Origin of the sequence: Methylotetracoccus oryzae (genome assembly GCF_006175985.1) — a bacterium.
Lineage (GTDB): Bacteria > Pseudomonadota > Gammaproteobacteria > Methylococcales > Methylococcaceae > Methylotetracoccus > Methylotetracoccus oryzae.
In genome coordinates, this window is record NZ_SRSH01000001.1 from 1 (window position 1) to 115,343 (window position 115,343).

106 protein-coding genes and 1 tRNA gene are annotated in these 115,343 nt (G+C 63.0%); 39 read left to right on the forward strand and 68 right to left on the reverse strand.

Features of this window, described 5'->3' with window-relative positions; genetic code table 11:
• Positions 1-568: 568 nt before the first annotated feature.
• The 3 genes from BWR02_RS00005 to BWR02_RS00015 form a co-directional block, all read right to left on the reverse strand.
• Positions 569-2,500, reverse strand: coding sequence for a multicopper oxidase family protein (locus tag BWR02_RS00005; protein WP_139555747.1), 1,932 nt, complete (start codon positions 2,498-2,500; stop codon positions 569-571).
• Positions 2,501-2,818: 318 nt separating this feature from the next.
• Positions 2,819-5,182 carry a PAS domain S-box protein gene (locus tag BWR02_RS00010; RefSeq protein WP_139555748.1) on the reverse strand — a complete coding sequence of 788 codons (2,364 nt, stop codon included), beginning with the start codon at positions 5,180-5,182 and terminating at the stop codon, positions 2,819-2,821.
• 18 nt (positions 5,183-5,200) lie between these two features.
• Positions 5,201-5,809, reverse strand: coding sequence for a cysteine hydrolase family protein (locus BWR02_RS00015; protein ID WP_139555749.1), 609 nt, complete (start codon positions 5,807-5,809; stop codon positions 5,201-5,203).
• Positions 5,810-6,159: 350 nt separating this feature from the next.
• On the opposite strand from BWR02_RS00015, the gene BWR02_RS00020 reads away from it, so the two are divergent.
• On the forward strand, positions 6,160-6,882 hold the full coding sequence (locus BWR02_RS00020) for a response regulator (RefSeq protein WP_139555750.1): 723 nt from the start codon (positions 6,160-6,162) through the stop codon (positions 6,880-6,882).
• A gap of 89 nt (positions 6,883-6,971) precedes the next feature.
• On the opposite strand, the gene BWR02_RS00025 is transcribed toward BWR02_RS00020, so the two are convergent.
• The 6 genes from BWR02_RS00025 to tusD form a co-directional block, all read right to left on the reverse strand.
• Positions 6,972-7,538, reverse strand: coding sequence for an HMA2 domain-containing protein (locus BWR02_RS00025; protein ID WP_139555751.1), 567 nt, complete (start codon positions 7,536-7,538; stop codon positions 6,972-6,974).
• A 119-nt stretch (positions 7,539-7,657) separates the two neighbouring features.
• The gene (locus BWR02_RS00030) at positions 7,658-8,326 is read right to left on the reverse strand and encodes a DUF2076 domain-containing protein (protein ID WP_139555752.1); all 669 of its coding nucleotides are present in this window, start codon (positions 8,324-8,326) and stop codon (positions 7,658-7,660) included.
• A 138-nt stretch (positions 8,327-8,464) separates the two neighbouring features.
• The gene (locus BWR02_RS00035; protein WP_139555753.1) at positions 8,465-8,794 is read right to left on the reverse strand and encodes a TusE/DsrC/DsvC family sulfur relay protein; all 330 of its coding nucleotides are present in this window, start codon (positions 8,792-8,794) and stop codon (positions 8,465-8,467) included.
• A gap of 3 nt (positions 8,795-8,797) precedes the next feature.
• Positions 8,798-9,106, reverse strand: a complete 309-nt coding sequence (locus BWR02_RS00040; RefSeq protein WP_139555754.1) for a DsrH/TusB family sulfur relay protein — start codon at positions 9,104-9,106, stop codon at positions 8,798-8,800.
• Positions 9,106-9,468, reverse strand: coding sequence for a DsrE family protein (locus BWR02_RS00045; protein WP_139555755.1), 363 nt, complete (start codon positions 9,466-9,468; stop codon positions 9,106-9,108). Before BWR02_RS00045 ends, BWR02_RS00040 begins: the two co-directional genes overlap by 1 nt.
• Entirely contained in the window at positions 9,465-9,833 is a 369-nt protein-coding gene (gene tusD / locus BWR02_RS00050) for a sulfurtransferase complex subunit TusD (RefSeq protein WP_139555756.1), read from the reverse strand. Before tusD ends, BWR02_RS00045 begins: the two co-directional genes overlap by 4 nt.
• Positions 9,834-9,962: 129 nt before the next feature.
• Between tusD and BWR02_RS00055 the strand changes: the two genes are divergently transcribed.
• On the forward strand, positions 9,963-11,426 hold the full coding sequence (locus BWR02_RS00055; protein WP_139556175.1) for a beta-barrel assembly-enhancing protease: 1,464 nt from the start codon (positions 9,963-9,965) through the stop codon (positions 11,424-11,426).
• Positions 11,427-11,431: 5 nt separating this feature from the next.
• On the opposite strand, the gene BWR02_RS00060 is transcribed toward BWR02_RS00055, so the two are convergent.
• Together BWR02_RS00060 and BWR02_RS00065 are read right to left on the reverse strand one after the other, a co-directional pair.
• Positions 11,432-12,979 (reverse strand): long-chain-fatty-acid--CoA ligase, encoded by a 1,548-nt coding sequence (locus tag BWR02_RS00060; protein ID WP_139555757.1) that lies wholly within the window; start codon positions 12,977-12,979, stop codon positions 11,432-11,434.
• Between the two features lie 38 nt (positions 12,980-13,017).
• Complete coding sequence (locus BWR02_RS00065) at positions 13,018-14,235, reverse strand: FAD-dependent monooxygenase (protein WP_139555758.1); 1,218 nt, start codon at positions 14,233-14,235, stop codon at positions 13,018-13,020.
• A 283-nt stretch (positions 14,236-14,518) separates the two neighbouring features.
• On the opposite strand from BWR02_RS00065, the gene gltB reads away from it, so the two are divergent.
• The 3 genes from gltB (at position 14,519) to BWR02_RS00080 (ending at position 22,400) form a co-directional block, all read left to right on the forward strand.
• Positions 14,519-19,147 (forward strand): glutamate synthase large subunit, encoded by a 4,629-nt coding sequence (gene gltB, locus BWR02_RS00070; RefSeq protein WP_139555759.1) that lies wholly within the window; start codon positions 14,519-14,521, stop codon positions 19,145-19,147.
• 118 nt (positions 19,148-19,265) lie between these two features.
• Entirely contained in the window at positions 19,266-20,705 is a 1,440-nt protein-coding gene (locus BWR02_RS00075; RefSeq protein ID WP_139555760.1) for a glutamate synthase subunit beta, read from the forward strand.
• A gap of 237 nt (positions 20,706-20,942) precedes the next feature.
• The gene (locus BWR02_RS00080) at positions 20,943-22,400 is read left to right on the forward strand and encodes a TrkH family potassium uptake protein (RefSeq protein WP_139555761.1); all 1,458 of its coding nucleotides are present in this window, start codon (positions 20,943-20,945) and stop codon (positions 22,398-22,400) included.
• An 87-nt stretch (positions 22,401-22,487) separates the two neighbouring features.
• On the opposite strand, the gene BWR02_RS00085 is transcribed toward BWR02_RS00080, so the two are convergent.
• From BWR02_RS00085 to BWR02_RS00105, 5 genes are all read right to left on the reverse strand, one after another.
• Positions 22,488-22,880: a hypothetical protein gene (locus BWR02_RS00085; RefSeq protein ID WP_139555762.1), complete on the reverse strand. Its 393-nt coding sequence runs from the start codon at positions 22,878-22,880 to the stop codon at positions 22,488-22,490.
• A 283-nt stretch (positions 22,881-23,163) separates the two neighbouring features.
• Positions 23,164-23,607, reverse strand: a complete 444-nt coding sequence (locus BWR02_RS00090) for a universal stress protein (RefSeq protein WP_139555763.1) — start codon at positions 23,605-23,607, stop codon at positions 23,164-23,166.
• Between the two features lie 83 nt (positions 23,608-23,690).
• Entirely contained in the window at positions 23,691-24,191 is a 501-nt protein-coding gene (locus BWR02_RS00095) for a hypothetical protein (RefSeq protein ID WP_139555764.1), read from the reverse strand.
• Complete coding sequence (locus BWR02_RS00100) at positions 24,191-26,134, reverse strand: ABC-F family ATP-binding cassette domain-containing protein (protein ID WP_139555765.1); 1,944 nt, start codon at positions 26,132-26,134, stop codon at positions 24,191-24,193. The genes BWR02_RS00095 and BWR02_RS00100 overlap by 1 nt, the downstream gene beginning before the upstream one ends.
• 45 nt (positions 26,135-26,179) lie before the next feature.
• Positions 26,180-26,713 (reverse strand): YcxB family protein, encoded by a 534-nt coding sequence (locus tag BWR02_RS00105; RefSeq protein WP_139555766.1) that lies wholly within the window; start codon positions 26,711-26,713, stop codon positions 26,180-26,182.
• Between the two features lie 159 nt (positions 26,714-26,872).
• Between BWR02_RS00105 and bfr the strand changes: the two genes are divergently transcribed.
• Positions 26,873-27,340 (forward strand): bacterioferritin, encoded by a 468-nt coding sequence (gene bfr, locus BWR02_RS00110; RefSeq protein WP_139555767.1) that lies wholly within the window; start codon positions 26,873-26,875, stop codon positions 27,338-27,340.
• Between the two features lie 105 nt (positions 27,341-27,445).
• Positions 27,446-27,652 carry a (2Fe-2S)-binding protein gene (locus BWR02_RS00115; RefSeq protein ID WP_139555768.1) on the forward strand — a complete coding sequence of 69 codons (207 nt, stop codon included), beginning with the start codon at positions 27,446-27,448 and terminating at the stop codon, positions 27,650-27,652.
• 254 nt (positions 27,653-27,906) lie between these two features.
• Here BWR02_RS00115 and BWR02_RS00120 read toward each other — a convergent pair whose 3' ends face one another.
• From BWR02_RS00120 to glgC, 18 genes are all read right to left on the reverse strand, one after another.
• Positions 27,907-29,211: a porin gene (locus BWR02_RS00120; protein ID WP_139555769.1), complete on the reverse strand. Its 1,305-nt coding sequence runs from the start codon at positions 29,209-29,211 to the stop codon at positions 27,907-27,909.
• Positions 29,212-29,608: 397 nt separating this feature from the next.
• Positions 29,609-30,787, reverse strand: coding sequence for a polysaccharide deacetylase family protein (locus tag BWR02_RS00125; protein ID WP_139555770.1), 1,179 nt, complete (start codon positions 30,785-30,787; stop codon positions 29,609-29,611).
• Positions 30,788-30,906: 119 nt separating this feature from the next.
• Complete coding sequence (locus tag BWR02_RS00130; protein WP_139555771.1) at positions 30,907-31,683, reverse strand: TatD family hydrolase; 777 nt, start codon at positions 31,681-31,683, stop codon at positions 30,907-30,909.
• Positions 31,684-31,733: 50 nt separating this feature from the next.
• Positions 31,734-32,090: a PilZ domain-containing protein gene (locus BWR02_RS00135; protein ID WP_139555772.1), complete on the reverse strand. Its 357-nt coding sequence runs from the start codon at positions 32,088-32,090 to the stop codon at positions 31,734-31,736.
• Between the two features lie 19 nt (positions 32,091-32,109).
• Positions 32,110-33,108 (reverse strand): DNA polymerase III subunit delta', encoded by a 999-nt coding sequence (gene holB / locus BWR02_RS00140; protein WP_162559950.1) that lies wholly within the window; start codon positions 33,106-33,108, stop codon positions 32,110-32,112.
• Positions 33,092-33,718: a dTMP kinase gene (gene tmk, locus BWR02_RS00145; protein ID WP_139556176.1), complete on the reverse strand. Its 627-nt coding sequence runs from the start codon at positions 33,716-33,718 to the stop codon at positions 33,092-33,094. The genes holB and tmk overlap by 17 nt, the downstream gene beginning before the upstream one ends.
• The gene (gene mltG, locus BWR02_RS00150) at positions 33,711-34,715 is read right to left on the reverse strand and encodes an endolytic transglycosylase MltG (RefSeq protein WP_139555774.1); all 1,005 of its coding nucleotides are present in this window, start codon (positions 34,713-34,715) and stop codon (positions 33,711-33,713) included. The genes tmk and mltG overlap by 8 nt, the downstream gene beginning before the upstream one ends.
• Entirely contained in the window at positions 34,712-35,545 is an 834-nt protein-coding gene (gene pabC / locus BWR02_RS00155; RefSeq protein WP_139555775.1) for an aminodeoxychorismate lyase, read from the reverse strand. The genes mltG and pabC overlap by 4 nt, the downstream gene beginning before the upstream one ends.
• A gap of 124 nt (positions 35,546-35,669) precedes the next feature.
• Entirely contained in the window at positions 35,670-36,911 is a 1,242-nt protein-coding gene (fabF, locus tag BWR02_RS00160; RefSeq protein ID WP_139555776.1) for a beta-ketoacyl-ACP synthase II, read from the reverse strand.
• A 79-nt stretch (positions 36,912-36,990) separates the two neighbouring features.
• Positions 36,991-37,221, reverse strand: a complete 231-nt coding sequence (acpP, locus tag BWR02_RS00165; protein ID WP_129882511.1) for an acyl carrier protein — start codon at positions 37,219-37,221, stop codon at positions 36,991-36,993.
• A gap of 231 nt (positions 37,222-37,452) precedes the next feature.
• Positions 37,453-38,190, reverse strand: a complete 738-nt coding sequence (gene fabG, locus BWR02_RS00170; RefSeq protein ID WP_139555777.1) for a 3-oxoacyl-ACP reductase FabG — start codon at positions 38,188-38,190, stop codon at positions 37,453-37,455.
• Positions 38,187-39,137: an ACP S-malonyltransferase gene (gene fabD / locus BWR02_RS00175; protein ID WP_139555778.1), complete on the reverse strand. Its 951-nt coding sequence runs from the start codon at positions 39,135-39,137 to the stop codon at positions 38,187-38,189. Before fabD ends, fabG begins: the two co-directional genes overlap by 4 nt.
• A 20-nt stretch (positions 39,138-39,157) precedes the next feature.
• Positions 39,158-40,123, reverse strand: coding sequence for a beta-ketoacyl-ACP synthase III (locus tag BWR02_RS00180; protein WP_139555779.1), 966 nt, complete (start codon positions 40,121-40,123; stop codon positions 39,158-39,160).
• A complete protein-coding gene (gene plsX / locus BWR02_RS00185; RefSeq protein WP_268921371.1) occupies positions 40,120-41,145 on the reverse strand; it encodes a phosphate acyltransferase PlsX in 1,026 nt (341 codons plus the stop codon). The genes BWR02_RS00180 and plsX overlap by 4 nt, the downstream gene beginning before the upstream one ends.
• Before the next feature lie 60 nt (positions 41,146-41,205).
• Positions 41,206-41,397, reverse strand: coding sequence for a 50S ribosomal protein L32 (rpmF, locus tag BWR02_RS00190; protein ID WP_129882516.1), 192 nt, complete (start codon positions 41,395-41,397; stop codon positions 41,206-41,208).
• Positions 41,398-41,417: 20 nt separating this feature from the next.
• Entirely contained in the window at positions 41,418-41,930 is a 513-nt protein-coding gene (locus BWR02_RS00195; protein ID WP_139555781.1) for a YceD family protein, read from the reverse strand.
• An 81-nt stretch (positions 41,931-42,011) separates the two neighbouring features.
• Positions 42,012-43,589, reverse strand: a complete 1,578-nt coding sequence (gene malQ, locus BWR02_RS00200) for a 4-alpha-glucanotransferase (protein WP_236101775.1) — start codon at positions 43,587-43,589, stop codon at positions 42,012-42,014.
• 172 nt (positions 43,590-43,761) lie between these two features.
• Entirely contained in the window at positions 43,762-45,036 is a 1,275-nt protein-coding gene (glgC, locus tag BWR02_RS00205; protein ID WP_139555782.1) for a glucose-1-phosphate adenylyltransferase, read from the reverse strand.
• Positions 45,037-45,175: 139 nt separating this feature from the next.
• Between glgC and glgB the strand changes: the two genes are divergently transcribed.
• Positions 45,176-47,395: a 1,4-alpha-glucan branching protein GlgB gene (gene glgB / locus BWR02_RS00210; protein WP_236101777.1), complete on the forward strand. Its 2,220-nt coding sequence runs from the start codon at positions 45,176-45,178 to the stop codon at positions 47,393-47,395.
• Positions 47,392-48,876: a glycogen synthase GlgA gene (gene glgA, locus BWR02_RS00215; protein WP_268921365.1), complete on the forward strand. Its 1,485-nt coding sequence runs from the start codon at positions 47,392-47,394 to the stop codon at positions 48,874-48,876. Before glgB ends, glgA begins: the two co-directional genes overlap by 4 nt.
• Positions 48,877-48,912: 36 nt before the next feature.
• Here the strand turns inward: glgA and BWR02_RS00220 are convergent, their stop codons facing one another.
• The 4 genes from BWR02_RS00220 to rluC are packed head-to-tail and all read right to left on the reverse strand — an operon-like array spanning position 48,913 to position 52,190.
• Positions 48,913-49,530: an NUDIX domain-containing protein gene (locus BWR02_RS00220; RefSeq protein WP_139556179.1), complete on the reverse strand. Its 618-nt coding sequence runs from the start codon at positions 49,528-49,530 to the stop codon at positions 48,913-48,915.
• A gap of 17 nt (positions 49,531-49,547) precedes the next feature.
• The gene (gene sppA / locus BWR02_RS00225; RefSeq protein ID WP_139555784.1) at positions 49,548-50,534 is read right to left on the reverse strand and encodes a signal peptide peptidase SppA; all 987 of its coding nucleotides are present in this window, start codon (positions 50,532-50,534) and stop codon (positions 49,548-49,550) included.
• 43 nt (positions 50,535-50,577) lie between these two features.
• The gene (locus BWR02_RS00230; RefSeq protein ID WP_236101779.1) at positions 50,578-51,237 is read right to left on the reverse strand and encodes an HAD-IA family hydrolase; all 660 of its coding nucleotides are present in this window, start codon (positions 51,235-51,237) and stop codon (positions 50,578-50,580) included.
• Positions 51,234-52,190, reverse strand: a complete 957-nt coding sequence (rluC, locus tag BWR02_RS00235) for a 23S rRNA pseudouridine(955/2504/2580) synthase RluC (RefSeq protein WP_139555785.1) — start codon at positions 52,188-52,190, stop codon at positions 51,234-51,236. The genes BWR02_RS00230 and rluC overlap by 4 nt, the downstream gene beginning before the upstream one ends.
• Positions 52,191-52,790: 600 nt before the next feature.
• Here rluC and BWR02_RS00240 point away from each other — a divergent pair.
• Positions 52,791-55,481: an Rne/Rng family ribonuclease gene (locus BWR02_RS00240; protein WP_139555786.1), complete on the forward strand. Its 2,691-nt coding sequence runs from the start codon at positions 52,791-52,793 to the stop codon at positions 55,479-55,481.
• A 395-nt stretch (positions 55,482-55,876) separates the two neighbouring features.
• On the opposite strand, the gene BWR02_RS00245 is transcribed toward BWR02_RS00240, so the two are convergent.
• Positions 55,877-56,944: an AI-2E family transporter gene (locus tag BWR02_RS00245; protein ID WP_139555787.1), complete on the reverse strand. Its 1,068-nt coding sequence runs from the start codon at positions 56,942-56,944 to the stop codon at positions 55,877-55,879.
• A 385-nt stretch (positions 56,945-57,329) separates the two neighbouring features.
• On the opposite strand from BWR02_RS00245, the gene BWR02_RS00250 reads away from it, so the two are divergent.
• The 9 genes from BWR02_RS00250 (at position 57,330) to BWR02_RS00290 (ending at position 72,621) form a co-directional block, all read left to right on the forward strand.
• Positions 57,330-58,889, forward strand: coding sequence for an NCS2 family permease (locus tag BWR02_RS00250; protein WP_139555788.1), 1,560 nt, complete (start codon positions 57,330-57,332; stop codon positions 58,887-58,889).
• Between the two features lies 1 nt (position 58,890).
• Positions 58,891-59,664, forward strand: a complete 774-nt coding sequence (locus tag BWR02_RS00255) for a ceramidase domain-containing protein (RefSeq protein WP_139555789.1) — start codon at positions 58,891-58,893, stop codon at positions 59,662-59,664.
• Between the two features lie 416 nt (positions 59,665-60,080).
• Positions 60,081-62,003, forward strand: coding sequence for a PrkA family serine protein kinase (locus BWR02_RS00260; protein WP_139555790.1), 1,923 nt, complete (start codon positions 60,081-60,083; stop codon positions 62,001-62,003).
• Positions 62,004-62,018: 15 nt separating this feature from the next.
• The gene (locus BWR02_RS00265) at positions 62,019-63,281 is read left to right on the forward strand and encodes a YeaH/YhbH family protein (RefSeq protein WP_139555791.1); all 1,263 of its coding nucleotides are present in this window, start codon (positions 62,019-62,021) and stop codon (positions 63,279-63,281) included.
• Positions 63,278-64,762: a SpoVR family protein gene (locus BWR02_RS00270; RefSeq protein WP_139555792.1), complete on the forward strand. Its 1,485-nt coding sequence runs from the start codon at positions 63,278-63,280 to the stop codon at positions 64,760-64,762. The genes BWR02_RS00265 and BWR02_RS00270 overlap by 4 nt, the downstream gene beginning before the upstream one ends.
• A 498-nt stretch (positions 64,763-65,260) precedes the next feature.
• Positions 65,261-67,096, forward strand: coding sequence for a DUF11 domain-containing protein (locus tag BWR02_RS00275; protein WP_139555793.1), 1,836 nt, complete (start codon positions 65,261-65,263; stop codon positions 67,094-67,096).
• A gap of 83 nt (positions 67,097-67,179) precedes the next feature.
• Complete coding sequence (locus tag BWR02_RS00280; protein ID WP_139555794.1) at positions 67,180-68,865, forward strand: DUF11 domain-containing protein; 1,686 nt, start codon at positions 67,180-67,182, stop codon at positions 68,863-68,865.
• Positions 68,866-68,948: 83 nt separating this feature from the next.
• Entirely contained in the window at positions 68,949-70,682 is a 1,734-nt protein-coding gene (locus tag BWR02_RS00285) for a DUF11 domain-containing protein (RefSeq protein ID WP_139555795.1), read from the forward strand.
• A gap of 145 nt (positions 70,683-70,827) precedes the next feature.
• On the forward strand, positions 70,828-72,621 hold the full coding sequence (locus BWR02_RS00290) for a DUF11 domain-containing protein (protein ID WP_139555796.1): 1,794 nt from the start codon (positions 70,828-70,830) through the stop codon (positions 72,619-72,621).
• A 65-nt stretch (positions 72,622-72,686) separates the two neighbouring features.
• On the opposite strand, the gene BWR02_RS00295 is transcribed toward BWR02_RS00290, so the two are convergent.
• On the reverse strand, positions 72,687-73,022 hold the full coding sequence (locus BWR02_RS00295) for an SMR family transporter (RefSeq protein WP_139555797.1): 336 nt from the start codon (positions 73,020-73,022) through the stop codon (positions 72,687-72,689).
• Positions 73,023-73,135: 113 nt separating this feature from the next.
• On the opposite strand from BWR02_RS00295, the gene BWR02_RS00300 reads away from it, so the two are divergent.
• From BWR02_RS00300 to BWR02_RS00310, 3 genes are all read left to right on the forward strand, one after another.
• A complete protein-coding gene (locus BWR02_RS00300) occupies positions 73,136-73,378 on the forward strand; it encodes a BolA family protein (RefSeq protein WP_139555798.1) in 243 nt (80 codons plus the stop codon).
• A 281-nt stretch (positions 73,379-73,659) separates the two neighbouring features.
• Positions 73,660-73,893: a hypothetical protein gene (locus BWR02_RS00305; RefSeq protein ID WP_139555799.1), complete on the forward strand. Its 234-nt coding sequence runs from the start codon at positions 73,660-73,662 to the stop codon at positions 73,891-73,893.
• A complete protein-coding gene (locus BWR02_RS00310; RefSeq protein ID WP_139555800.1) occupies positions 73,890-74,435 on the forward strand; it encodes a hypothetical protein in 546 nt (181 codons plus the stop codon). The genes BWR02_RS00305 and BWR02_RS00310 overlap by 4 nt, the downstream gene beginning before the upstream one ends.
• Positions 74,436-74,480: 45 nt before the next feature.
• Here the strand turns inward: BWR02_RS00310 and alr are convergent, their stop codons facing one another.
• The 5 genes from alr to BWR02_RS00335 all read right to left on the reverse strand — a co-directional run bounded on the left by alr (position 74,481) and on the right by BWR02_RS00335 (position 80,560).
• Positions 74,481-75,560, reverse strand: coding sequence for an alanine racemase (gene alr, locus BWR02_RS00315; protein WP_139555801.1), 1,080 nt, complete (start codon positions 75,558-75,560; stop codon positions 74,481-74,483).
• 2 nt (positions 75,561-75,562) lie between these two features.
• Positions 75,563-76,951 (reverse strand): replicative DNA helicase, encoded by a 1,389-nt coding sequence (gene dnaB, locus BWR02_RS00320; protein ID WP_139555802.1) that lies wholly within the window; start codon positions 76,949-76,951, stop codon positions 75,563-75,565.
• Positions 76,948-78,372 (reverse strand): bifunctional D-glycero-beta-D-manno-heptose-7-phosphate kinase/D-glycero-beta-D-manno-heptose 1-phosphate adenylyltransferase HldE, encoded by a 1,425-nt coding sequence (hldE, locus tag BWR02_RS00325; RefSeq protein WP_139555803.1) that lies wholly within the window; start codon positions 78,370-78,372, stop codon positions 76,948-76,950. The genes dnaB and hldE overlap by 4 nt, the downstream gene beginning before the upstream one ends.
• A gap of 126 nt (positions 78,373-78,498) precedes the next feature.
• On the reverse strand, positions 78,499-79,458 hold the full coding sequence (pip, locus tag BWR02_RS00330) for a prolyl aminopeptidase (protein ID WP_139555804.1): 960 nt from the start codon (positions 79,456-79,458) through the stop codon (positions 78,499-78,501).
• Between the two features lie 184 nt (positions 79,459-79,642).
• Entirely contained in the window at positions 79,643-80,560 is a 918-nt protein-coding gene (locus tag BWR02_RS00335) for a hypothetical protein (protein ID WP_139555805.1), read from the reverse strand.
• A 361-nt stretch (positions 80,561-80,921) separates the two neighbouring features.
• Here BWR02_RS00335 and BWR02_RS00340 point away from each other — a divergent pair, with 361 nt between their 5' ends.
• From BWR02_RS00340 to dtd, 5 genes are all read left to right on the forward strand, one after another.
• Entirely contained in the window at positions 80,922-81,893 is a 972-nt protein-coding gene (locus BWR02_RS00340; RefSeq protein WP_139555806.1) for an HpcH/HpaI aldolase/citrate lyase family protein, read from the forward strand.
• 73 nt (positions 81,894-81,966) lie between these two features.
• The gene (gene sucC, locus BWR02_RS00345) at positions 81,967-83,130 is read left to right on the forward strand and encodes an ADP-forming succinate--CoA ligase subunit beta (protein WP_139555807.1); all 1,164 of its coding nucleotides are present in this window, start codon (positions 81,967-81,969) and stop codon (positions 83,128-83,130) included.
• Between the two features lie 3 nt (positions 83,131-83,133).
• Entirely contained in the window at positions 83,134-84,021 is an 888-nt protein-coding gene (gene sucD / locus BWR02_RS00350) for a succinate--CoA ligase subunit alpha (RefSeq protein WP_139555808.1), read from the forward strand.
• A gap of 61 nt (positions 84,022-84,082) precedes the next feature.
• Positions 84,083-84,406 (forward strand): rhodanese-like domain-containing protein, encoded by a 324-nt coding sequence (locus BWR02_RS00355; RefSeq protein WP_139555809.1) that lies wholly within the window; start codon positions 84,083-84,085, stop codon positions 84,404-84,406.
• 9 nt (positions 84,407-84,415) lie between these two features.
• The gene (dtd, locus tag BWR02_RS00360) at positions 84,416-84,880 is read left to right on the forward strand and encodes a D-aminoacyl-tRNA deacylase (protein WP_139555810.1); all 465 of its coding nucleotides are present in this window, start codon (positions 84,416-84,418) and stop codon (positions 84,878-84,880) included.
• A 477-nt stretch (positions 84,881-85,357) separates the two neighbouring features.
• Here the strand turns inward: dtd and BWR02_RS21020 are convergent, their stop codons facing one another.
• The 3 genes from BWR02_RS21020 to BWR02_RS00370 form a co-directional block, all read right to left on the reverse strand.
• Entirely contained in the window at positions 85,358-85,522 is a 165-nt protein-coding gene (locus tag BWR02_RS21020; protein ID WP_165370064.1) for a hypothetical protein, read from the reverse strand.
• A 316-nt stretch (positions 85,523-85,838) separates the two neighbouring features.
• A complete protein-coding gene (locus tag BWR02_RS00365; RefSeq protein ID WP_139555811.1) occupies positions 85,839-86,885 on the reverse strand; it encodes a transporter in 1,047 nt (348 codons plus the stop codon).
• Between the two features lie 275 nt (positions 86,886-87,160).
• The gene (locus BWR02_RS00370) at positions 87,161-87,616 is read right to left on the reverse strand and encodes a hypothetical protein (RefSeq protein WP_139555812.1); all 456 of its coding nucleotides are present in this window, start codon (positions 87,614-87,616) and stop codon (positions 87,161-87,163) included.
• 269 nt (positions 87,617-87,885) lie between these two features.
• Here BWR02_RS00370 and BWR02_RS20750 point away from each other — a divergent pair, with 269 nt between their 5' ends.
• The 11 genes from BWR02_RS20750 to BWR02_RS00420 all read left to right on the forward strand — a co-directional run bounded on the left by BWR02_RS20750 (position 87,886) and on the right by BWR02_RS00420 (position 97,282).
• Positions 87,886-88,050, forward strand: coding sequence for a hypothetical protein (locus tag BWR02_RS20750; protein WP_162559951.1), 165 nt, complete (start codon positions 87,886-87,888; stop codon positions 88,048-88,050).
• Positions 88,051-88,179: 129 nt separating this feature from the next.
• On the forward strand, positions 88,180-88,434 hold the full coding sequence (locus tag BWR02_RS00375) for a HypC/HybG/HupF family hydrogenase formation chaperone (protein WP_139555813.1): 255 nt from the start codon (positions 88,180-88,182) through the stop codon (positions 88,432-88,434).
• Positions 88,427-88,828: a hydrogenase maturation nickel metallochaperone HypA/HybF gene (locus BWR02_RS00380; protein WP_139555814.1), complete on the forward strand. Its 402-nt coding sequence runs from the start codon at positions 88,427-88,429 to the stop codon at positions 88,826-88,828. The genes BWR02_RS00375 and BWR02_RS00380 overlap by 8 nt, the downstream gene beginning before the upstream one ends.
• A gap of 1 nt (position 88,829) precedes the next feature.
• Entirely contained in the window at positions 88,830-89,702 is an 873-nt protein-coding gene (gene hypB, locus BWR02_RS00385; RefSeq protein WP_139555815.1) for a hydrogenase nickel incorporation protein HypB, read from the forward strand.
• Positions 89,699-90,823, forward strand: a complete 1,125-nt coding sequence (gene hypD, locus BWR02_RS00390) for a hydrogenase formation protein HypD (protein WP_139555816.1) — start codon at positions 89,699-89,701, stop codon at positions 90,821-90,823. The genes hypB and hypD overlap by 4 nt, the downstream gene beginning before the upstream one ends.
• A gap of 18 nt (positions 90,824-90,841) precedes the next feature.
• Positions 90,842-93,166 carry a carbamoyltransferase HypF gene (hypF, locus tag BWR02_RS00395; RefSeq protein WP_139555817.1) on the forward strand — a complete coding sequence of 775 codons (2,325 nt, stop codon included), beginning with the start codon at positions 90,842-90,844 and terminating at the stop codon, positions 93,164-93,166.
• A 16-nt stretch (positions 93,167-93,182) separates the two neighbouring features.
• Complete coding sequence (hypE, locus tag BWR02_RS00400; RefSeq protein WP_139555818.1) at positions 93,183-94,202, forward strand: hydrogenase expression/formation protein HypE; 1,020 nt, start codon at positions 93,183-93,185, stop codon at positions 94,200-94,202.
• A 137-nt stretch (positions 94,203-94,339) separates the two neighbouring features.
• Complete coding sequence (gene smbP, locus BWR02_RS00405; protein WP_139555819.1) at positions 94,340-94,711, forward strand: small metal-binding protein SmbP; 372 nt, start codon at positions 94,340-94,342, stop codon at positions 94,709-94,711.
• 105 nt (positions 94,712-94,816) lie between these two features.
• Positions 94,817-95,677 carry a KPN_02809 family neutral zinc metallopeptidase gene (gene ypfJ / locus BWR02_RS00410; RefSeq protein WP_139555820.1) on the forward strand — a complete coding sequence of 287 codons (861 nt, stop codon included), beginning with the start codon at positions 94,817-94,819 and terminating at the stop codon, positions 95,675-95,677.
• A 153-nt stretch (positions 95,678-95,830) separates the two neighbouring features.
• Entirely contained in the window at positions 95,831-96,151 is a 321-nt protein-coding gene (locus BWR02_RS00415; protein WP_139555821.1) for a hypothetical protein, read from the forward strand.
• Between the two features lie 117 nt (positions 96,152-96,268).
• Entirely contained in the window at positions 96,269-97,282 is a 1,014-nt protein-coding gene (locus BWR02_RS00420; protein WP_139555822.1) for an HAD family hydrolase, read from the forward strand.
• Between the two features lie 39 nt (positions 97,283-97,321).
• Here the strand turns inward: BWR02_RS00420 and BWR02_RS00425 are convergent, their stop codons facing one another.
• The 7 genes from BWR02_RS00425 to dapC all read right to left on the reverse strand — a co-directional run bounded on the left by BWR02_RS00425 (position 97,322) and on the right by dapC (position 102,104).
• On the reverse strand, positions 97,322-98,065 hold the full coding sequence (locus tag BWR02_RS00425; protein WP_236101783.1) for an SAM hydrolase/SAM-dependent halogenase family protein: 744 nt from the start codon (positions 98,063-98,065) through the stop codon (positions 97,322-97,324).
• Between the two features lie 96 nt (positions 98,066-98,161).
• Positions 98,162-98,932 (reverse strand): twin-arginine translocase subunit TatC, encoded by a 771-nt coding sequence (gene tatC / locus BWR02_RS00430; protein WP_139555823.1) that lies wholly within the window; start codon positions 98,930-98,932, stop codon positions 98,162-98,164.
• The gene (gene tatB / locus BWR02_RS00435; protein WP_139555824.1) at positions 98,925-99,263 is read right to left on the reverse strand and encodes a Sec-independent protein translocase protein TatB; all 339 of its coding nucleotides are present in this window, start codon (positions 99,261-99,263) and stop codon (positions 98,925-98,927) included. The genes tatC and tatB overlap by 8 nt, the downstream gene beginning before the upstream one ends.
• 6 nt (positions 99,264-99,269) lie before the next feature.
• On the reverse strand, positions 99,270-99,482 hold the full coding sequence (tatA, locus tag BWR02_RS00440) for a twin-arginine translocase TatA/TatE family subunit (protein WP_129882572.1): 213 nt from the start codon (positions 99,480-99,482) through the stop codon (positions 99,270-99,272).
• A gap of 117 nt (positions 99,483-99,599) precedes the next feature.
• Entirely contained in the window at positions 99,600-100,007 is a 408-nt protein-coding gene (locus BWR02_RS00445) for a hypothetical protein (protein WP_139555825.1), read from the reverse strand.
• A 76-nt stretch (positions 100,008-100,083) separates the two neighbouring features.
• Positions 100,084-100,899, reverse strand: a complete 816-nt coding sequence (dapD, locus tag BWR02_RS00450) for a 2,3,4,5-tetrahydropyridine-2,6-dicarboxylate N-succinyltransferase (protein WP_129882574.1) — start codon at positions 100,897-100,899, stop codon at positions 100,084-100,086.
• A gap of 5 nt (positions 100,900-100,904) precedes the next feature.
• On the reverse strand, positions 100,905-102,104 hold the full coding sequence (gene dapC / locus BWR02_RS00455; protein ID WP_139555826.1) for a succinyldiaminopimelate transaminase: 1,200 nt from the start codon (positions 102,102-102,104) through the stop codon (positions 100,905-100,907).
• A gap of 422 nt (positions 102,105-102,526) precedes the next feature.
• On the opposite strand from dapC, the gene BWR02_RS00460 reads away from it, so the two are divergent.
• Positions 102,527-103,108 carry an FxDxF family PEP-CTERM protein gene (locus BWR02_RS00460; protein WP_162559952.1) on the forward strand — a complete coding sequence of 194 codons (582 nt, stop codon included), beginning with the start codon at positions 102,527-102,529 and terminating at the stop codon, positions 103,106-103,108.
• Between the two features lie 102 nt (positions 103,109-103,210).
• Here BWR02_RS00460 and BWR02_RS00465 read toward each other — a convergent pair whose 3' ends face one another.
• From BWR02_RS00465 to BWR02_RS00525, 13 genes are all read right to left on the reverse strand, one after another.
• Positions 103,211-104,467, reverse strand: a complete 1,257-nt coding sequence (locus tag BWR02_RS00465; protein ID WP_139555828.1) for an MFS transporter — start codon at positions 104,465-104,467, stop codon at positions 103,211-103,213.
• Between the two features lie 28 nt (positions 104,468-104,495).
• Positions 104,496-105,596 (reverse strand): chorismate synthase, encoded by a 1,101-nt coding sequence (aroC, locus tag BWR02_RS00470; protein ID WP_139555829.1) that lies wholly within the window; start codon positions 105,594-105,596, stop codon positions 104,496-104,498.
• A gap of 25 nt (positions 105,597-105,621) precedes the next feature.
• Positions 105,622-106,581, reverse strand: a complete 960-nt coding sequence (gene prmB / locus BWR02_RS00475) for a 50S ribosomal protein L3 N(5)-glutamine methyltransferase (protein ID WP_139555830.1) — start codon at positions 106,579-106,581, stop codon at positions 105,622-105,624.
• Positions 106,578-107,609: an N-acetyl-gamma-glutamyl-phosphate reductase gene (gene argC / locus BWR02_RS00480; RefSeq protein WP_139555831.1), complete on the reverse strand. Its 1,032-nt coding sequence runs from the start codon at positions 107,607-107,609 to the stop codon at positions 106,578-106,580. The genes prmB and argC overlap by 4 nt, the downstream gene beginning before the upstream one ends.
• A gap of 98 nt (positions 107,610-107,707) precedes the next feature.
• Complete coding sequence (locus BWR02_RS00485) at positions 107,708-108,133, reverse strand: secondary thiamine-phosphate synthase enzyme YjbQ (protein WP_139555832.1); 426 nt, start codon at positions 108,131-108,133, stop codon at positions 107,708-107,710.
• A 92-nt stretch (positions 108,134-108,225) separates the two neighbouring features.
• The gene (locus tag BWR02_RS00490; protein ID WP_129882582.1) at positions 108,226-108,552 is read right to left on the reverse strand and encodes an integration host factor subunit alpha; all 327 of its coding nucleotides are present in this window, start codon (positions 108,550-108,552) and stop codon (positions 108,226-108,228) included.
• Between the two features lie 4 nt (positions 108,553-108,556).
• Positions 108,557-110,935 (reverse strand): phenylalanine--tRNA ligase subunit beta, encoded by a 2,379-nt coding sequence (pheT, locus tag BWR02_RS00495; RefSeq protein WP_139555833.1) that lies wholly within the window; start codon positions 110,933-110,935, stop codon positions 108,557-108,559.
• Between the two features lie 30 nt (positions 110,936-110,965).
• The gene (gene pheS, locus BWR02_RS00500; protein ID WP_407941045.1) at positions 110,966-111,964 is read right to left on the reverse strand and encodes a phenylalanine--tRNA ligase subunit alpha; all 999 of its coding nucleotides are present in this window, start codon (positions 111,962-111,964) and stop codon (positions 110,966-110,968) included.
• Between the two features lie 121 nt (positions 111,965-112,085).
• Positions 112,086-112,433 (reverse strand): 50S ribosomal protein L20, encoded by a 348-nt coding sequence (rplT, locus tag BWR02_RS00505; protein ID WP_129882585.1) that lies wholly within the window; start codon positions 112,431-112,433, stop codon positions 112,086-112,088.
• 36 nt (positions 112,434-112,469) lie between these two features.
• Positions 112,470-112,667: a 50S ribosomal protein L35 gene (rpmI, locus tag BWR02_RS00510; RefSeq protein ID WP_129882586.1), complete on the reverse strand. Its 198-nt coding sequence runs from the start codon at positions 112,665-112,667 to the stop codon at positions 112,470-112,472.
• A gap of 28 nt (positions 112,668-112,695) precedes the next feature.
• The gene (gene infC / locus BWR02_RS00515; RefSeq protein ID WP_268921372.1) at positions 112,696-113,229 is read right to left on the reverse strand and encodes a translation initiation factor IF-3; all 534 of its coding nucleotides are present in this window, start codon (positions 113,227-113,229) and stop codon (positions 112,696-112,698) included.
• Positions 113,230-113,242: 13 nt separating this feature from the next.
• Positions 113,243-115,165: a threonine--tRNA ligase gene (gene thrS, locus BWR02_RS00520; protein ID WP_139555835.1), complete on the reverse strand. Its 1,923-nt coding sequence runs from the start codon at positions 115,163-115,165 to the stop codon at positions 113,243-113,245.
• 88 nt (positions 115,166-115,253) lie between these two features.
• Positions 115,254-115,330: transfer RNA gene (locus BWR02_RS00525), tRNA-Val, on the reverse strand.
• Positions 115,331-115,343: the final 13 nt, after the last annotated feature.

Below are 115,343 nucleotides of genomic sequence, written 5' to 3' on the forward strand. Positions count from 1 at the left end.
CTCGTATCCAGTACCCTGACCCGCCGTCTGATCCTCTTGGCCACCATCACATCGTTCCAGACTCGTTGCTCTTCAGCAATTTTACCCCGCCACAGCCGGTCGGCACCTTTTACGACAGCCTCCTGTTGATGGGGGCAAACTCCTGCGCCGCTGACGGCTGGCGATCGGGTCGAGCAAAATCACGCGTGACTGCGCAATCAATCGCTGTGGCAAACAATGTCCGTTGGCGGGACGGTGAGGTGCGCGGAGACCACCGGGACGAAGCGCGACCCCTGGACTCGCGGTGGGACAGTCACGTGCCGGCACGAGAAGAACATGTGGTCCGACCGGGGGCGCTGGGGTACCCCGTGGAACGGCGGTGACACCGGGCAGGAGCGTTGAACCCGCCCACTCAAGGGTCGTCCCCTGATCCGCCATCCCCCGGGGTTGCCCCGAATTCGAGCCCTGCCGGAAGGGCCTCATTCCGCCCTTCGTCGGCTGGGCATCCGTCTGACGTCGGCGCCTTTCCGCGATGCACCGGTGCATCGCCCTTGAGCGGGATGCCCGAAAGCATCCCGCAGCGACAGCGCTACTCGACGAGAAACTCGCGCATCATGCCCATGTCCTCATGCTCGAGGTTATGGCAATGCACCATGAAAACGCCCTTGTAACTCTTGTAGGGCTTGATGATCCGGACCTTTTCGCCGGGCATCACCAGCACGGTATCCTTCCAGCCGCTGTCGATGAAGCCTTCCTTGACGGTCGCATAGTCCTCCGCTTCCTCGGCACCGATGCTGCGACTGATGATCTGGAACGGTTCTTCGTGCAAGTGGATTGGATGAGCCATGGACATCATCATCCCCATGCCTCCCATGCCTCCCATGCCTCCCATGCCTCCCCCGCCTGACTTTCCCTCGCCGCCATGCTGCATTCCGCCCATTCCGCCCATTCCGCCCATTCCGCCCATTCCGCCCATTCCGCCCATGCCGTGCTGCATTCCGCCGCCGGGCATCTGATCAGGCTTACTGTCGCCCTCATGGCCACCGGGTTTCGCCTCCGCGCCCGACGCACCGCCCCCGTGACCGCCCTCGCCACCGTGAGCGTGGAAGATCTGCACCAGTTGCAGCGTGTTGAACGGGATGCGCTCGCTGGGCAGGAAGTCATTGGGGGCGTAAGGCCGTCCGTTCAGCAGCATCGCACCCGGTGCCTCGGAAATTCCGAGTGGGATCGGATTGTTTGGATTAGCGGTGTCCTCGATGCGAAAACGGGTGAATTTGCTGAGTTGCGTCGGCAGGCTCGGGCTCTCGCTGACTTTGCGGGTTACCCGCACTGTAAAAATCGGGTAGTCGCTGCCGACCGGAAGCTGGCTCCCCATCATGCCCATGCCGCCGTGCATGCCACCCATGCCCATTCCGCCACCCATACCGTGGCCGCCACCGTCCATGGATTTTCCGTCACCGCCGTGGCGCATGCCGCCCATCATGCCCATTCCGCCGCCCATCCCACCCATCATGCCCATCCCCATCTTGGGCAGGACACCAGTAAAGGGCCGGCTTCGCATCACGAGTTGTGAGCCCACCGGGCGTCCGCTGAAATCGGCCCAGATGTCGAGCCGTTCGCCGGGGCCGAGCATCAGATAAGGCTTGGTCTCCGGCGTCTCGAGCAGCCCGCCATCCACACCGATCACGGTCAACGGAGAGCCGTCGTCCCAGGCGAGCTTGTAAATGCGGGCATTCGATCCGTTGAGGACGCGAAGCCGATAGGCTCGGGTGGCGACGTCGACGCTGAAATCCGGCTTTCCGTTGACCAGGATCCGGTTGCCGTGGAAGCCCATCATGCGGTCATGCATGCTGCGCGCGTAAACCAACTGGTTCTGATCGTCAAACAGCCGGTCCTGAATCACGATCGGGATCTCGTATTCACCTGCCGGCAGTCCCAGCTTCTGCTCCTCGGGATCGCTCACCAGCATCGCGCCGGCCAAGCCTTGGTAGACTTGGCGCCCGGTGATGCCATGGGTATGCGGGTGATACAGAATCATGCTCGCCCGGTTGCGCATTTCGAACTCGTAGACGAAGGTCTGTCCCTTGTCCAGTGCGTAGACCGGGTGCCCATCCATCAAGGCCGGCACATTCAAGCCATGCCAGTGCGTAATCGTTGGTTCGTCGAGTTCGTTGCGCAGATGGATCCGTATCTTCTGCCCGTTCTGGAAGCGCATCAGCGGTCCCAGGTAGGACCCCGGCAGTACGGCCAGCGAATTCTCGGGGCCGTTCACCAGCCGTCCGATGTATTGCTGTACGCGGGTTGCCTGCCCGGGCAGGATCGATACCGTGCCGGGCCGGCAGATCAATTCCAGTTCCACATCTGGCTTGAAGTCGGGCGAAGCCCGGTTGGGTGCCATTCTGGGCATGTCGCCCATGCCCTCCATGGCGCGTAGCCACGTTGGCAGGCCGGCATAAGCCATCAGGCCGAGACCGCTTTGGTACAGGAAACGGCGGCGGGAAACACTATTGCGATTGCGCATATAACCTCCTCGGACGTCATCGTCTCTTATCGGTGGCCGCACCCCATGGATGGGGTCCGGGGTCTGAAGTCCTTCTCGGCTGCGATCGCCGCCGGAGAGAACGAACCTTGGAACCTGACGGCGCAAGTATTAGCCTGAACTTATGCCGTGTCCATACCCGCCGTATCGGCGGTCACGCGTGACCGGCGCGTGGCATGCCCGGTTGCCGGATGCCCCGTTCGAAGCGACAGGAGAGCCGACATTCCGTGGAACCCGGAACCCGTCCAGCGGGGCCGGCTCGACGCAGGCCGTCCGTCGGCGAGCGACGACCGAATGTCATCACCGGGGCTCGGCGGCGTCGCCGCCACCGCATGCGGCAGGCCCAAGCCAGCGCGACAGCGCCAAGCGCAATTGCTCTCCGCGCACCGGCTTCGTCAGGTAATCATCCATGCCGGAGGCGAGACACCGCTCGCGGTCGCCAGGCAACGCATGGGCCGTCAGCGCTATCACCGGCACTCCGTGGTCGAGTACTCGGGACCCGGGATCGCGAATGATTTGCGTCGTCTGGTAACCGTCGAGCTCGGGCATCTGGCAGTCCATCAGGATCACGTCGTAGCGTTGCTGCGCGAGTGCCTCGAGGCACTCGCGGCCATTGATGACGGCGTCGACACGATGGCCGAGACGACCCAGTAGCGCCAGCAACACCGTGCGATTCACCGGGTTGTCCTCGACGAGCAGCACTCTGGCTGGCGGGAGCGCCGCCTCTCCGTCCGGCGGTTGCCGGTCGCCGAGCAAAGCGGCGGCTGCCGCCGACCTGCTGTTGCCGAAGGTCGCTGTGAACCAAAACGTCGAGCCGCTCCCCAAGTCGCTGACAACGCCGGATTCGCCCTGCATCAGGGTAACCAGGCGACGACTGATCGCCAAGCCCAGACCGGTGCCGCCGAACCGCCGGGTTGTCGAGCTGTCGACCTGCACGAACGGGCTGAACAGGGTCGCCAGCCGGTCGCTCGGTATGCCTATACCCGTGTCCGAAACCGTAAAGCGGAGCTTTACCGAATCGTCTGAGGAGGAATCCAGGGTAATGCGCAACACGATCTCGCCCTGCTCGGTAAACTTGACCGCATTGCCGATGAGGTTCATCAGAATTTGCCGGAGGCGGACCGGATCGCCGACCAGTTGGTCGGGCAAATCCGGCTCCAGGTCGCAACGCACCTGCAACGGCTTGGTGCCGATCTCGACGCTGAACAGGCGAAGGACGGCAAGAGCCTGCTCGCGCGGCGAAAAAGCGACATGCTCGAGTTCGAGTTTGCCGGCCTCGACCTTCGAAAAGTCCAGGACATCGTTGACCACGGCCAGCAGCGCCTCACCGCTGGCCTGGATGATGTCGAGATACTCCCGCTGCGACGGCAGGATATCGCCCGCCGACAGCAGCTCAGTCGCACTCAGGATGCCGTTCAGCGGCGTCCGAATCTCATGGCTCATGTTCGCCAGAAATTCGGACTTGGCAACGCTGGCTTTTTCTGCGGCATCCTTGGCCTGCTGGAGGGCTTCCTGGGTCCGCAGCCGCTCGGAAACGTCGACGATGGAACTCAGCACCATCGGGCCTGCATCAGTCTCGATCGGGTTCAGGCCGATCTCCACAGGAAACGTCGATCCATCCTTGCGCTGCGCGAACAATTCGCGACCGCCGGCATTCATGGGCCGAACGGCAGGCCGAGCCAGATAGGCCGCGCGGTTCCGTGCATGCTGCGCCCGCTGCATCGTCGGCACCAGCATGTCCACGGCCTGCCCGACGAGTTCCTCACGCGAGTAACCGAACCAGGACTCTGCCTGCGCGTTCGCCAGCTGGATAACACCCTGCGCATCCACCAACAGCAAGGCATTCGCCGACGACTCCACGACCAGCCGAAAGCGCTGTTCCGCACGTTTGCGCTCGGTAATGTCGCGGCCCTCGGGCAGCAGATACGCGATTCGACCATCCAGGTCGGCGATGGGAGTGAGAGAAAACTCGATATGACGGATCGCACCATCAGCCGCCGGGTGTGTGGTCTCGAAGCGGGCGGCAACGCCGGACCTAGCGCGCTCGATCGCATCGTCGAGCTTTGCCTGCTCGTCGGTCGAATGATCCCACCAAGGCGTGTTTCGGAACGGTATGCCCAGCACCTGTGTGGCCTCGACGCCGGCAAAGCGCAATGCCGTCCGGTTGACATCAACCAGACAACCATCCAGATCGAGCAGCCCGATGAAGTGGGAACTGTTGTCAAGGATAGCGCGGTAACGCATCCGGGCCTCCCGGCGCTCCGCTTCGGCCTGCTTGCGCCCGGAGACGTCGTGCAGCGAACCGACCACCCCGCCTGAGTCGAGGCGCGAGGCAACCGCTTCGAACACGAGCGCGCCACCTAGGGCATTCGAGACGCGGATCTCCGCATGTCCCGCCCCCGGACGTAAGCAGGACGGTAGCGCATCCCACAGACTCCTGTCCTGGTCGACAACGAACTCCGCGAGGGCGCGGCCGAGACAGCTATCGCGAGGGTATTTGAGGATCCGCTCCCAGGCTGCGTTCAGGAAGACGATCCGCCCCTGGGCATCGGTCTCGAAAACGATCTCCCGCAATTGGTCCAGTCGTGAGCGGGCAGCGTCCTCCGCCGCCGCGAGTGCCTCGATGAGCCGGTGTCGGGCCTGGATCCCAAGTTCATCCTGCATGGCAATTCCCCGGCAGCGCTATCGGCCGTGCAGCATTTCGCCGACCATCTCGCGGCTGGTCATCACGCGCGCATAAAGAGGGTAGATCTGGGTGACGTAAAAATCCTGCTCGACCAGGGTACGTCCGGACACGCAGTCGGACAGCACGGTCACGCGATAACCCCTTTCGAAAGCGGCACGGCCGGTGGAATCGATGCAGATTGAGGCCACAACCCCGCACAACACGACATCGGTGATCGCTCTTGCCGCGAGTACCTCGTCGAGTTCGGTGTTGGAAAAAGCGTTCAGGCCTCGCTTTCCGGGCACCTCGAGCAGCCGGTCACCATAACGGAGCAGTTCCGGGATGGTGGCACCGCCGGTCGAGCCGGCCCGAAAGGCACCCGCGTCCCGGATGGTGCGCAGGATACCGACGGGCTCGATCAGTTCCTCGTACGCCGGCGTGAACAGGATCGGCGTGGTGATCATCAGCGCCCGCGTAGCGGCCAGGGCATCGATCATGAACAGCGTATTGTCGAGGGTATGTGTCACCTGCGCCGGCTTCTCGATGACCGCATGCAGCGCACCATCCGGCGAAAAGTAGTCATTCTGGTAACCGACCAACAGGATCGCGGTCGTATTGGCATCCATGGCAGTACCCAGTTCGGCTGTTATGGAGTGGGTGCGGCTTGCGCGATGCAGAACCCAGGCCCTGTTGTACCGCGGGGCGCGGTCGTCGCGATTATGGGTTGCGCTCCCGGAGCGGTCAACGGTACCTTTCGGCGCTCCCTTGACCCGTCCCATACCCGCCAACGGCAGCAGAACCGCAGGAGCTTTCAGTGCCGAGTGGCACGGACCGTTGGACCTGCAAGCGAGATGAGGGAGAACGGGAGGGGTCGACCCACGGCACCGCTCGCTATGCGAAGGGGTACCTCGGTAGCAATGAAAATGGACTGCGGTTAGGGTAGGGTAGGAGCCTCCCTGGCCGTTCCGAGACACTCATGCGCATTCTTCTTATCGATGACCATCCGGTTTTTCGTGCAGGCCTGGAAACGCTGCTGCACCAGTTGGATCCATCGGTCGAGGTCATTCATGCCGGGAACTGCGGTGACGGGCTCCGGGCCAGCCGGAACGGTGCGCTGAACCTGGCATTCCTCGACCTTAACCTGCCTGACGGCCGCGACCTAGGCTGCCTGCGGGCCCTGAAGGCCGCGCGTCCGACACTGCCGGTGGTGCTGATCTCGGGAGACCGAACCGGCCGCGAGGTAATCGAACAGGCACTCGAACTGGGAGCCATGGGCTTCGTCCCGAAATCCGAGGATGCCGATGCGATCATCGCCGCGCTTCGATCAGCCCTGGCCGGCGGGGTATTCCTGCCGGCGCATCTGGCCTCCGGCCAGCTGGAGCACCCGCCGCGCCGTTGCATCAGCCCCGGCCCGATGCCGAGCCACGGTTCCATCACCGCTGCGGTCGACCCGGTCCACTTCGGCATCACCAAACGTCAGGCAGAAGTGCTGCGTTATATCGTGCAGGGCTGGCCCAACAAGCATATCGCCAGCAAACTGGGCATTTCCGTACCCGTCGTCAAGAAGCACGTTAGCGATCTGCTGGCGCATTTCCGGGTGGTCAGCCGCACCCAGTTGGTCGCGCTGATTGCGGCACAGGGCGTAACGTTCGGCCCGCCAGAACCAAGCGATGCCCGGGATGAGGCAGCGGCCAGCTGAGTGTCCCGGGTCCACTCCTTGGGACGCGATTCGGGTCCGGCAGCGACCGCGGCAACCCGATCCCGGACGCAACAGACTCTCAGCCGACGCTAAACCGCCTTTTTGTCGGTCGCCGGAGCTGAGGCCTCGGCTCCGGCATGCTCTGGCGGGTGTAGCTTGACGAACACGTCGAATGCAAACCATAGGAAAAGCCAGCCCGGGACGGCCTCCACCATCAGGCCCTTCCGAGCGGTCGACCACAATCCAGCCGCGAGAAACAGCAGCGGCAGTAACAGCTTGATGTCCAGGGACAAACCGGTCCAACGGTGAATGCGGCGATTCAGATCCTCGGCGGCGCCGATGAAACCGGCCTCCGCTATCCCCGAGCCGTCCACTGACGGAAGGTGGCCGATGGACTCAACCATTACATCCAGATCTTCCAGCAAACCGAGCACACCCGCCGTACCGTGGCGCCCATGGTCGTAATGCAAGGTCAGACTGCCACTGACGGGATTGACCTTGACCTGATGCACGCCGTCGCGCTCTTCCAAACGGCTCTTCAGCCGCTGCAGCAAGCCAGCCAACTCATCACCACGACTGAGTTTGATCCGCAGACGTCCCGGCACCAGGCTGGCAATGCGAGCGGAATGACGGCGAGCGGGCGGTGCTGATGTCATCTGGCATCTTCCCTTCGATATGTTTCAGCCGCGACTAACCCGGCAAGCGAACGCGCTCACTTCGGCCAGAGCGCATGGCGCGCGGAACGCCCCGACAGCGGGATCCCGCAACTGCGGGGTCAGATCCAGTCGGAGTCACTGGCACCGTCGTCCAGGTAGGGGTCGTCGGCGTCGTTGGCAAAAAATGGACTTGCCTCAGGCTCCGACTGCTGCAAATCCGCAAGCTCGGAGCTGTCCGTACCGTAGTAGTTGTTTATGACCGTCTGTTCCGTCAACTGCTCGCCCGTCGGATCCAGCCATGAGGACCCCATCCCGTGATGGTGTCCGAGCAGGCCTTCGAGCCCCTGGAACAAAAACGACCCGGCGACGACACCGGCTGCCGTTGTGGCCACATTGCCGAGGAAGCTGCCGCCACCCGCCATCGGCGCGGCGGTGACGCCCGCGGGGCCCGACGAAGGAACGCGATAGTGGCTGGCACCCGGGACCGCCACGCGGTCAGATGCCGGCTCGGATTGAGGCGCCCAAGGATTGCGCCCACCCAGGAAGCTGTCCTCGCTGGCAACGGGGACCGCGCGTCGCGCCTGCTCCAGTTCGGCGATTCTCGCCTTGGCTGCATCCAATGCCTGCTCGACCAGCATCGCCCGCTGCACCAGCAGATAGGCCGCGTCGGGCTGTCGGGCGGTCGCCTCCCGGATCAGGGAGTCGGCGTCGCGATCCTTGTCCGTCAGGCGCACTTCCGTCAACTGCTCCAGAAAACGGGACAAAGCTTGGCGTTCTTGGGAATTCATACGGGCTCCGATTGACACGGTCTGCTGGTACTGCCTTGCATCGTTGGGGCGCCAGGCAGAAAAATCAAGCTCACGGAGGCTGAGGCGCCCGATCCATGGTCCCGTTGAACACCCGAACACGGAGTGCCGCCCCGCGTTTCATATGCAGGAAGGCGGCTTAGGGAGACCGCCGATCCGGCACGCCAGCTTTAGCGGACCGTCCGGAAACAATCGGTGAAGATAACGGCTATTGCCCTTATCGTCGCCCAGGGTCTTCTGGATCGCCTTGACGAACATCCGCATATTCGGCAGGTGGCGGTAACGCCGGTAATAATCCTGCATGAACCGGATGATCTCCCAATGGGCATCGGTCAATTCGATCGCCACGTCGGCGGCGAGCGCCGCAGCGACGCCGGTATCCCAGTCGGACGCATCGAGCAGAAAGCCGTCATCCGTGGTCGCGATCTCCCGCACACCGACCATCAGCATCGTTCAACACCAGGTAACCGAGGTATCGCAAACGACCGTCAAATCGACGAAGCCCGCGAAATCGACCAACTCGGCGCGGGGAATCAGTCCCGATCCGCTGTGTCCCGCCGCGCTGGAGGGCTCCGCCAATACGCAGACCGCGACGTCCGCGGGCAGCGCTTCCAGCCGCGCCGCGTCGTCATGTCCGCGCCGTGCCGCGTCTGCAGCGCCGTCAATCAGCAGCAGCGCGTCGCCGCGGTTCAGGCTGGCCAGACACCGAGCAAGCGGCGGATCCGCCTGACTCGCCCGCGCCACGATATGCAGCACCCGCATCAGGCCACCTGTATCCGCTCGTGTTGCGTCATCAGATCAGGAATCCGGTCCTCGGCCAACATCGTCGCCGCAATCCGGCAGTCGCGCTCCGACAAGCCGCGAGCCTGCAACGACTCCACCCCCACGAAGACCTCCCGCACATCGTACAGATCGAGCGCACCCAGCATCGCCCAGGCCCGCTCATCACACGCGGACGCCGGCGTCGACAGCAGGTGCCGCACGCCCTCGTCAAGGAAAAGGACGCGGACTGGCTGATCGAAGGCCGCGAAGGTGAATACCATGTCGAGCGTCTCCGCCAGCGTGGAGCCGTCGCCCGGTCCAGTCCGAATCACGAACAGGAACTGGGGTGCCGCTGGCATCATGCGTTGAACACGACGCAGCGATCCGCACGAACACACGCATCGACCCACTGCCCGAGTCCGCCGGTGACGAACCCGGGCGCCAGCGCGACGTCTCCGGACCCTGACGGGTCGAGACCGCGGCGTTCCGCGGCCGACACGCACAAAATCAGTCGGAGCCCGCGCCGAGCCGCCAGTTCCGCCCACTCGCCCGCTGTCGGTCCAGCCGGCGAGTGAGCCGCCACCAGACCGGCGCAGACTCCGTCGTAGTAGAAAAAGACCAGCGAGATCTCGTGGCCTTTCGCCAGGGCGGCTCTGATAAACTGTAGAGCGTGCACTGCGGCCAGGGAAGTCCCAGTGGCACCGTTGACTTGAATCGCATACCGCATGGCCCAATTTTAAGGCATACCGCCGAGGCGGCACAGGTCTACAGACTGCCTGCCCCCTACACCATGGCAGCCGTACCGCGACAGCCGCTTCAGCAGCGAAAGATCCAGGCCCCGAAGGCCCAGGCGCCGATGATCCAATCCCGACCCTTCATCCTGTCCGCCCTGCTCGCAGCCCAGCTCTGTTGCGTTCCGCAGGCGCGCGCCGATGAACCACTGAATCTGCAGTTGCCGGATATCGGCGATCCGACCGGCACGAGCTTCACGCCGCTGCAGGAGCAACAGCTCGGCGAGGCCTTCTACCGCAACCTCCACGCTCAACTCGAAATCAGCCAGGACCCGGAGGCCACGGACTACATCCAGAATCTCGGCCAGCGCCTGACCACCAACAGCGACAAGCCGGAGCAGCCCTTCCACTTCTTTATCGTCAACAGCGCCCAGATCAACGCCTTCGCCGGGCCCGGCGGATTCATCGGGGTGAATTCCGGCCTGATCCTGGCATCCGAAACGGAAAGCGAACTGGCATCGGTCATGGCGCACGAAATCGCGCACGTGACGCAGCGCCATTTATTCCAGGCCTTCCAGGACTCGTCGCGACTGTCGCTGCCGATGGCCGCGGCCATGCTGGCGGCGATGCTGGTCGGCTCGCAGTCCGCGCAGGGCGGGCAGGCCGCACTGCTGGCCACGCAGGCGGCGATGGCACAGCATCAGATCAACTTCACCCGCGACAACGAAGCGGAAGCCGACCGGGTCGGCATGCAGATCCTGTCGAAATCGGCTTTCGATCCCCGCGGAATGCCGACTTTCTTCGAACGATTGCAGCAATCCACGCGTTTCTCCGGTCACTCCGCGCCGGAATTCCTGCTGACCCACCCGGTCACGACCTCACGTATCTCTGATACACGTGGCCGTGCCGACAGCTTCCCCTATCGCCAATATCCCGATTCGATCGTTTACCAGTTGATCAGGGCCAAGCTGCGGGTCGCCTCGACGCGCGACGCGAAGAATGCCGTAAGCTACTTCAAGCTCATCGAGGGCCAGGGAACGACCGAGCAACAGGATGTCGCCCGCTACGGCCTGGCGCTCGCGCTGATCCGCAACTTCCAGACCCGAGAAGGGCAAGACCTGTTGCGCCAGCTAATCCGGAAATACCCCGACCAGCCGTACTTCGTCAGCGCACTGGGCGAATCGCAGATGGAGGCGAAGGACTATGCCGCGGCCGAACAGACCTTTGAGGCGGGGCTCAAGCGCTTTCCGGACTACCGGTCCATGATGCTCAATTACGTGCGCACTTCGTTGACCGCGCGCAAACCGGAACAGGCCCGAAAGCTGCTCCAGCAGTACACGCTGCGCAACAAGCCGGGGCCGGGCATTTACGAGTTGATGGCCGAGATCTACGGGCAGCTCGGGCAGGAGGCCGAATCCCACCGTTTCGTCGCGGAGTATTACTACGCCTCGGGTCAGACCCGCGCCGCCATGCAGCAGCTAGTTCTCGCGCGACGCGCGGCCGGCGATAACCATTACGTGGCGGCGGTGATCGACGAACGCCTAAAGGAACTGCGCGAAGAAGAAATGGACCGGCGCAAGGAAGAGTGAGCGACTCAGTCCGGTCGTTCGAACCCGCGTTCGACCTCGCCGGCACGCCGCAACTCCCGTTTCAGAATCTTGCCGGCGGCGTTCCGCGGCAGCGCTGCGACGATTTCGATTTCGCGCGGCACCTGATGCCGGCCGAGATGCTGGCGACACCAGTCACGAATCGCCGCCTCCGTCAGCGAGCCGGGCTCGTGCAGTGCCACGAAGGCCGCGGGAATTTCCCCATGTAGACGGTGTGGCTGGCCGACCACGGCCACTTCCCGGACCTGCGGCAGTCGATGCACGACTTCCTCGATCATGCGCGGATAGACGTTCATGCCGTTGACGATGATCAGATCCTTCTTCCGGTCGACGATGCTGAAGTAGCCGTCTTCGTCGCGCATGCCGAGGTCACCGGTCAGGAACCATGAACCGGAAAATGAGGCCGCCGTTTCGTCCGGCAGATTCCAGTAGCCCTTAAATACATTCGCCCCGCGCACAGCGATCTCGCCGACCTCCCCGTCCGGCAGTTCGCGGCCATCCTCATCCAGAATCCGCATCTCGACGCCGGGCACCGGCAGTCCGACAGTGCCCGGTTTGGCCTTGCCGCCAATCGGGTTCACGCACGTCACCGGGGAACATTCGGTTGGGCCGTCACCTTCGTAGATGGGTATCCCGAACATCGCCTCGAACTGGGTCAGCACGGCCACCGGCAGGGCCGCGCCACCCGACACGCAAAAACGCAGCGACCGCAAGCCGCTGCGACGATCCTCCTTCAGCTTGAGAAACATCGTGAACATGCTCGGCACACCCAGGAAAATGGTCGCCCCGGTCGCCTCAATGACCCTCGCAACCTGATCGGGGTCGAACTTCGGCACTGGCACCAGCGCGCAACCGCAGGTGAGCGGCGTCAGCAGGCCGACAGTCGCTGCGAACGCATGAAACATGGGCAAGACGACCAGCACGACGTCATCGCCCGGGCGCCAGTGCATGGCCGAGTGGACGCTGCGCGTGTTGGCCAACAGATTGCCGTGACTCAGCATGGCTCCTTTCGGCCGACCCGTAGTCCCTGAGGTGTAGAGAATCGCGGCAAGGTCCTCGGAAGTCAGCGGCGGCAGCGCGGTCGGGCCCTGCTTGCTGGCCAGCACATCGCTCCAGGCGAGCGCAGCGTCTTCTGCGTCACCGGTACTGATGCATAGACGCAGACTGGCAACCGACGCCATCAACTGACGACCCGCAGCGGCCAGCTGCGGATGAACGACCAGCGCCGTGGCAGCGGAGTCGTTCAGTATGTACGCGAGTTCCTCGTGCGAAAGCAGCAAGTTGCAGGGAACGACGACGGCACCGGCTGTCACGATGCCCAAGTAGGCGACCGCGAACTCGGGGCAGTTGGGACAGTACAGGGCGACACGGTCGCCCTTGCCGACTCCGTGTGTTGCGAGCGTCGCGGCCACAGCCCCGCAGTCGTCGCTCAAGGTCGCGTAGCTGATCGGATCCCGGTCGGGTAGGACGATGGCCGGCGCGTCACCGTGACACTCGACCACGCTCTGAAAGGCTTCTCGCAGGGAGTCAGGCATAGCGCACCAGCGTGATTGGGACCTGTGAAGCCCGAAAATTAGACCGGCAGGGTCTGGCCGCGCGCCAGTTTCGGCAGTTTGCCCTCCAGCCCCATCGCATAGCGCATGAAGTACGTCTTGGCGGGCCCAAAGCGCTCCGCGAATCCAAGCCCCAGGTTTCGCACCACCTTAAGCGGTGCGCTCGAATTGCCGAAGGCGCGGTAGAACAGATCCATTGCCGTCATCATCATCAAGTTGCCGCTGCGGCGCATGCGCTCGTACTCGCGCAGCACCTCCATCGACGCAATGTCGCGACGCTGGCTTGCCGCGCGGACCAGGACTTCGGCCAGTGCAGCCGCATCCAGCAAGCCGATATTGACGCCCTGCCCGGCCAGCGGATGGATCATGTGCGCCGCGTCGCCGATCAGTGCGATGCCCTGCTTGACATAGCCGAGTGCATGCTGGCGCCGCAGTGGAAAACTGCCTCGCGCGACGATGCTCCGGATTTCACCGAGACAATCGGGAAACGCAGCGTGCACGGCCGCGAGCAGTTCGGCATCGGGCAACGCCCTGAGTCGCTTGACCTCGTCGGGCGTGTGGTACCACACGAGCGATGCGTAAGGCCCGGTCAGCGGGAGGAAGGCCCGGGGCCCGGTCGGGGTGAAATGCTGCCAGGTGATGTCCTGCTGTCCGTAAGCTGTCTCGACGGTGAGCACCAGCGCCTGCTGTTCGTAGTCCCAGTGGCTGACCCCCATCCCGGCAACCTGACGCACCCGTGAGAAACCGCCGTCGGCGGCAATCATCAAACGGGAGGAAAGCGTCCGCCCGTCGTCGAGCGCCACGGTCGAACCATTCGGGTCGTAATCGATCGAGCGGGTGCTCGCCGGGCAAAACAGTTCGACGTTCGAGAAGGCCGGAATGCGGTCCAGCAACGCGAGTTGGATGACCCGGTTCTCGACGATGTAGCCGAGCACCGATTCATTGATGTCCGCACTGCGAAACTCCACATCGCCCCGCTCTTCCCAGACGCGCATGCGCCGAAAAGGACAGGCGCGGCGCTCGGTGATCCCACGCCATGCACCGACCGTGCTGATGATGCTGGCGGAGGCGATGCTGACGGCCGACACACGCACATCGCGCGGTTGCTCGGCCGAAAAAGCCGGCGGCCGCTCCCCCTCGACCACAGCGACACGCAACGAACTTCCGCCGAGCGCACAGGCCAGCGTCGCACCGACCATGCCACCGCCGACGATCACCACATCATATTCTTGAGTCATTTTGTTCCCCATCGGCGGCGCTCCACACAGGAACGCGCTTCGCCCATCGCTTTATTGTCGAATTCAAATTTTACCCTAGGAGCACAGTCCCCGGCTTGAAAACGCGACAGCCAACGCATATGCTTTCTAGCCATTTTTGTCTTTGGCGACAGCCTCATCCGCCCCCTTACCTGCAACGCCTGACGCGGTGAGATCGCTGCCGGACTGCGGCAGCGGGTGGGGGCCACTCGGCAACAGCCGGGTGCTTGAGATGCATGCTGCAGCGGCCAACTCGAGGAAATCCATGAGTCATTTTGCGCTACCGACGAAGCAAGGGCTGTACGACCCCCGTCACGAACACGATGCCTGCGGTGTAGGATTCATCGCACACATCAAGGGGAAGAAGAGCCATCACATTATCCAGCAGGGCCTGGAGTTACTGCGCAATCTGACCCACCGAGGCGCGGTCGGTGCCGACCCGCTCGCCGGCGACGGCGCCGGTATTCTATTGCAGATCCCGGATGCTTTCCTGCGCGGCGAGTGTGCCAAGCTCAAGATCGAACTGCCGCCTGCAGGCCACTACGGCGTCGGGATGGTGTGCCTGCCGCAGGATGCTGCCAACCGCAAGACCTGCGAACAGATCACCGAAGAAATCATTGGGCGCGAAGGTCAGATCGTGCTCGGATGGCGTGACGTTCCAGTCGACAACAGCCCGCTGGGCAAGAGCGTGCTGCCGGTGGAACCCGTCAACCGCCAGATCTTGATCGGTCGGGGCACGAACTGCGCCGACCAGGACGTTTTCGAGCGCAAGCTGTTCGTGATCCGGAAACAGATCGAGAACACCGTCCGACAGTTGAACCTCAGCGACGGCGCAATGTTCTACTTCCCGTCGTTTTCATCCCGGACCCTGGTCTACAAGGGCATGCTGCTGGCTGATCAGGTCGGCGTGTATTACCGGGACCTCCAAAACGAAACGATGGTATCGGGCCTCGCGCTGGTACATCAGCGCTTCTCGACGAATACCTTCCCGACCTGGGACCTGGCTCATCCCTTCCGGATGATCGCCCATAACGGCGAAATCAATACCATCCGAGGCAACATCAACTGGATGGCGGCACGCCGTCAGTCGATGTCGTCGGAATTGCTGGGCGAGGATCTGGAGAAGATCTGGCCGCTGATCGCCGAGGGCCAGTCCGACTCGGCCTGTTTCGACAACGCGCTCGAACTGCTGGTCGCCGGGGGCTATAGCCTGGTGCACGCAATGATGCTGCTGATCCCCGAGGCGTGGGCGGGGAACCCGTTGATGGATCAGAAGCGGCGGGCCTTCTACGAATACTACTCGGCGCTGATGGAACCTTGGGACGGCCCTGCGGCTGTCGCCTTCACCGATGGCCGGCAGATCGGTGCCACGCTGGATCGGAACGGTCTGCGCCCGGCCCGTTACCTGATTACCGATGACGATTATGTGATCATGGCGTCGGAGATGGGTGTGCTGACGGTCCCCGAGCACAAGATCATCAAGAAATGGCGCCTGCAGCCGGGCAAAATGTTCCTGATCGACACCGAGGAAGGCCGCATCATCGACGACGCGGAGATCAAGGCGTCGCTGGCCGAACGGGCGCCCTATCAGCGCTGGCTCGACCAGACCCAGATCCATCTCGAGGACCTGCCGCCCGAGGTGGCAGCGATGCCGCCCGACCCGAAGACCCTACTGGATCGCCAGCAAGCCTTCGGTTACACCCAGGAAGACATCAAGGTCTTTTTCCGGCCGATGGCACTGAGCGGGCAGGAACCCGTCGGTTCGATGGGCACCGATGCGGCGCTGGCCGTGCTGTCGAATCGCCCGCGCTTGCTGTACGACTACTTCAAGCAGGGTTTCGCTCAGGTCACGAACCCGGCCATCGACCCGATCCGCGAAGAACTGGTCATGTCGCTGGTCTCGCACATCGGGCCCCGCCCCAACCTGCTGGCGCTGGGCGCGGGCGGCAACAACATGCGGCTCGAGGTACACCAGCCCATCCTCAGCAACCGCGACCTGGAAAAGGTGCGGCGCATCGAGGCACGGACCGGCGGCGCGTTCAAGACCAAGACGCTAAGCATCTGTTTTCTCGCCGAGACCGGCGCCTCCGGTATGGAACCGGCTCTGCGGGCCCTGTGCGAAAGCGCGCAGCGCGCGGTGGAGGACGGCAACAATATCCTGATCCTGTCGGATCGTCAGATGGATGCCGAGCATGTCGCGATTCCGGCGCTGCTCGCCACCTCGGCAGTCCATCATCACCTGATCCGCGCCGGGCTCCGGACCGTGGTCGGACTGGTGGTCGAAACCGGCGAGGCGCGCGAGGTGCATCACTTCGCGCTATTGGCCGGCTACGGGGCCGAGGCGTTGAATCCGTATCTTGCATTCGACACCTTGTCCGATCTACGCCGTCAACTGCCCGAGGCCGTGTCCGACGAGGAAGTCCACAAGCGCTACACGAAGGCGATTGGCAAAGGTCTGCTGAAGATCATGTCGAAGATGGGTATCTCCACCTATCAGTCCTATTGCGGCGCGCAGATCTTCAATGCGATCGGCCTGAGCGATGCACTGCTGGCAGCGTATTTCACCGGCACCGACTGCACGACTGACGGCGCGGGCCTGATCGAGATCGCCGAAGAAACCGTTCGCCGTCATCGCCTTGCGTTCAGCGATGCACCGCTTTATCGCGGTGCGCTCGATGTCGGCGGAGAATTCGCCTATCGCGTGCGAGGTGAGGACCATGCCTGGACGCCGGACACGATCTCGAAGCTGCAGCATGCGACGCGCAAGAACGACTGGAGCCAGTACGTCGAGTACACCAAGAGCATCAACGAGCAAAACGAACGCCTGCTGACGCTGCGGGGCTTGCTCGATTTCAAGCTGGCCGACGAACCGGTCCCGCTCGATGAAGTCGAGTCGGCCAAAGAGATCGTCAAGCGTTTCGCGACCGGCGCGATGTCGTTCGGCTCGATCTCTTACGAAGCCCATACGACGCTCGCCATCGCGATGAACCGGATCGGCGGCAAGTCGAACACGGGCGAAGGCGGTGAACTGCCAGAACGGTTCATCCCGCTGCCCAATGGCGACTCGATGCGCTCGGCAATCAAACAGGTCGCATCCGGACGTTTCGGCGTCACGGCCGAGTATCTGGTCAATGCCGATGACATCCAGATCAAGGTCTGCCAGGGTGCGAAGCCCGGCGAAGGTGGCCAGTTGCCCGGTCACAAGGTCGACGCCGTGATCGCCAAGGTGCGGCATTCGACCCCTGGCGTCGGCCTGATCTCGCCGCCCCCGCACCACGACATCTATTCGATCGAGGATCTGGCCCAGTTGATCCACGACCTGAAGAACGTCAACCCGGCGGCCCGCATCAGCGTGAAACTGGTCTCCGAGGTCGGTGTCGGGACGGTGGCAGCCGGCGTTGCGAAGGCGCATGCCGACCACGTGACGATCGCCGGCTATGACGGCGGTACCGGGGCGAGCCCGATCACCTCCATCAAACACGCCGGTCTGCCATGGGAGATCGGCTTGGCCGAAACGCATCAGACACTGGTCCTGAATCGCCTCCGCGGGCGGATTTCGGTTCAGGCCGATGGTGGCATGCGGACCGGCCGCGACGTCGTGATTGCCGCGCTGCTCGGTGCCGACGAGTTCGGCTTCGCAACGGCACCACTGATCGTCACCGGCTGTATCATGATGCGGAAGTGCCATCTGAACACCTGCCCGGTCGGCGTCGCCACGCAGGATCCGGAACTGCGCAAGCGGTTCTCCGGCCAGCCGGAACATGTCGTCAACTTCTTCTTCTTCATCGCGGAGGAAGTCAGGCAGTGGATGGCCAAGCTCGGCTTTCGCCGCGTCGACGAGATGATCGGTCGTTCCGACCGACTCGACATGCGGAAAGCCATCACGCAGTGGAAGGCGTCGAAGATCGACCTGTCGCGGATGCTCTACACGCCGCCGGCCGGGCCGGACGTCGCGATCTACAATTGCGAGCGGCAGGACCACGGCCTGGACCAGGCCCTGGACCACCAGCTGATCGCGCGGGCCAAGCCGGCCCTGGACCAGCGCCAGGCCGTGCAGATCAGCACCGAGATCCGCAATTTCAACCGCACGGTCGGCGCCATGCTGTCCGGCGAGGTCGCGAAGCGCTACGGACATGCGGGCCTCCCCGACGACACGATCTACATCAAGGCGAAGGGCATTGCGGGCCAGAGCTTCGGCGCGTTCCTGGCGGCCGGCGTGACCATCGAACTCGAGGGCGAAGCCAACGACTATGTCGGCAAGGGCCTGTCGGGCGGACGACTGGTCGTTTACCCGCCAAAGGAATGTCCCATCGTCCCGCATGACAACATCATCGTCGGGAATACCGTGCTGTATGGCGCTATTGGCGGCGAATGCTACTTCCGAGGCGTTGCCGGGGAGCGCTTCGCGGTGCGCAATTCCGGGGCGATCGCCGTCGTCGAGGGCGTCGGCGATCACGGCTGTGAATACATGACCGGTGGTGTCGTCGTCGTACTCGGCGAGACCGGACGCAACTTTGCAGCCGGGATGTCCGGGGGCGTGGCCTACGTGCTGGATGGGAATGGCGATTTCTCCGCTCGATGCAATCTGGCGATGGTGGAGCTCGAGCCGATCCTGGCCGAGGACAGCGCCCTCGAGAAGGCCGAGCACCAGGGCGGTGATCTCGAAATGCACGGCCTGGTAGACCTGTTGCGCGACATGACACGCCACGACCTGCAGCGCATTCGCACCCTGGTGGAAAAGCATCTCCACTATACCGGGAGCGAGCGGGCACGCGAGATTCTGGACAACTGGTCCGAGTACGCCGGCCGATTCATCAAGGTCATGCCGGTGGATTATCGCCGCGCTCTGGAAACCATGCAGGCTTCCAGCACACGCTCTGAAGCGCACCACTAGCCGCCGCCGCGAAATCGCGCCTGCGATGCCGACCCGTCGGGCGAGTCTAGGCTCGCCCGACGGGCCATGATGACAATAATGCCCGACCAGAGCGCCGGGCCAAGAGGTAAGCAAGCAGATGGGTAAGCCCACCGGTTTTATGGAGATCATGCGGCAGGACCGCCGCTATACACTGGTCGCGGATCGCGTCAACAATTACCGCGAGTTCACGGTCCCACTGACCGACGAGGAGATCTCCCGCCAGGGCGCACGCTGCATGGACTGCGGCATCCCGTACTGCCACCAGGGCTGTCCCATCAACAATATCATTCCGGACTGGAACGATCTCGTTTATCAGGGCAACTGGCAGGAAGCCATCGAAGTGCTGCACAGCACCAACAATTTCCCGGAATTCACCGGAAGGATCTGCCCCGCTCCCTGTGAAGCGTCCTGCACGCTGAACCTGACCGACGAGCCGGTCACGATCAAGACGATCGAATGTTCGATCATCGATAAGGCCTGGGAAAATGGCTGGGTTCAGCCACAGATCCCGCAGCACCGCAGCGGCAAGCGGGTCGCTGTGGTCGGCTCGGGCCCCGCTGGACTCGCCTGCGCGCAACAACTCGCGCGCGCCGGGCATAACGTCGTCGTGTTCGAGAAATCCGACCGGATCGGTGGCCTGCTGCGCTATGGTATTCCGGACTTCAAGATGGAAAAACACCTGATCGATCGCCGCATCGCTCAGATGCAGGCCGAGGGCGTGATCTTCCGACCCAATACGAAGGTCGGGGATGACATCCCCGCCCAGAACATCGTCAATCACTTCGACGCGGTGGTGCTGAGCGGTGGTTCGGAAAAGCCGCGCGACCTGCCCGTTCCTGGCCGTGAACTCGACGGCGTCTTCTTCGCCATGCAATTCCTGACGCAGCAAAACCGCCGCAACGCGGGAGACACCGTAGCGGACGACATCGGCATCCTCGCCACGGGCAAACACGTCGTCGTCATCGGCGGGGGCGATACCGGCTCCGACTGTATCGGCACGTCCATCCGTCACGGTGCTGCAAAGGTCACACAGATCGAGATCCTGCCCAAGCCCCCGGAGAAGGAAGACAAGAGCGTCACTTGGCCCAACTGGCCGAACAAGCTGCGGACTTCGTCCTCTCAGGAAGAAGGCTGTGAGCGCATGTGGTGCATTGCCACCAAGCGGTTCGAAGGCGAAGACGGCCGGGTAACCCACATGGCATGCGCCAAAGTGGAATGGGTTCAGGATAACGGGCGCTGGGTCATGAACGAGGTTCCCGGCAGTGAATTCACCCTCAAGGCGGACCTCGTTCTGCTTGCGATGGGCTTTCTCCACCCCGTCCACGAGGGCCTGATCCAGGAACTGGCGGTCGCGACCGACGAGCGCGGGAACGTCAAAGCTGACACGCTCAGCTACCGCACGACGCTGGACAAAGTCTTCGTCGCCGGCGACATGCGTCGCGGGCAATCGCTGGTGGTATGGGCAATACGCGAGGGGCGTCAAGCCGCCCGGGCAGTCGACGAGTATCTGATGGGCCGTTCGGAACTGCCTCGTTGAACCGTTGCTGAACTGCTTCCGGAGGCAGAGCGGGTGCCCGATTGGCAGTGTCGGACCCGCCCCGCGGCCACATCTGAAGTAGACCAAACTTGAGTCACCGGCGTCCCGACGATGATGGCGGCGCGCCGGAGCCGCCCTCCCCGGGCGAAGCCGCTCCGCGATGAGCTGTAATCGGAAGCTGATGAATCCCCCGCGCAAGTACCTCCGCAGCCTCTCCCAACTGGCGGCCCCAAAGGCGTGACCCGCACACTGACACTGATCCGTGTATTCGGGGCGATGTTGCTGGTCTACAGCCTTGCCGACGTGCCGCCGATTCTCGTGTCGCTGGCCTATCGGGATGGCATGACCTCCCACTTCGTGCAGGACATGACGGTCACTGCAACCGCAGGGCTGATCTTCTACCTCATCGGACGGCCGTTCGAACGCGAACTCAAGGCCAAGGACGGCTTCCTGCTGGTCGTCATGGCGTGGACCGGAGTCGCGGCATTCTCCACTTATCCGTTGATGTCTGCCATCCCGGGACTTTCCTTTACGGACGCGTATTTCGAGGCGATGTCCGGCCTATCGACCACCGGCGCAACGGTGTTGACCGGCCTTGATCAATTGCCAGCCTCGGTCAACTTCTGGCGTCACGAGCTCAACTGGCTGGGCGGAATGGGCATCATCGTCCTTGCGGTTGCCATCCTGCCGGTCCTGGGCGTGGGTGGTCGCCAGATGTTCATGGCCGAGACGCCCGGACCAATGAAGGACAGCAAGCTGACACCGCGTATCACCGAGACCGCCAAGAATCTCTGGCTGATCTATGCAGGGATCACCTTGGCCTGCTTGCTCTCTCTGAAGCTGGCGGGAATGAACTGGCTGGATGCGGTCTGCCACGCCTTCTCGGTGATGGGACTCGGCGGCTTCTCGACTCACGATGCCAGCATCGGTTATTTCGATTCGCCAGCCATCGAGTTCGTCCTGATCTTCTTCATGCTGATCGCGGGCATGAACTTCGCCACCCACTTTCTGGCCTTCAATGCCCGCAACCTGAATCCCTACCGCCATGACATCGAAGTCACACCGTTCCTGGTCCTGGTCTTGGGCAGTTGCGCCGGCATCGCGATCTACCTGTGGCAGCAAGGGACCTATGCCAGCGTGTGGACCGCGCTGAGGTACGCCAGCTTCAACCTTGTGTCCATGGCGACGGATTGCGGCCTAGTGAGTACCGACTTCAACCAGTGGCCCATCTTCGCGCCGCTCTGGATGCTGTTCCTGAGTTGCATCAGCGTCAGCACAGGCTCCACCGGCGGCGGAATCAAGATGATGCGGACTTTGATTCTGCTGAAGCAGAGCCAGTTGCAGATGTTTCTGCTGACGCACCCGTCCTCGGTAAATCCGTTGAAGCTGGGGCACATGGTGATTTCCGAGAACATCATCCTGTCCGTTCTCGGCTTTATCTTCGTCTACTTCATGAGCATCGTGATACTCACGCTACTCCTGATCGTCAGCGGCCTGGACCTCGAGTCGGCCTTTTCCGCCATCCTGGCCTGTATCAACAACGCCGGCCCTGGGCTCAACAAGGTTGGCCCTGCGACCAACTACGCGATCCTGACGGACTTCCAGACCTGGATCTGTGCCCTCAGCATGTTCCTCGGACGCATCGAGGTGTTCACGGCCCTCATTATCTTCACGCCGACTTTCTGGCGAAAATGACGTCTTAGCGAGGACTGTGCCGCCCTGGCGCAGCGTCTCCTTGACCGGAGGACACCGCACCGGGGGGGGTCAAAGGGTCAGTCGGACTTACCGCTTCAGACCCGCAGCGATCTGCTCGTGGATGTGAGCCAGATACACGTGACGATCCGCAGCTTCCTGATAGCTACGGGAGGCCGCATCAGCATGTTCGATCAAGTCGAGCAGGTTAGGATCACGGCCGTAGACGTCGTGCTTGTGCTCCTTGTAAGCCAGCGCCTGGTTGCGCAGTTGCTGCGCCTTCGCGCTCTCGGCCTTGGCCTCGTCCGAGTACATCGCGGCAATCTTCAGGTGATCAGCCTTGGTCTTGGCCGTCGCGATCAACACGTCGATCTGCACATCCTCTGCACTCTCCCGACGGACAGGTTCTGCGTCGGCCGCAAACAGGACATTACCAGCGCCAAGCGACGCCAGGGCCAGCGCTACGATGGACCATTTTTTCATTAGTGCTCCTCAAAAATGTGATCGGTACCGAAAACCGCAGGACACGCCACGTAGCTGGAACAACCCGCACTACCCGTTGCGATGTCAATCCGCATTGTTGCAGCAGTTACCCTCTTTTTCCATAGAGGTTACAGCCTTATTAACGATTGGAAACAGTATTCGAAACGCTTCACCGCGGACCGGCAAGCCCACCGGACACTCATCTTGCCCGCGACCAGGGCGACCAAACGGCCCGCGAGGGGTGCGGTTCCGCTTACAGAAAAACCGACGACGGCAAACCGTATTACCGGTCCTTCAAGCGCACCGCCAATACATCGCAGCGGGCGTGATGAATCACGCTCGTCGCCGTAGATCCCAGGAGCAGCTTGACCCCGTGTCGGCCATGCGAGCCGACCACGATGAGATCGATAGCGCGTTCCTGTGCGATGCGGACAATTTCCGTCTTGGGGCTTCCCAGTTCGACCAGGCGACGGTCTTCCGGCACGCCGAATGCCTGTCCCGCCTGATCCATGCGCGAGCGGGCCGCGTCCAACATCTGGTCCGTCAAATCGATTTCGAATGGCATGACGGGACCATAAGTGGAGTCGACCACCGGGAGGCTCTCGACCACGTGCACCAACGTTAGATCGGCCCCATAGCGATCGGCCAGATCTTTTCCATGCTCACACACAAACGTCGCCGACTCGGAAAAGTCGAGGGCAACCAGAACATGTCGGTAGGCCTGCATGATACGTCTCCTGTTTTTTGGCGAACTACGCACCAACCAATCTGCCGCGATGATACACCCTGTCGGCTGGAGCCGGCGGAGGTTCAGGCCGGGAGGCCAAACAGCATCGTCATGATCGTATAGGTCACGCCAACATAGGTGAGGGCAAGTATCACGCCGAAGGCGAGCGGCTGCGACACCGCCAAACGCAGCACCTGTGCAATCACGGCGAGGTGCCACACGGTCAGCGCCACCAGACCGAACTGTAATCCGGGAGCGTCCGGCCGCGACAGCCACCATGACAGCAACAGTGCGCCCGGGAGACTGATCAGTGCATCCGTCGCCAGCAGAGCTGTGACCGTCTGCAACAGCCGCGGCAGCCGGTTTGTGACCCTCAACAGCACCCAACAGAACATGAGCAGCAACAGCGACTCGGTGACTGCTTGACCTACGGCTTCCAGCCAGTCGTTCTGTAGACTCAACAGCGCGATCCCAACCATCCAGTAGGCAACCAGCGCGAGTCCGAACAGCAGCCGCGAAGCCGGCACATCCTGTGGCCCTCTCTTGAACAGACAGATATCAACGAAGAGAACGATCAGTTCCATCATCTGTCTCCGATGGGCTCGGGTAGTGCCTCCTCCAGCTCGGCCAGTTCCAGCGCCTCGCTGTGCGACAGCCATTCCGTCTCCGCCGCCACCAGCGAGCGAGCGATGCGGTCACGCTCGCTCGACAGTGCACCGAGCCGGGCTGGCCCGGCCGGGTCCTGATACAAGCCGGGATCCGCCAGACCCTGTTCGATTTCCAGCATCCGAGCATGCAAACGTTCGATCTCCAACTCAGCCTTGCGGACTGCATTTTGCAGCGGCCTCAAGCGGGTCCGGCGATCAGCTGCAGCACGACGCTGGTCACGCGGTGAACCGCTGGCATTCGTCTCGCCGCCCTCACCCCCGCCGCCGCCCGGCCGTTCCCGGGACCGTTCCCGGGACCGTTCCCGGGACCGTTGCCGGTAATCGTCCAGGTCGCCCGGAAAAGGTGTCACGCACTGATCCTCGACCAGCAGGAGTTCATCCGATACTGCCCGCAACAGGTACCGATCATGGGAAACCAGCAACAGCGCGCCGGTGTAGTCCTGCAACGCACGCGCGAGCGCGAAACGCATGTCGAGATCGAGATGGTTGGTCGGTTCGTCGAGCAACAGCAGATTGGGTCTCTGGTAGATCAGCATCGCCAGAACCAAGCGCGCCTTTTCCCCACCCGAAAAGGAATCTATCGGCTCGAAGACGCGGTCGCCCGAGAAACCGAAGCCGCCCAGAAAGGACCGAAGGTCGCGTTCTGTCGCGCCGGGATCCAGCGCCGAAATGTGCGCGAGCGCCGATTCACCCGCATGCAGTTGCTCCAGCGCATGTTGGGCAAAGTATCCGATCGACAGATCGGGTGCGGGCCGCCAGTGCCCCGTGTCCGGTGCATACTGACCCGAAAGCAGCTTCATCAGGGTCGACTTGCCGGCTCCATTGCGCCCGACCAGGGCGAACCGATCGCCTGGCATCAGGCTCAGGTTCACCTGATCGAGGATGACCTTATGTCCCAGTACGACGCGCGCCTCTTCGACCTGCAATAGTGGCGCAGGCAGCTTGGCCGGGGCCGCGAAGCGGAAGTCGAGCGGCGAATCCACATGAGCCTGGGCAATCACGGTCATCCTGGCCAGCGTCTTCATCCGGCTCTGTGCCTGCTTGGCCTTGGTTGCCTTCGCCTTGAAACGGTCGATGAATGATTGGACACGGGCGATTTCGCGCTGCTGCTTCGCCGCTTCGGCGTTACGCTGAGCGAGCAACTCGGCGCGCTTCGCCTCAAAGTCAGAATAGTTGCCCGTATACAGCGTGACTGTGGAATTCTCGATGTGAAGGACGCGATCCACAACGGCGTCCAGAAAGTCGCGGTCGTGCGAAATCAGCAACAAGGTGCCTTCGTAACCGGCAAGCCACTCCTGCAGCCAAATGACGGCGTCGAGGTCGAGGTGATTGGTCGGCTCATCGAGCAGCAGCAGGTCGGAGCGGCACATAAGGGCGCGCGCAAGATTCAGGCGCATCCGCCAGCCGCCCGAGAATTCGTTCAGAGGCCGGTCGGCATCCCCTGCACCGAACCCGAGGCCGCTCATCAAGCGCGCCGCGCGCGCGCGCGTCGCGTAGCCGCCTATGGCTTCGAACCGAGCCTGCGCTTCGTCCAAACGTCGACCGCCAGCGGCGAACCCCCGATGCAAGACTCGTTCTAGCTCGCGAAACTCGGCATCGCCATCCATGACGTACTCGATGGCCGCACTTTTGCCCGCAGGGGTCTCCTGCGCAACATGGGCAACAACAGCATTCGGGATCAGGGAGAACTCGCCTGAGTCGTTTTCCAGTTCGCCAAGAATCAGCCGCAACAGGCTTGACTTGCCGACGCCGTTGGCACCGATCAGGCCGATCTTGAAACCCCGGTGGACGGTGAAGCTGGCATCCGAAAACAACAACCTGCCGCCGCAACGGAGTGCCACGGCGTCGAAGCTCAGCATAAACGAACGCGCGAAAGTGGCGTTAAATCGAGCTGCCGACAGACGTCAAGCCGAAACGGAATCGGCCTGTGAGATGCGCTCGTCAGCTGCCTTGATGAACTCATGCAGGTTACCCTTGGAGATGGTCGCCCGCGGAACGATCAGCGCGGCGCGAGGGCCAACGAAGACGAAGGCATACTTTTTCGTCACTTCGATGCGCAGAACGTCCTGCCACGGAGTGAGCGACTCCCCGGTTGCATTGACCTCGACGAGATTCGCGGGATCGACGCGCAACGAAAACTTGCCCAGTATCGAGGCCCTGTCATCGGAGGAGTAGAGGCTGCGTATCTGCCGACGCAGGCTCCACTTCATGTAGGCAGGCACTCCGAACCCCCAGGCCAGCGCGATCACGGCCACGTAGATCGCGGAGAGCGAATCCTTGTAGTAGAACCAGAGGAGCAGCGATACCAGAACCATGAAGCCCGGGACCTGGGCCTGATGTCGACGGAATTGCTTGCGCAAATCCTCGGATTGCTGGGCGAGATGCTCATTGAAGGCGATCAGGTCGCGTTCCCGGACCTCATAGGAAATTTCAGTCATGACGTTAGCGAGATTTTGTCAGCGGATCTGGCGCAGTGCGAAGCGCAACCAGCCGAGCTCATTGTTGGAGAAATGGCGTAGTATACGCAATATTGCGGGAGGCTAGTCTGTAGGCTGCCGGCGCCCCGCCCGCTCACGACTGACGGCAGGAGGATAACGATGAAAGGCGATTCCGGCATACTGCAAAAGCTCAATGCACTACTCACCGGCGAACTGACGGCTGCGGACCAGTATCGAGCTCACTCCCGGATGTACCGCGACTGGGGTTACACGAAGCTATTCGAACGCATTGACCACGAGATGCAGGAAGAACTGGCCCATGCCGACGCCTTGATCGAACGGATCCTGTTCCTGGAGGGCGTTCCCGACCTCGGATCGCGATTGCCGCTTAATATCGGACAAACCGTACCGGATATGTTTCGCAACGATCTGCAGGTCGAATACCGCGTCGTTCAAGAACTGCGCGATGTGATCAAGGCCTGTGAGAGCGCTGGTGACTACCGGACCCGCGAGGTCCTTTTGGGACTCTTGCGCGATACCGAGGAAGATCACACCCACTGGCTCGAAACGCAACTTGGGCTGATCGACCAAATCGGTTTGCAGAACTACCTGCAGTCGCAGTGCTGACTTGGGGACCGCCCAGGACCGGCCGCCGCAAAACCACGACCGCCTATTGATAATTATTCTCACCCAACCTAAGATACGGGCGTAGTCAACAAAGCGTCCCGTATCATGTACGTTTGCATCTGCAAGAAGGTTACTGATAGCCAGATCCGCCGAGCGGTTGCCGAAGGCGGCGTGTACAACATGCGCACGCTGCGCCGCGAGGTCGGCGGTTGCGACCAGTGCGGCAAGTGCGCCGCCGAGGCCAAGCGCATCCTGCGCTCGACTCTGGAAGAAAGCGCAAGCTTCGAAAACTGCGCGACCGCGTCGTCCTGACCTCTTCCAAAGGCCGAGGGTTGCACCCCGGACTAAGGAAGGTCGTCCTCACTCACCAAGACGTCCATACTCAGCCGGCGCGAGGCCGAGCGACGGGTTCCGGGCTTGCCCGCAGCGGTCCTCATCCTTTTGCCCGAAAGTTTATTTGACGCATCAAGAAAAAGAGGGCCCGTGGGCCCTCTGTAAATGCGACATCCCTGTCGTTCTCGCCAATCGACCGATAATCAATCCGCGTGCGCCAAGGCACGCCAGGATCAGAACGTCACAACGACGTCCGTGGAGAACAGGAGCTGATCTTTGCGGTTGCCCTGGTAGCCAACGTCGGCGCCGCCATTGTTGAAGGCGTTGACGCTATCCGACCAGTCGTAGCGGATGTTCGGCCGCACCATGACCCACTGCAGCGGCTTCCAGTTCAAGCCGAGCGTCACTTCGTAATAGCTTGCTGGCTTGTTGAATCCATAGGCGTTTGGCTGGATCTGGCCGAGCGTACGACCGGGTGAGAACACGCGGGTTCCGTCGTCATCGCGGAACCACTCACCACGGATACCCACACCCAAGGTGTCGGTCATGTCGTAGAACAGATACGAGTTGATGCCATACCAAGTGGCGTTCTGGACCTTTCCGGATGCGTCGATCGCCGCCTGATCGGCAAAGCCATGGTCATGCTGGAGGACAAAGTGCAGGTCCTCGGTGATATCCTGCTGCGCGACGAGGCTGTAAATACTGACGTTGTTCGGGTTCTTGCCGTTGGCGTCGCCAGCCGTACCGGTGGCGGCCAGGGTCGTGCCCCAATCGGTGTTTTTGTAGGTCAAGCCGCCAAGGAAGGCCCAGTTGTTCATCCCCTGATCAAAGCCGCCGTCCCAGCCACCGAACTGGCTGCCGGTCACGCCGCCGCCGGTGAAGGAAAACTGGTCGTCGATGTTGTAGCTGAACAGCACGCCGGTATGCGTGAACGGTTCGCCGTACTGCATGGTGTACGCATGCGAGTAGAAGAAGTTATCCGGCGCGGTCACGACTTCGTAACCGATGATCGTATAGAAGTGACCGATCTTGGCCGTGATGCCGTTGCCGAACGGGGCGTAGACTTCCAAATAGGCCTGAGGAATTGCCGTGCCGAGGAAGCGCTCGTTCCACAGGTTCAAGTCCCAGTGTCCCTGCGGGGCGCCGTAGGCCTGGGTGAAGATGGCATCGGTACCGAACATGAAGTCGCCGCGGAAACCCACATCCCAGTCGTCGCCCTCGCCGGCGACCTCACGCTGGATATAGAAGTAGGTCTGGTTCAGCTGCAATTCACCGGTACGGTCGCCGAACGTCACCGGACCGTTGAAATTGCCCGGCGAGTTGTTGAAGTTCGTGCTGACACCCACGTTGATCCAGGCGCCAATCTTCAACCCCAGATTCTTCATGAAGTCGCTCTCGTTCGGATCCCCGAACGCCCAGTCGGCGAAGCCGGTCGTCTCGCCGATGTCTTTCGCCAGCCCGGGGACCGCGATCGCGGCGGACAGTAGCCCGCAGATAATGGGGGCCAAGCCCGAGACAGCGTTTCTGTTTTTTGTCATCGAAAACTCCTTACTTTCCACGCTGTTGTACGTTGCACGCCTTATGCCAAAAGCCAGTCGACTGTTTTGTATAGCGATGCATGACAAGCAGAAGACAGAAACGCACCATATTGGGGCTGCTTGTCCCATTTTTGCACCAGCACAACAACTTTTGCAAAAATGCACCGGGGGAGTAAGGGCTAACGGTCTGGAGCATGCTCGCCGAAGGCTGGCACGGTTGGTTGAAGCTTGGAACCCATCCCTTGGATGCGGCACAACCGGCGAGACGCCAGGCGTATCTCAGGCCAGCGTGACCACTCGTGGGAGTCGGCGGGAGCCGCCATCGAAACAAACTGGGCGATGCAGGCCGCGGCGCCTGCGAGACCTGCGCAACGCGCGACGCAGACGGAGGTAAAAGTCAGGCCGGACCGCACCGATTCAGGGCGTCAACACAGGCGTCGAGATCGACATGGCACCGGTGCACCCATTCTTCGCCCCAATAGAAGTTGCAACTCGTCTCGGCGCGCAGCAGGCGCCACCAGGCTTCGTCGAGGGCGCATCGATCAAGCTCCGCTGCCGGTGTCTCCTTGCTCGCGGCACGCTCCAAGGCTGCGTTTACCAGCAGACTTACCGCGTTGACACGTGCAAGCGCATCACGCTGCGATTGGGAACCGGTCCACTGCGTGAAGTCCCGACCGTGGTGCCAACCGGTATTCCAGGCTCCCGTCTTCACGTGCACTTCGCCATACGCACCAAAACGGTTCAGATAGTCCGTGATGAACGTCGGGCGGATCAGCCCGACGGACTTTGTGTGTTCGAGCAATTCGGCGTAAAAGGCGCCCCAGAAGTTGGCGGCCATGTTCGTGTTGCGAAACCAGCCACCGTTTTCGCCATCCGTGCAGGTCGTGACCAGCGGCGGGAAGTCGCACCAACGCGTACGCTCCTCTACTTCCCGGAGAAACCACGAATACTCCATGCCTGATTCCTGGGCATCGGACAGTTCCCGATCGCGCACGATGACCACGATCGAATCGTCGCCATGGGTCGCGATATGGGGCCGATAGCGCACCTCCTCCCAACGCATGTCCGTCAGCGGTTCGACATGCTCGCTGTCGACGATCACATAGCGGTAGCCATAGCGCTTGAGGAGCGGAATCAGCTCCATCGAGAACGCCATCTCAGGCGGCCAAAACCCATCGAAGCGCTCCCGCCAGAACAGGTGGCGGGCCGTTGCAAGCCAACGTGACAAATGTTCGCCCCGGTCCTGCTCCGGGATCAGCGGCAACACGGGATGGTAGTATCCGGTCCCGAGAATCTCGAACAGTTCGCGATTCTGTAGGTGCCAAAGCACCGAACCGCAATCGACGATGCCGTAGGTCCGGGACTGGAAGTCCGGGTTTGCAAGGTCTTCGAGCAGGGTACCCGAGAGCGACAGATGAACGCGCGCAAGCCCTTCGTAGTCCCACAGGGCGCGTGCCATCCGATCGTAGGCGAACAAGATTTCCTTGGCCTCCCAGGGCGCCTCGGACAACAAGTAGTCGAGATTACCGGGCGGTTGATGGAGATTCAGAACGAGTGCGTGGTGTATCGTCGACATGGCGGCAATGACGGCTGTTTAAGCGAACGCAACGAGCGAACCGCACCGGCAGAGCGCAACCGGTCCGGGGTTTCGGTCCGGGGGCCATGCGCCTTGGAGTGCCGCCCCCTCCCCGAAAGTTAATGTCGGGGTTTGAACAAATCGTAATAATTTGCAGCCGACTCCTCGGCCACCCGGGCCACGGACACTCCCTGCAGTCCGGCAATGAAATCGGCCACATGGGCCACGTAAGCCGGGTAGTTCGGCTTGCCACGCATCGGGGCCGGAGCGAGGTAGGGCGCATCCGTCTCGATCAGGTAGCGATCGCGCGGCACGCGTCGCGCTACGTCCTGCAGCACCCTGGCATTCTTGAACGTTACGATGCCCGAGAACGAGATCAGGAAGTTCTGATCCAGCGCCTGACTGGCTTCAGCCCAGTCTCCGGTGAAGCAATGAAAAACACCGCCGACCGAGCCCGCGTTCTCTTCGCGCAGAATCCGCAGGGTATCTTCGGACGCGTCGCGGCAATGCACGATCAGCGGCTTCTGCAGCGCCCGCGCCGCCCGAATGTGAGCGCGGAAGCGCTCCTGCTGAACGGCCACCGGGCAGTCCTGCCAATGGTAGTCGAGCCCGGTCTCGCCGATGGCGACAACCCGCGGATCGGCGCCGAGCGCCAGGAGTTCCGCCTCGGTAGCGGCGGCCGTCTCGCCTTCGTTCGGATGGACGCCGACCGACACGTCGATCTCCATCCAAGCCTCGACGAGTTGCCGCATCGCCACGTAGTCGGCGAGATTGATCGAGACGCACAGCATACGGCCGAGACCGGCCGCGTGAGCGTGCTCGATGACACCCGAAAAGTCTCCGCTGTAGGGCGTCAGGTCCAGACGATCGAGATGGCAATGGGAGTCAACGAGCATCGGCGGTACTCATACAGCGTTGGCAGCGCAGGCTTGGATGCCCTGCCGGACTACATCGTAAAGGTCGGACGGTCAGCCTCGACGATACCGGCCAGGTAATTCTCGATGCGGCTGCGGGTCGCGCCACCGTCGTTGTCGCCGAATTGTACTCCGACACCAGGCGTGCGATAGCCTTCGGCCGCTTTCGGCGTGACCCAAACGACCTTCCCGGCCACCGTAACGCGTTCGCTCTCGTCCATCAGGGACAGGATCAGGATCACCTCGTCGCCGACCTGATAGCTGCGGTGGGTTGCCACGAACAAGCCGCCATTTCTGACGTACGGCATGTACGCCGCGTAAAGCGCACTCTTATCGCGGATCGTGACGGACAAGATGCCTACGCGGGCACTGGAGTTGTCTTCGTTCATCGTACGCGGCGCGGTCCACTCACCGGTCGCCGCGCGCAGTCCGGCAACAGGCTATCGCGAGTTCTTCGAGCATCAGTGTGCGGTTTGCCTGACCGGACAGCGCGCGCTTCGCGCCGAAGGCGAGATCGAGCACGCGATACAGTGCACGTAGTTTCAGTCTGGCCGCGAGCGTGCTCAGACTCGAGCCAAGGTCCGGATTGTGCACTGCACGGGGACCCGGCGCGATCTTCAGGCGAATGAGATCTTCCAGCCAGGAAATCAAGCACGATACCAACTCCTCAGAGCCGAACTTTTCCCAACGGCCCGCGACCTGTATGGGGTCCGCGGCACCGGTAGCCAGCGCTTCGAAAGATGTCAGGATATCGCGCCGCGCGACCAGACGGGAGGAATCCAGGCTGCGAGCGAGCAGCGGAGCGCCTCGCGCGACGATGACACGCAGCTGCGCCTCTTCCGACGGCACGTGGTTCCGCAACCACGCCTCGGTCGCCGCACGCGGCGGCAAGGTCACCGCCACCCGCTGACAGCGACTCCGAATCGTTGGCGGCACGGCGCCGGGCTGTTCCGCCAACAGCACGAAACAGGTTTGCAGATCCGGTTCCTCCAAGGTTTTCAGCAAGCTGTTGGCGGCGTAGCGATTCAACCGGTCGACCCTTGGCAGTACCACCATTCGATTATGGGCGTACTGTGGCCGAAGCGACAGCGATGCAATGATGTCGCGGACGAGATCCGTCTTCACCGCCTTGCCCGGTTCCGGCGACTCGACGATCATGAAGTCCGGATGCGTCTCCGCCTCCAGCAGGCGACAGGCCCCGCATTCGCCACAGGCAAACTCGCCTCTTTCCGAAGTACACAGCCGGCGCGCGGCGAAAGCTCGCGCCAGTTCCATCTTGCCCGTCCCCGCGGGGCCATGCACCAGCAGCGCGTGCGGCACCCGTCCGTCGGCGAGATAGGTCCGCAGCGCAGACCAGGCGCCCTCCAGCCATGGAAAGGCAGTCAGCAGATCAGAGCCAGGAAGCACAGCGTTGCTCCAGCGCAGCGAGAAGGTGGCATCGCACCGCTCCGGCCGGACCCGAGGCATCGATCACGACGATGCGCTCCGGGAATGCCGCGGCCCGCTCCAGATAGGCATCGCGCACGCGCTCCTGGAAAACGAGCGCCTCGGACTCGAAACGGTCCGTGCCGCCCCGCGCGAGCGCACGAGCCCTGCCGACCTCGACCGGAGCGTCCAGCAGCAGCGTGAGGTCCGGTTGCAGCGCTCCCGGCAAGAACTGCTCCAGAAACCGCAGGTTCGCCGCAGGAACCCCGCGGCCCCCGCCCTGATAGGCATAGCTGGAATCCGTGAAGCGGTCGGAAACGACCCAGCACCCCCGCGCCAGCGCAGGCCAGATGACCTCTCGAACGTGCTGCACACGCGCGGCAAACATCATCAATAATTCCGCCTCGACGCAAACGTGTTCGCCGTGCAACAGCAGCGCCCTCAGTCCCTCCCCCAGTTGCGTCCCGCCCGGCTCGCGTGTCACGACGACCTCACGGCCCCACGCCCGGATCCGTTCGGCAACAGCCTCGAGACAGGTCGTCTTGCCGACACCCTCCCCGCCTTCCAGCGTGATGAAGCGCCCGCTATTCATCATGCCGTTGCTGCTTCAAGAATGCCGCTACCGCGCGCTGATGCTCGGCCAGAGTGCTCGAAAATACGTGGGACCCGTCACCCGCGGCAACGAAGTACAGGCTGTCGCCCGCATCCGGGTGCAGCGCCGCCTGCAGCGACGCCAGCCCCGGCATCGCAATTGGGGTCGGCGGCAAGCCAGCCCGGGTGTAGGTGTTGTAGGGTGTGTCCGAAAGCAAGGCCTGCCGCGTGATGTCACCGCGATAAGCGGCTCCCATACCGTAGATCACGGTCGGATCGGCCTGCAATCGCATGCCGCGACGCAGGCGGCGTACGAATACACCGGCGACCCGAGGCCGCTCGGCATCGATCGATGTTTCCTTCTCGACGATCGATGCCAGCGTCAAGGCTTCCGTCGGCGTCGCGTAGGGCAGCCCATCCTGTCGCTGGCGCCATTCCGCTTCGAGCACCGAGGCCATTTTCTCGTTGGCCCTTCGCAGCAACTCGGTATCCCGATAGCCCTTGGCGAACACGTAGGTATCCGGGAAAAAACGTCCCTCCGGATGTTCTCCGGACAGACCGATGGCGGCGAGCAATTCGTCGCGACCTCGATCCGCCAAGGCGTGCTCAAGGGCCGGATGGGCATGCACCGCATTCAGGATCTGATCGAAGGTCCAGCCCTCGACGAAGGTGATCGAGTGGTGACGGGTTTTTCCGGACACCAGCAAGGCGAGCAACTGGTCGATCGAGACATGGGGAGGAATCGCGTACTCACCGTACTTGAGATGGCGCGCCACGCCTTTCCAGTAGGCCTGGAAAACCAGCCATTTCGGCCATTCGGAGATCCCCTCGGCGCGAAGGCGCCTCGCTACCCCGCGCACGCTATCGCCCTTGCGGATCTCAAAAATGGTCTCGCTGGAATTTGCCGAAACGGCCCTCACTGCGCCGAGAAACTGTGCCGCAAGGAACAGCAGGCCAGCCGAAAGAATGGCGACACCCGCCCAGCGCCAGCGACTCACGCCGTGCTCCCGGTTTCGGCGCGAATCCGGGCCTCGAGGTGCCCATGAAGGCGCTGCGTCACCGGCCCCACTGTCCAGCCGAGGTTGTCCAATGCCACGACGGGCCAGATCCGGATCAGGCTGTTGGTCAGGAATACCTCACTGGCCGCGCCCAATTCATCGACGGCCACCCGCCGAACTTCGGTTCCAATTCCCCCAGCAGCTGCGAGCTCCAGTACGACCGAACGCATGACACCTGCCACACCGCATTCAGATAGGTCGGGTGTCACCAAGCGCCCTCCGACAACCAGGAAAACATTCGACATCGTTCCCTCGATCAGGGACCCGACATTGTCCAGCATCAGACCCTCCTGAACGAACGCATCATCCCACTCGCTGCGGGCCAGGATCTGCTCGAGCCGGTTCATGTGCTTGATTCCCGCAAGCGCAGGATTGATACCAAGGCGGGACCGGCAGAGCGTCACACGCACTCCCGACTCCGATGCCTGGCGTGACTGGCTGACGTATTCCTGCAGACTCAGAACCCGCGTCGGCGGCATATCGGCGGTCGGACGGTAACCACGCGGGCCGGACCCTCGCGTGATCTGGATCTTCAGTACGCCATGAGTCTGAACACGACACAATTGCCGGACCTCGGGCTCCAGCACGGAAGCCCCGGGAAACGGGATACCGAGCCGGCCACAGTCCCCAGCCAGACGCATCAGATGAAGCGGGAGGAAAATCGGGTGTCCGGCCAAGACCGGCAAAGTCGTGAAGACGCCGTCGCCGTACTGGAAGCCGCGGTCTGCTGCCTCGATGCAGTGACCGTAACGGCCGTTGATCAACAGCATGGCACTCATCTGCGTAAAGACCTTGCGCGACGCGAGACAAGTCTTCGCAGCGGCTCATGCGATCCTGCCGGGCCTGCGCACCGGCGTGCCGACACCATGGCCGGCTTCAAACCGACTGGGAGGCTCAGCGCCAGCGCTTGAAAATCAGCGTGCCGTTCGTGCCGCCGAAGCCGAACGAGTTTGACATTGCAACCTCGAGCGGGACTTCGCGGGCCACATGCGGCACGTAGTCGAGATCGCACTCCGGGTCCGGGTTATCGAGATTGATCGTCGGCGGGATCACCTGATCCCGCAACGCCAGAACGGAAAATATCGCCTCCACTCCGCCGGCAGCGCCCAGCATGTGTCCGGTCATCGACTTCGTCGAACTGATCGGGACCCGGTAGGCATGTTCGCCCAAGGCCGACTTGATCGCTTGCGTCTCGGCAAGATCACCAGCCGGTGTCGAGGTCCCGTGCGCATTGACGTAATCAATCGCATCGGCGTTCAGGGCAGCATCACGCAACGCCAACCGCATGCATCGTGCAGCGCCCTCGCCATCCTGCAATGGCTGCGTCATATGGTAGGCGTCAGAACTCGTCCCATAACCGATGAGTTCGGCGTAAATCTGCGCTCCGCGCCGCCGCGCATGTTCCAGTTCCTCGAGCACGACCACACCGGCACCGTCGCTGAGCACGAATCCGTCACGGTCCCGGTCCCAGGGTCGACTGGCCTTCTCCGGATCGTCGTTGCGACGGGACAGGGCGCGCGCTGAAGCAAACCCGCCCAGCGATGTCGGAGACGTCGCCATCTCGGCCCCGCCGGCCACCATCGCGTCCGCATCGCCATACTGGATGATCCGGGCGGCCTCGCCGATATTGTGGGTACCGGTCGCGCAGGCGGTCACGATCGCGATGTTCGGGCCCTTCAGTCCGTATTTGATGGACAGATTCCCCGAGATCATGTTGATGATGTTGCTCGGTACGAAGAAAGGAGAGATCTTCCGCGCGCCCCCTTTCAGGAAGGCGTTGTGACCTTCTTCGATCCCGGTGATGCCGCCGATGCCCGCGCCGATCGCGACGCCGATCCGTTCCGCGTCGTCCCGCTCGGCCGTCAGGCCGGAATCCTCCAGCGCCTGACACCCGGCGGCCAGCCCGTAATGGATGAAGACATCCATTTTCCGTGCTTCCTTCTCTGGGATGTAGCGGGCAATATCGAAGCCCTTGACGCTGCCTCCGATGCGGGTTGCAAAACCCGAAACGTCGAAGCATTCGATGGGGCCGATACCGCCGCGCCCCTCCCGGACGTTGGTCCACGACTCGGCAACGGTGAGGCCGACAGGCGACACCATGCCGAGCCCCGTGACGACGACACGTCGTTTGGTCAAGGGTCTACCTGCTTGGTCGAAAAGATGGAACGCCCCGGGGCTGCCCCGGTTGCGGAAATGGCAGGAGGGTCGGGAAGACTCAGGAGTGGCTTTCGATGTAATCGATGGCCTGCTGGACAGTGGTGATTTTCTCGGCGTCCTCGTCCGGAATTTCGCATTCGAATTCCTCTTCGAGCGCCATGACCAATTCCACGGTGTCCAGCGAGTCAGCGCCGAGGTCGTCCACGAAGGAGGCTTCGTTGGAAATCTCGTCCTTCACTCCAAGCTGTTCGGCAACGATCTTCTTGACACGTTCTGCAACGTCGCTCATTTCAAATCCTCGATTGTTCTCATTGTCTGTGAGGCGCACATAGTAAAAGGGAACATTCATCAATACAAGACGACGGATGTACCCCTTTACCTCCACTGAAAATTCGCCCGCCGCGGCGCAAACGGCGTTCGATGAACGGTCCCCCGGTCCGCGCTTCGAACCGTGGCAAGTTCCAGCCGCCCGGTGTGCCAGCGGCTCCCGCCGCGGCACGCACCGAACCCGCAGCCCACGCTAGGGCATCAGCATCCCGCCGTTGACATGCAGGGTCTCGCCGGTGATGTAAGCCGCCTGATCGGAAACGAGGAAGGCCACAGCCGCGGCGATCTCGTCGCACTGCCCGAGACGCCCCAGCGCAATGCTGCCGAGCAGCGCCGCCTTGTGTCCCTCGGGCAGCGCCTCGGTCATGTCGGTCGCAATGAAACCGGGAGCAACCGCGTTGACCGTGATGCCACGAGACCCGACTTCCCGGGCCAGTGACTTCGTGAATCCGATCATGCCCGCCTTCGACGCCGCGTAGTTCGTCTGTCCGGCATTACCCATCGCACCCACGACGGAGCCGATATTGACGATGCGCCCGGTCTTGGCCTTCATCATCCCGCGGATGCACCCCTTGCACAGGTGGTATACCGAGGACAGGTTGGTACGGATGACCCCGTCCCACTCTTCATCCTTCATCCGCATCAGCAGATTGTCCCGCGTGATGCCGGCGTTGTTCACCAGCACAGTCGGCGGGCCGAATTCCTCGGTGACCGACTTCAGAAAGGGCTCGATCGAGGCCGCATCGGAAACATCGAGCACGCGACCGACGCCGGACAAGCCCGCTTCGGCGAACATCGCGCCAATACCGTCAGCCCCGGAGGTCGTGGTTGCGGTAGCAATCACCATCAAACCATCGGCAGCCAAACGCAACGCGATCGCGCGCCCGATGCCGCGGCTGCCTCCGGTTACTATTGCGATCGTCTCGCTCATGTCATCAACTCCCGTGCCACAGCGAAGCTCTCCAGATCATGAATCGGTACCGACCGGCAATCGGGGACGATTCGTTTGTTCAGACCGGCCAGCACTTTTCCGGGTCCACACTCGACGATATGTGTCACGCCCTGACCGACCAGATGGCGGACCGTCTCGGTCCACCGCACCGACTCGTGCAACTGCGCAGCCAGTACGTCACGGAGGTCGTCTGCATCCGGATGCTCGCCCACATCGACGTTGTGAACGACGCGCACGACTGAGGGAGCGATCGATACGGACGACAGCAAGGCGCGCAGTTTGCCGGCCGCATCGCTCATCAGCGCGCAGTGGGAAGGCACGCTGACCGGCAACATCATGGCCCGTTTCGCCCCGGCCTGTTTCGCCTGTTCCACGGCGGTCGCAACCGCTGCCGCATGCCCGGCAATGACGACCTGACCTGGCGCATTGAAGTTCGCGGCCGCGACCAGCGCATCGGGGGTCGACAGTTCCCGACACAGGTGGCCGACCTGCTCGTCGGTCAGACTCAGCAAGGCCGCCATCGCACCGACACCTTCAGGCACGGCTTCCTGCATCAGTTTGCCGCGCATCCGGACCAGTTGGACGGCGTCAGCGAAGGCGATGCGTCCACCACACACTAAAGCGGTGTACTCGCCCAGGCTGTGTCCGGCCATCCAGGCCGGACGCGCGTCCGACTCGGCCTGCCAGATCCGCCAGACCGCGACGCCAGCCGCGAGCATCGCCGGCTGTGTGTTTTCGGTCCGATTCAGTTCCTCGGCCGGACCTTCGCTGACGAGCCGCCACAGATCGAGGCCCAAGACCTCCGAGGCCTCTGCGAAAGTGCTCTCGACCTCGGGCCGGACCTCGGACAGGCTGCGCAGCATCCCGATGGACTGGGAGCCCTGACCGGGAAACACGAAGGCCAACTGCTCGGATGCGACTGTCATGTCTGCTCTGTCTCCGTCGTTCAATACCGAACCAGCGCGGAACCCCAGGCAAACCCCCCGCCGAAGGCCTCCATCAGGATATTCTGTCCTGGGCGGATACGCCCGTCGCGAACTGCGGCATCCAGCGCCAGCGGCACCGAGGCCGAGGAGGTATTGCCCTGCTTCTCGATGGTCACGACCACCCGATCCATCGACATCCGGAGCTTCTTCGCCGTGGCCGTGATGATCCGGATATTCGCCTGATGCGGCACCAGCCAATCGATATCCGACTTCTTCATGTGGTTCTGGGCCAAGGTCTCGTCGACGATCCGCCCCAAGGTGTTGACGGCGACCTTGAACACCTCGTTGCCCTGCATCTGCAGGAAGCCGGATTCGTCCCCGTTCGTGCCGGGCGCCGAGCGACTGGGCAGGAAGAGCAGATCCTGATACTGACCGTCCGAGTGGATATGCGTGCTGAGGATCCCCGGCGTGTCCGAAGCCTCGAGCAAAACCGCGCCGGCCCCGTCACCGAACAGAATGCAGGTACTCCGGTCGCTCCAGTCGACGATGCGCGAATTGATCTCGCTGCCGATCACCAGCACCCGTTTGGCGTGTCCCGAACGGACATACTGATCGGCGACGCTGAGTGCGAAGATGAACCCGGAGCACGCCGCCTGCACGTCGAAGGCCGCACAGCGCCTTATCCCGAGCCGCTGCTGTACCAAACAGGCGGTACTAGGAAAGACGCGGTCGGGGCAACTGGTTGCAACGATGATCAGGTTGATGCTGTCGGGATCGATGTCCGCCATCTCGATCGCGGCGCGGGCTGCGTTCTCGGCCATGCTCGAGGCGGTTTCCCACTCCTCGGCCACGCGTCGCTCGCGGATGCCGGTCCGCTCGACGATCCATGCATCGGAGGTATCGACGGTCTTGGCAATGTCGTCATTGGTGACGACCTTTGCCGGCACGTAGCCACCGGTGCCGACGATGCGCGCGAACCGAGTCAAGCGGATTTCCTCTCCGCAAAGATACTGGCGATCCGTTCCTCGATACGCATCGGTACCGCCTTCTCGACTTCCTTGGCAGCGATCATGATGGCATTCGCGAAAGCGATGCGATCGGCGTTACCGTGACTCTTCACCACGATGCCGCGCAGCCCGATCAGCGTGGCCCCGTTGTATTTGCGGGGATCGATCCTGTCCTTGAAGGACTTGAGCACGGGCACCGACGCCAGCCCGACCAGCTTCGTGAGCCAGTTTCGCCCGAATTCCTGCCGCATCAGCTGGCTGATCATCTTGGCCAGACCTTCACTGGTCTTCAGCGCAACGTTCCCCACGAAACCATCGGTCACAACGACATCGATAGACCCGGAATACAGGTCGTTACCCTCGACATAACCGGCAAAGTTGATATGCGAATCGGCGATCAGGCGCGCGGCCTGCTTGACCTGTTCATTACCCTTGATCTCCTCCTCGCCGATATTCAACAGCCCGACGCGCGGATTGTCCTTGTCTTCAACGGCGCGAACGAGTTCATAGCCCATGACGGCGAACTGGAGCAAGTGCTCGGCCGAGCAATCGACGTTCGCCCCAAGGTCCAGCACATGGGTATGTCCGGCCACTGATGGAACAGCCGAGATGATCGCCGGACGATCGATACCCGGCAGGGTCTTTAACACGAACTTGGCGATCGCCATCAGCGCACCGGTGTTACCGGCACTGACGCACGCATCGGCCGTCCCGTCCTTGACGAGATTGATCGCCACGCGCATCGACGAGTCTTTCTTGTTCCGCAGCGCCTTCGATGGCAGTTCGTGCATTTCCACGCGCTCCGAGGCGTGATGCACGCGCAGCCGCGCTCCGAAACGCTGCTCCGTGCCCCCCACGAGGGGGGCCACCTGTGCCTCGTCGCCAACGAGGATCAGGCTCAACGCCGGATTGGCGGTCAGACACTCCAGTGCAGCCGGAATCACGACCGGGGGACCGAAGTCACCCCCCATCGCGTCGAGAGCTATTGTTGTGGGCGAGATCACGCGCACCTACCTGCAGCGTGTGGACGAGAATGCGGGGAGGGCGTCGACGCAGCGAGCCTATTCGGCCTCGACCTCGCTCTTCGGCGTAAAGATGCGACGACCGCGATAGTAGCCGTCCGGACTGACGTGGTGGCGCAAATGCGTTTCGCCAGTCGTGGCCTCCAGCGACAGAGCCGCGGGACGCAGCGCATCGTGCGCACGACGCATGCCGCGCTTTGATCGAGTTTTCCGGTTCTGTTGTACGGCCATACCTTGTACCTAGCTCCTACCTAATTCTGCTTCGTATTGGATGGAAACAAACCCGCCAGATCGGCAAACGGCCGCCGCTCTGCCTTCCCGCCTGCAACCCCTTCTTGCTCGACAGTTTCGCAGACCTCATGCCGGGGCACCTGAGGAATCGACAGCAGGATCTCGTCTTCGACGATCTCGGCAACACGTAAAACGCGCGGCTCGTCGAGGATCACGGGCTCGAAGGGTTCGGGCAGCCGGTCCGCCTGCTCGATGGAGCCGACGAATCCGAGGACCACGTCCCTATCGATGGCGTAAGGCAGATCGCCGAGACAGCATTGACATTGCAAGACCACTTCGGCCTCGACCCGTCCACGCGCCCCTACCACGACACCCTCTTTCGCAAACTCCAAACGGAAGCGAACCTCCCCTGAGGTCGCAACCACTTGATCACGCAAGCGCTCCATTGCATAGAGGGGAATTGCTCCGGCGACGACCCTGCCCTTCTCAGCAAAGTCGACAGGATCGATGATGTCCGGCAGCCCCTTCGACATAAGCGCGGGATGATAGCGCGAACTGGAAACGCATGTCAAAACTCCACACTGCCCGCATGCCCGCCCAAACCCTTCGCCGACTCAGAGGCACGGGCGTGCCACGGGCTTCAGATCGAGGCGTTGTTCCTGCTGCAGTGCGAGTGGCTCTTCCTCTTTATCACCTGCGCGCCCGTAGAGACGGATCCAGTCTGCCACGATAGCCGACGAGCGCGGGGAGAGCTGAGACCATGCGAAGCGCCAGCGCCAGTTGGCGTCACTGAGCGTCCCGGGCGTATTCATGCGATGCCCCGGACCCAGAGCCAGCAGATCCTGCATCGGAATCATGGCCAGGCGAGCGTCCGACGCCAGCGCGCTGCGAATCAAGGCCTCGGGCATCGGAATCTCGGGAAACCCGAGATACGCGTAAACGTGTTGCTGCTCCTCCGGCTTGAGCCCGGCGAACCACGACACCGTAGTATCGTTGTCGTGCGTACCGGTATAGACAACACAATTCGGCGGATAATTATGCGGCAGGTAAGGATTTTCCGGACCGCCATCGAATGCGAATTGGAGAATCTTCATGCCAGGCAGTGCGAAACGGTCGCGCAGCGCATCAACCTCCGGGGTGATCACACCGAGGTCTTCAGCAATTAACGGCAACGCCGTGCCGTCCCGGGCAAAGGTCCGCAGTGCCGTCTCCAGCAGACGCTCCCCCGGCGCCTTGACCCAGCGCCCTTCGATCGCCGTTGCGGCATCCGCAGGAATCTCCCAGTAAGCTTCGAATCCGCGAAAATGGTCTATTCGCACCCAGTCGTACAGCGCGAACTGGCTGCGCAGACGACCGAGCCACCACTGGAAACCATCCGCCTCCATGACCGCCCAGTCGTAGTGCGGGTTGCCCCAGCGCTGACCGGTCGCCGAAAAATAGTCCGGCGGCACACCGGCCACGACACGCGGCTGACCCTCGGGTGTCAGATCGAAGTATTGGCGCGAGGCCCACACGTCCGCACTGTCGCCAGCGACAAAGATCGGCATGTCCCCGAACAGCAGCACGCCTTTCTGTCGCGCGTAGTCCCGCACGACGTTCCATTGCGTATGGAACACGAACTGCTCGAATTCAAAACGCGACACGTCCGCGGCCAGACGGCGACGCGCCACGGCGAGAGCCGCCGGCCACCGATCGCGCAGCGAGGCCGGCCATTGTTGCCAGGGATCCTGACCGCATTCTTCGCGCACCGCCATGAACAGCGCGTAATCGTCGAGCCACCATTGGTGGTCGGCCACGAATTCCCGGAATGCCACGCGCTCGGGCGTACTTTCGGGCAGGCCCTGAAAAGTCTTGAAGGCATCGGCGATGGCCTGCCGCCGGGCCCGCTCGGTCTCGATCGGCGTAGAACCCGGATCGAATCGGGCCAGCCAGCCCTTCTCGACGAACCAGCGCGGATCAATCAGCAGCGGACTGCCGGCGTGCACCGACAAACATTGGTAGGGAGAACCGTCGGGATGGGTCGGGTTGATCGGCAAGGTCTGCCAGATCGAAAGCCCCAAATCGGATAACCAGTCGACGAACCGAAGGGCATCGGCACCGAGGTCGCCGTTGCCGGCCCCGCCGGGCAGAGAAGTGATGTGCAGAAGAACCCCGGCACGGCGGCGATCGAGAATACTGTTTGCCTGTGTCACGCTGGACTGATATCCCCCTTGCGGATCAAATGGCGCGACCACGGAAACCCGTGCTCGCGGTTAAGACCTCGGAGGCAGGACCGCCCCGCCCCCTGAGTCGGCCGACCGCCCCCCAACCGAAAAGCGTACCGCAACGAGTACCCGGAATACTTAAGACGTCGCGGCAGCGGTCTCACCTGGCGTAATGCAGTTTCTGGCCCAGGTCATCGGGGGTTACCAGCACTACGCCACCCGGACTGACATGGAAGCGCTTCGCGTCTTCCGCCGGATCCTCACCAATCACGGTGTTCGGCGGAATATTGCAGCCCTTGTCGATGACCGCCTTGGTAATCCGGCAGTGCCGGCCTATGTTGACGTCCGGCAGAATCACGGAATCTTTCACAACGCAGAAGCTGTTGACGCGAACATTCGAAAACAGCAGCGAGTGGCGGACCTCAGAACCCGAAATGATGCAGCCCCCGGAAACCATGGAATCGACCGCCATGCCTCTCCGGTCGGGATCGTCGAAGACGAACTTCGCCGGCGGTGTCTGCGCCTGATAGGTCCAGATCGGCCATTCATTATCGTACAGGTTCAGTTCAGGGTCGACATCGATCAGTTCGATGTTGGCGGACCAGTACGCGTCCAGGGTCCCGACGTCCCGCCAATAGGCCTGGACGCCGCTCTGCACGTTACGGAACGGATATGCAAAAACGCGGTAGTTCTTGAGCACCGCCGGAATGATGTCCTGACCGAAATCGTGGCTCGAGCCGACCGTATCGGCATCCTTGATCAACTGCTCGAACAGGAAGGCGGTGTTGAAGATGTAGATTCCCATCGAGGCCAGCGTGTAATCCGGCCGACCCGGCATCGGCGGCGGATTCAGCGGTTTCTCGATGAACTCCCGGATACGGGAGTCCTCGCCCACATCCATGACACCGAAGGCACCGCTGGCCTCTTCGAGCGTTACTTCCATGCAGCCGATCGTCAGATCGGCCTGATTCTCGACATGGGCGGCCAGCATCAGACCGTAGTCCATCTTGTAGATGTGATCACCGGCCAGCACGACGATATACTCGGGCGCCCGCTGCCGCAGGATGTCGAGGTTCTGATACACGGCATCGGCGGTACCCGAATACCAGGTATCCACCAGGCGCTGCTGGGCCGGCATGATATCGATGAACTCGCCGAACTCGGCCCGGAGGAAACCCCAGCCCTGCTGGATATGACGGATCAGCGAGTCCGCCTTGTACTGGGTCAGCACCCCGACGCGGCGAATACCCGAGTTGAGGCAGTTCGACAGCGCGAAATCGATGATACGGAACTTGCCGCCGAAGGGCACCGCGGGCTTGGCCCGCCATTCCGTGAGTTTGTGAAGTCGGGAGCCGCGTCCTCCGGCAAGGATCAAGGCCATGCTCTGCCGGGTGAGGCGACTGACGAAACGCGATGAATGGCTTGATCCTGGCATGTGCAACTCCCGATGCAAGTGGTTCACGGCCCCTTGAGCGCGGGCAATAAGGGCTCAAATTTGTTACCATCGCCGGTCAACTGGTAGGCCTGTTGTCGGCTGCTGGGCGGACGAATTGTACTATTAGAGGATCGATCAAGTGAACCTGAGCGAAGGGCAAGCCCACCTCCATACCCGCTCCGACCTTCCCGAAGACCTCGTCAGACTGATCGAAGCCCGGCACCACGACCCGTTTTCGGCGCTCGGCCGTCACCGCCGCGAAGGCGCCGATCTGGTCCGGGTGATTCTTCCGCAAGCCGAACACGTCACGCTTGGCGAAGGCGGCCCGGAGGTCCCGCGGATCCCCGGAACCGACCTTTTCGAACTGGACATCAGCGGCCTCGAAATCCCCTACCACTACCGGCTGCACTGGCTCGACAAACAAGGTCAGCGACAGAACCATATCGACCCCTACACGTTTCCGCCACAGTTGTCCGACTTCGACCTGTACCTGTTCGGCGAAGGACGGCATTGGCACATCTACCGGATTCTCGGCGCGCATCCGCACACGATCGATGGCATCCCGGGCACCTTGTTTGCGACCTGGGCCCCGAATGCCGAGCGCGTCAGCGTCGTCGGGGATTTCAATGAGTGGGACGGACGCCGGCACCCGATGCGGATCCACGGTAGCAGCGGAGTCTGGGAACTGTTCATTCCCGAACTGCCGAGCGGCACGCTCTACAAGTTCGAGATCCGAAACCGGCAATACGGCAGCATCCTGCTGAAGACAGACCCTTACGGACAGGAATTCGAACTGCGCCCCAACACGGCGTCGATCGTCCGCAGCGGTGAGCCCTACCCGTGGTCCGACGGGGCTTGGATCGAAGCCCGCCAAACCTGGGACTGGCTGCATGAACCGCTGTCGATCTACGAGGTGCACCTGGGCTCCTGGCGCCGCACGGCAGACGGTGAGTTCATCGGCTATCGCGAACTGGCGGCCCAACTGGTTCCGTACGTCAAGGCGCAGGGTTTCACGCACATCGAACTACTGCCGATTACCGAACATCCCCTGGACGCCTCCTGGGGCTATCAGACCACCGGCTATTTCGCGCCGACACGCCGCTTCGGTGATCCGGACGATTTCCGTTACTTCGTGGACTACTGCCACCAGCAGGGCGTGGGTGTGATGCTGGACTGGGTTCCGGCGCATTTTCCGAAGGATGCGCACGGCCTGGCGAACTTCGACGGCACCGCGCTGTACGAGCACGCCGATCCCCGGCTGGGCGAGCACCGCGACTGGGGTACGCTGATCTATAACTACGGCCGCAATGAGATCCGTAACTTCCTGATCGGCAGCGCACTTTTCTGGCTGGAAGAGTTCCATCTCGACGGCCTGCGGGTCGATGCCGTGGCGTCCATGCTCTACCTCGACTATTCCCGACAGCCGGGCGACTGGATTCCGAACAAGTATGGCGGCAACGAGAATCTCGAGGCAATCGCCTTCCTGCGCGATCTCAATACCGTAACCCATCAGCAGCATCCGGGCGTGCTCATCATGGCCGAGGAGTCCACGGCCTGGCCCCAGGTCACACGGCCCACCTGGACGGGTGGTCTCGGCTTCTCGATGAAGTGGAACATGGGCTGGATGCACGACTCCCTGGTCTACATGGGGAAGGACCCGGTGCACCGCCACTACCATCACGACATGCTGAGCTTCGGCCTGTTGTACGCGTTCACCGAGAATTTCATTCTGCCTTTCTCGCATGACGAGGTCGTGCACGGCAAACGCTCACTCCTGCACCGGATGCCCGGCGACGAGTGGCAACGCTTCGCCAACCTGCGCGCCCTGTACACCTACATGTTTACCTATCCGGGCAAGAAGCTGCTCTTCATGGGCTGCGAGTTCGGCCAGGGCGAAGAATGGGACTTCGACCGCGAACTGGACTGGTACGTGCTCGAATACCCGTTGCACAAAGGCGTACAGCGACTCGTCGCAGACCTGAACGCCCTTTATCGTGAGGATTCCGCCCTGCACTATCACGATTTCGAGGGCCAGGGTTTCGAATGGATCGACTGCCATGATGCAACGCAGTCGGTGCTGAGCTACCTGCGCCGCAACGGCGAAGAGTTCACGGTGACCGTCCTGAACCTGACCCCGGTGCCGCGCTACGATTACCGTATCGGCGTCCCGCTGGACGGCCGCTACCGCGAGGTCCTGAACTCCGACGCCACCGTGTATGGCGGCAGCGGCACTGCCAATGGCGAACTCGAGGCCGAAACTCGGGAATGGATGGGCAGACCTTACTCCTTGCGTCTGACCTTACCGCCGCTGGCGGGCATCGTAATCCGGCCGGTGACGGCGGAAGGCTCAGAACCGTGAAGAAAATCCTGTTCGTCTCCAGCGAGGTCTTCCCTCTGATGAAGACCGGCGGGCTGGGGGACATCTCCAGCAGCCTGCCGGGCGCATTGCACGCACTGGGGCAGGATGTCCGCGTGCTGACGCCGGCTTATGGCGACACGCTCACGGCCTTGGCACACACCCGCGAAATCACCATCGTCCAGGCCGGGACGGAACTCCGCCTCGTCGAGGGGACGATCCCTGAGACTTCGGTACCGATCTGGCTGCTCGTTCATCCGGACTTCTCCGAGCGCCCCGGCAACCCCTACCTGGCGCCGGACGGCTCGCCATGGCTCGACAACGCAGAGCGCTTCGCGTTTCTGTGTCGGGCAGCCGTCGACATCGCGATGGACCGTGTGGGCCTGGGCTGGAAGCCTGAACTGGTGCACTGCAACGACTGGCAAACGGGGCTGATTCCGCCCTTGCTGGCCGATGAGCCGGCGCGCCCGGCAACCGTCTTCACGGTTCACAACATGGCCTATCAGGGGTTGTTCCCGCATGACGTCTTCCTCCGCCTCGGCCTGCCGCGCTGGCTCTGGTCGCCGGACGCCCTGGAGTTCTACGAGCAGATGTCGTTCATCAAGGGAGGGCTGGTGTTCTCGGACCGGATCAACACGGTCAGCCCGACCTATGCCGAAGAGATCCAGACCGACGAGTTCGGATGCGGCCTGCAAGGTCTCCTGAGGAAGCGCCGCAACGACCTGCGCGGGATCCTGAACGGCATCGACGACGGACACTGGAACCCGGCCAGCGACCCGTTGATCGAGGCCCGATTCGACGTGACATCACTGGATCAGAAAGCACTCAACAAAACGGCATTGCGGCGCGAATTCGCACTGCATGACGCACCGGACCGCGCCCTGGCAGTGCTGGTCGGGCGTCTCGTCCAGCAGAAAGGGATCGACCTCGTTGTCGAGGCGATCCCGGAACTGATCGAAGCCGGGGTGCAACTGGCAGTGCTCGGAACCGGCGATCCGGTCTACGAACAGCGACTGCTGCAGGCCGTAAGGCGCTATCCGGGCCAGATCGGCGTGCGGATTGGCTACGACGAGGCGCTCGCTCACCGGGTCGAGGCCGGCGCCGATCTGTTCCTGATGCCGTCGCGCTTCGAACCTTGCGGCCTGAACCAGATGTACAGCCAGCGTTACGGTACCGTGCCGGTGGTCCGGCGCGTCGGCGGCCTGGCCGACACGGTCGAGGATGCCAACCCGACCAATCTGACGCTGGGCCGGGCCAGCGGCATCTTGTTTCACGAACCGACCCCATCGGCACTGGTCAAGGCCGTGCAGCGGGCACTGGTGATTTATCGTCAGCCGGCAGCGTGGCGGAAACTGCAGTGTACCGGCATGTGCAAGGATTTTTCGTGGCGGCAAAGCGCCCGGCAATACCTGGAGTTGTATCGCGCTGCGGTGCTTTCCTGCCAGCAGGCGAAGGAATCGGCCGGAGCGCATTTCCGGACTTGAGCGCGGCGCAAGGCCGCCACGCCAGTCCACCGGAGTTCAGAGCCCGGGATCGTTCAGCGCGCCATAACGCGTTCGGAGTTGGTCCCGGTTCAACGCGAGCCACTGCAGGGCCACGATCGGGATCGCCGAATCGATTTTGCCCTGCGCAAGCAGATCGATCGCGTCCTGGTAATCGACGACGCGGACCCAGATGTCCTCCTGTTCCTCCGGCAGTCCGTAATGGCCGCCGATCTGACTCGCGTCGACGATCCCACAGAACAGCGTCAGCTTTTCGGAACATCCACCCGGCGTCGTGAAGAACTCATAGATCGGAATCAGTTCGTCGAGCGTGCAGCCCGCTTCTTCCAGAGCCTCACGGTGCGCGACTTCCGGCGGTTCCTCACCCTCTTCGATCGCCCCGGCGACGATCTCCAGCAACCACGGATCCTGCTCGGTCTTCATCGCGCCCACACGGAACTGCTCGATCAACACCACTCGATCCCGTCTCGGATCGTAGGGGATCACCGCGACGCAGCGCCCACGATGAAACAGCTCGCGCTCCAGGACCTCGGACCACCCGCCGCGGTACAACGTATGGCGGAACCGGTAACGAATCAGGCTGAAGAAGCCCTGGTAGACGGTTTCTTCCTCCACGACCGAAAAGGCCTTGTCCATCGCGACAGCGTCCTTGCTCAGCGCAGGGTTGCCGTCAGCAACTGGTTTTTCCACAGCAACGCGGCAAACGTGGTGCCGACACGCTGCGACAAGCGCTCGAACCAGTCCTCCGTCTCGGTAAAGTCGGCAAGCTCGGCGGCTCCGATCTCTTTTTCCGCAACCGACCGCACATCACCATAGCCATCGACCAGCCCCAGCGCGACAGCCTCGGGGCCGCTCCAGATCAAGCCCGAGAACAGCTCGGGGTTGTCCTTCAGACGCGCACCCCGACCCTCCTTGACTGCTGCGATGAATTGCTGATGGATGCCGTCCAGAACGGTTTGCACGTGCGCCTGCTCGGCCGGCTGTATGGCCCGGAACGGATCGAGCAGCGCCTTGTGGTCGCCCGCGGTCAACGCGCGCCGTTCGATGCCGAGCTTGTCCATCGCGCCGACGAAGCCGAAACCATTCATGATGACGCCGATGGAACCGACGATGCTGGAAGGGTTCACGAAGATCTTGTCTGCCGCCGCGGCGATGTAATAACCACCGGACGCACATAGATCGGTCACGACGGCATGGACCGGCAATTTCGGATGATCCTTTTTGAGGGTCCGAACCGCCTCAAACACATAGGCCGCCTGAACCGGCGTACCCCCGGGCGTGTTCATCTTCAGGATGATGCCCTTGGTGCCCGCGTCCTCGGCCGCGCCTTTCAGCGCCCGAATGATCGCGTCGGCGTTGGCGCGACTGCCGTCCGCAATCAGTCCCTCGATCTTGATGACCGCGGTGTGATCCTTGCCGCCCCCCGGACGCGCAGAGGAAAGCGGCTTGAACGCGGCCCATAGCGCGATTCCGATATAAGCCAGGAACGCCAGCTTGAAACCGATATTCCAACGCCGCGCGATCCGCTGCTCGCGGATGGATTCCAGCAGCACTTTCTCGAGGACACCGCGCTCCCAGGGGCTCGGCTCCGTTCCGCTGGGGGTGTTGTGTGAATGGGTCTGGGCGTTTTCCTCGTTCATCGTATTCCGTGTCGGGGTTTGTAAAGTAAACCGGACATAGGGCTTAGCCGGTGTGGAGAAACGCCGGCAGCTCAACCACCCGGTTCAGACAGCTTAGCGGGTTCATTTCGGTCAGCTCGGCGCGATTGTTGGCGCCGCTGGTCACGGCAATTCCGGCGATCCCGGCGTTGGCTGCCATGCGGAGGTCGTGGATCGAGTCGCCGATCATGACGGTCCGATGGGGCGCAATGCCGGTGACGGCGAGAATTTCGTACAACATCGCGGGATCCGGTTTGGACGCGGTCTCATCGGCGCAGCGTGTCGTCTCGAACAATGACCCCACCCCCGTCTGCTCCAGGGCGTGATCCAGCCCCCGCCGCGCCTTGCCGGTCGCGATTGCGAGCCGGAAACCCGCGTCCCGCAATTCTCCCAGCATATCGGATACCCCGTCGAACAGGTCCGCTGCCGTCAACTGGCGGGTGAAGAAATGCCGGCGGTAGGCATCCATCAACGGACCAATGCGCTCGCCGTCGATTCCCGGGAATGCCGCCTTCAGCGCTTCGTCCAGGCTCAAGCCGATGACCGACCGGGCCACGGCATCGGTCGGCACCGGGAGACCCGACTCGCAGGCCGCATTCTGCAGGCACTCGACGATCCAGTCGACCGAGTCGAGCAAGGTACCATCCCAGTCGAAGACCAGCAGGTCGAACCGTCTGACCATCATGGACACCGCTCCAGGAAGCTTTGCAACTCGGCATCGAGCGGGGCCTCCACCGTCAGCGTCCGGCCCGACCCCGGATGCACAAATGTGAGCCGGGAAGCATGCAGGAAAAGCCGGCGCAGGCCCTGCTGTCGAAAAGCGCGATTCCGCTCCGACAAACCGTAACGCTCATCACCAGCAATCGGATGCCCCATGAACTGGGCATGCACGCGGATCTGGTGGGTGCGACCCGTGTGCGGCTCGGCCGCAACCAGCGTCGCCGTCTGGAATGCCCGCAGCCGGCGGAAAGTCGTCGCGGCTGCCTTGCCGGCGGCGGACGCCTTGACCATCCGCTCGCCTCCCTGCAACACGTTCTTGTCGAGTGCCGCGTCCACCGTTCGCATCTTCTGGTTCCAGGCACCGGTCACTAACGCGGTATAAACCTTTTTGACGGCATTCTCGCGGAATTGTTCGTGCAGACTGCGCAGCGCACTGCGCTTCTTGGCAATCACGAGACAGCCGGAGGTATCACGATCCAGCCGGTGGACGAGTTCCAGATAACGCGCCTCGGGCCGCAACTTCCGCACGCCTTCGATAATCCCGAGGACCAGACCGCTGCCACCGTGCACGGCGATGCCCGCCGGCTTGTTGATGACCAGCAGTTCGGAATCGTCGATAAGTATCCGGGGCGTCAGGCGCTCTGCGAATGCGTCGACGGCACCGGAGGGCGGCTCATCGGTTCTGGCCGCCACCTGCAGCGGCGGGATACGGACCAGATCGCCACTGGCGATGCGCCGCGCGGCATCGATCCGTCCGCCATTCAGGCGTACCTGCCCGGTGCGCAGAATCCGGTAAATGTGGCTTTTGGGAACGCCCTTGAGCTGTGTCAGAAGGAAGTTGTCGATGCGCTGTCCGGCGTGTTCCTCGCCGATACGAACAAGCCTGACCGACGCAGGAGGCCGGAGTGTTTCAGTCATTCTCGAATAATAACAAGTTCGTTCGCGAAATTGATGCTGAATGACAAGCTTGTTATAGTGACGACAGTTCAATGAAGAGTTTTCGGGGCGACCTGAGAGACCTCCAGACCGGACGATGGGAACAACTCCGGGTGCAATCGAGATCGGGCAGCGGGCTGGGTCGTGACCGAGCGACAATCGTCGCAGGGTTCCCGCCGCCGCGCTCCTCAAGTAGCTACCGAGCGCCGGCCCCTTCATGTTGCGGACGGCCGCAGCTCGATGCGACTGATCGATATCCCCGAATGAACCGCGCACCGGACCGATCTCCCCGCGTTCCCCCGAGCTTGAGCTCGCATTCGAACTGCCTTGTGCCGCATAACGAACAGGGTTTTCTCGCTCGACCCGAGATGAGCGAGTCGTCTTACGTCGAAGCGTTTTCCCGGAGCGTAGAGCCCCGTGGGATGCGGACTGATGTCGAATGGCAGCGCCGGCCTGAACGCAGGGCCGCACCATATCGAATAAGGCCCGGTCACCCAAGAAAGAGGCCCATCCTCATGAACGAAAAAGCAGGCGCGTTCCGCGTCGGGAAATGGTCGGCGGCGACACCGAAGGACCTAATAAATGAGAAGAATGCTGATCAACGCGACGCAGCCGGAAGAGTTGCGCGTAGCGCTCGTCGATGGACAGAAGCTCTATGACTTCGACATAGAAGTCCCCTCGAAGGAACAGAAAAAGGCCAATATCTACAAAGGCACCATCACCCGGGTAGAGCCGAGCCTCGAAGCGGCGTTCGTCAACTATGGCGCCGATCGCCATGGCTTCCTGCCGTTCAAGGAAATCACGCCGGAGAACATCGCACGGAACGGTGAGGAGGAGTATACCCGGCGCGACATCAAGGACCTGATCAAGGAAGGTCAGCAAATCATCGTCCAGATCGAAAAGGAGGAACGCGGCAACAAAGGCGCCGCGCTGACCACCTACATCAGCCTGGCCGGTAGCTACCTGGTGCTGATGCCGAACAACCCCAAGGCAGGCGGCATCTCGCGACGAATCGAGGGCGACATTCGCTCCGACATGCGCGAAGTCATGGCGCAGCTGACGATTCCCGACGGTATGGGGCTGATCGTCCGGACTGCCGGTGGCGGCAAATCCCCCGAGGAATTGCAGTGGGATCTGAACTACCTGCTGCAGCTCTGGGAAGCGATCGAGCGCTCTGCGGCCGAAAAGCCCGCTCCCTTCCTGATTTTTCAGGAAAGCAACGTCATCATCCGGGCGTTGCGCGACCATCTGCGCGGTGACATCGACGAAATCCTGATCGACAACCCGGCAACCCACAAGCTGGTGCAGAGCTTCCTGCAGCAGGTCATGCCGCAGTTCATCGAGCGCGCGAAGATCTACGAGGACACCGTCCCGCTCTTCAGCCGCTACCAGATCGAAAGCCAGATCGAGCGCGCTTATGCCCGGGACGTTCCGCTACCGTCGGGCGGCGCCATCGTCATCGACCACACCGAGGCGCTGACGACCATCGACATCAACTCGGCGCGCGCGACCAAGGGCGGCGACATCGAAGAAACGGCGCTGAACACCAACCTCGAGGCCGCCGACGAGATTGCGCGGCAATTGCGACTGCGCGATCTGGGCGGCCTGTTCGTGATCGACTTCATCGACATGATGGCCTCGCGGAACCAGCGCGCAGTGGAGACGCGTCTACGCGATGCCGTCAAGAGCGACCGTGCGCGCATCCAGATCGGCCGCATCTCGCGCTTCGGCCTGATGGAAATGTCACGCCAGCGGATACGCCCGTCATTGGGAGAGTCCACGCTGCTGACCTGCCCTCGCTGCAAGGGACAGGGCTCGATCCGCAGCGTCGAGTCGCTGTCGCTGTCGATCCTGCGCATCCTCGAAGAGGACGCGATGAAGCGGAACACCGACAAGATCATCGCACACGTGCCGATCGAGGTCGCGACCTTCCTGCTCAACGAAAAGCGCTCGACGCTGGAGCAAATCGAACAGCGGCACGATGTCGGCATCGTCGTGATCCCCAGCAAACATCACGAAACACCGTCGTATGACATCCAGCGTGTGCGTTCGGCCACCGGCGGCGCCGAGGACGAGGCGACGGCCCGGCCGAGTTACGGGATGATCAAGGACCCCGAGACCGCCCCGGCAGCAGCGAAGCCCTCCCGCGAACAGTCCCAGGCGACCCAGGAACCGGCAATCCGGAACTTCCTGCCGGCCCAGCCGGCACCTGCCGGCGTCCCCGACAAGCCTCCGGCTGCGCCAGCCCCCAGCGGCGGCTTCATCAAGCGTTTTCTGAACATACTGACCGGCGGCCGGCCGGAAGACGAGGACGACAACGCCGAGACCGCCACCGAACCCAAGGAGCCGCCACGATCGGCCAGCCCCTACGGTTCGGTTCCCAGGCCGACCGAACGCGCACCTGAACCCCGCCGACCGGAGAGCGGCAACCGCTCGTCGTCTGCCACCCGCGACGACAGTGAGTCGCGCGGAGAACCGAAACGCGAGCCCTCGAAGCGGAGCAGCCGCCGCCGGCGCTCGCGCCGCAGCGACGGCGACTCTCGTTCACCTTCGAACGGCTCGAGCCCGACTTCGAATGCCCCACGCGAAGCAAGCGAGCCGCGTGAAGAGCGTCGGAGCCCCGAACGCGCTCCGGAGCCCGTCGTGCGCGAGGAGAACGCTCCAAGCAATGACATCAGGTCACCCAGCGAAGAAGCTTTCGTAACCTTCGACACGGAAGAAAGCGCAGCGCGGGCAATGGCCGTGGTCTCGTCCCATCCGAAGAGCCGGAACTACCGCGAGCCACGGGAGCCGCGCGAGCCGCGCGAGCGGTCAGCACCCGTGCGCGATGACAGCCCCGTTGAGCGCAGCAATGACGAACCGGTCCTGACTGTCGATGGCCTCGAAGGCGCCACGGAATCGACCGAGACCCCGCCGCCGCGTTCCAGCCGGCGTTCGTCGCGTCGCCGCGGGCGCGGCCGCCGCGGCAGCGGTGGCGGTGACCGCTCGGCGTCTAACGGCAACGCGTCATCCGACCAACAGGAAGGCGGTGGCGAGTTCTCGCCTGCAGAAGGGAATGATTACGACGGCAACGCGCCGCCGAACCCGGCGGAACCGACCGGCGCCCCGTCGTTCAGCGAAGGCTTTATGCCCCGTGCCGAACCCTCGGCGCCCGAGCCCGCGCCTCTGCACGTCGACCATCAGCCGGCACCCCCCGTCTTCGAGGAGCCGCGTCCCACGCCCTACCCGAACGGCAACGGCACCAACGAGACATCGGCACCGACGTCGGACTGACTGCGCGCCATTGGGGTCGCCCGCAGCGACCCCAATGGCCGGAAACTGGTACGCCGACCGCTTCGCCCGCTAACCGGCGGGCGCGGCCGGCATCAATGATTCGCCATCCCGCGAACCGGAACCGCATGTCGGGCTAGGGCGCAGTTCCGAAGCCTGCAGTGAAGCCGCCTGACGCCGATGATCGCGCGCGCCCGGGGTACATCCGGACTGTCTGATGCGCTGACTTGCCCCCTTGATCGATCAAGTCCGTAGCCGGGAATCCGCGTGCCGCGGCTGTCCACTCTGCCAGGCCTGGGGCACACGCCCCGTTTTGACCGAACGGTCACCCGATTGCAGCGGAGCACTCGGGACCCCGACGCCAAGTAAGGCTCTTCCTGCAGAGATACCCTGGCCGACTACCCGGGCGCTGGACCCTTCATGGACGGGCCTGCTTCTGGCGCTCCCGGGCCCAGCAGTATTGCGATCGGACGGGTATGCGGGCTCGCGTCGAGCGCAATGACCAGCGCCGTCGTCAGTGGCACCGCCAGGAACATGCCGGTAGTGCCGAACAGCCAGCCCCAGAACAGCAGCGCGATCAGGATGGTCAGCGCGGAAATGCCGAGGCCCTTGCCCATGATCCGTGGCTCCAGCACATCGCCGATAACGACATGGATGGCCAGATAACCGCCCAGAACCAGCGCGGTGGTCTGCAGGTCGGTCTGTACCAGCGCCAGCAAAACCGGCGGAATCATCATCACGATGCCGCCCACCACGGGCACGAAGTTAAGAAAGAAGGCCAGCACACCCCAGAGAACGGCAAAATCGATCTCCAGCAGGTGCAGCAAAAGCCAGGCGCAGGCTCCCGTGACGAGGCTCATCGCCGTCTTGATGAGCATGTAGTGGTTGATGGAACCGAGCAGTTTCTTGAGCCGCGCATCGCCCGCTTCGGTGAGATGGAAGGCGACCGAGAGCTTCGCGGGCAACGCGGGCGCTTCCAGCAGCATGAAGATCACGATCAACAGCACCATAAGTCCGGTGGCCAACAGATCGCCTGCATTGGACAGCAGCAAGCGCACGACACCGACCACCTTGTTCGGGTCCATCAGGTCGGGCACCGCTTCGCGCGAGCCGCCGATCCCGACGCTCTCGGCCCACCGGCCGAATTGGTCGCTCAACAACAGGAAGCGCTCCTGATAACTCGGCAGGCTTTCCCGGAACCCTTCGAGCGCTCCCGTAGTGATCAGGGCGAACAGGCTGCCGAGGTCCAGTAGCACGAAGACAATCAACGCCAAGGCACCCCATTTCGGTACCCCGTGACGCCTCAGCCAGCGCAGCGCCGGCGTGGCGATAATCGTGATGAACACCGCGAGCAGAATCGGGGTCAGTATCGGCGCCGCCAGCTTCATCAGGCCGATTACGAGAGCGCAGGACCCGGCCACCAGGATGGCCCTGGCAGGTGGGCTGAAGAGCAAGTCGGACCTCATTCGGGCTACCCCCACTGATGCGATGATATGCGGACCGGGACGAAAGCCCGCACAGTGGCGGACGTTCGCTTGAAACGCGGGCAAAGGATGTGACCCGCGCGATCCGGTGTCAACACGGTGAGACGAATGCTGGCCCGTCATCCGCCGGCTCGATGCGAACCTCCGCTCCTTGCTGAAGGCAAACGCCATTCCGCCGACGCCGGGTAACGGTCGACGCGCGCGCGGAAGACGAGCCGCCTTGCCGCCCGAACAGCCCGACACGCCGCAATTCCGCCTATGGCAAAATGGAGCGTGAGGCCCGCGGTAACTCGCGACCACTTTCTGCCTGATCCGTCAGTTCCGGTAGCCGACACTACGCTGCAACCCAGTCGACAGTTTCCACCGCATGCCACTGCCCCAATTCACCCGCGGCGACCTCGACGGCTTCTTCGGACTGTTCATCGACAACCTGCTGCAACTGATGCTGATCGGGCTGCTCGGTCCTGTGGTCTGCGGCTTCCCGCCGGAACTGATCGCCGAGCGCGTCCTGCCCGGCGCCGCTCTGTCGGTGCTGTTTGGCAATCTGTTCTACGCCCGGCAGGCGCGGCGCCTCGCGGCGCGCAGCGGACGTGCCGATGTCACCGCCCTGCCCTATGGCATCAACACGGTCAGCCTGCTGGCCTTTATGTTCCTGGTCATCGGCCCGGTGTACCGCGAGACCGGCGACCCGGTCCTGGCCTGGAAGGTCGGGCTGTTCGCCTGCTTCCTGAATGCCGGCATGGAACTGGTCGGCGCATTCGGCACGGACTGGCTGCGCCGCAATACCCCGCGCTCGGCACTGCTGTCGGCCCTGGCCGGTATTGCGCTGACCTTCATCGGCATGGGCTTCGTGTTCCAGATCTACGCGGCCCCCGGCCTCGCGTTGCTCCCGATGATGCTGATCCTGGCGGTTTACGCCTCGAAGCGGTCGCTGCCGCTCGGTCTGCCGGGCGGCCTCGTCGCGGTGCTGAGCGGCATGGTCATCGCATGGGTGCTGCATGCGGGCGGCTGGATCGCCGCGGCTCCGGTCCCGCCCGCTGCGCCGATCGGCCTGCACCTGCCGCAACCAGTCATCGGCGCCATACTGGAACTGATCGGCTCGCCGCTGGGATGGAAATACCTTGCGGTGATTTTCCCGATGGGTCTGTTGAACATCATCGGCTCACTGCAGAACCTGGAAAGCGCCGAGGCTGCGGGTGACCGCTACGAGACGCGCCCGTCACTGCTCGCAAACGGCGTTGGGAGCCTGGTCGCGGCCTCATTCGGCAGCGCCTTCCCGACGACGATCTACATCGGTCATCCCGCCTGGAAAAGCATGGGCGCCGGCACCGGCTATTCGGTTCTGAACGGGTTGGCAATGAGCCTCTTATGCTTCACGGGCGCGTACGCCTCGGTGCTGCGCATCGTGCCGGTCGAGGCCACGCTGGGCATCCTGCTGTGGATCGGCCTGATCATCACCGCCCAGGCCTTCCAGGAAACCCCGCGGCGGCATGCGCTGGCAGTCAGCTTCGGCATGGTCCCGTCGCTGGCGGCCTGGGCGCTGCTGCTGATCGAGACCGCGCTACGCGTCGCCGGCAGTTCGCTGTTCACGGTGGCGGACCGTTTCGGCGGCGATCTTCATATCTATGGCTTGATCGCGCTAAGCCAGGGCTTCGTGTTCACGTCGACCATCCTGGCGGCCGTGCTGGCCTTCATCATCGACCGGCGTTTCGATAGGGCCGCCGCCTGGACGCTCGGCGCCGCCGCGCTGTCTTTCTTCGGCGTGATCCACGCTTACGCGCTCACCCCGCAGGGCGTCCAGAACCGGTTCGGACTCAACGCGGCACCGGAGTTTGCGCTGATTTATGCGCTGTGCGGGCTTATGTTGTGGGTCTTTCACCTAAGAGAGTCGCGACTGGTCGGCGTGGCTGTCGCGCCGGAGTCCTGACATGGTTCAGCGATCGGCCATGCCACTGATACTGATCACGGTCATCGCTGTGATCGCCGCAGCGCTGCTGCCGCCGATCGCGCAGGATCCGGCCTATCACGCGTTCGCCGACCGGCGCACGCTGCTCGGCATCCCGAATGGCGCTGACGCGCTCAGCAACCTGCCCTTCATCGTGGTGGGAGCGCTGGGACTGCGCACCCTGTCATCAGGCTGTCCGCCCGGCGGCCTGACCGAACTGCTGCCGGCTTATCGCGCATTTTTTGCCGGGATGGTGTTGGTCGGAGTCGGCTCCCTGTACTACCACCTGGATCCGACCAACGCGACACTGGTCTGGGACCGGCTGCCGATGACGATCTCGTTCATGGCTTTTTTCGCGGCCCTCGTCGGCGAGCATGTATCACCGGCACTCGGACGACGGCTGCTGTGGCCGCTCGTCGTCCTGGGCCTGGCAACCGTGCTGTACTGGCATCTGACCGAAACCGCCGGCCGCGGCGACCTGCGCCCCTACGGCCTGGTGCAGTTCCTGCCACTGGCGCTGATGCCGCTGATCCTGCTGCGCCATCCGTCCCGGCTGCAGGGCACACACTACCTGTGGGCAGTGCTCGCAGCCTATGGACTGGCCAAGGGCGCCGAAGCCGCCGACGCATGGATCTTTGGCGCTACGGGTTTCATCAGCGGCCACAGCCTCAAGCATCTGCTCGCTGCGGGCGGGGGGTACGCCTTTCTGTTGGCCTTGCGACAGCGACATCCGTCAGACTGCAACCTCGCCGGATGAGTCTCCCGCGCCGGACCGATGCCCCCGTGTACTCGTCCGCGGCCGAATCCCTTGCTGCGATGGAACCTTCCGCCTGCTGTCCCGTCCCATTGTCTGAGCAGCGCTAGGACATGTTGCCGCCGGTTCCCCGGCGCACGAGAAGGAACGGCGCACCACCGGCAACACCAATTCCCAAGTCCGGCAACGGGGACTCTTTGCACTGTGGTAGGCTATTCCCATGGCCAAACCGTTGACCGGCGCCGTGCCCGAGGTCCACTGCCAGCGATCTTCAAGCGAACGTCGATGACTGCCGCACTTCTACCCGCTCCGACGCGGTTTCACGCGACCCACCGGTCGTCACTGCGCCCCGCGTGTTGCTCATTCGGCGACGCTGCTCCAGCCACAACGCGCACTCTCTCATCTACCGGTAACTGACCATGGCACTATTCGACCGATATCAGACACGCTACGAAAAGAGCAAGCAGGAGGAATTGAGCCTACAGGAGTTTCTGGAGATCTGCCGCGAGGATCCGTCCACCTACGCCAGCCCCGCGGAGCGCATGCTGCTCGCGATCGGCGAGCCGGTGATGGTGGACACCCGCACCGACGCGCGCCTGAGCCGCGTCTTCGCCAACAAGATGATAAAGCGCTACCCGGCGTTCTCCGACTTCTACGGCATGGAGGAAGTGGTCGAGCAGATCGTCGCGTATTTCCGCCACGCGGCCCAGGGTTTGGAAGAACGCAAGCAGATTCTGTACTTGCTCGGGCCGGTCGGGGGCGGCAAGTCCTCGCTGGCCGAGAAGCTGAAGTCACTGATCGAGAAGGTGCCGTTCTACGCGATCAAGGGATCGCCGGTGAACGAGTCTCCCCTCGGCCTGTTCTCGCCGGAGGAAGACGGCGCCATTCTCGAAGAGGAATACGGCATCCCACGCCGCCATGTGAACGGGATCATGTCGCCCTGGGCCGTCAAGCGCCTGCACGAGTACAACGGCGACATCACGCAGTTCAAGGTCGTCAAGCTGTACCCCTCGATCCTGGATCAGCGGGCGGTCACCAAGACCGAGCCGGGCGACGAGAACAATCAGGACATCTCCTCGCTGGTCGGCAAGGTCGACATCCGGAAGCTCGAACGCTATTCGCAGGACGATCCCGACGCTTACAGCTTCTCCGGCGGACTATGCCTGGGCAACCGCGGCATCATGGAATTCGTCGAGATGTTCAAGGCGCCCATCAAGGTGTTGCACCCGCTGCTGACCGCCACACAGGAAGGCAACTACAAGGGCACGGAAGGGCTGTCGGCGATCCCGTTCGAGGGCATCATCCTGGCGCACTCGAATGAGTCCGAGTGGACGCAGTTCCGCAACAACAAGAACAACGAGGCCTTCCTGGACCGCGTCTATGTGGTCAAGGTGCCCTATTGCCTCCGCGTCAGCGACGAGATCCGGATCTACGAAAAGCTGCTCGCACACAGTTCGCTGTCCGAATCGCCCTGCGCGCCGCACACGCTGAAGATGCTGGCACAGTTCATCGTGCTGTCGCGACTGAAGGAGCCGGAAAACTCCAACATCTACTCGAAGATGCGGGTCTATGACGGCGAGAACCTGAAGGACACCGATCCGAAAGCCAAGTCCTACCAGGAGTACAAGGACTACGCCGGCGTCGACGAAGGCATGGAAGGCCTGTCGACCCGCTTCGCGTTCAAGATCCTGTCGAAGGTCTTCAATTTCGACCATTCCGAGGTTGCGGCGAACCCGGTCCACCTGCTGTACGTGCTGGAACAGCAGATCGCTCAGGAACAGTTTCCACCCGAAACACAGGAACGCTATCTGCGGTTCATCAAGGAATACCTGGTGCCGCGCTACGTGGATTTCATCGGCAAGGAAGTGCAGACGGCCTACCTGGAATCCTATTCGGAATACGGGCAGAACATCTTCGACCGCTACGTGACCTATGCCGACTACTGGATCCAGGATCAGGAATACCGTGATCCGGACACCGGCGAGAACTTCGACCGCCGCGCGCTGAACGAGGAACTGGAGAAAATCGAGAAGCCGGCCGGCATCAGCAATCCAAAGGACTTCCGCAACGAGATCGTCAACTTCGTGCTGCGCGCTCGGGCCAGCAACGCCGGCCGCAACCCGGCCTGGACCAGCTACGAGAAGCTGCGCGCGGTCATCGAGAAGAAGATGTTCGCCAACACCGAGGAGTTGCTGCCGGTCATCTCTTTCAACGCGAAGGCCTCGGCCGACGACCAGAAAAAGCATGAGGATTTCGTGAACCGCATGGTGCTGAAGGGCTACACGCCGAAGCAGGTGCGGCTGTTGTCCGAATGGTATCTGCGCGTCAGGAAGTCCTCCTGAGGCAGGGCCCAGCCTATGTCCAGCTTCGTCGATCGCCGGCTGAATCCGAAGAACAAGAGCGCCGTCAACCGTCAGCGCTTTCTGAAGCGTTTTCACACGCAGATTCGGCGGGCGGTCGCGGATGCGATCTCGAAACGCTCGGTCACCGACATCGAGAGCGGGGAGAAAGTCCGCATTCCGTCACGCGACACGTCCGAACCCTACTTCAAGCACGGGCCCGGCGGACGGCGCGAGATGGTCCATCCGGGCAACCAGAAGTTCGTCACGGGAGACCGCGTCGCCCGACCCGAGGGCGGCGGCGGCAAGGGCGGCGGACAGGGTGACGACTCCACCGAAGGCTCCGACGATTTCGTCTTCGAACTGACGCGGGAAGAATTCCTCGATTATTTCTTCGAGGACCTGGAACTGCCGAATCTGGTCAAGACGCAACTCGCGCGCGAGGAAACCCCGAAGAGCGTGCGCGCCGGCTTCACGTCCGATGGTGTGCCCGCCAACCTGCACGTGCTACGCTCGCTGCGCGGCGCGCTGGCCCGTCGCACCGCCCTGTCCGGTCCTTACCGGCGGGAAAAGCTCGCGCTCGAAGAGGAACTGGAGGCGCTGCTGCCGGAGACCGACGGTAACCGCACACGCATCGCCGTGTTGCGCGAGGAGATCGAGGCCCTACAGCGAAAAATCGACGCCGTACCGTTCATCGACACCTTCGATCTGCGCTATCGCAGCCGGGTGCAACTGCCGGCGCCGACCTCGAAGGCCGTCATGTTCTGCGTGATGGACGTCTCCGGCTCGATGGATCAGGCCAAGAAGGACCTGGCGAAGCGCTTCTTCCTGCTGCTGTACCTGTTCCTGCGCCGCAACTACGACCGCATCGACGTGGTATTCATCCGCCACCACACAATCGCGCAGGAAGTGGACGAGGAAACCTTCTTTTATTCCCGCGAGAGCGGCGGCACCGTCGTATCGAGCGCGCTGAACCTGATGCGCGATGTGATCCGTGACCGCTACCCTGCGCGCGAGTGGAACATCTATGGCGCGCAAGCCTCCGACGGCGACAACTGGCCCGAGGACTCCGGTAAGTGCCACGCGATACTCAGCGACGAAATCATGCCGTCGGTGCAGTACTACGCCTACATCGAGATCAACAACGACAATCGCCAGGGGCTTTGGGCCGAATACGAAAAGGTCGAGGAAGCCTGGCCTAACTTTGCGATGCGCGCAATCTACGACGCCTCCGAAATCTACCCCGTGTTCCGCGAACTGTTCCAGAAGCAACAGGCATGAAGCCGCTCTCCGAAGGCTCCGAGTGGACGTTCGAACTGCTCGAACGCTACGACCGTGAAATCGCGCGCATCGCTGCGGAATTCGGTCTGGACACGTATCCGAACCAGATCGAGGTCATCACCTCCGAACAGATGATGGATGCCTATTCGAGCACCGGTATGCCGGTGTTCTACCATCACTGGTCGTTCGGCAAGCAGTTCCTCAGCGTCGAAAAGAGTTACCGGCGCGGGCAGATGGGCCTGGCTTACGAACTGGTCATCAATTCGAACCCCTGCATCGCCTATCTGATGGAGGAGAACACGATGACCATGCAGGCGCTGGTCATCGCGCACGCCTGCTACGGGCACAATTCCTTTTTCAAGAACAACTACCTGTTCAAGGCCTGGACCAGTGCCGATGCGATCGTCGACTACCTGGTCTTCGCCCGCAACTATATCTCGCAGTGCGAGGAGCGCCACGGCCAGGAGGCGGTGGAGGACATCCTGGACTCCTGCCATGCCTTGATGAGCTACGGCGTCGACCGATATCGGAAGCCACCACCGCTATCGATGGAAGAGGAACGGACCCGCCAGCAGGAGCGCGCCGATTACCTCCAGTCGCAGCTGAACGACTTGTGGCGCATCACGGTGCCGTCCCGGGCCCATGCCGGCACGCAGAAGCATGAGCGCTTCCTGCCGGAGCCCGAGGAAAACCTGTTGTACTTCATTGAGAAAAACGCACCGCTGCTCGAAACCTGGCAGCGCGAGATCATCCGTATCGTCCGCAAGGTCGGCCAGTACCTGTACCCGCAGCGGCAGACCAAGGTCATGAACGAGGGCTGGGCCACATTCTGGCACTACACGCTGCTTAACCGGATGTTCGAGGAAGGTTTGGTGACCGAAGGTTTCATGCTGGAGTTCCTGTCGTCGCACACCAACGTCGTGTTCCAGCCGACCTACGACAAGCCTTACTACAGCGGCATCAATCCCTACGCGCTGGGCTTTGCGATGATGAGCGACATCCGCCGCATTTGCGAGCGGCCCACCGACGAAGATCGGCACTGGTTTCCGGAATGGGCCGGTTCCGATTGGATCAAGACGCTGGACTGGGCGATGCGTAACTTCAAGGACGAGAGCTTCATCGCGCAGTTCCTGTCGCCGCAGGTCATCCGCGACTTCAAGCTATTCAGCGTCTTGGACGACGAGGATGACGACGAACTGGAAATTACCGGCATCCACGACGAGGCCGGCTACCGGGCGGTGCGCCAGCGCCTTTCCGACCAGTACAACCTAGGCAATATCGAACCGAACATTCAGGTCTACGATGTGGACACGCGCGGCGACCGCTCGTTGACCCTGCGCCATTACCGCCACAACCGCCGCCCCCTCGCCGACAACGCCGATGAAATGCTGCGCCATGTCCGCCGCCTGTGGGGTTTCACCGTATTCCTCGAGTCGGTCGAGCCGGACGGCCGGGTCGTCGATACCTTCGAGACGGATTGAGCGAGCAGCGACCCCTCGCCCCCCGACACCTGGGTCCAGCCTCCACACTACGCTGCGTTTGTTCCCGGCTTTAACCGGCCCACTGATCCAAGAACGACGGGGATCGCTGACGGCCGGGATACGTGCCGCGGGATTGAGGTACCTCCAGCCTGTCGTCGCGGCTGTACGACAAGCGTCCCAGGTGCCAGCATGGCCACACCCGTCCCTTCTCGCTGCACATCAAAAAACGAACTCCCTGCCCCGATCGCGCGCGGATGCCCGGCCTGGCACTTCAGGCGCCGCGCACCTCAGGCCAAGCCGCGATCAAGGCTGCAAGAAGAATCTGATATAGTGGAATCGGCGTCGGCCAGGCCGACATAATGCTTCGACAACAGGCGGCCGCAAGGGTATGCCTGTCCGGGAGGGGTCGGAGCACAGATGCCGCTCGGTTCGGGGGAAGGCGAACCGGCTTTTGGGGGGACTATCAATAACCCCGCAGCGGATTGTCAGGAGACACCCATGGATTCGATCACGTTTTCCCGCGCGCCGTCCGTCTCGGACCGGCCCGCCGTTCGTCAGCCGAGCGCCCATCATTCGCACCCGCGCCACCCGTTACCATCGCTCTCCTCTCAGCCGCCTGCGGCGGCGACAGGTCGCTACATTGGCCTGATGCTGACCCCGTTGCTGCTGGTGGCGGCCGCAAGCGCCACCGCGAGCGGCGAAACGACCCGGATCAGTGAACGTTCGGGCAGCAGCGTCGGGCTGTCAAGCTATGAGCGACCCGGCGTTTCTGCTGACGGACGTTATGTTGCCTTTGCTTCGCGGTCCAGCGACGCGGTGGGAGGCGATACGAACGGGGTATCGGATGTGTTCGTGCGCGACCGGGCCACGCGACGAACCATCAGGATCAGCGTCGGCTCGGATGGCAGGCAAACTGACGCGATGTCGGATGCACCGTCCCTGTCCGCCAATGGCCGCTTCATCGCCTTCCGTTCATCTGCCGGCAATCTCGTGCCTTCCGACACGAATGGCGCGGCGGATGTCTTCGTCCATGATCTGAAAACGGGTGAGACGACTCGCGCCAGCATCGACTCGAGCGGAACGCAGGGCGATCTGTCTTCAGGTCCCGAGATCGCCCTCTCGGCAGATGGTCGCTTCATCGCTTTCAGTTCGGCGGCGTCGAATCTCGTTCCCGGCGACACCAACGGCGAGCGCGATTTCTTCGTCCACGACCGAAATACGCGCGAGACCAAGCGCATCAATGTCGATTCCCGGGGCAGACAGTCGGCGTTGGCCTATAGCGACAACGGTTTGGCTATCTCGGCCGATGGCCGCTTCGTGGCCTTCACGTCGAGTGCCAACGCACTGGTCTCCGGCGATACCAACGACAAAGCCGACGTGTTTGTCCATGACCGGCAAACGCAGGAAACCACCCGTGTCAGTGTCGATTCGGCTGGCGCCGAGCAGAACGGATCGGTGTTGCGGGGCATAGACCTGTCGGCCGACGGGCGGTACGTCGCATTTTCTTCAGGCGCCGACAATCTCGTACCCAACGACACCAATCGCGTCTACGACATTTTCGTGCACGATCGATCGAATGGTATGACCACTCTGGCCAGTGTACGGTCGGGAACCGCCCTGCCGTTCGCCAATGCGCTGGAGCCCAGGCTCTCGGCCGACGGCCGCTTCGTCGCATTCGGTTCGCTCGACCCGAACTTCGCCTCCGATGACGCCAATCGGGCCGGCGACGTCTTCGTCTACGACCGCCTGACGCGGCAGACCCAGCGGATCAGCAGCAATCCGGACGGAGTTGCCGGCGACGCGGGCTCGTTCGTTCCTGCGTCGATCTCCGCCGACGGGCGCTTTGTCGCGTTCACCTCGGATGCCAGCGACCTGATTGACCGCGATACCAACGGAGCCACCGACATTTTCGTCCGCGACCGGTTGGTGGACCGTACCGCAATGGCCGACCTGGCCATCACGCAGACCGTCAGCCCAAGTGCGTTCGAGCCGCTCGCCCCCGTGACGTACACCGTGACGGCCGTGAACCATGGGCCCGATCCTGCCACCGAGGTCGCGCTCGTCGATCGCCCGCCACTCCTCAGCGCGAGCGTAAGCAGCGCCACGCCCAGCCAGGGCCATTGCAGCCAGGGCACCCCGCTGGTCTGCTACTTCGGTGTGCTCGCGCCCGGCGCCGAAGCCACCGTCACACTGACCCTGCAACCCCGATGGCAAGGCACTCCGAGCCTGTCGAACACCGCCTCCATCAGCGCATCACCCGTCGACCCGGACAACGGCAACAACCGTTCGGCGGTCCGGGTGGATGCAGCCTCTCAAGCCACAACCACACGCTGATGCATCCGATGCGGTCGACCCGACAAAGGCGCCCTGCTCCCTGTACTTGAGCGAACTCCATTGAAATCAACGGAAAACAGACCATGAAGACACCGCCCCGTTCCTCTCAAGAAGCCCGCAGGGCGATGTGGCCCGTCTTTCGCTGCCTGCCACTCGTGCTGGTGATGATGACCGATTACGCGCTGGCCGCCGGCGAGACCACGCTCGTCAGTGTGTCCCAAACGGGGCAGCGCGGTGACAAGTCCTCTCGCGAGAGCGCCCTGTCGGCCGACGGACGCTACGTCGCCTTCATTTCAGGTGCCGGCAATCTGGTTCCGGATGACACCAATAACGCCTGGGATGCCTTTGTCCGCGATCGAGTGTCCGGGAAAACGACCCGCGTCAGCGTCACCTCCAACGGCCAGCAAAGTGAGGGAGATACGTTCATCGGTCTGCGAGTGGCAATTTCTGCGAATGGCCGTTACGTGGCTTTTCAGTCTTTTGCCCGCGACCTCGTCCCGCAAGACAACAATCGCGCGGCCGATATCTTCGTGCACGATCGGAAAACCGGTCGCACGGAACGCGTCAGCGTCGACTCCTCGGGTAATGAGGGTAATGCCAATTCGGCTTGGCCATCCATTTCCGCCGATGGTCGGTTCGTGGCCTTTTGGTCCGTTGCCAGTAACCTGGTGCCTGATGACACCAATGACCGGAATGACGTGTTTGTGCACGACCGGGTCACCGGCCGGACGGATCGTGTCAGCGTCGATTCGGCTGGCAATCAGTTTCTGCGTGCCGATTCGATGGACTGCGCGATCTCCGGCAACGGCCGCTACATCGCATTCAGCAAGGGTTCCAGTAACCCTTTACCGGGTATACCAGCACCTCCGGATGGAGGTATCTATCTGCATGATCGTCAGACGCGCGAGACGGTGCTGGCCAGTTTCGACGCTGCCAACAACCCGGTCTTTGAAGCCGGCTTCGATCCGGTCGTCTCCGCCGATGGCAGGTTCGTCGCGTTTGCTACCGGAATGCCACTTGTGCCGAGCGACACCAACGGAACTACTGACGTCTACATTCGGGATCGGCAGGGCGAACGAACCATCCTCGCCAGCGTCGACTTCGCAGGAAGGCCGACCCGGGACGGCGGCTCGCGTCCCCTGATCTCCTCCGATGGGCGCTTTGTTTCTTTTCTATCGGCGACCGTACAACTCTACGACTCGACGACCGGCCGATCAGCCTTGGTGACCGATGAGCTACCGGGCCCCACGGGCTTCTGCCGCAACGGCGGTGTATCGGCCGACGGCCGGGTTGTTGGCTTCGAATGCACCACTAATTCCGGCACCGCGCAGAAATTTGACACCTTCGTTCGCGACCGCCTGCTCGATCGCTCGGCGACGGCCGACCTCGCCGTCACCCAGACCGTCAGCCCGAGTGCGTTCGAGCCGCTCGCCCCGGTGACGTATACCGTGACGGCCGTCAACCACGGGCCCGATGCCGCCGACGAAGTCTCGCTCTATGACAGCCCAGCGCTGCGCAGCGCGACCGTGAGCAGCGCCACGCCCAGCCAGGGCCACTGCAGCCAGGGTGCACCGCTGGTCTGCTACTTCGGTGCGCTCGCGCCCGGCGCCGAAGCCACCCTGACTCTGACCCTACAACCCAAGTGGCAGGGCACCCCGCGCCTGTCTAACACCGCGCGCATTAGCGCCGCTCCGGTCGACCCGGACAACGGCAACAACCGTTCGACAGTCCGGGTGGATGCAGCCTCTCAAGCCACAACCACACGCTGATGCATCCGACGCGGTCGACCCGACAAAGGCGCCCTGCCCCCTGTACTTGAACGACCTCGATTGACATCAACGGAAAGCAGACCATGAACACGCGAACCGCTTGCAGGCATCACGGCGACGCCATCATACAGGCGACGTCCCGCACGCCATCCAGCCAATCGACGAAGCCTGATCGCGCCCCGCTCTGGCAATTCCTGGGCATGGCGTTGGCGCTCACAGCGAGCAATGTCCTGGCGGTCGGGGAAACGACGTTGATCAGCGCCGACGAAGCAGGACAGCCGGGGAACGCCTGGTCGGGCAGCGCAGTGCTGTCAGATGACGGCCGCTTCGTGGTGTTTGCTTCGGATGCCGACAATCTCGTCCCGGGTGACACCAATGGTTTAACCGACACCTTCCTGTATGACCGCGGCGCCCGACGGATGACACGCGTCAGCGTCGATTCTTCTGGCCATCAAATGAATCGCGGGTCGGGTGGCCTTCCTGCCATATCGGCGAACGGTCGCTTTATCGCCTTCGCCTCGCCCGAGCTCGATCTAAACCCCAATTGCTCGGGATGTACATGGGGCATCTTCATACATGACCGCCTCTCCCATGAAACCTCACGCTTGCCGCTGAATCCTGGAGGAGAGGTTTCTTTCTCCCTATCTGGCAATGGGCGCTTCGTGGTGTTCGAATCGTTCGCCGATCAGGTCATGGCAGGGGATAACAACGGCGTGACCGACGTCTTTGTTCACGACCGACAGAGCCATAAAACGACGCGCATCAGCGGAGACCCGTCGGGCGGCCAGGGAAATGGTCATTCCGAGTTTCCTCGGATCTCCGCCGACGGGCGTATCGTCGCGTTCGTATCTGGCGCCAGCAACCTCGTTGCTGGCGACACCAACGGCAACTACGATGTGTTCGTGCACGATCGGCAGACACACCAGACCACACTGGTTAGCGTAGACTCCTCAGGAAAACAAGGCGTTAGCGGGAGCCCTACTCACATCGATATCTCCGCGGATGGGCGTATCGTCGCATTCGCCTCCACCGCGAGAGGTCTGGTCCAGCGCGACTGGAACGCCAGGGAGGACGTCTTTGTTCATGACCTACAGACCCACCAGACGTCTCGGGTCAGTGTCGGATCGAACGGCGAGGAGGGCAACGACTATTCAACCATTCCACGCTTGTCCGCCGATGGGCGTTTCGTCGCATTCTTCTCGTCTGCCACCAATCTGGTTTCCGGTGATACCAATCGATCCGGCGATGTATTCCTGCACGACCGCGTAACGCGCCAAACCACGTCTCTCAGCATCAACAGCAAAGGGGAGCAGGGGAATTCCCACTCGCTGTCCTACGGAATATCCGGCGATGGGCGTTTCATCGTGCAACATTCGGCGGCCAGCAACTTCGCTGCCGGCGACACGAACGGTACCTATGACGTATTCGTTCGCGACCGCCTGATCGACCGCTCGGTCACGGCCGATCTCGCCGTCACCCAGACCGTCAGCCCGTCGCCCTTCCCGGCGTCGAGTCCGATCACCTATAACATCACCGTAACCAATCACGGTCCGGATGCCGCCAACGATGTCACGCTGGTCGACGGGCCGTTGAAGGCCTCAGCGGTACCCAGCCAGGGCACCTGCAGCGCCGGAGCTCCCAAAGTCTGTTACCTGGGAACGCTGACGGCCGGTGCCGACGCGACCGTCACCCTGACCTTGCGCCCCCGCTCGCCCGGCACGACTCGGGTATGGAATTCCGCGCGGGTCAACGCCGCTCCGGTCGATCCGAACCCGCGCAACAACAAGACCGGCTTGCATGTCAGCGCCGCGCCCTAGCCCGTCCAGCAGTTCCGACGCGCCGCACGTCTTGCACGACTCGCGGTGCCGGCTTGCCGCTAACTGCCACACAGTGCAGGAGCGGCAGGCAACCGCCGTTTAACACGACGACTTTTTCACTGACTTTCGATAGAGAGAATCCACCATGAACACCCCTATCCCAGGGAATGGCAATCCGAACGGGCGCGCATTTCCAGGCGACAACGGTCCAGCCAGGGCAGCCGCCGGACACCAGGCACCGACGGCAGAGACTCACCCGCGCACCGCAGCCCTACGTGTGGCGCCACTGATGTTCGCGGCGGGTTTGACCCTGGCCACCGAGGTCCAGGCGGTTGGCGAGACCACCCGGGTCAGTGTCGATTCCACGGGTATCCAGGGCAAACTCTTATCGATCTTTTCGAGCCTCTCCGCGGACGGGCGTTTCGTGGCGTTTAACAGCGATGCCGGTAATCTCGTCCCGAACGATACCAACCGCAGCATCGATGTCTTTGTTCACGACCGGCTGACGCGACAGACCACCCGCGTCAGCGTCGCCTCCACGGGAGAAGAAGGAAGGGTTAAAGGCAGCAGAAACTATTACTCCAGCACGGCATTTTCTGCCGACGGCCGCTTCGTGGCCTACGGGTCTTTGTTTACCAATCTCGTCCCTGGCGACACCAATGGCACGAGCGATGTTTTCGTACATGATCGGCTCACCGGCATCACGACGCGTGTCAGCGTCGATTCCCTGGGCGAACAGGGCAATAACTTCTCATCCGGCGTGAGCATCTCCGCGGATGGGCGTTTCGTGGCCTTTGCGTCTGAGGCCGACAATCTCGTTCCTGGCGATACCAACAACACATCCGATGTATTCGTGCATGATCGACTCACCGGCATAACGACGCGAGTCAGCATCACTTCTGCTGGCTTACAGGCACAATCCGCTTCGGGAGGGCCTGCGCTTTCCGCCGACGGACGGTACGTCGGCTTTGTGTCCTACGGGGCCGACCTCGCACCTGGGGATGGCATTGGAAGGTCATTCGTCTATGTTCACGATCGGCAGACACATGAGACCACGCGCATCACCCACTATTCCAAGACCGGCATGGCTGACTCCCAGTCCTTCGGTCCGAAGATATCGGCTGACGGACGGTTTGTTGCCTTCTCTTCCGACTATCGCTTTTTTGTCCCTGACGACACCAATGAACAAATCGACGTCTTCGTCCATGACCGCAAGTCCGGCCAGACGAGCCGAGTCAGCGTCGCTTCCGACGGCAGTCAAGCGAACGCCACATCCGATGTTGGCGGCCTCTCGGCGGATGGGCGTTACATCGCGTTCCACTCTGCTGCGTCCAATCTCGCCCCCGGCGACATGGTTATTGGGGGCCCCGATATCTACGTGCACGACCGGTTGAACCACCAGACGACCCGCATCACCCGCGGTAGCTCACGCCTTGGGTACGGTGCGTTCTACCCGCATATTTCTGCTAATGGACGTTTCGTGGCCTTTGAGTCTAACGACAACACTGAGCTTCCGGGCGACAAAAACGGCCCCACTGCCGATATCTTGGTTCGCGACCGCCTGATCGATCGCTCGGCCACGGCCGACCTGGCTGTGACCCAAACCGTCAGCCCGTCGCCCTTCCCGGCGTCCAGCCCGATCACCTACACCGTCACCGTAACCAATCACGGCCCGGACGCCGCCAGCGACGTCACGCTGGTCGACGGACCGTTGAAGGCCTCAGCGGTACCCAGCCAGGGCACCTGCAGCGCCGGAGCCCCCAAGGTCTGTTACCTGGGAACGCTGGCGGCCGGTGCCGACGCGACCGTCACCCTGACCTTGCGTCCCCGCTCGGCCGGCACGACTCGGGTGTGGAATTCCGCGCGGGTCGATGCCGCCCCGGTCGATCCGAACCCCGGCAACAACAAGACCGGCCTACATGTTAGCGCCGCGCCCTAGCCCCTCCAACAGTTCCGATGCACCGCAGGTCTTGCACGACTCGCGGTGCCTGCGGGGCGTAGCCCTCAGTGCCGCACGGCATTCGAGTAGAGGTTGATCACGATCACGCCGGCCACGATCAGCGCAACGCCGATCAGGGCGGGTGTATCCAGTGCCTGTTGGTATAACACCCAACCCAGCAGCGACACGAGGACGACGCCGACGCCGGACCAGATCGCATAGGCGATGCCGACGGGTATCGAGTCCAAGGTCAGCGACAGAAAAAAGAACGCGACCGCGTACCCCGCAAAAACGAGCAACGAGGGCCACAGCCGCGTGAAACCCTCCGCAGACTTCAACGCCGAGGTCGCCACGACCTCGGCGGCGATCGCAATCCCCAGATACACGTAATCCCAGCGCATGTTTCAAACCGGCAAGGTTTCCGACACGAAGCGGTAGACTATCACGCCCGGCCGATGGCAGCGCCGGGACTGGAAAAGCCCCTTAATCCCACCAAAGTTGTGAAATCGTCGTTATGCAACCATCCGAAGTTCGCGACCTGATTCAGGTCGTCCTCCCCGAGGCGCACGTTGCCGTCGAGGGTGAAGGCTGCAGTTTCTCGGTCATCGTCGTCAGCGAGGCGTTCGAGGGCCTGTCGCTGGTCAAGCGGCAGCAGCAGGTTTTGAGCGCAGTCCAGGATCCGCTGTCTACCGGCGCCCTGCACGCGATCACGATCAAGGCTCACACACCGGCGGAATGGCAGGCCCGGCAGGGATAGCCGGCGACGGAGTTGACCGCGCCGACCTACCCGGCTTGACGCGAAACGCCGGATTGCCGAGTGACGCGCGGCGCAAGGCACTTGCACAATCGGCCTAGCCCCTGCATCCTTCGGCAGTCGCGGCCGGCCAGCGGTCTGGCACCTGATGCGTCAGGGCCGGAAGCCACCACTCGACGGGCGAGGCGAGTTCGCGGCCGCCCGGAATCCGCCTGGGAATCACCGCCGCGACGATGATCATGTTCAACCGTTGACCAGGAACGCTCTGGAAGGAGATGTCAGCCGTGTCCGAAAGCCCAGTGATGTCCGCCGTACACTTCACGATCGATTGGATCCAGGCGCGTCTGCGCGAGCGCACCTCGTGGGATGGGTTCACCATCATCATCATATGCCTGATGGTGCTGGTCGCCTCCCCACTGGTCCGCTACGCCGCCTGGGGCGGCTTGCTCTACGGGGCCTGGACGCTGTGGCGCAAGGAGAAACGAACCCCGACCGCCGTAAAATCCGCCGTGAAATGAGCCTTCGCACCCCAGGCTGGACCGCCGGACCCGGCGCGGCCGTGCTGCTGTCGCTCGCCGCTGCGCTGTTCTCGGGCTGCGCCGGGGACGGCAAGACGCTGTCACAGGAACTGGACCCGGATGCGGACCAGCGGATCACCCGCCAGGACGAAGTCGCCGTGGAGGTCGTTGCGGTGGCCGGCCTGGACGTCGGTGCTCTTGATCTGCGACGGCTGGCCAAGACCCTCCGCGACCGGATCGACCGGCGGAAAGCCGCGATCCCGTCACCCCGCCCCGCTCGCCGCTTCGACCTGTCGCTGACGATCACCCGCTATGACGGCGGCCAGGCCGCGGGAGCGCCGGGCGCGGGGCAGACCCATATCGATGGCTGGCGCCTGCTGACGAATCCCGACATCATCGCCCGCGCCCACCGTTACCGTGACCGGGTCGTCGACCGACAGACCTTTGACTGGGGACGTGCCTATGCCACACCGACACCGGTGGAAACGGTCGAGGGCGACTTCGCGGACGCGGTGGCCTCGGATCTGTTCGACGCTCAATGACCGCTTGAGCCGGTCGCGGGGCGAACCCCTCGGGAAGCCTCGCGCTCAGCGCTGCTCTATCATCCGGACGCGCTGCGTGACGTTGCACAACAGCACGTAGGGGATCGTGTTTGCGTGGCGGGCGACTTCCTCGACCGGCAGCCCCTGCCCCCACAGCGTGACCGTATCGCCGACGTGGGCCTGCGGGTGCTCGGTCAAGTCGACCGTGATCATGTCCATCGATACGCGCCCGATCAGCGGAGCGCTTTGCTCGTTGACCAGCACCGGCGTGCCCGAGGCGGCACTCCGCGGATAGCCGTCGCCATACCCGATCGACGCGATGCCCATGCGGGTCGGATGGGGACAGATCCAGTCGCCGCCGTAACCGACCGGATCGCCGCGCCGCAAGTTCTTGATCGCGATCAGTCGCGTCTTCAAGGTCATAACCGGCCGGAAGCCGTCCTTGGCACCCGAGCGGAACGGGAATGGGGAGACGCCGTACAGCGCGAGGCCCGGGCGCACCCATTCCGCGTGCGATGCCGGCCAGGCGAGCAGGCCTGCCGAATTGGCGGCGACCCGCTCGACGGGATCGGAGGCGACGCCGTTGAACACCGCCAGCTGCCGTTCGGTCGTCGTGTCGGTCACGACATCGGCGTTGGCCAGATGCGTCATGATCGGCAGGGGATCCTTCAAGTGAACATTGCCCGACAGCCGCTGATAGCAGTCCCGGAACTCGGCCGGATCCAGCCCCAGCCGATGCATCCCGGTGTCGAGCTTGACCCAGGCGCCGAGCCGCGTGTCCCGCGGCGGGTGTTGCTCCAGGAGGTCGATCTGATGCACCGAGTGGATGACCGGCTCCAGGTCGAAGCGTGCGTGCAACTCCAGTTCTTCCGGGCAGATGAACCCCTGCAGCACCACGATCCGTTGCCGGATTCCGGCTTCCCGCAAGGCCACGCCTTCGTCGAGCCGCGCGACGGCGAAGGCATCGGCAGTCGGCAGCGCCGAAGCAACACGCACCATGCCGTGGCCATAGGCATTGGCCTTGATGACCGCCATGACCTTGGCCCTGGGCGCGGCCTCGCGCAACCGCGAAAGATTGTGCTCCAGAGCCCCGAGATCAAGCTCCGCGAATGCCGCCGGCGTCATGCTCAGAAGCCCTGGTCGGAATACGGGTCGGCGATGAAATTCTCGAAGCGCGTGAACTGACCGAGAAACGTCAGCCGGGTCGTGCCTATCGGGCCGTTACGCTGCTTCGCGATGATGATTTCGGCCGTGCCCTTGTCGGCCGTATCGGGGTGATACACCTCGTCGCGATAAATGAAGACGATCAGGTCGGCGTCCTGCTCGATCGAGCCGGATTCACGCAGATCGGACATCACCGGCCGTTTGTTGGGGCGCTGCTCCAGATTGCGGTTGAGCTGCGACAGTGCGATGACCGGCACGTTCAGCTCCTTGGCCAGCGCCTTCAACGAGCGCGAGATATCGGAGATTTCGGCGGTACGGTTCTCGCCACTCCCGGGGGACTGCATCAGCTGCAGGTAGTCGAGCACGACCAGACCCAGCTGGCCGTGCTCGCGGTGCAACCGGCGGCAGCGCGCGCGAACTTCCGTGGGTGTCAGGGCCGGCGTATCGTCGATGAACATCGCCGTCTCCGCCAGGATGTTAATGGCCGACGTCATCCGCGGCCACTCGTCATCCTCCAGCTTACCGGTACGCACCCGGTGCTGGTCGATCCGGCCCAGCGAAGACATCATGCGCATCGCCAGTTGCTCGCCGGGCATTTCCATGCTGAACACCGCGACCGGCACCTTCTCGCGTATGGCCACATGCTCGGCCAGATTCATCGCGAACGTGGTCTTGCCCATGGAAGGACGGCCGGCGACGATGATCAGGTCGGAGGCCTGCATGCCCGAGGTCATCTCGTCGAAGTCGGTGAAGCCGCTGCTGACGCCGGTGATGTGCCCTTCCTGCTTGAACAAGGTGTCGATGCGATCGATCGCTTTCGCCAACAGCCCCTTGATCGAGTTGAAACCGCCTGCGCCGCGCGAGCGCTGCTCGGCGATCTGAAACACGCGCTGCTCCGCCTCCTCCAGCAGGCGCTGGATCGGGCGTTCGCCGGGCTGGTAGGCCGAATCCGCGATTTCGGTACCGACGTGGATCAGCTGGCGCAGTACCGAGCGCTCGCGCACGATGTCCGCATAGGCCGCGATATTGGCGGCGCTGGGCGTCTCCTTGGCGAGCAGCGCCAGATACGCCAGCCCGCCGGCGGACTCGAGGTCGCCGACCTTTTCCATCCACTCGGACAGCGTGACCGCATCGAATGGAGTCTGCGTCTCCGCCAGCTTCCGGATCGCACGGAAGATGGTCCGGTGCTCCTTGGTGTAGAAGTCCTCTTCCCCGACCCGGTCCGCGACGGTGTCCCAGGTTTCGTTGTCCAGCATCAGACCGCCCAGCAGGGACTGCTCGGCCTGTACCGAGTTCGGCGGCACCCTGATGGCGGCGACCTTCCGGTCCTCCTCAAAGGCAATATCCGTCATGTTCCTTCCCGAATCGCCGCAATCAGACCGCTGGTCGAAAAGCCCTCGACATAGTCCAGCAACTGCACCGTCCCGCCATGCGCGAGCACGCAATCGTGCCCGGCGACCGCGCCGACGTCCCGGTAATCGCCGCCCTTGACCAGAACGTCGGGCAGGATTCGGCAAATTGCCTCGCGCGGCGTGTCGTCGTCGAAGAAACTGACCCAGTCAACGCACTCCAGCGCGGCGAGCATGTCCATGCGGTGGTCAAGACCGTTGACCGGCCGCTCTTCGCCCTTGAGTCGCCGGACCGAGGCATCGCTGTTGACCAGTACGATCAGCCGATCGCCCAAGGCTCTGGCCTGGCGCAGATAGCTCACATGTCCCGGGTGAAGGATGTCGAAACAGCCGTTGGTAGCGACGATCCGCTCGCCACGCGCCTTGGCCGCGGCCACGAGTCGCAACAATTCGTCGAGGCCCACGACCCCGTGGTGCTCGGCCCGCGGACCCTCGATAGCCGTCCCCAGTTCGTCCACGCTGATCGTGGCCGTGCCGAGTTTGCCGACGACGATACCGGCTGCGAGGTTGGCGAGGCGGGTCGCATCCGCCCAGGACTGGCCGGCCGCGCGGGCGGCCGCCAGCACCGACAGCACGGTATCCCCGGCTCCCGTCACATCGAAGACCTCTTTCGCGTGGGCCCGCAGATGCAGCGGCGGCCGGCCGCGCTCGAACAGCGTCATGCCGGCCTCGCCGCGAGTCACCAGCAATACCTCCAGGTCGAGTTCCTGGAGCAGCGCTGCAGCCTTGGCGCAAAACCCGGCCTCATCGTCGGATCGACCGGCGACGGCTTCGAACTCGCTCAGATTGGGCGTTAGAGCGGTCGCGTGGCGGTAACGACTGAAATCGCTGCCCTTGGGATCGACCAGCACCGGCTTGCCGGCTGCCAGCGCCTGCGCAATCAGTGCTTCGATCTGGCTCAAGGTGCCTTTCGCATAATCCGAGAGCACCACCGCGTCGGCGTCCGCCAGATCGGCGGCGAAGCGATCCAGCAGCCCGCTCGGTTCCTCCGGCATCAAGGGTTCCTCGAAGTCGAGCCGGATGAGCTGTTGATGCTGGCTGATGATGCGCAGCTTGGTGATCGTCGGATGGTGCGGCAGCTGCTCCAGCCGGCAGCGCACGCCGGATCGTTCGAGCAGGTCCGACAGCGCATCGCCGGCCTCGTCGCGGCCGCGATAACCCACCAGGGTCACGGAACAGCCCAGACGGGCCAGATTCAGCGCGACATTGCCGGCGCCCCCGGCACGCTCCTCGTACTGCTGTATTCGCACGATCGGAACGGGAGCTTCCGGCGAGATGCGCGTGGCAGGCCCGAACCAGTAACGGTCCAGCATCGTATCGCCGGCAACCAGCAGGCGAGCGGTGGAGAATTCGGGGAGATTCATGAGGAAGGTGTCGAAAACGCGGCTAGCGTACCACAGCGGCAGCCGGATACGGGGCACGGCCGCACCGACCGCGCGCCGCCGGGTCCGCGAACCCGCGACGAGGGCATGGCTGGCCTGCGCAGCGGCTCAGCCCCCGCCCTGGAGTCGATCGAGCAGCCGGTCTACCGCACTCACCAGGGCATCCACCATCTCGTCACCGGCCGCCAGGTGCCCGGCATTCGGCAACATCGTCAGTTCAGCGTCCGGCAGATGGCGCTGCAAGGTCAGTGCGGCCTCGGGCGGACAAACCAGGTCGCGGCGGCCATGGATGAGGATCGCCGGACGATGCCGAACCGCGGCGCAGGCATCCAGCACCTGACCCTCCGCGACGAAGTAACGTCGGCGGGCATAGTGCAACTCGATGCGCGCGCGGTGGACCGTGGTCAATGAGACATGTTCGACGCCCTCGGCGGCGGGCCGATACGCTTCGCCCAGCGCGACGCGACTGGACCAGGCGTCCCAGTCGCGCGCCATGCGCCGCTGCGCCAGTTCGTCAGGACCATGCAGCCGGGCTTCGATTGCGGCCAGCAGATCGCTGCCTCCTCCGGGCGAAAGGCCCGCCGCCAGTTGAGCCCAGGCCTCGGGGTAAATGCGCGGCGCACCGTCGCGGATGAACCACTGCAGATCCTGCTCGCGTGCCAGGAAACTTCCGCGCAGGATCAATCCCGCGACCCGCTCCGGGTAACACTGACCATAGAGCAAGGCCAGCGCCGCTCCCCACGAGCCTCCGAACAAGATCCAACGGGGTATGTCGAGCGCGATACGTATCTGCTCGAGATCCTCGATCAAGGCCGAGGTGGTGTTGTGTTCCAGCCTGCCCGACGGCACGGAACGGCCGGCGCCGCGCTGGTCCACCAACACCGCGCGGCAGCGGGCGGGATCGAAAAAACGCCGATGTTCCGCCCGACAGCCCGAACCCGGCCCGCCATGCAGGAACAGTACAGGGACGCCGTCGGGATGACCGCACTCCTCGAAATAGACCTGATGACCCTCGCGCTCCAGGGTGTGGGTCGAATAAGGCTCCAGCGGTGGATGCAGAACACGCATCGCGTGAGGAATCGGGGGTCCGAGGCCGTAATTGAAGCGAAGACTTGGGAGCGGATACTAGCCGCTGTCCGCCCCCTGACACAATGGGGTAGGGCATGCATTCGCCTTGCGGATCGAGGAGCGGCAGCCCACAAAAAAGGGGGATGTTGCCATCCCCCTTTTTGCGCTGCGATGTCGCCTGAGCTTAGAAGCCGAAGCCCAGAGTACCGCCGACCATCAGGCCGTCGATGTTGGTCTGCTTCAGAGCGACCGCACCGCCGCCGGGCAAGCGCGCGCGGTAGTTGAAGTCGCCGCCGGTGAAGTTGTACCGGAAGTCGACGCCGGCCCACAGGTTTTCCCAGAGGCGGTACTCGACACCGGTACCGAGCATCAGGCCGGGATTCAACACCGTGACGCCGCTGGACGGCGGGCTGATGACGTTGATCGACAGACCGAACGGGATGATCCACGGACGCAGGTTGCCGTCCAGCAGATTGAACTTCATCTTCGGCGAGGCGCTGATCGTCAACTGGGTCAGCTGGTTTTCGATCTGCAACGGGGTCAGCGCGCCGACCAATGCGTTATAGCTGGTGCCGAAGTTCATGTACTGGAACATGACTTCGCCGTCGACGGCCATCAGGTCCGTCATGCCCCAGGTGTCGTCCGTCAGCCGGTGATCGAATCCGGCACCGACGTACCAGCCATCGCCGTTGTTCGTCTCTACCGGACCCGGGTTCAGAATCTGATTGTTCAGCAGCAGTTCGCCGTCGCGGTTGCTGGTCATGTGCGTGAAGCCGCCGCGGAAGAACAGCAGGCTCTTCGGCTTCTTGACCGTCTCCTCGTCCTGGGCCAGCTTCTGTTCGGTCTGGACCTGACGCTGCTCGGTCTGCTCAAGACGCTGTGCGCTCTCCTGAGCGGCTCTCTGCGACTCGGCCTTCGACGCCGCCAGTTCCGAACGGAGTGCCTGCATCTCCGCTTCCATTGAATTCAGACGGCTTTCCAGCAGTGCGGTCGAACTGGCGCTGTGCCCGTGGGCCTCGGCAGAGCCCGAGACTCCGCCCAGGACCGCGACAGAGGCGGCAATTGCGGCCGTAACGGCCGCGGTATTCTTGGTCTTTTTCATCGCTACTCCCCTCCAAACTGTTGTCACTGTTGCGGTTGCATACCAACAACAAATAGTTGTTCAGCGTCCCAACATTACCACAAAAATCATCTGTACAACAACTTGATTTCCACAGACGATCTACCGTGTCAACGAAATAAACCAAGCAAAGCGCAAGTGATTTTATATAATTGCCGGTCAATTTTGATTCGTATCGGATTTCGCGCGCGTCTGCAGCCCTCGACACCGCCCCTCAGGCGGACTTGTTCCGCTGGCGCTCTCCTCGACGGCAGTCACCCGACTGCTGCATCAAAACAACAAGGAGTCAGCGAGCCATCGGATCCCAGGACCGATCGACCGGCATACATCAAACAGGATTCAAATGGCCATCAAAAACCGTCTGCACCGGAGTGAACTGGCAGTACCCGGCAGCAACAAGCGCATGCTCGAAAAGGCACCGACGTCGGGAGCCGACATCGTCTTCCTGGATCTCGAAGACGCCGTGGCACCCGATGACAAGGCGCAAGCGCGCGCCAACATCATCGAGGCCCTGTCGATTTATGACTGGTCACGGTGCGCCGTCTCCATCCGTATCAATGGACTGGACACTCATTTCTGCTATCGCGACCTGGTCGAGATCGTCGAGGCCTGCGGTGACAAGCTCGACACGATCCTGATTCCGAAGGTCGGCAGCCCGGAGGACGTCTACTTCGTCGCGACCATGCTGTCGCAGATCGAACAGGCCAGGGGCTTCGCCCCGATCAACATTCATGTGCTGATCGAGACCGCGATGGGCATGGCCAATGTCGAGGCCATCGCGCGGTGCTGCCCCGAACGCATGGAAGCCATGGTATTTGGCGTCGCCGACTATGCCGCATCGGTCCGCGCCCGCACCACACAGATTGGGGGAGCCAACCCGGAGTACGGCATGCTGACCGACCCCAACGATGGCGGCGAGCGTTTCTTCCACTGGGGCGATCAATGGCATTTTGGCTTGTCCCGGATGGCGGCCGCCTGTCGCGCCTACGGCTTGCGCCCGATCGACGGGCCCTTCGGCGATTTCAGCGATCCCGAGGGCTTTCGCGCCGCCGCGCGCCGAGCAGCAGCGCTGGGCTGCGAGGGTAAGTGGGCGATCCACCCGTCCCAAGTGGCACTCGCCAACGAAGTCTTCACCCCGACCGAGAAGGAAGTAGACCGGGCGCACCGCATCATCGAGGCCATGCAGCAAGCCGCTCGGGAAGGCAAAGGCGCCGTGTCACTCGACGGGCGACTGATCGACGCGGCCTCGATCCGCATGGCCGAAAACGTCGTCACCCAGATAAATCAGATCGAATCCCGCCGGAACGTCCCGTAGGCGCGCGGAGGACTCGAACGCCGATCCGCCGACACATCCGCGGCGCAAACGCAATCGATCAGGAGAGCACACTGTGAACATCCATGAGTATCAGGCCAAAGAACTACTGAAAACCTACGGCGTTCCCGTCCCCTTGGGCGGAGTGGCCTACTCGGACAAACAGGCGGCTAACGTCGCCGAAGAAATCAGCGGCGACCGTTGGGTCGTCAAGGCGCAGATCCATGCCGGCGGCCGCGGCAAAGCCGGCGGCGTCCGGCTGGCCCATTCGATCGGCGAGGTGCGGCAAGCGGCCGACAACATGCTGGGCCGTCGGCTAGTGACCCATCAGACCGGTCCCGGAGGGTCTCTGGTCCAGCGCATCTGGATCGAACAGGCCAGCGACATCGCCAAGGAATACTACCTGGGCTTCGTGATCGACCGCGGCAGTCAGCGCATTACGATGATCGCCTCCTCCGAAGGAGGCATGGACATCGAGGAAGTCAACCGCACGCACCCGGAAAAAGTGATCAAGGAGACGGTCGATCCGGCCATCGGATTGCGCGACTTCCAGTGCCGCAAGGTGGCTGCCGCCATGGGCCTGCGCGGCAAGCTGATGCCCCAGGCCGTCAAGATCATGAAGGCCATCTATCGCTGTATCCGCGACAAGGATGCGTTGCTTGCGGAAATCAATCCGCTCGCAGTCAATAAGAATGATCAGCTCGTGGCGCTGGACGCCAAAATCACGTTCGACGACAACGCGCTGTATCGCCAGCACCAGATCAATGAAATGCGCGACTTCGACGAGGAAGACCCGAAGGAGGTCGAAGCGTCCGGCCACGGTCTCAATTACATTGCGCTGGACGGCAGCATCGGCTGCATCGTCAACGGCGCGGGTCTCGCGATGGCCACCATGGATGCGATCACACTGCACGGCGGCCGGCCGGCCAATTTCCTCGATGTCGGCGGCGGCGCTTCCCCGGAGAAGGTGACCAATGCCTGCCGGATCGTATTGCAGGACCCGAATGTCAAGGCGATCCTGGTCAATATTTTCGCCGGCATCAATCGCTGTGACTGGATCGCCAAGGGCCTGATCCAGGCCATGGAAAGCCTCAACATTACCGCTCCGATGGTCGTTCGGCTGGCCGGAACGAATGTCGAGGCGGGCCGGGAACTCCTCGAGAGCTCAGGGCTGTCGTTCATCACCGCACAAAACCTCGACGACGCCGCTGCGAAGGCTGTCGCTGCTGCCCAGGGCTAAACCATGAGCGTATTCGTCAACAAGGATTCCAAGGTCATCTTCCAGGGCTTCACCGGCGAGCACGCCACCTTCCATGCTCAGGATGCCATCAATATTGGCACCCAGGTCGTCGGCGGCGTCACGCCGGGCAAAGGCGGCACCCGCCACCTGGGGCTGCCGGTGTTCGATACCGTGGCGTCAGCCGTCAGGGAGACGGGTGCCGATGTCTCGGGAGTTTTCGTACCGCCGCCATTCGCCGTCGACGCCGTGATGGAAGCCATCGATGCCGGCATCAAGGTCGTCGTCGTCATCGCCGACGGCGTGCCCGTGCAGGACATGGTCCGGTTGCAGCGGTACCGCGAAGGGAAGGACTGCATCGTGATCGGCCCCAACACGCCCGGCATCATCACGCCCGGCGAATGCAAGGTCGGCATCATGCCCGCGAATATCTACAAGAAGGGCCGGATCGGCGTCGTGTCGCGCTCCGGCACCTTGAACTATGAGGCCACCGAACAGATGTCGGCACTCGGCCTCGGCCAGAGTTCCTCGGTTGGAATCGGCGGCGACCCCGTCAACGGCACCGATTTCGTCACCGTGCTGCGCGCTTTCGAAGCCGATCCGGACACCGATTTGATCGTCATGATCGGTGAGATCGGCGGACCGCAAGAGGTGGCGGCCGCCCAGTGGGCGAAAGCCAACATGACGAAACCCATCGTCGGCTTCGTGGCCGGCGTCTCGTCCCCACCCGGGCGCCGGATGGGACACGCGGGAGCGATCATCGCCGGTACCTCAGACACTGCCAATGCCAAGATGGACGCAATGGAAGAACTTGGGCTGTACGTGGCGCGCAATCCTGCGCACATCGGTCAGGCCGTGATGCGCGCCCTCACTGAAAACGGCATCAAGTACTGAGTACGGCGCGCACCCGACACCGCCACTCTGCCGTAGCCTGTTACCGAGCGAGGCCCTCCCGATGAAGCAGATTACCCCCACGCAGCTGCAAGAGCGCTTGCAGTCGGATGAGAAACATTCCGTCGTCTTGCTCGACGTTCGGGAACCGCTGGAATTTCGGCACGCCCACATCGCGGGCAGTATCCATATCCCGATGCAGGAGGTTCCGCGGCGCCTGAACGAACTCGGTCCCGATGCTGAGATTGTCGTGATCTGCCACCACGGCATGCGCAGCGCCCAGGTCGCAGGATTCCTCGAGGGGCGCGGGTTCAGCAACGTAACCAACCTGAGCGGGGGCATCGATGCGTGGTCGGTGCAGGTCGATCCCAGCCTTCCCCGCTACTAGCCACCGACGGTGATCGCCGTCATCCAGCGCGTGACCCGCGCCTCCGTCGACGTGGCCGATGAACGCATCGCCACCATCGGCCGGGGCATACTGGCTCTCGTCGCCGTCGAGAAGGGCGACGGGAAACCACAGGTGGAGCGGTTGGCCGAGCGATTGCTCGGCTATCGCGTCTTCCCCGACCCGGAAGGACGGATGAACCTGAGTCTTGACGAAATCGGCGGTGAACTGCTGCTGGTTTCGCAATTCACTTTGGCCGCCGACACGGCAAAGGGGCGGCGGCCGAGCTTCACCCCGGCGGCAGAACCGGCACTCGGTGCAGCGCTGTTCGACGCGCTCCTCGACGAATGCCGGCGCCACCTCGGCGAGGGGCGCGTTGCCTGTGGCCGCTTCGGCGCGGACATGCTCGTCTCGCTGGTCAATGACGGCCCCGTCACCTTCATCCTGAAGGCGCCGCCGGATCGATTGCCCCACTAACGCGTATCGCCACAATAGGCGGTGTGCGCGCTGCGGCCAGATCCAGAGGGGATACTTAAGCGAGAGGGTTAAACGAACCTGCTTGGCGAGGCGATACCAAGCTGTCGTGCAAAGTGGAAGTCAAGCGGTGGTGCCAACGCGAGCCACGTGACTCTGCGCGGGAAGCAAGTTGCGCCGAGCGACACTAGGCGATGCCGTATGCGGCGGTTCGGGGCGGTAGGTTGCGCTCGGTCATTGCGGGTCGACCGACGGGACATGAACGGCTGGAGTCGCACGGACTTGCCGGAGAAAGGTTTGTTGCAGGGCTGACGTTTATCCCCAGCTCTGCAACAAACCCGAATAGTTGCTCCTCCTGAACTTTCGTTCCCTTGCTGCATTTCATGAGCCGCGGGGCCCGGATTTGCAGCCTGCTTCTTATTATTGTTGTTTGCGGGTTTTCTTATTGTTTTTTGTAATCGAAAAAGCCGAGCTGGCCTACTACTTGTTTCTCATGATCTGGCGCTCGACCTCAGCTTTCGTCTCCTCGAAAGCCTTGACCGGGACGCTTTCCATCTCGCGGCTCTTCAGCAGAAACACGAGCACGACAGCCAGAGCAATGATGCCGCCGATGTAGAGCCAGAAATTGTCTTTTTCGTTTTCCATTCTTGTACCTCAACAGAACGCAGATCATTTCACTAGTTCAGCCCACCGGTAGGGCAGGACTAGCACCAAACGCGGTCCTCGACCGCGTAGCGTTGACCGGGAAACGAGACGCTAGCTTCCCAATCACCGCGATTATTCTAATTGCGGTTGACAGACATGTTCAACACCGCAGGGAATTTTTTCGCGTATTTTTCGTATCGGAGCCGCCGCGACGGCACGATCGCATGGGAGAGAACCCTTTGCGATCGCATTATTTCGCTTGCCAAACCGCGGCTTACACACAACCAACTGTCAAGCCGCTGTGCCGCCGGCACTCTCAGAATGCGGCGGCGAAACCCAGCATCCCTATGGTGGACGGCGTGGACGCCGTCGTGCCACCGCTCATCTGCCCGTAGATCGCCAGTCGCTGATCGACGGTCCAGATGAAACCCAGACCCACCGCGTTCTGTTTGCCCTCGCCCAGTTGAGCTGACGTGACGCGGACGTTAGGCAGGCGAGGCAATGTCATGGCATTGTAGAAGCCGTGCACGAACAGCGCGAAGTCCTCGCCGAAAAAATCCCGCTGCAAGGCCCACTGGAAGCTCTCCTCCCAGACGTTTTCGCCATCGATGCTCTGAACGCGCGTCGCACCGAGGTTGTATTCGAGATCGATCTCGAAAGGCAGAGACTGGTCGAAATTGAGGGTGATCGCCGGCTGGGTGCCACCGTTGAAGGGGCGACTGCCGAACCACTGCGTCTGCAGATAAGCTTCGGCCGCGGCGGCCGGCAGGTACCAGTCCGGCTTTTCGGTCCATAGCTGGATCTTCGTATCGAACGCTATCGGCGCGAAACCCCAGGCCGATGCCGAACCGCCGGACCAACTCACGCCGTTGCCGAAAATGCGGAACTCGACGTCGTCGGTCAAGCCATAGCGCAGGAGAAATTCGGCGTTGTACTGGGCGGGCGAGCCTTCCGCGCTGCCGTAGTAAGTCAGCGGCGAGATCTCGACGTACGCCCGACCGGCCGGAAGCGTGAATGCGCTATTCGGAAAATTGGCCAGGTCAGGCCCCGGATTGGCGATGTCGACGCGCTGGCGCCAGAGCGCGATGTTCTCGGCCAGGCGCGCGCGCGAACGGTCGTAGCGCCCGCGAAAAAAGCCTTCCTCGAGTCGCTCCGCCTGCGCATGCGCATAGCGGCGCAGCGGCGCCTCATCGATGTCGGTCCTGCCCTGAATCGCACCACGGCCGGCCGGACCCGAGGTCTGTGCGATCGCCCCTCCCGGCCGGCCGGCACCCTTTTGGCTGAAGAAGGCATCGCTCAGCCGCCCCGCCTGGCGGTGAGCGAGCGCGTGCGCGCGTCCGCTGAACCGTTTCAGTTCTTGCATCGCATCATCGGGAGTCGGCCTGGCAGGCTGACGCTGGCGCGACGAACTCGCAGGAAACGTCCTCGGTTTAGCCTGCGTGGCGCCCCGCAAGCGATATGATGGGCCGGTTTGTGGCAGCGTCCGGGTCTCTACCGGACGCTCGGCGGCCGCTCCGTCCCCGACCGCGGACATCAGCCCGGCGATCAACAAGCTGGCCCAGCGGAAGGTACGCCGAAGCCTCCGATCACGGCACGCAACCCCCGGGTCCACGCTGGCGCCGGCAATGCAGCCCGAGGTCATTGGATCAGCGGTATCTCGACGGCTGTTTCGGCGCTGACCGCGGCATGAATTTTCTCTTCGATCTGATAGTAACGTGCCACCTTCCGGGCCGGCAGCACTTTCTGGAAAGACGGCAGATACTGGCGCATTAGCCGGATCCGGCGCTCTTCGTGCAGCAGCAGTTCCTTGGTGTACTCGAGCGCCAGCGCATCCGTCATGGCGGCGTAGTCGCGGCCGTAGTTCCTGAGGTGAACCTCGCGATCGCTCTGCAGCGCCCGCCACTCGCTTTGCAGGCGTTCGTACAGCGGCCAGAAGCCCGAGGCTTCAGCCGCGCTGAGCTGCAGAAAATCGCCTACGAGTTGCCGCTTGTCCGTCTGGTCGGCCAAGCCCTCCGGCCCCATCACGGGGGCAGCGGACAGTCTCGAGCCAGCCTCGATGAAGAACACCAGTAAGGCGGTCACCCCTCGCCGCATGGCCACTCCTGCGTTGACTCATCACCCTGCAGCGCCGGCGGCCACACCGTAACCTGCAAACGCCACCTGTCCCGCAGGTTCGCCGAAAACACCGGCGGATGCAAGCCATCCGCCTCTGGCGCCCTGCGGGATTCTCCTGTCATCAAGCTGACACACACCGTGACGATACTGAGCGCGCTTGACGGCCTCGTCCGCGCGCCTTTCGCAGGGTGAGCGCGACCGCGCCGCCAAGGGACCGAACGAACCCTGAGCTGAGAGCGGAGCCCCCCGTGTACGAGAAGCGCGTGATCGAAACCAGCGACAGCTTTTGCTGCGAAATCTCCTACAAGGCGCGGCGGGAACCTGAATCCGCCATGCCCCGGATTCGTTACCGGCACGTCAGCCATTTCATGCATGCGCTGCAGGCGGTCGTGATCGTGCTGGGAGTCCTCTAGTCCCGACAGCGACGGCGCCAGCCCGGCGATCGCGGTATCCACAAGCCAGCCGCCCCGCCGGCAAGCAATTCCCTACCTTTCCGCGTTAGAATAGGGGCGTTTCCCGCCACCTTCGGTGTGTGCCCGCCCATGTGTCTCGCGATCCCGATGCAGATTGTCCAAATCGACGGACACAACGCCATCTGCAGTGTGCAGGGCGTCCGACGCGACGTCAGCCTCTCTCTCGTTCAGGATCAGGCCCTCGCCGTCGGCGATTTCGTGCTGGTGCATGTCGGCTATGCGATCCAGACGCTAACGCCCGAAGAGGCGCGAGACTCGCTCGATCTGTTTGACGAACTGATGACGGCGGACGCTGTCGAGGCCGAGTCATCGTCGCATGCATGAGCTGTCGCTCTGCGAGGACATCATCGACCAACTGACCGCCCTCACCCGGCGGCATGGCGCGAAAGGGGTGGCGCGGGTCTCGGTCCGGATCGGCGCCCTGGCCGGGGTCGAACCCATGTTGCTGGAGCAGGCCTTCCAGAGTGCGCGTATTGACACCGTCGCCGAGCGGGCCGAGTTCCATACCGAGTGGGTAAAGACCCGTGTGAGCTGCCTTGCATGTGGCATGGACGCCGAAACAGCCCCGAACGATTTGCGCTGTCCCGCGTGCGGCAGCCACGATACGAAACTGACGCGCGGCGAGGAATTGACGCTGGCGTCGGTCGAGTTGCTCGTTCCCGAACCCGAAGTCGATCCCGTTTCGCTGGACTGCATCCCTGCGCCAAGAGGTCACTAGCATGTGCAATACCTGTGGCTGTAACCTGACCCCCGGCAACCGCCACTTGCTGCAACCGCTGGCCCAGCCGTCCAAGGCGGCCGCAGCCCCCGAAAAGATACTCGGCGAGCTGCTCGCCGCGAACCGCCGCCAGGCCGAGGCTAACCGCGCCCGGCTCGACGCCCACGGCATCCTGACGATCAACCTGATGTCCTCGCCGGGGTCGGGCAAGACGGCGCTCCTGGAAGCGACAATCCGAACCCTGCCGGCGGGACTGCGCATCGCCGTCATCGAAGGCGACCTCGAAACCGAGAACGACGCCGAACGCATCCGCGCCCTCGGCGTGACGGCCCACCAGATTACCACCGGCACCGCGTGCCACCTCGACGCGCACCTCGTCGCACTCGGCCTGGATCAACTCGATCTGGACGCGATCGACATCCTGTTCATCGAGAACGTCGGGAATCTGGTCTGCCCGGCCAGCTTCGATCTCGGCCACCATCGCAATGTCACCCTGCTATCGGTCACCGAAGGCGACGACAAACCGGCGAAGTATCCGGTCATGTTCCGTGCCGCTGACCTCATGTTGATCACGAAGAGCGACCTGCTGCCCCATCTGCCCGAGTTTTCGCCCACGCGCGCGGAGACCCACCTCCGCCGGCTGGCGCGTGATGCGGAAGTGATCACCGTGTCGGCGAAGGGTGGCGATGGGATACCCCTTTGGCACGAATGGCTCGCTCGCGAGCGGCGTCACTACCACGACCTGCGCCGACAGCAACGGAGCCTGCACCCCCGTATCCAGCCCGACGGCGCGCGGCTGCACACCTCGGCCACACCCGATATTCGCTTCGTCCCCGTCGCTGCGGGCATGGCCCCGGGCCGGCCCGGCCGATGAGCGTCGCGCGCGATCAGTTGGCCGCCATCCGCGCGCTCCCGCTGTCCGGCCCGGTGCGGATCATGAACGTCTGTGGCGGACACGAGCGGACGATTTCGATGGCCGGTCTGCGCACGGCGCTTCCCAATGACATCCGGCTGATCCCGGGGCCCGGATGTCCGGTCTGCATCTGCCCGGAAGAGGACATCTATCAGGCGATACGGCTCGCGCTGGACGAACGGGTCGTCCTGGCCAGTTTCGGGGACATGCTGAGAGTTCCGGTCAACGTACCGCGCAGCGCCGTCCGTTCGCTGGATCAGGCGCGCGCGGCAGGCGGTGAAGTGCGGCCGATCGCATCGCCGCGGGACGCCGTCCGCATTGCCCGCGAGCACCCGGGTCGGCCGGTGGTGTTCCATGCCGTCGGCTTCGAGACGACCTTGGGACCGATCGCCGCCATGATCGAGGAAGGCCTCCCCGACAACCTGTCGCTGCTGGTCAGCGGGCGGCTGACATGGCCCGCGGTGGCGATGCTGCTGGAATCCGAGCAACCGGGATTCGACGCGCTCATCGCGCCCGGTCATGTGTCGACACTGATGGGCCCGGAGGAGTGGACCTTCGTACCCGAACACCATGGCCTACCGACCGCCGTCGCCGGCTTCACCCCGGAGAGTATCGTCGCAGCGACGCTGTCGGTGCTGACGCAGCGGCTGGAAGGACGCGCCGTGCTGGACAACTGTTATTCCGCAGCGCGCCCGGGCGGGAACACGGTCGCCCGCGCGGCGCTCGAGCGCTGTTTCGACATCGTTCCCGCGATCTGGCGCGGCATCGGCTCGATCCCCGGATCGGGTTTCGCGTTGAAGCCGCATCTGGCCGCACACGACGCCCGTCGGCGCTTTCCCGGCTACGCTGACGAGGCCCGACGGAACGCCGGCGCCATGCCGCCGGGCTGCGACTGCGCCCGCGTGGTCCTCGGCAAGATCCTGCCCCCCGAGTGTCGCATCTACGGCTCGCCGTGCACGCCGCGGACTCCGGTGGGTCCGTGCATGGTCTCCGACGAGGGCGCCTGCCGGATCTGGTGGTCCAGCGGTATTCGGGAGCGCTCTGCGGAGCGACGCGCGGACGCACCCGCCGCCCCGGCCTGACGCACCCCGACCGCCGCCATGGGTGAGTTGCTCGCCCGTCTCATCACGGTCGAAGGACGCGTTCAGGGGGTCGGCTTCCGCCCCTTCGTCGCCCGCCTCGCCCGTCAACTCGAAGTCACCGGGTGGGTACGGAACCGCGCCGGGCGTGTCGAGATTCACGCGGAAGCGTGCGCGGGCGTGCTCGACCTCTTCGTGCGGGAACTGTCGGAACGCGCGCCACCGCTGTCCCGGGTCATGCCGCCTGCGGTCGAGAAGGCGGTTACTCGGGGCTTTCGAGAGTTCGAGATACAGGCCAGCGACACCGGCGACGGCGCTGCCGGCCGGATTCCACCCGACTACTTCGTCTGCGACGACTGCCTGGCGGAAATGCGCGATCCCGCCCAGCGACGTTATCGCTATCCGTTCATCAACTGCACGCAATGCGGCCCACGCTATACGCTGATCGATCGGCTACCGTATGATCGGCCAAACACCGCAATGGCCGCGTTCGCATTCTGCCCCGATTGCCGCGCCGAGTATCTGGACCCTTCCGACCGCCGCTACCACGCCCAGCCCCTCGCCTGCCCCAACTGCGGCCCCAGCCTTTCGTTCCGCGCCCGCGGGGCACCCGAGGTCGTTGGTAACGAAGCGGCGCTTGCCGCCTGCCTGGCCACCTTGCGGTCGGGCGCCATCGTTGCCATCAAGGGCGTCGGCGGCTATCACCTGCTCTGCGACGCGGCCGACGAAGCGGCGGTCGCGCGGCTGCGCCAGCGCAAACAGCGGCCAACGAAACCGCTTGCGGTACTGGTGCCATGGCAGGGGGCGGATGGGCTCGACCGCGTCATGGAAATTGCCGAACCCGACACCCGCGAGCAGCATCTGCTGACCTCGCCGCTGCGGCCCATCGTGCTGGTCCGCAAGCGGAGCCCGTCGCCGCTGGCACCGAACATCGCTCCTGACCTCGCCGAGGTCGGTGTGATGCTGCCCTACAGCCCGCTGCACCATCTGTTGTGCGAGGATTATGGCGCTCCGCTCGTGGCCACTTCGGGGAACATCAGCGGCGAACCGGTACTCACCGAACGTGATCAGGCGGAACAGCGTCTGGGTTCGGTCGCGGATGCGTTTCTGCATCACGACCGGCCGATCCGACGGCCGGCCGATGACGCGGTCTTTCGCCGCATCGCCGGAATTCCGCGCCCCTTGCGCCTCGGCCGAGGCAACGCACCCGCGGAGTATGCCCTGCCATTCATGCTGGCCGAACCAACGCTCGCGTTGGGCGCCGACCTGAAGAATACCGTCGCCCTGGGCTTCGGCGACCGCGTGGTGATCTCGCCACATGTCGGGGACCTTGGATCGCCCCGGAGCGGGGCCATTTTCGAGCAGATCATCGACGCACTGCAGTCGCTGTATGCGCAGCGCGCAGCACGCATCGTCTGCGATGCCCATCCCGGCTACCGCTCAGCACGCTGGGCACGCAGCAGTCACCTGCCGGTGGAGCGCGTATTCCATCATCACGCGCACGCTGCGGCCCTGGCGGGCGAATACGGTCTGTCGGAGGACATCCTGGTCTTTACCTGGGATGGCATCGGTTACGGCGAGGATGGCCACCTATGGGGCGGCGAGGCCCTGCTGGGCCGCCCCGGCGCCTGGCGGCGTGTCGGCACGCTTCGTCCTTTCCGATTGCCGGGCGGCGAGTTGGCCAGCCGCGCACCCTGGCGCTGCGCCCTGGCACTGTGCTGGGAACAGGGGCTCGACTGGCACGCCTGCCCGGAGCCAAGTGGACTGTTGCGACAGGCATGGGAACGCCGGATGAACAGCCCGGTCACTCATTCGGCGGGCCGGTTGTTCGATGGCGCAGCCGCATTGCTTGGACTGTCCACGACGACCAGTTACGAAGCACAGGCCGCGATGATGCTGGAGGCGCTCGCCGTCCCCACGGACGAGTGTGTAGCGCTGCCGTTGCAGCCTGACCGGGAGGGCGTCCTGGTCATCGACTGGGCACCTCTGATCCCGCCGCTTATCGACCAAGGCACCAGTGCGTCGCAGCGCGCCTCGCTGTTTCATTCCAGCCTCGCGCAGGCCATCGCCGAACTGGCGTGCGTGGTCCGCACGCGGCATCGCATCGGGTGGGTAGGCCTGACAGGCGGGGTCTTCCAGAATCGACTGCTGGCCGAGCAGGCGATTTCGCGCCTGACTTCCGCCGGCTTCACGACACGGCTACCGAATGGGATTCCGGGAAACGATGCCGGCATCGCCTACGGGCAGATCATCGAGGCCGGTGCCCGCAGCAGGGCGCTCCGCGCCAGCCAAGGCGGATCCCCAACCCATCCAACCGTTCTCCAACGGCCGGGCGACTCTTACTGACACCCCTGAGCATCCCATGGCAACGACATCCGACAGCAGTTTCATCACCATGGCCCATGGCAACGGCGGGCGACTGATGCGCGAACTGATCGAACACGTCTTCGCACCGGCCCTCGGGAATCCCGACCTCGACACCAACGCCGACGCCGTGCGGTTGCCTGACTTGTCCGGGGATGGCGAGTGGTTGATCACGACGGATGGCTTTACGGTCGATCCGCTGGAGTTTCCGGGCGGCAATATCGGCAGCCTGGCGATTCACGGCACCGTCAACGACCTCGCGGTGTCGGGAGCGACCCCGTGCTACGTGACGCTCAATGCCTTCATCGAGGAAGGACTGGCTCTGTCGATACTGGAGCGACTGGTGCGCGGTATCGGGGAGGCGAGCCGCGAAAGCGGAGTGCGTATCGTGGCCGGCGATACCAAGGTGGTCGGACGCGGCCAGGGCGGTGGCCTTTATCTGGCGACGACCGGTGTCGGGCTCCGGCCCCATGGCTTGCAGTTAGGCCTCGACCGGATCCGTGCCGGTGACCGCATCCTCGTCAGTGGCCCCGTCGGCGACCACGGCACGGCGGTACTGCTCGCGCGGGAGCAGTTCGGGCTCAGCGGGGACCTCCAGTCGGATGCGACCAGCGTGCTGCCGATCGCTCAGGCGCTGATCAAGGGCCCGGGACTGCGCTTCATGCGGGATCCTACACGCGGCGGCATCGCCACGGTCGCCCACGAAATCGCGCGAACCACGGGCCACACGGTACGACTCCAGGCAGCACGGATTCCGGTCCGCCCCCCGGTGCGGGCGGTGTGCGACATGCTGGGCTATGATCCCTGCTACCTGGCCTGCGAAGGCCGTATCGCGGCCGTAGTCTCGCCTGAATCGGCAACGGCGGCACTGGCCTCGCTGCGCAGCCTCGGACACCGACACGCCGCGATCATCGGAGAAATCGCAGCCGGGCGTCCCGGCGTCGTGTTGGAGACGGCCCTGGGGGGTGAGCGCATCCTCGAGGAACTCGAAGACGACCCGCTGCCGCGTATCTGTTGATGTCACGGCCGCGCAGCCCCGGCGTGGCGCTGGCTCATCCCCCGCCCTCGGACATATGATCATGTCCGGCTTTCGACCTGCACCCCGACGCAGTGCGCGGAAGCCGCGAAGCACAACAATGAACCGAAGAGGTCGAGATGAAACCTGCGCTTACACTCACCGGCATCGCTCTCATCCTGCTGACGGGACTGTCCATCGCCACCGCAGCGGAACACGCCGAGGAAGCACTGAAGCATGCCCAGGATGCGGCCAATGCGCCCGGTGACTCGCTGTCGATTCGGGAACATGCGTCCGAGGCGTTGAAGCACATCGAGGCGGCAAAGGAAACACATGCGCAGCAACCGGAGGTCATCGAGCACCTCGAAAAAGGCGAGGTGGAACTCAAGAACGCGATCGACCATGCCAGCCATTACAATGCGACCAGCGCAACCGATACCGCATCGGATGCGAAGGCGCACCTGGAACGTGCCCACGATGCAGCCAGCGCAACGCCCGCTCCGGCCCCCTAGCCGACAATCGATCGCAGAACAGGCCTCGCATAGCGGTTGCCAATACGACGCGCCTGAGCGATCCTGCCGCGTCAGAGACATTCAACCCGACCGAGGTAGCGAAGGATGCGACTGGAAGATGAATCCGAAAGTACGAATGTGGAGGACCGGCGCGGTTCCGGGCCGGCGACCGGCTTCGGAAAGCGCAAGCTTGGCATCTGGGCGATCGTCATTGCCCTCGTGGCGGCGTACTTCGGGATCGATCCGCGCCTGATTCTCGGGTTCCTGTCCGTCGGCGGACAGGTCGTCGAGCAACACTCGACCGCGGCGACGCCAGCCCGTCCCGGGCCCAAGGATGAGGCCTCGATCTTCGTTGCCAAGGTGCTGGGCAACACGGAACGCGTCTGGGAGCAGATCTTCGACGAGTTGGGCGCTCGCTACAGCAAACCCGCATTGGTGCTCTACACGGGGGCCACGCCATCGGCCTGCGGCCTCGGGCAGGGAGCGATGGGGCCGTTCTACTGCCCACTCGACCAGAAGGTCTATGTGGATCTGCGTTTCTTCGATGAACTGCAACACCGTTACGGAGCCCCGGGCGACTTCGCCCGAGCCTACGTGCTGGCGCATGAAGTAGGCCATCATGTCCAGAAATTGCTGGGGATTTCGGAAAAGGTGCAGTCCCTGCAGCAGCGATCCGGGGAGGCCCAGGCGAACCAACTCTCGGTCCGGCTGGAGTTGCAGGCCGACTGTCTGGCGGGGGTCTGGGCGAATCGGGCCCATGAGTTGCGGAACATACTGGAACCCGGCGACATCGAGGACGGGCTGCGCGCCGCGGCCGCGGTCGGTGACGACACCCTGCAGCGCCGGACTCAGGGTTACGTCGTGCCGGAGAGCTTCACGCACGGAAGTTCTGCCGACCGGGCCAAGTGGTTCCGGCTCGGTTTGAAGGAAGGCCGTCTGCAGGCCTGTGATACCTTTGGCCGTTGACTCCGTTGGCTTCAGTCACGCTCCAAGCCAAGCTTTCCACGCCCGCCATGCGCTTAGAGTGGCTGTGGCGCGTCGGTACCGCGCGAGGGCGGTTGCCGATGGCTTGCGATTAAGGCCTCATGCCACCATTCCCGTATCCCACGGAGAAATCCCATGACTCGACATCACTCGAATCTCGCCGCGTTGTTGACCCTGGCTGCCTCGCTATTGAGCACGGCGAGCGGGGCTTGCACGCTCGTCGACAAGCGCCCTGTCCGGCTCGGGACGGATCAGGGGATACAGGGCCGTTGTGCGAACAACGGGGAATCGATCACCTGCACGGTCGACAACGACGGCGAAGGGATCGACTGTTCGGGACCATCCGGAGAGTTCTCCGGGGACAACATGGGCAATCTGGTCAGAGCCGCATGCGGTTGTTCCGCTTCGCAGCAGGATCCGCAGAACCTGCAGCAACAGCTCGACGCCTATCCCTGAATGAACGCCGGCCGGGCAATCCGCTCACCGCGGCACTCCGGCGATGCACCTGCTCCCGGCCAGGACGCAGTTCGGCGCCCCTGACGGACCGCTGACGCCTGTTCGCTCGAACACACGATGGATAAGAAAGCACACATGCCGCTTCGATGCCTGATATTCCTGTTTCTCGGCCTGAGTCTGTCGCCGGCGTGGGCGGCAGAGCCTGATGCAGTCGATCCGCTACCGGCCTGGACTGCGGGTGCGAACAAGCAGGCGATCGTGGCCTTCGTCGAACGCGTGACACGCCCGAACAGCCCCGATTTCGTGCCTGTCCCGGAACGCATTGCGGTGTTTGATCACGATGGCACGCTCTGGGTCGAACAGCCGATCTACCCCCAGTTCGTTTTCGTGCTCGAGCGCTTGCGCGCGCTCGCTCCGCGCTTTCCCGGATGGCCCAGCAAGCAGCCCTTCAAGGCCGCCCTCGAAGGAAATTACGCCAGCCTCGCAGCCCAGGGGCCCATCGCACTGCAACAACTGACGATCGCTACACACTCCGGCCTGACGACGGATCAGTTCGATGCGGCGGTGAAGGACTGGCTCGCGCACGCTAGCCACCCCCGTTTCGGTCGGCCGTACAGCGAGCTTGCCTATCAGCCGATGCTTGAACTGCTGGCCTATCTTGAGCGTCATGAGTTCAAGAACTGGATCGTGTCCGGCGGCAGTGCGGATTTCATTCGCGTCTGGTCCGAGCGGGTTTACCGCATACCGCCAGAGCGCGTGATCGGCAGCAGCGTCAAACTCAAATTTGAGATGGCGGACGGAAAATCGCTCCTGGTTCGCCTGCCGGAGATCGATTTCATCAACAGCCACGCCGCAAAACCGGTCGGTATCCAGCAACAGATCGGCCGCCGGCCCCTTATGACATTCGGGAACGCCGACGGGGATCTACAGATGCTGCAATGGACTTCGGGCGGCTCGGGTCCGCGTTTCGTCGGCTTGATTCGGCATACGGACGCAGCCCGCGAATACGCGTATGACCGGGAGGCCAGCGTGGGTCATCTCGAACTGGCGCTGGACGAAGCCAAACGCCGGCGCTGGCCCGTCGTGAGTATCCGGGACGACTGGGCGAAGGTATTCGCGTTCGACCGATGACATCAACGGCTCTGCCCGGCCGGCGGGCCAGAGGCGGCATCAAGCAAAAGCTACTGCCATACCCAAAGATAAATCGAGAACGGCCCTCGCGGAACCGCGATTGACGGCAATCTCGATCAGGCCGATCGAGTTGCAGTACCAGAACGCCGTTCCCGCCCCGACCGCAGAGAAGGTCCGCGCCTCCTGCAGGCAGTGCGGCCCGACACGAAGCCTCCGTCCAGCGAACGTCGGGAGGTAACGCAGTCCGGTCATCGCATTACCGTAAGCATCAAAGTAGATCACCCGCTCGAATTCGTCGGGCCAGGCCGTCAGATCGGGACCCCCATAGGGCGTGTGCGCCCAGGTAAAATCCCGCTGCGCGATACGGGCCGCGATCGGCGCGAACAGATCGCGCCCATGGAAGGTCGACGTCAGCGACGGGGGGCGCCAATCGATGCGAAACCAGGCTGGCCGCCGGCAGCGGGCCGCTGCGGTGTTGAAGAGGCCATTGTCGGGGCCGACGAACCATCGACCATCCGCCTCGAGCGCGACGGGGGACCGTTCGCCGCCCACCCCTGGATCGACGACACCGAGAATCACGCTCGACGGCGGCGTGAAAGGCACCAGCGCAGCCAGCAGGAATGCGCCGGCGGCCGGGTCGAAATGCGGCGCATCGTTCATCAGGCGCACGATATCGCGATTGCCGTGTTGCAGGAGAACCGACTCCATCTGGCCCAGATAGGGCCCTTCGGCGCCAAAATCGGTGAACAGGAGAATCATGCGCTGCGGCGAAGCCGGGCGCATCGGTGCGGCGAAAACCTCGACCGAGGCCCCGGTGTCCTTCTGCTTTCAGGCTCCGGGACGTTCGCCGCGCTCATATCGGCGCCTGCCCTCCCCGAGTCAGCCACCGCCGATCTGCACGGAGTCGTCAACGGTGCTGGCGGGAACGAAGAAGCGCGAGAACATCAGGCCCAGTTCGAACAACAGCCACATCGGAATGGCCAGCAGGGATTGCGAAACCACGTCCGGGGGAGTCAGCACCGCACCCACGATGAACGCGGCGACGATGATGTACGGGCGCTTCTCGCCGAGGCTCTTGCGATCGACGACCCCGCTCCAGACCAGCAGGATGGTGGCGATCGGCACTTCGAACGCCGCACCGAAGGCGACAAACAAGGTCAGCACGAAATCGAGATAACGCGTGATGTCAGTCATCATCGTGACCCCTTTCGGCGCGGCCGCAGTCAAGAAACCGAAGATTAGGGGGAACACGACGAAGTATGCGAAGGCGATGCCGCCGTAGAACAACAGGGTACTGGCCACCAGCAGCGGCAACATCAGACGGCGCTCATGCCGGTACAGACCTGGGGCAATGAAGGCCCAGGCCTGGTACAGAACGTAAGGGATCGCCGCCAGGAAGGCGACCACCAGCGTCAGCTTGAATGGCGTAAAAAAGGGCGACGCCACCTCGATCGCGATCATTTGCGTACCGGCCGGCATATGCTTCAGCAGCGGGCCGGCCAGAAAGGCGTAGATGTCGTTGGCGTAGTAGGCAAGGCCAAGGAAGATCAGCAGGATCGCGACGATGGATCGCAGCAGACGATCCCGAAGCTCGACCAGATGCGAAACGAAGGTCTGCGCGGTATCGTCCGGTGGACGGCCATCAACCATCGCGCCTTACCTCCTCGACGTGGGGCCGCTCGGGAGTGGCGTCCACCTGCCCAGACTCGGCGGGGGCCTGTGGCTCTTCGACCGACAGGCGGTCGACCAAACCGTCGATGGTGACGTTGCTCAGCGCCTTCCGCTGTTTACTCAGCGATTCGCGAAGATCCTGGACCTGCAGTTCCTGATCGATCTCCTGCTTCACCGATGAAACCATGGAACGCGCCTTGCGGACCCAGAGAGCCGTTTCGCGCGCGACACGCGGCAGTTTTTCGGGACCGAAGACGAGGAGTCCAACGATCCCGACCAGCACCATCTCCCAGAAGCCGATTTCGAACATCGACGGCTAGGGGGTCCGGGGCTTGTCGGAATCCTCCTTGACGGCTTCGGCGTCTATCGTGCGGCCCGATTCGGCCTTGTCCTCGCTCTCGCTCATGGCACCGCGAAAACTGCGGATGGCGCCGCCCAGATCACCGCCAATATTGCGCAACCGCTTCGTACCGAAGATCACGAGAACGATCAGAAAGATCAGTACCAATTCCCAGACACCTAAACCCATGACACCACCTCGGTAGATATTGGCTCGGAGCGGCAACGATCGGTGTTCGGAACGAAGTCCCGCACTCGCCAGAGAAGCCGCCCAAAGCCAGATAGAAAGGCTTGCAGAAACCGGTGACTATTTGATTTTCAGCAATGACTTGCCTTCCGAATCAAACTTGCAGAAGTTGGCAAGAAAGTAGCGGCACTCGTCCGATTGCTTGGTCCTGGCGGCATCGGCGTCCAACGTGATCTCGATGGAGCAGTAGTGCGCCTCGCCGGGAATCTGCTTCTTCAACAGGATCGTCTTGTCGCCAATCTTCCTGGCCTCCCCCTCGACATCGACCGAGCAGGGTTTGACGCCACGCGCCGCTTCGTCCGGAGTCGGTTCGAAATCCACATCCATGGCGGCATTGATCTCGTCACCGATCGTCGTGATCTTCAGGTGCTGCACGTGACCACCGTCTCTGCGGAGGTAATGGTCGGTCGCAGCATAAGCCTGGGAGGCCGCCATCACCGCGAAACTCAGGAACATCGCCCGTTTCATCAATCCTATCCCTCTCGGTCAATTTCGTTATTGTTCGCCGCAACCGGCATGCAATCTCCGCCATCCGGCACAAACACTAGTCGCGGAGCAATTCGTTGATCCCCACTTTGCCGCGGGTTCTTTCGTCGACTTGCTTGATGATTACAGCACAGTACAAGCTGTGACTACCATCCTGGGCAGGGAGGTTGCCCGAGACGACGACTGAGCCGGCGGGGATGCGCCCGTAGGTAACCTCACCCGTCATCCGATTATAAATCTTCGTGCTCTGCCCGATGTACACGCCCATGGAAATCACCGAGCCGCGCTCGACGATGACGCCCTCCACCACTTCCGACCGTGCGCCGATGAAACAGTCGTCCTCGATGATGGTCGGCGCCGCCTGCAGCGGCTCCAGAACACCCCCGATACCGACACCACCGGAAAGGTGCACGTTCTTGCCGATCTGCGCACAGGACCCGACCGTGGCCCAGGTATCGACCATGGTGCCCGAATCAACGAACGCGCCGATGTTGACAAACGACGGCATCAGCACGACGTTCGGCGCGATGTAGGCGCCCTGCCGGACGGCTGCCGGCGGCACGACCCTCGCTCCGGTCCGGCGGAAATCATCAGGGCCGAAACTACCGAATTTGGGCTCGACCTTGTCGAAATAGCGCGTCTCGCCACCATCCATGACTCGGTTATCGTTGATCCGGAATGACAGCAGAACGGCCTTTTTCAGCCATTGATGCACGACCCAGCCGGCAGGCGTCGGTTCCGCGACCCGGGCCCGCCCGCTGTCCAGCAGCTGCAGCGACTCCCCCACGGCCTCACGGAGTTCCGGGGACGCTGTGGCCGGCGTAATCTCCGACCGCTGTTCAAAGGCCTTTTCGATGATGGTTTCGAGGGACATAGGACTCATCCGCGACTGTTGACAAAGTGGGCGATGCGATGCGCCGCGTCGACGCATTCATCCAGGGACGCCACAAGGGCCATTCTGACGTACTCGGCGCCGGGGTCACGACCGTGCGCTAGCCGAGACAGGAAACTTCCCGGCAGCACGGTCACATTTTGTTCCGCGTACAACTCGCGGGCAAACTGTTGATCACTGCCGGGGGTTCGGGTCCAGCAATAGAACCCCCCCTCGGGCTGCGATACATCCAGCAGTTCCCCGAGCACGCTGCGGAAGGCCGCGAACTTCTCGCGATACAAACGCCGGTTTTCCTGCACATGCGATTCGTCTTCCCAGGCGGCGATGCTGGCATGTTGCACCGGCAAAGACATCGCACAACCGTGATACGTTCGGTAAAGACCGTATTGGCGAATTATGTCCGCGTCTCCCGCCACGAAACCGGAACGCAGGCCGGGCGCATTCGAGCGCTTCGACAAACTGTGAAACACGACGCAACGCCGGAAGTCGGTGTTGCCCATCGCAGCCGCCGCGCTCAACAGGCCGGGAGGCGGCACGTTGTCGTCCCGATAGATCTCCGAATAGCACTCGTCCGATGCGATCACGAAGTCGTGGCGATCGGCCAGTGCGATCAATCGCTGCAAGGCTGCGGTACTCAGCACCGCACCGCTGGGGTTTCCCGGAGAACAGACATAGAGCAGCTCGCACCGCTGCCAGACCGCAGCCGGCACCGCATCGAACTCGGGCAGAAAGCCCGTGTCGACCCCTCCGTTGACAAAGTACGGCGTCGCGCCGGCCAACAGGGCGGCGCCTTCATAGATCTGGTAGAAGGGGTTGGGCATCACCACCAACGGGCGCCGCGCCGCATCGACCACGGCTTGCGCGAACGAAAACAAGGCCTCACGGGTACCGTTGACCGGGAGCACGTGTCGGTCCGGATCGACGGCCTCAGTCGGCAACTCGAACCGGCGGGTCAACCACGCCGCAATCGACTGCCGCAACTCCGGAAGTCCCCTGGTCAGCGGATAGCGGCTCAGACCACCCAGGTTTGCGACCAGTGCCTCCGTGATGAGCGCGGGGGTGGAATGCTGGGGTTCGCCGATGGAGAGCGCGATGGGCGGTAATCCCGCAGGCGGCGTCACGCCTTGCCTGAGCGCACCGAGTCGTTCGAAGGGATAGGGCTGAAGAGCGGACAGTCGCGGATTCATGTTGAGGCAATGATCAGCCGCGCGCAGCGGGCGCGAAATCCCGGCTCAACCGCGGCAGAAGGGGGCCGGTTACCTGCAGGGCCGCAAGTATAGAGGATCGCACCAACGGGTTCCATGGCTGCGGATCTGCCGCACGCGCGGCAGGAAACTGCTCCGACGGAGAGGTCGCTCGGGTACCTGTCCTCGGAGCCCCCGGGCTCGCCTTCCGGGCGTTACCTGCGCTTTTCGCGCAGGGGCTGTTCGAAAACTTTACAGTCAGGGTGTTCGAATGGCCCATTTCGCCCAAATACCGAACTTGAGTACTGTCTCACTTAGATTTTTTGGCGTTGGCATATTCTTCGCTTTATGGTGCGCAACGGTGCCAGATGCAACTCACGGTGCCCGAAAGAAACGTCGATCAACCCGCGAATTTGGAGAAGTTCATGAAGCACGCCTTCCTCGGAAAAGCGTTCATCGTTGCAACCGCGCTGGTACTGGCGGCACCGGCCAGCGCCAAGGTTTACCAGATGGGTGATCTGTTGTCCCCGAGCACGGTGGCTACCGCCTCCGGCAACACCGGACGTCATGTCGTCAGGGCCAACAAGACCCACGGCAACTTCCGTGACACTTTCAAATTCGACCTTTCGAAAGATGCAGACGTCAATCTGACGCGGATGTTCGGTGGCGGCAAGCTCGGTAAGCAGGTCCAGTGGAGCAGCGTCCGGATGAAGCTCATGGACAACGAGAACAACGTGATCGCTCGTGTGCGTGGCGGCCGGCTTGCGAGTTTCGCGGGCAGTCTGGACGAGGGCTCGTATCAGGTTCGCATCGGCGGCAAGCTGAAGCCGAGCTTCGGTCGCGGCGCCTATAAGTTCAGCGCCGGCGCAATTGCCGCTCCCGTGCCGGAGCCGGAAGAATGGGCGCTAATGATCCTCGGCGCCGGTCTCATGGGCTATCAGGTTCGTCGCAAGCAGCGGCAACTGGCAGTCGGGAGCGAAACCCCGCTGACCGCCCTGCCCGCCTGACGCGAAGGGTTCGACCCGGCGCCCGGAACGACTCAACCCCGGGGGCTGGTGCCGGACCGGATTCATCTGGAACCGACGGTCGTGAATAGGCGCGCCGTCGGTTTACCGGGAATTGAGCCCGCTACCCCGGATGGAATCGAAAGCCTGTGGGGATTGGGATTTCGTTTTCTCCCGATCACCGTGCAACGGGTCAGCGGGGAAGCCCGGCCTCCGCCGTTCCACCCATAGCCAGGCGATAAGCCACGCCAGCAAGCAGGCCGCCGCGGCACCCGAAAACACCCCACCCGCGCCAAAAGGCCCCCAGGCCTCTCCGCTGAGCAGGCTTCCCAGGGCACCGCCCAATCCAAAGCTCGCACTGCTGTATAGCGCCTGTCCCTTGTTGCGATGGCGGCCGGAAAAATAAGACTGCGTCAGCTGGATGCCGACTGCGTGCGTCGCACCGAAACTCGCGCCATGTAGCAATTGGGCCAGGCAGAGGAGAGCGACATTCTCGACTGCCCACCCGATCAACAGCCAGCGGAGTACCCCCAACAGCAGGCTCGCCAGCAGGATTCGGCGCAGCGTGTACCGTCGCAGCAAGCGTGGTGCCGACACGAACAAGGCGATCTCCGCCAGCACGCCCAGCACCCAGAATTGTCCGATCTGCTCCGGATCGAAACCCCGCTCTTCGAGATAAATCGAGAAGAACACGTAGTACGGTCCGTGCGAGGCTTGCAGCAGCATCACAACGGCGAAGAACGCGACCACTTCCCTGCGCCAGAGGGTCCTTACGAAGCGGTCACCGTGCCGCGAGGCCGGAGCGCCGCGGTTCGGGATCACGAGGCTGGCAAGCCATTCGCAGCCGAGTAACAGGCCCACCACGATCGGCAACTGCGCCAGCGTAACCCGATCATGGCTGAGGGCCGATCCGAGCAGCATGACCGCCAGTATGAAACCGATGGAGCCCCAGACGCGAATCTGGCTGTAGCGCTCCACCTGACCCGCCAGCTGTCGCAGGGTCAGCGCTTCGAACAACGGCAGACAGGCATTCCAGAAGAAGCTGAAGGCCAGGGTTATCCAGAACAACCACCAGAAGCCGGCGCGCCACGGGAGAGCCGCAAAGGCGAGGACGGTGGCAAAGCCCGCCCATCGGATCAGCCGCAGGTCGGCGCCCGTCCGATCCGCCAGCCAGCCCCAGATATTCGGCGCAACGACTTTGGTTCCAGCGACCAGCGCCATGAGTTGCCCGATCTCCGCGGCCGAAAAGTTCAGCGAAGCGAGATACAGGCTCCAGTAGGGCAGGAACGCCCCGAGCGCGGTGAAGTACCAGAAATAGAAGCCGGAGAGGCGCCAGTACGGAAGCGCCTGCGGTCCGGTCATCCGCCGCCGAGAAAGCTGCGCGGAACGGTCACGACCGGCCGGCCGGAACCGGCTGCAACGGGATCTCGACGTCGGCATTCTGTGCGCGATGGCGCAGCCAGTGATCCATCAGCACCAGCGCCATCATTGCCTCGGCAATCGGCGTGGCACGGATGCCGACACAGGGGTCGTGGCGGCCGGTCGTGATGACCTCGACCGGCTCGCCTCGAACGTTGATCGTCTGACCGGGCAAGCGCAGACTGGACGTCGGCTTCAGCGCGATGCTGGCAACGATGTCCTGGCCCGTCGAAATGCCCCCGAGCACACCGCCTGCGTGATTGCTCAGGAAGCCTGTAGGGGTGATTTCATCTCGAAACGCCGTACCCTTCGTCTCGACGCAAGCAAACCCGTCGCCAATTTCGACGGCCTTGACGGCGTTGATGCTCATCAGCGCATAGGCCAGTTCGGCGTCCAGCCGGTCGAAGATCGGCTCTCCCAGTCCGGGCGGCACGCCCGTCGCGACGACGTTGATACGCGCGCCGATCGAATCGCCCTCCTTGCGTAGCCGGTCCATGTAGTCTTCCAGCGCCGGAACCTGATCCGGGTCCGGACAGAAAAACGGGTTGTTGTCGATCTCATCCCAAACGACGCGCTCGGCCCGAATCGGGCCCAGTTGCGCCAGATAACCGCGGATCTCGATGCCGAGGCGTGTCCGAAGGTACTTCTTGGCAATCGCGCCGCCGGCCACCCGCATCGCGGTTTCCCGCGCCGATGAGCGCCCGCCCCCGCGGTAATCGCGTGTCCCGTACTTCATGTGGTAGGCGTAATCGGCGTGTCCGGGCCGAAAACTGTCGGCGAGATTGCCGTAGTCCTTGGAACGCTGGTCGACGTTCTCAATCAGCAGCCCGATGGGCACCCCGGTGGTCTTGCCTTCGAAGACACCCGACAGGATCTTCACCTCGTCCGGTTCACGGCGCTGCGTCGTGTGGCGGCTCTTGCCCGGCCGCCGGCGCTCCAGCTCGACCTGCAAATCCGCCTCGGTCAGCGGCAGTCCGGGTGGACAGCCATCGACGATACAGCCAATCGCAGGACCGTGGCTCTCGCCAAAGGACGTGAGCGTGAAGAGCTTGCCGATCGTGTTGCCGGACATCAGAAGTTCCGTGGTCGCCAGTGTTTCATTGACCCGGCCTGTCGTCGAAGCGCCGCACGCCGGACTCGAAGACTCCCCGGTGCTCCGCGAGTTCCCGGGCAGTGAGCAGGAATACACCATCTCCGCCATGCTCGAAGTCGAGCCAGGTGAACGGCACTGCCGGGTACGCCGCCATCAGGGCTTCGGCACTACTGCCGACTTCGACGACGAGAACGCCCTCGGGGTTCAGATGATGGATCGCCCCGGCGAGGATCCGACGCACGCAATCGAGTCCGTCTTCCCCCGACTCCAGCCCCAGTCGAGGCTCCGCGTGGTACTCGGCCGGCAAGGCTTCCCACTCGCCGCAGCTGACATACGGGGGGTTGCTGACGATGATGTCGTAGCGAGCGGCCCCCAGACCGGCAAACAGGTCGGAGCCGATCAACTCGACGGCGTCCTCGACGCCGTGGCGCTGTACGTTTTCCCTGGCAACAGCGAGGGCTTCCTGAGATACGTCCACCGCATCGATGGCAGCCTCCGGGAAGACATGCGCACACAGGATCGCAATACAGCCTGAGCCTGTACATAAATCGAGCACCGACTGGATCTGCTCGGGATCTATCCACGGCACGAAGCGATTCAGGATGAGTTCGGCCAGTGGGGAGCGCGGCACCAGCACGCGCTCGTCGACCCGGAATGCGAGTCCACCAAACCAGGCCTCGCCGAGCAGATAAGCCAGCGGCTTGCGCTCCGCGATGCGCTGCTCCACCCGATCGACGATGCGCGCGCGCTCCTCCGGCGTCAACGCCGCCCCGAGGTAGATCGCCGGCAAATCATGCGGCTGGTGCAGCGTATGCAGGACCAGCGCCGCGGCTTCATCGAATGCGGTCGCAGTGCCATGGCCAAAACACAATCCCGCTGCGGCGAAGCGGCTGGAGGCCCACCGGATGTAGTCGCGAATCGTCGCCAATGTTCCGACGACCGTCGTCCGAGACTCGTTCGTCATGGGTACAACCCGATACCGCGCAGACCCAGATCCTCGTCCCAGCCCAACGCCAGATTCATGCATTGCACTGCCTGGCCCGCGGCTCCCTTCACGAGATTGTCGATCACCGCCAACACCACAACGGTGCTGCCCCCTTGCGGACGATGAACGGCGATCTGACAACGATTCGACCCCTTGACGTTGCGCGTATCGGGATGGGAACCAGCCGGCAGCACGTCGACGAAAGGCTCGTCCGCGTACCGGGTTTCGAAGGCCTGCTGAAGGTCCGCCGCCGGGTCGGCGAGTTGGGCATACAGCGTCGCGTGGATGCCGCGTATCATGGGTAACAGATGCGGCACGAACGTCAAGCCGACCGGCGCGCCGACCCGTCGCTCGAGGCCTTGGACGATCTCCGGCCAGTGGCGGTGACGCGCTGCGCTGTAGGCCTTGAAGCTTTCCCCGGTCTCGCTCATCAGCAGCGGCAACTCGGCCTTGCGCCCCGCACCGCTGACCCCTGACTTGACGTCTGCGATAAGTCCATCGAACCGGATCAGACCGGCCTCCAACAACGGCAGAAAGCCGAGTTGAACCGCCGTCGGATAACAGCCTGGACACGCAATCAGGCGAGCGGCGCGAATGAACTCCCGATTGACCTCGGGCAGACCGTACACGGCTTCAGGCAATAGCTGCGGACACGCATGCGGCTCACCGTACCATTCTGCCCAGGTATCGGGGTCGGTAAGGCGAAAATCCGCCGCGAGGTCGATGACGCGGATGCCGCGTGCCAGCAGTTCAGGCGCCATCCGCATGGCGGTGCCATTGGGCGTGGCGAAAAAAACGACATCGCAATCCATCAGCGACGCGACCTCGGCCGGAACGAAATGGGCCTCGACCGCACCGCGAAGATTCGGATAAGCCTCCGCCACGGGGCGGCCGACATCGGCCCGCGACGTGACGGCGGTGATGCGGATTTGCGGATGCAGCGCGAGCAGGCGCAACAATTCGACGCCGGTGTACCCGGTACCTCCGACGATGCCTACGTCGACCATAGTCGTTGTTCGTTCCAGCTAATGTTTCCGCGTCGTGAAGACCGGGCTCACCGAGGACCTGTCCGCAGCCGCGACAGGACGCATGCAAGGAAGAGACGTCAGTCGCTCGCACCCCACCGGTCGGAAATAACTGTACAGACGATCGTGCGTTCCGAGCGCGGTCCGTCGAATTCGCAAAAGAAAACGTTTTGCCACCGTGATAGGCCCAGCCGGCCATCGATGACCGGAATGGTCTCCGAGGGCCCCACCAGCCCCGCCTTAAGATGGGCGTCCCCATTCCCGTCCTGCTGCTGGTCATGCTGCCAGACACCCTTGGGTATCAGACCGCGCAACAGGCTCAGGACATCACGCGGAACGCTGTCGTCCCAATTTTCCTGGATCATCATCGCGGCCGTGGCGCCCTGAGCGTAAAGGACCACGATACCATCGCGGACCGCGCTTTGCTCCACCAGATCGCTCACCTGGCGAGTCACGTCGATCAGCTGTTCCCGGGCCGTCGATTGCAACCGGAGCAGCGCCCGCATGCTATCGACTAGCCGCGAAAGTCACCGAACAATTCGCGTGCGTGCTCCACTGGGGCGCGCCCGACCGGCGGGAGCACGGCCACGCACCGCTGTCAGCCCGCGCTCTCGTCACGCTGGTGCGGGGGCGGCTCGAGTCGGGATTGCTCGACGCGGGCCTTGAGTTTCTGGCCCGCCTTGAAGGTGACGACACGGCGTGCGGTGACCGGGATTTCCTCTCCGGTCTTCGGGTTCCGGCCAGGTCGTTGCCGCTTGTCGCGGAGATCGAAATTCCCGAATCCGGACAGCTTTATCGGTGAGCCCGATGCGAGTGCGCTCTTGATGGCTTCGAAGAACTCGTCCACCAGTTCTTTCGCGTCCTTCCGACCGAGCCCGACCTCGGTGAGCAGTTTTTCGACCATATCGGCTTTTGTCAGTGCCATCGGTTCAAGCCCTCAATTCGGCAGCCAGTTCAGTTGTTAACCGCTCCATGACCAGTCCAACGACCTGGTCGACGCGCGCGTCCGTCAATGTCTCATCGTCCGCCTGGAGGATCAGGCCGAACGCGATGCTCTTCTTCCCGTCCGCTATGCCGGTGCCCTGATACACGTCGAACAGCACGACGCGGCGGATGAGATCTTCCCCGGCGGCCCTCACGCAAGCCACCACGTCTGCGCTTGTAATGACCTCATCGACGACGACAGCCAGATCACGACGAACGCGCGGGAATTTCGACAGTGGCGTGAAGCGGGGTACCCGACGCCCCAGACTCTGGGCCAGTTCGAGTTCAAAGAGGAAAACGTTCTGCCCGAATCCGAGCGACTTTTGCAACGCCGGGTGCAGCATCCCCAGACAACCGGCACGCTGACCCGCAATCAGAATGGCGGCCGTCTGCCCCGGGTGCAGAGCCGGATGTTCGGCCGTGACGAAGCTCAACTCGGTGGCACGGCCGGAAAGCATGAACATCGCCTCGAGGTCACCCTTGATGTCGAAGAAGTCGATTTCACCCGCCGCCGCGGACCATTGCTCCGGCCATCGCGGCCCCATCGCCAGACCGGCGAGCACGTTCGGCTGCTGCAAGCCTTCGGGAGCATTGATGAACTTCGCGCCGACCTCGAACAGCCTCACACGCGATTCCTGGCGTGCCTGATTCTTCAGCGCGGCATCGAGCAAGCCCGCCCACAGAGTCGTCCTCATCACGGCCATTTCGGCGGAGATCGGGTTCTTGACCGCTAGTGACGGCACGTCCGGCTCCAGACGCTGCAACAGCGTCGGCTCCACGAAACTGTAGGTAATCGCCTCCTGATATCCGCGATCAACGAGCGCATCCCGGAACCGGTCGGCGTCGAGCCGGTGTTCGGTGGCCGGCTGCATCGTGGCCGGCAGCATGGGCGCCCGCTGCGGAATGCGGTCGTAGCCGTAGACCCGCCCCACTTCTTCAATCAGATCGATCTCTCGGGTGATATCGAAGCGGAAACTGGGAGGACGGACGCGCCATCCATCGCTGTGACTCGAGACCTGCATCGACAGGCGTCGCAGGATGCTCTCGACCAAATCCGCGTCGATCGCAAGCCCGAGCACCTTTTCGACTCGATCGGCGCGCAGGACGATTTCATCGCGCACCGGCAAAGTGCCGGGTTCACTAACGTCGAACACCGGACCGGGCTCGCCGCCGACCAGATCGATGATCAACTGCGTGCAACGCTCGATCGCCCGCATCTGGAGTTCGGGATCAACGCCGCGCTCGAAGCGATGCGAGGACTCCGTCGCCAAGCCATAGCGACGCGCGCGCCCGCTGATCGCCGTCGGTGCAAAGAAGGCACACTCGACGAACAGGTCGCGCGTCTCGGCCGTCACGGCGGAATCGCGACCGCCCATGATCCCGGCCAGGGCCAGCGGGCGATCGCGGTCGGCAATCACCAGCGTGTCCGTATCGGGCTCGACGGTCTGGTCGTTCAGCAAGGTCAGACGGTCTCCGGCGCGCGCAAAGCGGACCTCGATCGCGCCCTTCAGTCGGGCCAGATCGAAGGCGTGCAGCGGCTGCCCGAGTTCCAGCAGGACATAGTTGGTCACGTCGACGACGGGATCCAGCGATCTTACGCCACTGCGGCGCAAGCGCTCCTTCATCCATAGCGGCGTGACGACGCCGCCACGAATGTTCCGGATGATCCGGCCCAGGTAACGCGGGCAGGCTTCCGGCGCCGTCACGGCAACCGGAAAGACCTCGCTGCCGATGACCGCGATGGATGGCGACACCGGCTCCGGCGCTGCCTGCCCAAAAAGCACGGCAACCTCGCGCGCAATGCCTTCCACGCTGAGGCAGTCGGCACGGTTTGGGGTCAGGTCGACTTCCAGGATCTGATCGTCGAGGTCCAGGTACTCGCGGAAATCCTGGCCGACTGGGGCATCGACGGGGAGTGGCAACAGTCCCGACGCACTATCCTCCAGCCCCAGTTCCTTGGCCGAGCAGAGCATGCCCTGCGATTCGACACCGCGCAGCTTCGACCGGCCGATCGCCATGCCACCCGGTAACCGGGCACCTTCGACAGCCAAGGGTGCGCGCATCCCCACCGCCACATTCGGCGCGCCACAGACGATCTGCAACGGCTGAGCCGCACCGATGCCGACCTGGCACACTTTGAGTCGGTCCGCTTGCGGGTGCGGCGCAATGGCTTCGACTTCCGCGACGACGACACCGGAAAACGCCGGCGCAGCCGGAACTGCGCTGTCGACTTCCAGACCGGCCATGGTCAACTGGTGCACCAGTTGGCCACTGTCCGCCGCGGGGTCTACATAGGTCCTGAGCCACCGTTCACTGAGTCGCATGATACCGTCCGAAAACTGCTGCCAACGCCGCTAGAACGGCGGAAACTGTCGAAGGAACCTCAGATCGTTCTCGAAGAACAGGCGCAGGTCGTTGATCCCGTAACGCAGCATGGCCAGACGCTCGACACCCAGCCCAAAGGCGAAGCCGGTATAACGCTCGTGATCGATGCCGACGAAGTCGAACACCCGGGGATGGATCATCCCGCAGCCCATGACCTCCAGCCAGCCGCTCTCGCCGCAGACACGGCAACCGGTGCCGTCGCACATGACGCAGCCGATATCGACCTCGGCCGAGGGCTCGGTGAAGGGAAAATAGGATGGGCGGAAGCGGATGTCGATCTGCCGCTCGAAAAACAGGCTCAGGAATTCGTACAGGATACCTTTGAGGTCGGCAAAACTGGTCTGTTCGTCGACCCAGAACCCCTCGACCTGATGAAACATCGGCGTGTGGGTCAGGTCCGAGTCGCAGCGGTAGACGCGCCCCGGCGCGATCACTCGCAGCGGCGGCTGGTTCGACTCCATCACACGGATCTGCACCGGCGACGTATGGGTGCGCAGCAGCGTGTGCGCATCAAAATAAAAGGTATCGTGCATCGCCCGGGCCGGATGATGCGCGGGGATATTCAGGGCCTCGAAGTTGTGATAATCGTCCTCGACCTCCGGCCCCTCATGGACCTCGAAGCCGACACTGCGGAAAAGCCGCGAGATCCGCCGCATCGTCAACGTGACCGGGTGCAGACCGCCTGTCTCGCTGCCCCGCCCAGGCAGAGATACATCGATCCGCTCGCTGCGGAGCCGCGCTGCGAGTTCACGCTGTTCGAGCGCCTCGCGGGCGTTCTCCAGGTCGCTGTGCAGGCGGTCGCGGATTTCGTTGAGCTGTCGCCCCAGATCGCGCCGCTCGACGTCGGTCGCCTGACCGAGGCCCTTCAGACGCTCGGTCAGCAGCCCCTTCTTGCCGAGGTACTGAACCCGGATCTGCTCCAGCGCGCCTAGGGATTCGGCCGACTCCAGCGACTGCCGGGCCTGCAGGTAGAGATCATCGAGGGATGGATACACCGCCCTGCTCTCTGGGGGTCTGAATGAATCGAGAAGGAAGCGCGGGCGGGGCGAACGTCAGCACGTTCACCCGCTGCGCGAGGAAGAAGGACGGTCAGCCTTGGGCGATGCGCGCCAACTCCGCGAAGGCGGTCTTGTCGTGCACGGCGATGTCAGCCAGCACTTTGCGGTCCATGTCGACCGAAGCCTTCTTCAAGCCATCCATGAAACGGCTGTATGACAGTCCGCATTCACGCGCGGCGGCGTTGATGCGGGTGATCCACAGAGCACGGAATTGCCGCTTGCGCTGACGGCGGTCGCGATACGCGTATTGACCGGCCTTGATGACCGCCTGTTTGGCGACGCGATAAACGCGGCTGCGGGCACCGTAGTAACCCTTGGCCGCCTTCAGGACCTTCTTGTGTCTGGCTCTCGCGGTGACTCCGCGCTTGACTCTAGGCATACCGCCTCCTCACAAATTCGCTTCGAAAATAACGGGTCAACTGTACGGCAGGAGACGGGCTGCAGACTTGCTGTCGGAGGCGTGAATCGTATACGCCTTCCGCAACTGCCGCTTCCGCTTGGTCGTCTTCTTGGTCAGGATGTGCCGACGGTGCGAATGGTTGCATTTGAAACTGCCGGAGGCAGTCCGCTTGAAACGCTTCGCCGCGCCGCGATTCGTCTTCATTTTGGGCATGATCGGTCTCTCAATCGTTTTCGGTAGCTTACTTTTTCTTTTTCGGCGCCAGCGTCATGATCATCTGCTTCCCTTCCATCTTCGGATGCTGCTCGACCGTTGCATATTCCACCAGGTCGTTCTCGACCCGTTGCAGCAACTCCATTCCCAACTCGCGATGGGCCAGCTCCCGGCCGCGGAAGCGGCAGGTCACCTTGGCCTTGTCACCCTCGGTCAGAAATCGGGTCAGGTTCCGAAGCTTGATCTGATAGTCGCCCTCGTCGGTTCCGGGACGGAACTTGACTTCCTTGACGTGAATCAGCTTCTGCTTTTTCTTCGCCGCCGCCAGCTTCTTGTTCTGCTCGAAACGGAATTTCCCGAAATCCATGACCCGGCAAACCGGAGGGTCTGCGGTGGGGGAAATTTCGACCAGATCCAACTCGGCGTCGTAGGCAATCTGCTGGGCCTGCCGTACCGGCACGACACCGGCCTGGTTGCCTTCCGCATCGATCAGACGCACCATCGGCGCCGTGATCTGTTCGTTCAGGCGCGGATCCTTTTTATCGTGGGCAGTGATACTTATTCCTCCAGCGCTGTCATTCTCCGGACGGTCCGCGTTTGTCGGCCGCCTCTTTTCTGAACCGTTCAGCCAAGTCGCTCAGGACCAGGGCACCGAGATCGGCGCCATTCTGAGTGCGGACGGAGACCGTTTCAGACTCTTCCTCTTTGGGCCCGACGACAAGCAAATACGGGACCCGTTGCATCGAGTGATCGCGGATTTTAAAGCCGATCTTCTCATTTCTCAAGTCCACCCGGACCCGAAAGCCTTGAACTGCCAGCGTTTCGACCACGCGGCGCGCATAATCGGCCTGACGGTCGGTGATATTCATGACCACCGCCTGCACCGGCGCGAGCCAGAAGGGGAAGAAACCCGCGTGATGCTCGATCAAGATTCCGAGGAAGCGCTCCATCGAACCAAGGATCGCCCGATGCAGCATCACCGGCGTCCGGCGCGAGCTGTCCTCGGCCACGTAGACGGCACCCAGGCGCTCCGGCATCGAGAAGTCCACCTGTATCGTGCCGCATTGCCAGATTCGCCCGAGGCAGTCCTTGAGCGAGAACTCGATCTTTGGCCCGTAGAACGCGCCCTCACCCGGCTGCAGCTGCCACTCGAGACCTTTGGCATCGAGCGCCTGCGCCAGGGCCGCCTCGGCCTTGTCCCACACTTCGTCGGAGCCCACCCGCTTTTCCGGACGCGTCGACAGCTTGATCAACACCTGATCGAATCCGAAGTCCGCGTACACTCGGAACAGCAGGTCGATGAACAGCGACACTTCCGGCTGAATCTGGTCGTCCGAGCAGAAGATATGGGCATCGTCTTGCGTGAACGAGCGCAGCCGCATGACGCCGTGCAACACGCCGGACAATTCGTTGCGGTGACAGGAGCCGAACTCGGCCAGTCGCAGCGGCAGGTCGCGGTAGCTCTTCAAACCCTGGTTGTAGACCTGCACGTGGCACGGGCAGTTCATCGGCTTGATCGCATAGTCGCGCTCATCCGCCTGGGTCGTGAACATCTCGTCGGCGAATTTATCCCAGTGACCCGACTTCTCCCAGAGACTGCGCGACACCACCTGCGGCGTCCGAATCTCCTGGTAGCCGTTGTCGCGAAACACGTCGCGCATGTACTGCTCCACCGCCTGCCACAGCGTCCAGCCGTTCGGATGCCAGAACACCATGCCGGGCGCCTCTTCCTGCAGATGGAACAGCCCCAACTGCTTACCGAGCTTGCGGTGATCGCGCTTCTCGGCCTCTTCCAGCCGATGCAGGTAGTCGTCGAGACTTTTCTTGTCCGACCATGCCGTACCGTAGATCCGCTGGAGCATCTCGTTCCGGGAATCGCCGCGCCAATAGGCGCCGGCAACCCGCATCAGTTTGAACGCCTTTAAATGCCCCGTGTGCGGCACGTGCGGACCGCGACACAGATCGACGAAGTCACCCTGGGCGTACAGAGAGATGACCTCCCCTGCCGGAATCTCCCGAATGATCTCCGCCTTGTAGCGCTCACCCAGTCCGCTGAAGTACTCGACTGCCTCGTCCCTGGGCATGACCGAGCGCGCGACCGGCAGCGCTGCCGCGGACAACTCCGCCATCTTCCGCTCAATCGCCTCGAGGTCTTCAGGCGTAAATGGGCGTTCGAACGCGAAATCGTAATAGAATCCGTCCTCGACCACGGGACCGATCGTGACCTGAGCCGACGGATACAGCGACTTGACCGCCTCCGCCAGGAGATGCGCCGTCGAGTGACGGATGATCTCCAGACCTTCCGGCTGTTTGGCCGTGATGATCGCCACCTCGGCGTCCTGCTCGATGAGGTGCGAGGTATCGACCAGACGACCATCAACCCGGCCCGCGAGAGCAGCCCGAGCCAGTCCCACACCGATCGATTCGGCGACCTGCATGACACTGACGACGCCGGGGAATTCCCGGCGCGAACCGTCCGGCAGCGTGATGACGGGCATGATCCGCTCTAGCCTGAGGTGTGATGAGAATTCGTGCCGCGAGAAACAAAAAAGCATCGCCGAGCGATGCCTGTTTCCTGCAGCCATTTGGTAGGCGCGATTGGACTCGAACCAACGACCCCCACCATGTCAAGGTGGTGCTCTAACCAACTGAGCTACGCGCCTGCACTGCCCGTAA

Coding starts and splice junctions, on each gene's coding strand:
- BWR02_RS00285 (WP_139555795.1), top strand. CDS start 68,949: ATGAACACGCGAACCGCTTGCAGGCATCACGGCGACGCCATCATACAG.
- BWR02_RS00270 (WP_139555792.1), top strand. CDS start 63,278: ATGAAGCCGCTCTCCGAAGGCTCCGAGTGGACGTTCGAACTGCTCGAA.
- BWR02_RS00040 (WP_139555754.1), bottom strand. CDS start 9,106: ATGCGGGTGCTGCATATCGTGGCGCGGGCGAGTCAGGCGGATCCGCCG.
- dapD (WP_129882574.1), bottom strand. CDS start 100,899: ATGTCCCTCGAAACCATCATCGAAAAGGCCTTTGAACAGCGGTCGGAG.
- glgC (WP_139555782.1), bottom strand. CDS start 45,036: ATGCCAGGATCAAGCCATTCATCGCGTTTCGTCAGTCGCCTCACCCGG.
- bfr (WP_139555767.1), top strand. CDS start 26,873: ATGAAAGGCGATTCCGGCATACTGCAAAAGCTCAATGCACTACTCACC.
- BWR02_RS00230 (WP_236101779.1), bottom strand. CDS start 51,237: ATGATGGTCAGACGGTTCGACCTGCTGGTCTTCGACTGGGATGGTACC.
- hldE (WP_139555803.1), bottom strand. CDS start 78,372: ATGAATCTCCCCGAATTCTCCACCGCTCGCCTGCTGGTTGCCGGCGAT.
- BWR02_RS00260 (WP_139555790.1), top strand. CDS start 60,081: ATGGCACTATTCGACCGATATCAGACACGCTACGAAAAGAGCAAGCAG.
- tatB (WP_139555824.1), bottom strand. CDS start 99,263: ATGTTCGAAATCGGCTTCTGGGAGATGGTGCTGGTCGGGATCGTTGGA.
- BWR02_RS00090 (WP_139555763.1), bottom strand. CDS start 23,607: ATGCAGGCCTACCGACATGTTCTGGTTGCCCTCGACTTTTCCGAGTCG.
- hypB (WP_139555815.1), top strand. CDS start 88,830: ATGTGCAATACCTGTGGCTGTAACCTGACCCCCGGCAACCGCCACTTG.
- BWR02_RS00460 (WP_162559952.1), top strand. CDS start 102,527: ATGAAGCACGCCTTCCTCGGAAAAGCGTTCATCGTTGCAACCGCGCTG.
- BWR02_RS00220 (WP_139556179.1), bottom strand. CDS start 49,530: ATGGACAAGGCCTTTTCGGTCGTGGAGGAAGAAACCGTCTACCAGGGC.
- prmB (WP_139555830.1), bottom strand. CDS start 106,581: ATGACGAACGAGTCTCGGACGACGGTCGTCGGAACATTGGCGACGATT.
- BWR02_RS00085 (WP_139555762.1), bottom strand. CDS start 22,880: ATGAAAAAATGGTCCATCGTAGCGCTGGCCCTGGCGTCGCTTGGCGCT.
- BWR02_RS00340 (WP_139555806.1), top strand. CDS start 80,922: ATGGCCATCAAAAACCGTCTGCACCGGAGTGAACTGGCAGTACCCGGC.
- BWR02_RS00045 (WP_139555755.1), bottom strand. CDS start 9,468: ATGATGCCAGCGGCACCCCAGTTCCTGTTCGTGATTCGGACTGGACCG.
- BWR02_RS00245 (WP_139555787.1), bottom strand. CDS start 56,944: ATGAGGTCCGACTTGCTCTTCAGCCCACCTGCCAGGGCCATCCTGGTG.
- pip (WP_139555804.1), bottom strand. CDS start 79,458: ATGCGTGTTCTGCATCCACCGCTGGAGCCTTATTCGACCCACACCCTG.
- BWR02_RS00060 (WP_139555757.1), bottom strand. CDS start 12,979: ATGCCTGACTCCCTGCGAGAAGCCTTTCAGAGCGTGGTCGAGTGTCAC.
- BWR02_RS00485 (WP_139555832.1), bottom strand. CDS start 108,133: ATGCGGGCGCTGCTCCGGTTGCAATCGACGGCCCGGGAACAGCTGATC.
- BWR02_RS00465 (WP_139555828.1), bottom strand. CDS start 104,467: ATGACCGGACCGCAGGCGCTTCCGTACTGGCGCCTCTCCGGCTTCTAT.
- fabG (WP_139555777.1), bottom strand. CDS start 38,190: ATGAGCGAGACGATCGCAATAGTAACCGGAGGCAGCCGCGGCATCGGG.
- rluC (WP_139555785.1), bottom strand. CDS start 52,190: ATGACTGAAACACTCCGGCCTCCTGCGTCGGTCAGGCTTGTTCGTATC.
- BWR02_RS00240 (WP_139555786.1), top strand. CDS start 52,791: ATGAGAAGAATGCTGATCAACGCGACGCAGCCGGAAGAGTTGCGCGTA.
- BWR02_RS00380 (WP_139555814.1), top strand. CDS start 88,427: ATGCATGAGCTGTCGCTCTGCGAGGACATCATCGACCAACTGACCGCC.
- thrS (WP_139555835.1), bottom strand. CDS start 115,165: ATGCCCGTCATCACGCTGCCGGACGGTTCGCGCCGGGAATTCCCCGGC.
- BWR02_RS00375 (WP_139555813.1), top strand. CDS start 88,180: ATGTGTCTCGCGATCCCGATGCAGATTGTCCAAATCGACGGACACAAC.
- BWR02_RS00015 (WP_139555749.1), bottom strand. CDS start 5,809: ATGGATGCCAATACGACCGCGATCCTGTTGGTCGGTTACCAGAATGAC.
- fabD (WP_139555778.1), bottom strand. CDS start 39,137: ATGACAGTCGCATCCGAGCAGTTGGCCTTCGTGTTTCCCGGTCAGGGC.
- BWR02_RS21020 (WP_165370064.1), bottom strand. CDS start 85,522: ATGGAAAACGAAAAAGACAATTTCTGGCTCTACATCGGCGGCATCATT.
- hypF (WP_139555817.1), top strand. CDS start 90,842: ATGGGTGAGTTGCTCGCCCGTCTCATCACGGTCGAAGGACGCGTTCAG.
- BWR02_RS00275 (WP_139555793.1), top strand. CDS start 65,261: ATGGATTCGATCACGTTTTCCCGCGCGCCGTCCGTCTCGGACCGGCCC.
- BWR02_RS00075 (WP_139555760.1), top strand. CDS start 19,266: ATGGGTAAGCCCACCGGTTTTATGGAGATCATGCGGCAGGACCGCCGC.
- tatC (WP_139555823.1), bottom strand. CDS start 98,932: ATGGTTGATGGCCGTCCACCGGACGATACCGCGCAGACCTTCGTTTCG.
- BWR02_RS00490 (WP_129882582.1), bottom strand. CDS start 108,552: ATGGCACTGACAAAAGCCGATATGGTCGAAAAACTGCTCACCGAGGTC.
- BWR02_RS00125 (WP_139555770.1), bottom strand. CDS start 30,787: ATGTCGACGATACACCACGCACTCGTTCTGAATCTCCATCAACCGCCC.
- sucD (WP_139555808.1), top strand. CDS start 83,134: ATGAGCGTATTCGTCAACAAGGATTCCAAGGTCATCTTCCAGGGCTTC.
- tusD (WP_139555756.1), bottom strand. CDS start 9,833: ATGCGGTATGCGATTCAAGTCAACGGTGCCACTGGGACTTCCCTGGCC.
- BWR02_RS00265 (WP_139555791.1), top strand. CDS start 62,019: ATGTCCAGCTTCGTCGATCGCCGGCTGAATCCGAAGAACAAGAGCGCC.
- BWR02_RS00030 (WP_139555752.1), bottom strand. CDS start 8,326: ATGAATTCCCAAGAACGCCAAGCTTTGTCCCGTTTTCTGGAGCAGTTG.
- BWR02_RS00120 (WP_139555769.1), bottom strand. CDS start 29,211: ATGACAAAAAACAGAAACGCTGTCTCGGGCTTGGCCCCCATTATCTGC.
- BWR02_RS00250 (WP_139555788.1), top strand. CDS start 57,330: ATGCCACTGCCCCAATTCACCCGCGGCGACCTCGACGGCTTCTTCGGA.
- rpmF (WP_129882516.1), bottom strand. CDS start 41,397: ATGGCCGTACAACAGAACCGGAAAACTCGATCAAAGCGCGGCATGCGT.
- rpmI (WP_129882586.1), bottom strand. CDS start 112,667: ATGCCCAAAATGAAGACGAATCGCGGCGCGGCGAAGCGTTTCAAGCGG.
- BWR02_RS00425 (WP_236101783.1), bottom strand. CDS start 98,065: ATGCGCCCGGCTTCGCCGCAGCGCATGATTCTCCTGTTCACCGATTTT.
- dapC (WP_139555826.1), bottom strand. CDS start 102,104: ATGAATCCGCGACTGTCCGCTCTTCAGCCCTATCCCTTCGAACGACTC.
- BWR02_RS00105 (WP_139555766.1), bottom strand. CDS start 26,713: ATGACTGAAATTTCCTATGAGGTCCGGGAACGCGACCTGATCGCCTTC.
- BWR02_RS00370 (WP_139555812.1), bottom strand. CDS start 87,616: ATGCGGCGAGGGGTGACCGCCTTACTGGTGTTCTTCATCGAGGCTGGC.
- argC (WP_139555831.1), bottom strand. CDS start 107,609: ATGGTCGACGTAGGCATCGTCGGAGGTACCGGGTACACCGGCGTCGAA.
- rplT (WP_129882585.1), bottom strand. CDS start 112,433: ATGCCTAGAGTCAAGCGCGGAGTCACCGCGAGAGCCAGACACAAGAAG.
- BWR02_RS00010 (WP_139555748.1), bottom strand. CDS start 5,182: ATGCAGGATGAACTTGGGATCCAGGCCCGACACCGGCTCATCGAGGCA.
- ypfJ (WP_139555820.1), top strand. CDS start 94,817: ATGCGACTGGAAGATGAATCCGAAAGTACGAATGTGGAGGACCGGCGC.
- BWR02_RS00065 (WP_139555758.1), bottom strand. CDS start 14,235: ATGACTCAAGAATATGATGTGGTGATCGTCGGCGGTGGCATGGTCGGT.
- smbP (WP_139555819.1), top strand. CDS start 94,340: ATGAAACCTGCGCTTACACTCACCGGCATCGCTCTCATCCTGCTGACG.
- BWR02_RS00100 (WP_139555765.1), bottom strand. CDS start 26,134: ATGCTGAGCTTCGACGCCGTGGCACTCCGTTGCGGCGGCAGGTTGTTG.
- BWR02_RS00415 (WP_139555821.1), top strand. CDS start 95,831: ATGACTCGACATCACTCGAATCTCGCCGCGTTGTTGACCCTGGCTGCC.
- acpP (WP_129882511.1), bottom strand. CDS start 37,221: ATGAGCGACGTTGCAGAACGTGTCAAGAAGATCGTTGCCGAACAGCTT.
- BWR02_RS00365 (WP_139555811.1), bottom strand. CDS start 86,885: ATGCAAGAACTGAAACGGTTCAGCGGACGCGCGCACGCGCTCGCTCAC.
- BWR02_RS00055 (WP_139556175.1), top strand. CDS start 9,963: ATGATCCAATCCCGACCCTTCATCCTGTCCGCCCTGCTCGCAGCCCAG.
- sppA (WP_139555784.1), bottom strand. CDS start 50,534: ATGAACGAGGAAAACGCCCAGACCCATTCACACAACACCCCCAGCGGA.
- gltB (WP_139555759.1), top strand. CDS start 14,519: ATGAGTCATTTTGCGCTACCGACGAAGCAAGGGCTGTACGACCCCCGT.
- BWR02_RS00310 (WP_139555800.1), top strand. CDS start 73,890: ATGAGCCTTCGCACCCCAGGCTGGACCGCCGGACCCGGCGCGGCCGTG.
- BWR02_RS00130 (WP_139555771.1), bottom strand. CDS start 31,683: ATGCTCGTTGACTCCCATTGCCATCTCGATCGTCTGGACCTGACGCCC.
- BWR02_RS00300 (WP_139555798.1), top strand. CDS start 73,136: ATGCAACCATCCGAAGTTCGCGACCTGATTCAGGTCGTCCTCCCCGAG.
- BWR02_RS00280 (WP_139555794.1), top strand. CDS start 67,180: ATGAAGACACCGCCCCGTTCCTCTCAAGAAGCCCGCAGGGCGATGTGG.
- hypD (WP_139555816.1), top strand. CDS start 89,699: ATGAGCGTCGCGCGCGATCAGTTGGCCGCCATCCGCGCGCTCCCGCTG.
- BWR02_RS00095 (WP_139555764.1), bottom strand. CDS start 24,191: ATGGAACTGATCGTTCTCTTCGTTGATATCTGTCTGTTCAAGAGAGGG.
- BWR02_RS00135 (WP_139555772.1), bottom strand. CDS start 32,090: ATGAACGAAGACAACTCCAGTGCCCGCGTAGGCATCTTGTCCGTCACG.
- BWR02_RS00195 (WP_139555781.1), bottom strand. CDS start 41,930: ATGTCGAAGGGGCTGCCGGACATCATCGATCCTGTCGACTTTGCTGAG.
- alr (WP_139555801.1), bottom strand. CDS start 75,560: ATGACGCCGGCGGCATTCGCGGAGCTTGATCTCGGGGCTCTGGAGCAC.
- BWR02_RS00035 (WP_139555753.1), bottom strand. CDS start 8,794: ATGCTGATGGTCGGTGTGCGGGAGATCGCGACCACGGATGACGGCTTT.
- pabC (WP_139555775.1), bottom strand. CDS start 35,545: ATGCTGTTGATCAACGGCCGTTACGGTCACTGCATCGAGGCAGCAGAC.
- BWR02_RS00420 (WP_139555822.1), top strand. CDS start 96,269: ATGGATAAGAAAGCACACATGCCGCTTCGATGCCTGATATTCCTGTTT.
- tmk (WP_139556176.1), bottom strand. CDS start 33,718: ATGAATAGCGGGCGCTTCATCACGCTGGAAGGCGGGGAGGGTGTCGGC.
- BWR02_RS00255 (WP_139555789.1), top strand. CDS start 58,891: ATGGTTCAGCGATCGGCCATGCCACTGATACTGATCACGGTCATCGCT.
- tatA (WP_129882572.1), bottom strand. CDS start 99,482: ATGGGTTTAGGTGTCTGGGAATTGGTACTGATCTTTCTGATCGTTCTC.
- BWR02_RS00445 (WP_139555825.1), bottom strand. CDS start 100,007: ATGAAACGGGCGATGTTCCTGAGTTTCGCGGTGATGGCGGCCTCCCAG.
- BWR02_RS00295 (WP_139555797.1), bottom strand. CDS start 73,022: ATGCGCTGGGATTACGTGTATCTGGGGATTGCGATCGCCGCCGAGGTC.
- BWR02_RS00005 (WP_139555747.1), bottom strand. CDS start 2,500: ATGCGCAATCGCAATAGTGTTTCCCGCCGCCGTTTCCTGTACCAAAGC.
- pheT (WP_139555833.1), bottom strand. CDS start 110,935: ATGCGACTCAGTGAACGGTGGCTCAGGACCTATGTAGACCCCGCGGCG.
- aroC (WP_139555829.1), bottom strand. CDS start 105,596: ATGTCCGGCAACACGATCGGCAAGCTCTTCACGCTCACGTCCTTTGGC.
- BWR02_RS00290 (WP_139555796.1), top strand. CDS start 70,828: ATGAACACCCCTATCCCAGGGAATGGCAATCCGAACGGGCGCGCATTT.
- BWR02_RS00355 (WP_139555809.1), top strand. CDS start 84,083: ATGAAGCAGATTACCCCCACGCAGCTGCAAGAGCGCTTGCAGTCGGAT.
- BWR02_RS00020 (WP_139555750.1), top strand. CDS start 6,160: ATGCGCATTCTTCTTATCGATGACCATCCGGTTTTTCGTGCAGGCCTG.
- hypE (WP_139555818.1), top strand. CDS start 93,183: ATGGCAACGACATCCGACAGCAGTTTCATCACCATGGCCCATGGCAAC.
- dnaB (WP_139555802.1), bottom strand. CDS start 76,951: ATGACGGATATTGCCTTTGAGGAGGACCGGAAGGTCGCCGCCATCAGG.
- BWR02_RS00025 (WP_139555751.1), bottom strand. CDS start 7,538: ATGACATCAGCACCGCCCGCTCGCCGTCATTCCGCTCGCATTGCCAGC.
- BWR02_RS00115 (WP_139555768.1), top strand. CDS start 27,446: ATGTACGTTTGCATCTGCAAGAAGGTTACTGATAGCCAGATCCGCCGA.
- BWR02_RS00335 (WP_139555805.1), bottom strand. CDS start 80,560: ATGAAAAAGACCAAGAATACCGCGGCCGTTACGGCCGCAATTGCCGCC.